The sequence below is a fragment of the Streptomyces sp. NPDC042259 genome, assembly GCF_055582085.1.
Window position 1 is genome coordinate 506,761 of the sequence record NZ_JBVJDW010000001.1, and the last position, 111,671, is coordinate 618,431.

The window sequence follows — 111,671 nt, forward strand, 5'->3', positions numbered from 1 at the left end:
GCACGGCGCACCGGGCGTCGACGACGAGTTCCTCGGCGAAGGTGCCGGTGCCGGCGAAGCCGAAGACGTCGGACGGGGAGCCGTCGGCGCGCCGGAAGTTGGGGGTGCCGGCGGCCGAGAATCCGGCCAGGCACAGCTGGGTCTGGCCGCGTCGGCAGGACGGGCACGTGCCGCAGGAGGGCAGCCAGCAGACCAGGACGCGGTCGCCGGGCCGGAGGCCGGTGACGGTGTCGCCGGCCTCCAGGATCTCACCGGCGCCCTCGTGGCCGGGTACGAAGGGGGCGGGCTGCGGCAGCACGCCACTCATCGCGGACAGATCGGAGTGGCACAGTCCGGCGGCCCGGACGCGGAGTCTGACCTTTCCCGGGCCGAAGCCCACGGCCTCGATGTCGTCGAGGACGTCGAGCTTGTCCCGGCCGATCTCCTGCTGGACGGCTGCGCGCATGAGGCGGGTCCCTTCGCGGGTCGAGGAATCGCGGGTACGGGCCGGGGGTCAGGTGTGTTCGACCACGGTGTCGGTGAGGACCGGCGCGTCCGCCCGTTCGACGGCCGTCACCGTCAGCTGGATCCGGCCGGGCGCCGGGCTCTCGCGCCACATCCGCACGCGCAGGGTCTCGCCGGGGTAGACGACGCCGGCGAACCGGGTGGCGTAGGAGCGGACGCGGGTCACGTCGCCGTCGAGCACGGTGTCGACGACGGCCTTGAGGACGATGCCGTAGCTGCACAGGCCGTGCAGGATCGGCCGGTCGAAGCCGGCGCGGGCGGCGAAGCCGGGGTCGGCGTGCAGCGGGTTCCAGTCCCCGGACAGGCGGTAGAGCAGGGCCTGGTCGGGGCGGGTGAGGCGCAGGATCGTCAGGTCCGGTTCGCGGGCGGGTGCCTCGACGCGGTCGGAGGGGCCGCGCTCGCCGCCGAAGCCGCCCTCGCCACGGACGAAGATCCGGCAGTCACTGGTCCACAGCGGCCCCTCGGCGTCGGCGGCGTCGGCGCGCAGCACGATGACGGCGGCCTTGCCCTTGTCGTACACGGCGGCGACGCGGGAGGCGAGCGTGGCGGAGCCGCGCGCGGGCAGCGGCCGGTGCAGCTCGATGGACTGCCCGCCGTGCAGAACGCGGGTGAGGTCGACGTCGACTCCGGGGGCGGCGAGTCCGCCGGCCAGGGCCATGCCACCGCCCGCGACGGTCGCGAAGCTGGGGAGCACCCGGAGCCGGCTCTCCAGGGTGTAGCGCAGCTCCTTGGGGTCGGTGGGCCGGGCCGCGCCGGCCCCGAGGCCGAGGTGGTAGAGGAGGACGTCCTTGTGGTCCCAGGAGAGCTCGACGCTACGGGGGCGCGCCCCGACCGCCTGGCTTACGTCGATGGGCATCGGGGCGACGGCTCCTTCGCGATGTGGTCGAGAGCGGCGTGGTCGAGAGCGGCGTGGTCGAAGACCCCGACCCGGCCGTCCGCACCACAGGCCGCGCCGGGGTCGCTGCCGGGCCGGCCCGGCACGCGTTCGGCACTGGAACGCGTTCCAGCCGATCCGATGACATCCTTGTATAGCCCATCACCGTGGGCGCCGGAAGGCCGCGAGCCCCACAACTGACGGGTCGTCATATCCCATGACAAAAGTCACCGCGGGCCTTCAACATATTCATCTTCGCAGCTCACGACGGGTTCCATAGGGTCGGAGCATGAGTGGAGCGATGCAGCGGATCGAACGGATGAGGCCGCCGGACCGGCGGACCTTCCTGCCCTGGCTGCTCATCCTCACCGGGGACGTGGTCGACCTGTGCCGGGGGAAGCTGCCGCTGCCCTGGCTCGGCGCGCTGGGGCTGGCGGCCTTCGTCACGCTGTACGTCACCACCGTCACCCTCGGCCTCGACGAACGCCGGCGCGGCACGCCCGCCCCGCCGGTCTGCCTCGGCGCCCTGGCCGCCGTGACCTACGCCCTCACCATCGGCTACGGGGGCGACTGGCTGCTGTGCTTCCCCCTGCTGTCCCTGGCCGCCGGGATCGTGCTGCGCGGCAGCGGCCCCCGGCTCGGTGCGGCGCTGGGCACGTTCGGCACCACGGTCGGGGTGCTGATGGCCGTGCACAACGACACCGAGGACGTGCTGGCCATCGCCTGGGGCACCGCGTTGTCGGGCCTGGTCGCGGCCGCCCTGCTGAACCTCTTCGACACGGTGGAACGGCTCCGCGCCACCCGCGAGGAACTGGCCCACGCCGCCGTCGAGCGCGAACGGCTGCGCTTCTCCCGCGACCTGCACGATCTGCTCGGCCACACCATGTCCGTGATCGTGGTCAAGGCCGAGGCCGTCCGCCGGCTGGCCCCGCTCGACCTGGACGCGGCCGTCGGCCAGGCCGCCGACATCGAGGCGGTGGGCCGCCAGGCCCTCACCGAGATCCGTGAGGCCGTCACCGGCTACCGCGAGGGCAGCCTCACCACCGAACTGGAACGCGCCCGTTCCCTCCTCGACGCCTCCGGCATCGCCACCGACATCCGTCAGTCGGGCCCGCCCCTGCCGCCCCAGACCGCGGCGTTGCTCGGCTGGGTGGTGCGCGAGGGCGTCACCAACGTCGTCCGGCACAGCGCCGCGGCCCGCTGTGTGATCGAGGTGCGCGGCGAGCCGGACCGGGTTCATCTGGAGATCACCGACGACGGTCGCGGCGTAGGCTCGGAATCCGCTGAGGCGGGCGGTGCCAAGGGCGGTACGGGCCTCAAGGGGCTGACCGAGCGGCTGGCCGCCGCGGGCGGCTCGCTTGCCGCCGGGCCCGACGGCAAGCGGGGCTTCCGCCTGGTGGCGGAACTCCCGGTGGACGACGAAGAGGAGGACCGGGCCGTATGAGCCGCGTCATCAACGTACTGCTCGCCGAGGACCAGGGCATGATGCGGGGCGCGCTCGCACTGCTGCTCGGCCTGGAGGACGACATCGAGATCGTCGCGCAGGTCGGCGACGGCGACGAGATCCTGCCCCAGGCCCTGGCGTCCCGGCCCGACATCGCCCTCCTCGACATCGAACTGCCGGGCCGCAGCGGCCTCGACGCGGCGGCCGAGCTGCGGGAACGGCTGCCCGACTGCCGGGTGCTGATCCTCACCACCTTCGGCCGGCCCGGTTATCTGCGCCGGGCCATGGAGGCGGGGGCGTCGGGCTTCCTGGTCAAGGACGGCCCGGTGGAGGACCTCGCCGCGGCGATCCGCCGGGTACTGGCGGGAGAGCGCGTCATCGACCCGGCCCTCGCCGCGGCGGCCCTGAGCGCCGGCCCCAACCCGCTCACCCAGCGCGAACGCGACGTGCTGGCCGCGGCGGTGGACGGGGCGACGGTGGCGGACATCGCGGCACGGGTGCACTTGTCGCCCGCGACGGTGCGGAACTATCTGTCGGCGGCCATAGGGAAGACCGCGACGCGCAACCGCATGGAGGCGGTACGGGCGGCTCGGCAGAACGGTTGGCTGTAACCGGCGCCGACCGCCTGAGCCGGTGGCCCACCGGCGGGAGGGCCCGGGGTCGCAGGGGCAGGGGCCGGGGCGCTGACGTGTATTTGCGGGCCCAAGGGTGGGGGTAAGCAATGGCGTTCCGGGTGCCGGGCCCGTAAATATACGGCCCCGGCCCCTGCCCCGGAGGCCCCGGGCCCGGCACGGCACAGCACGCGCCACGGACATAACATGAGCGGCCCAGACCCGCGTTCGACCAGGAGGACCGCCATGCCCCCCAAGCCCGGGATACTCGCCGCTTTCGAGGCGGCGAAGGGCTTCATGCCGGTCGACGAAGGCCTCGCCCTCTACGCCGCGGCCGAGGAGGCGGCGGCGTACGGGCCGCTGCTCGAGGTCGGTACCTACTGCGGGCGCTCCACGCTGCTGCTGGCCGCCGCCGCGCGGGAGGCCGGGACGACGGCCGTGACCGTCGACCACCACCGGGGCAGCGAGGAGCAGCAGCCCGGCTGGGAGTACCACGACCCGTCCGTCGTGGACGACGACCCCGGCGTGGGCCGCATGGACACCCTGCCGACCTTCCGCCGCACGCTCTACAAGGCGGGCCTGGAACCGTACGTGATCGCGATCGTCGGCCGGTCGCCGCAGGTCGCGGCAATCTGGGGAACACCGGTCGGGCTCGTCTTCATCGACGGCGGGCACACCGACGAGCACGCGAACGCCGACTACGAGGGCTGGGCCCCGCACGTCGCCCCGGGCGGGCTGCTCGTCATCCACGACGTCTTCCCCGACCCGGCGGACGGCGGGCAGGCACCGTACCGGGTGTACCTCCGGGCTCTGGAGTCGGGGGAGTTCACCGAGGTCTCGGTGACGGGGTCGCTGCGCGTGCTGCGGCGGGTTGGGCGGGCCGCCTGCGGCGGCGAGCGCCCTACGGGCGCGTCCTCAATCGCCGGACGGGCTTGAAGTGGCTGGGCTCGGCCGACACCAGCCCCATCAAGCCCCTGGGGGTACCTCCCAGCGGTAGCTGGGGGAGATTGAGGACACCGCCGCGCAGCGCAGTGGTGGTGCCCCTACTTCCCCGGAGGGGACTCGCGGCGGCGGCCACGGCGCTAGCATCGCCGGGTGTCCAACGGCAGGAATTCCCATGTGCCCGGCCGCCTGGGCGGCATCCGCACCCCCCTTCTCGTGGCGCTGGCCGCGTTGCTGGCCCTCTCGCTGGCGGGCTGGCTGCTGTGGGACGCCGCCGCCGGCGGTCCGGCCGACGACGCCAAGTCCCCGGTGGCGGCCTCGTCCGCGACGCGTCCCGCACCGGCCGGCCGGTCCCGGCAGCCGTCGTCCGGGAGCCCCTCGGCGCTGGTGACTCCCCCGTCGAAGCCGGCGGCGGCGTCGCGTCCCGCCGACGAGGCGACGGCGGTGGCACCGGCCGGCCGGCCGCGCGCCGACGGCCCGCTCAAGGGCAAGGTCGTCGTCGTCGACCCCGGGCACAACACCCGTAACGTCGACCACACCGCCGAGATCAACCGTCCCGTCGACATGGGTACCGGGCGCAAGGAGTGCGACACCACCGGCACCTCCACGGACGACGGTTACAGCGAGGCCACGTTCACGCTCGACGTCGCGCACCGGATCCGGACGGTGCTCCAGGAGCGGGGCGCCACCGTCGTCTTCACCCACGACGGCGACCGGCCCTACGGTCCGTGCGTGGACGAGCGCGCCGCGATCGGCAACAAGGCGCACGCCGACGCCGTGGTGTCCGTGCACGCGGACGGTTCGGCGGTCGGCAATCGCGGCTTCCATGTGATCCTGCCCGCGACCGTGCGCGGCGGGCGGGCGGACACCGCGCCGATCGTCGGGCCGTCGAAGGAGCTGGGCGCGCGCATCGCCGGGAACTTCGTGCGGACGACCGGGAGTGCCCCCTCCAACTACATCGGGGGCGGCACCGGCCTGGACACCCGGTCCGATCTGGGCGGCCTCAATCTCTCCACCCGGCCGAAGGTGTTCATCGAGTGCGGCAACATGCGTGACCCGAAGGACGCCGCTCTGCTCACCGACACCGCGTGGCGCGAGAAGGCGGCGCGAGGGATCGCGGACGGCATCGCGGACTTCCTGCACGGGTAGATACCAGCAGGCCACGGCCGTGTCACGAGGGTGATACGAAGGAGACGCCCCGACCGTCCAGGCGATAGGTTCACCCGTACGATGGGGCGGCCACCCCCGCGCCCCCGCAGCTCGCGTATCGGCGACCGCGACGAATTCTGACAGCTCTGACAAAGGATTTTAGGTGAACATCCGCTCCCTCACTCGAGGCGACGGCGTGGTGATCGGAGCAGCGGTGTTGCTGTTCATCGCCTCGTTCCTCGATTTCTACTCCGTCGATTGCAGTGGCCAGTTCTGCGACAAGTCGGGCCTGCCCAACCTGTGGGACTCCAAGCTCTTCCCGGTGCTGCCCACCGTCGTCCTCGCCGGGATCGTCGGCGCGGTGCTCATCATCGCGGGCCGCTTCCAGCCCCAGGGCCGTAACCTGCTCGGGCTCACGCTCGACCAGTGGGGCACCGCCCTCACGGTGTTCGCCGCGTGGTCCTCGCTGTGGACGATGTTCGGCGGCGCGATGGAGGACAACGACAAGGTCGGGGCCGGTGTCGGCCGCATCCTGGCGCTCATCGCCCTGCTCGTGATGGCCGCGGGTGCGCTGCTCACGCAGCGGATCCCGGCGCTCAAGGCCCCGCTCATGGGTGCTCCGGCCCCGCAGGCCCCGTCCCCCTACGGTGCGGGTCCGGGCTACGGCTACCCGGGTCCGGGTGGCATGCAGCAGGGTCAGGCCCCGTACGGCGCCCAGCAGCAGCCCTACGGCGCGCAGACCGGTCAGACCGGTCAGCCGCAGGCCCCGCAGCAGGACCAGTCGGCTCCGGCGCAGGCGCAGCCGGCCGCCGCCCAGCCCGCCGCCGCGTCCGCCGGTGACTTCGCCCCGTTCTGGTTCGCGGTGCCGGTAGCCCGCCCGCTGTACGGGGAGGACGGCTCGCCGACGCAGATCGCCGAGCTGGCGCCCGGCACGTGGTACCTCGCGGTGGACCAGCGCGGTCAGGCGCTCGTCGCGCAGACGCAGGACGGCCGGCGCGGCGTGCTGCAGGACACCACGGGCATCCAGCGCGGCTGAGGCACCGCCGGAAGAAGCTCCGCAGCGAAGGCCCGCCGGGTGTACCCGGCGGGCCTTCGCCGTTCCCCGCCCGCCCCCTTGCCGGGGGGTGCCGGTGGCTCGTACAGTCACCGGACCCTGCCTGACGGCATGTCAGCTTCCGGTGGAGGGGGTGGCACGCTCATGCGGCTCGGCCTGGCGCTCGGCTACTGGGGCCGTGGCCCCGACCCCCGGCATGCGGACCTCGCGCGGGAGGCCGAGCGGCTGGGCTACCACTCGGTGTGGACGTCGGAGTCCTGGGGCTCCGACGCCTTCACCGCGCTCACCTGGATCGCCGCCCGTACCGAACGGATCCTGCTGGGTACGGCCGTGGCGCAGATGGCGGCCCGCGCGCCCACCGCCACGGCGATGCACGCCCTGACGCTCGACCATCTCTCCGGCGGCCGGATGCTGCTCGGACTGGGCCTGTCGGGCCCGCAGGTGGTGGAGGGGTGGTACGGGCGCCCGTTCCCGGCGAGTCCGCTGACCGCTACGCGGGAGTACGTGGACATCGTCCGGCAGGTGCTGCACCGGGAGGCCCCCGTCACGCTCGACGGCCGCTTCCATCCGCTCCCCTACACCGGCCCCGGGGCCACCGGTCTGGGCAAGCCGCTGAAATCCGTCACCCATCCGCTGCGCCCCGGGCTGCCGGTCCTGCTCGGCGCCGAGGGCCCGAGGAACATCGCCCAGACCGCGCGCATCGCCGACGGCTGGCTTCCGCTGTACTGGTCGCCCGAGCGCGCGGACGTCTACGCGGCCTCCCTCGGCGCGCCGCCCGCGGGCTTCATGGTCGCGCCGCTGGTACAAGCACGGGTCTGCGCGGATGTCGCCGAGGGGCTGCGGCCCGTGAAGGCGATGCTCGGCTTCTACATCGGTGGGATGGGGCACGCGACCCGTAACTTCCACGCCGATCTGATGGCCCGGCTGGGCTTCGAGGACGCGGCCCGGCGCGTACGGGAGCTGTTCCTCGCGGGCCGCCGCGCGGAGGCGGTGGAGGCGGTGCCGGACTCGTTCGCCGACGAGATCTCCCTGGTCGGTCCGAGGGAACGGATCGCGGAGCGGCTGGCCGCGTGGCGTTCGGGACCGGTCACGGACCTTCTGGTGACCGTGCCGGATCGCGGGACGCTGCGGGTACTGGCCGAACTCGTCGGGTAGGTGCCCGTATCCTCGCCGGTCACGACGTGCCCCGGGCCCCGACCAGGGGAGGCTTGGCCTTCCCGTAGAGCCACGTCGCGAAGAGCTTCCCCAGGTCCTTGCCCGACTTCTTCTCGCACAGCTCGATGAACTGACGGCTCTCCGCGTTGCCGTGCCGGTGGTCCTTCGTCCAGGTGCGGACGATGTCGAAGAAGGTCCGGTCGCCGACGGCTTCGCGCACCTTGTGCAGCACCATCGCGCCGCGCCCGTAGACGGGGTCCCCGGAGACGTCGTCGGCGGGCGGGCTGCCGGGCGGGAAGTCCCAGATGTTCTCGCTGAGTTCGTCGGTGCCGTCGTAGTAGTCCTGGAAGATCTTCGCCACGGTCCGGCCGCCGGTCTTCTCCTCCCACATCCACTCGGCGTAGGTCGCGAAGCTCTCGTTGAGCCACATGTCCCGCCAGGTGCGGGGGGTGACGGAGTTGCCGAACCACTGGTGCGCCAGTTCGTGCACCACCAGGAGGTCGTCGGGCGCCTTCGGGAAGTACGGCTTGGTCTGGGTCTCCAGGGCGTAGCCGATGTCGGGGTTGTGATCGATGACGGCACCGGTGCCGGCGAACGGGTAGGGGCCGAAGAGCCCGCTGCCCCACTCGAGGACCTTGGGGATGAGCCTCTCGACGCCCTTGCTCTTCTCCGCCTCGTCCGGGTCGACGGCGACGTACACCGGCAGGCCGTCCTTGGTCTTCGTCTCGGAGACGGTGAAGTCCCCGACCACGACGGAGGCGAGATAGCCGGCCATGGGCTCGGCGGTGTGCCAGGCGAAGGTGGTCCGCCCGTCGGCGGCGGCCGACTCACGCTTCAGCTCCCCGTTGGCCACGGCGGTGAAGCCCTCGGGGACGGTGACGTCGATGTCGTAGGTGGCCTTGTCCGAGGGATGGTGGTTGCCGGGGAACCACGTCATCGATCCCGTGGGCTCGCCCAGGGCCGCCGATCCGTCGTCGGTCTCGATCCACCCCTCCTTGCCGTGGTCCGGGCCGACGACGCGCTGGGGCGCACCGTCGTAGACGATCTTCGTCTCGAACTCGTCTCCCTTGCCGATCGTCGAGCGGGGCGTCACGGTGAGTTCGTCGCCCTCGCGGGAGAACCGCGCGGTCCGCCCGTCGACCAGCGCGGCCCGGACCTTCAAGCCCTTGAGGTCGAGGTTGAAGGCGGTCAGGTTCTGCTGGGCCCGCGAGGTGAGGACGGCGATGCCGTGCAGCCGGTTCCCCTCGGGCTCGTAGTCGAGGGTCAGCCCGTAGTGCCGGACGTCGTAACCGCCGTTGCCCAGACGGGGGAAGAGCGGATCGCCGACGCCCGCCACCCCGGGCTGTCCGGCGGCGGCCCCGGCGCCGTCGCCGGTACAGGCCGCGACGAGCAACAGGACGACGGCCGGCAGGACGCCGCGCAGCGGACGCCGTGGCGCGAGCGCCCGCCACCCGCGCCGGCCGCGGGCGACGGCCCGGCCGTCGGATATGTGCTCGTCGCGTCTCATCAGAAGGTGACCCGTTCCAGCCAGAAGTCGAGCAGCTCACGGTCCCCGAGCACCTCGACGCCGGCGGTGTCCGCCGGGAGGCGGCGGTAGAAGACGCGCAGGACGTCGGTGAGCGGACCGCGCAGGACGACGGCCGCCTTCTCGTGCGCGCGCCGCCAGGTGGCACGCTCCCCGGTGAGATCGATGAACCACTCGGCCGCCAGCTCGGCGGGGGTGTCGGTGGCGTGCAGATGAATCGTGCGGCCGGGGCCGAGCAGCTCCTTGAGCTCCGGCTTGCGCTCCAGGGTCTGCGGGTAGCCGCCGATCTCCAGCCATTCGTCGATGCCGTCCGCCGCGAGATCGGCGTCGAGGGTGAAGTCGAGGCCGGCGGTCACATACGCGTCGGCCCGGTGGACCACCGTCTCGTGGGCCATCCGGCGGGCCCAGAAGCCCGGCGTCTGCCGCGGCGCCCAGGACCACACCTCCTCGGTGGGGTCCGCGGCCCGCAGGGTCCGCGCGAGCGCCTCCGCGCCCTCGGCCAGCCAGGCGTCGAGCCCGGCCGCGTCGGCGGGGTCCGGGCCCGCCGCGCCGGGGACCGCCTCGGGCGCCACCGGCTCGGCCGCCCGGGTCCGCACGGTCGTCTCGGCCCAGCGCTGCGCGCCGCCGACGTGCAGGACGAGATCGCGGAGCGACCAGTCGGGGCAGGTGGGCACGGTGGTGGAGAGGTCGGTGCCGTGCAGTGCCGAACGCAGCAGTCCGGTCTGGGTTTCGACCTCGGAGCAGTAACGGTCGTGACTGAGAAGGCTCATGGCGTCACTTTAGATCGGGCCACCGACAACGCCGTGGGCCGGGACGGCCGTTCGGGCAGGGGCGGTTTTCCTCCGGGGGTGCGGAAGGTGCTCCTGCCAGCGTGGGGCGGGCGGGGGCGCGGTGCGACTTCTCGGGGTCCGTTCGGGTGGCTCCGTCCTCGTACTCCCCCGGCGGCCACCGGAAGGTGCTCCCCGGCCGGCCGGGATCGTCCGTCCGGCCGCCGGGGATCAGGTACAGCAGTCCGGCTCCAGGCCGTACGGGAGGCGTTCGCCGCCGAAGACGATCGTGGTCGCCTCGTCGCCGCCGAGCGCGGCGACGGCCAGCAGCAGCGAACCGGCGGTCCAGGAGGTGCGTTCCTCCGGCCAGACGGCGTCGTCCTCGTAGACGTAGCCGGTCCAGTACATGCCGTCCTCGGCGCGCAGGTGCTGGATCCACTGGAGGATCTCCACCGCGCGGTCGGACTCGCCCATCGCCCAGAGGGCTAGGGCGAGTTCGCAGCTCTCGCCACCGGTCACCCACGGCCGGTCGGCGACACAGCGCACGCCCAGGCCCGGTACGACGAAGCGGTTCCAGCCCGCTTCCAGGCGCTCCTTCGCGGCGGCACCGGTGACCGCGCCGCCGAGGACCGGGTAGTACCAGTCCATCGAGAAGCGGTCCTTGTCCAGGAACCGTTCGGGGTGGTGGCGGACCGCGTGGCCGAGGAGGCCCGCGGCCAGTTCCCAGTCGGGCTGCGGCTCCTCGCGGTGTTCGGCGATGGCGAGGGCGCAGCGCAGCGCGTGGTGGATGGAGGAGGATCCGGTCAGCAGCGCGTCGTCGACGGGGGTGCCGTCGTCCTCCCGCTTCCAGCCGATCTGGCCGCCGGGCTGCTGCAGGCCCAGGACGAATTCGACGGCGGCGAAGACGGTCGGCCACATGCGGTCGAGGAAGGCGTCGTCGCCGGTGGCGAGGTAGTGGTGCCAGACGCCGACGGCTATGTAGGCGACGAAGTTCGTCTCCCGTCCCCGGTCGGTGGGCTCCTCGGGGTCGCCGTCGGCGTACGCGGCGTACCACGAGCCGTCGGGGTTCTGGTGGTCGGCCAGCCAGCGGTAGGCGGCCTCGGCCCGCTCCCGTTCGCCCGCCACGTCGAGCGCCATCGCGGCCTCGACGTGGTCCCAGGGGTCCAGGTGGTGGCCGCGGAACCAGGGTATGGCGCCGTCGGGGCACTGCGTGGCGGCGATGCCCGCGACGGTCTGCGCGACCTGCTCGGCGGTGAGCACCCCGGCGAGGACGAGGCGCTCGGTACGGCCCGGTGTCGTCACGCTCGTCCCTCACGGACGGCGTCGCCGGCGGCCGGGGTGGCCCGGTCGGCCGAGGCGGACGCGCCGGCCGGGGCGTGCGGCTTGGTGGCGTAGGCGACGAAGCTCTTGCCGATGAGGGGGTTGAGGGCCTGTTCGGCGAGGCGGGTGGCCCGTGGCTTCTTCATGATGTCCCAGACCAGCAGCTTGTGGTACGCGCGGACCGGCAGCGCCTTGTCGTTGTCGACCCCGAAGGCGCACTTGAGCCACCAGTACGGGCTGTGCAGCCCGTGGGCGTGGTGGGTGCCGTAGGGCTTGAGGCCCGCCTCGCGCATCCGGTCCAGGAGTTCGTCGCCGCGGTAGATGCGGATGTGGCCGCCCTCGACCTCGTGGTAGGCGTCGGAGAGGGCCCAGCAGATCTTCTCCGGGCCGTAGCGAGGCACGGTGACGGCGATCCGGCCGCCGGGCTTGAGGACGCGCACCATCTCGGCGAGCACGCCCTTGTCGTCCGGGATGTGCTCCATGACCTCGGAGATGATGACGACGTCGAAGCTGTCGTCGGGGAAGGGCAGGGCCAGCGCGTCGCCCTCCATGGCGGTGGCGGTGGCGCCTGCCGGGGCCTCACCGGCCTCCTTCATGGCGGCGAACCACTTGGCGACCTCGCGGATCTCCTCGGCGTTGCGGTCGAGGGCCACGACCCGCGCCCCGCGCCGGTAGCACTCGAAGGCGTGCCGTCCTGCGCCGCACCCCAGATCGAGGACACGGTCGCCGGCGGCGAGCGGGAAGCGGGAGAAATCGACGGTCAGCACGGGCTCTGCCTTCTGGTTCGGGGAATGCGTCCTGCGGGGTCGTGAGGGGTGCGAAGCCGGTGGCGGGCGGCCGCCGCCGACAGATCAGGCGGGCTTGCGTCCGGCGGTGGCGCGGGCCGGGGTGCCGCGTCCCTGGGCGGCGATGGCGGCGCGGTAGCGCTCGGCGGTGCCGATGGCGGCCTGCTCCCAGGTGAAGCGGGCCAGCACCCGCTCGCGGCCGGCGACGCCCAGCCTGCGGCGCAGCCCGGCGTCGCCGAGCAGCCGGCCCAGGGCGGCGGCGAGCGCCCCCGCGTCACCGGGTGGCACGGCGAGGCACGTCTCGCCGTCGGGGCCGGCGACCTCGGGGATGGCGCCGCCGGTGGTGGCCACCAGCGGGGTGCCGGTGGCCATGGCCTCGGCGGCGGGCAGCGAGAAGCCCTCGTAGAGGGAGGGGACGCAGGCGATCTGCGCCGAGCGGACCAGGTCGACGAGCTGGGCGTCGGTGATGCCCTTGACGAACTCCACGGCGCCCTCCAGCCCGTACCGCTCGATGGCGGCGGCGACCGGGCCGCCCTCGGCCCGCTTGCCGACGACGACGAGGTGCGCGTCGGGGTTCTCCGTCCGGACCTTGGCGAGCGCCTCGACGAGGTGGACGAGCCCCTTGAGGGGGACGTCGGCACTGGAGGTGGTGACGATCCGGCCGGGGATCTCGGCGACGGCCGGGTCCGGGGAGAACAGCCGGGTGTCGGCGCCGATGTGGACGACGTGGATCCGCTCGTCGCGCACCCCGAGGTGATCGGCTATTTCCTGGCGGGAGGAGCCGGAGACGGTCAGCACGGACGGCAGCCGCCGGGCGACGCGCTTCTGCATCCGGGTGAAGCCGTACCAGCGGCGCACGGAGGCACGGCGCTGCCAGCTTTCGGCGGCGTCGAGGTCGAGCCGCCGGTCGACGGTGATGGGGTGGTGGATGGTGGTGACCAGGGGGGCACCGAGGTCACCGAGGAGTCCGTAACCGAGGGTCTGGTTGTCGTGGACGACGTCGAACTCGCCGCGCCGGGACAGCAGATGCCGGCGGGCCCGCAGGCTGAACGTGAGCGGCTCGGGGAAGCCGCCGGTCCACATGGTGCCGACCTCCAGCGCGTCGATCCAGTCGCGGAACTCGTCGCGTCCGGGCGTGCGGAAGGGGTCGGGCTGACGGTAGAGATCGAGGCTGGGCAGCTCGGTGAGGCCGACCGCGCCGGGCCCGGTGTCCTCGTCGAGGACGGGGTAGGGCTGGGCGCCGATGACCTCGACGGTGTGGCCGAGCCGGGCGAGTTCCCGGGAGAGGTGGCGGACGTACACGCCCTGGCCGCCGCAGAACGGGTTCCCCTTGTACGTGAGCATCGCGATGCGCAGCGGCCGGCCGACGTCCTGGTCCAGGAGGTGGGGTGTCGTTGCCTCAGCGGCCTCAGCGGTCACTCCCGGCCTCCTTCTCACTGCGATTCCGCCGGAGCGTAACCGGTCGCGCTAATCTAGAACAAGTTTCAGACTGAGTCGTCCAGAAGTCTTGAATCTACCGGCCGCACGGCGACGCGCCGGAGCCGGATCGGGTGATTCGCGCCACGACCCGGCCCCTGCCATGCTGTGCCGTCCGGGCCGCACAGACACCGCTGGATGGATCGCCACGGAATGGGACATATGACGACGGAATCCAAGTCGGCGACCGCGTCGGTCGGGATCGCCCCGTCCGGTCTGCCCCTGACCGAGCGTCAGGAAGCCCGGCGGCGCCGGATCCTGCACGCCACCGCCCAGCTGGCCGGCCGGGGCGGCTTCGACGCGGTGCAGATGCGGGAGGTCGCCGAGTCCTCCGGCGTCGCGCTCGGCACGCTCTACCGCTACTTCCCCTCGAAGATCCATCTGCTGGTCGCCACGATGCAGGACCAGCTCCAGCATCTGCACGAGACGCTGCGCAAGCGCCCGCCCACCGAGGAGGAGCCCGCCGCCCGCGTCGCGCAGACGCTGATGCGGGCGTTCCGGGCGATGCAGCGCGAGCCGCATCTGGCCGACGCGATGGTGCGCGCCCTCACCTTCGCCGACCGGTCGGTCAGCGCCGAGGTCGACGCCGCCTCCCGGCTGACCACGACGATCATCCTGGACGCGATGGGGCTGCCGCTCCCACCCACCCCCGCGCAGCTCTCGGCCGTCCGGGTCATCGAGCACACCTGGCACTCGGCGCTGATCACCTGGCTGTCCGGCCGGGCCTCCATCGCGCAAGTGCGGATAGACATCGAGACGGTCTGCCGGCTGATCGACCCGCCGACGGCGGACGCCGGCCCGGGGGCGGACCCGGCGGCCACGGGCCGCACCAGGCCGGGCCGTGGCAAACGGCGCTGACCGCCGCGCGTGACCACCTTTCCGCTCCGGCGTCCATAGGCAGGGGGAGGCGCATTCGCTCACACTTGGGGCGCACGCGGAAAGTTTCGTGCGCCCTTGCGCCCCCCGCACGTTCGGTTTCGGCACCCGTGACAGTGGCACACGCCGGTAAGTATTTATCGATGTGCCCGACGTAGCGCCCGCTACCCGGGGAGCGCGAACGGGGAGAGGCGGGAACGTGATCCGGGTCCTTCTGGTACACGACACCTATCTGCTGCGTACGGCGCTGGCCGCACTGATCGGACGGGAGACCGACCTCGAGGTCTCCGCGACGTCCTGGCCGGGAGCCGTCGCCACCTCGCGGACGCTGCGCCCGCAGGTGTGCGTGGTGGACATGGACAGCCCCGACGCGGTCGGCCCGCGCGGCATCCGGGAGCTGTCCCGCCGATGTTACGAAGGGGACGACGGTTTCTCGCTGCTGGCTCTGGCGAGCGCGGGACGGCCGGGCCCGCTGCGCCGGGCCTATGAGGAGAGGGCCCTGGGGTTCTTGAGCAAAAACGCTTCTCCCGATCGGCTGATCGAGGGCATCCGGCATGTCGCCAAGGGCGAGCGCTATATCGACGAGTCGCTCGGCTTCGGCTTCCTGGAGGCGTCGGAGATGCCTCTGACACGACGGGAACTCAGCGTGTTATCCCTGGCCGCCGAGGGCGACTCCATCGGCGAGATCGCCCGCAGCCTGTGCCTTTCGAACGGGACCGTGCGCAATTACATGGCCGCCATCACCCGCAAGATCGGCGCGCGTAACCGGGTGGACGCGATACGGATCTCTCAGGGCGCGGGCTGGGTGTAGCGCGTCGCTGTCCTCAATCGCCGGACGGGCTGTCGTGCTCTGTCCTCAAATCGCCGGACGGGCTTGCTGTGCGGTGTCCTCCAGCGCCGGACGGGCTGCTGTGTCTGTGTCCTCAAGCGCCGGACGGGCTGGTTTGACTGGGCCTGTCTCCATCAGCCCGTCCGGGCCGGTTGCGGCTGGGCTCAGCCAAATCGAGCCCGTCCGGCGATTGAGGACGCGCCCGCAGGGCGCCCGCCGCCGCAGGCGGCAAAGACGGCCCGCAGGCGAACACCCCGCCGGCCAGGCGAGAGGCGGCACGGACCGGCCGTCAGCCGAGGAACCGCCGGCCAGGCGAGAGGCTGAGCGCCAAGTCACCCCCCCTGCCAGCGCCCCACCAAATCCCGGTAGAGCGCCGAGCGGTCGAGCAGTTCGTCGTGGCGCCCGCACACCGCGTGGGCGCCGTCCATCACCAGCACCCGGTCGGCCCTGCGCGCGGAGCTGATCCGGTGCGCCACGACGATCAGCGTGCCGGGCCGCTCGGCGAAGGCGCGTTCCGCGCGGGCCTCCGCCGCCGGGTCCAGATGGCAGGTCGCCTCGTCCAGCAGCACCAGGGGCGCGGCGGACAGATGGGCCCGGCCCAGCGCGATGAGCTGCCGTTCCCCCTGCGACAGCACCGCCGGGTCGACTTCGGCGTCCAGCCCGCCCAGCCGCTCCACCAGCTCTTCGAGGCCCACGGCCGCGACCGAGGCCGCCACGGCTGCCGGGGGTGCCCCGCCGGGGCGGAGGTAGAGCAGGTTCTCCCGGACGGTGGCGGTGAAGACGTAGGCCTGCTGCGGGATCAGCACCCGCCGCGCCATCCCGTGGCCGGGGCGGCCGGGGGACGCGGGCCCTGCCACGGGCTCCCCCGCCACCCGTATCTCGCCCCGGTCCGGGGTGAGCAGCCCGGCGACGAGGCCCGTCAGGGTGGACTTGCCGATGCCGCTGGGGCCGACCACGACCAGGTGCTCGCCGGGTTCCACCACGAGATCGAGGTCCCGGACGACGGGGTGGGCGCGGGGCCCGTAGGCGAAGGTGACCGACCGCAGCTCGACGCGCGGCGGGTGCGCGGGCGCCGCCGGCGCCGGCGCGTCGCCGGGCGCGGGCAGCTCGCCGTCGGTCTCCGAGGTGAGGCGGTCGAGCACCACCAGCAGCCGGGTGCCCGCCGCTCCGAGCGCGTTCATCAGGGTGTGCAGGGCGGGCAGCAGTGCCTGGACGAGGTAGGTCAGGGCGCCGAGCAGCTCACCGGCCGTGAGGCCCCGGTCGAGCAGCCAGGGCGCGGCGACGAGCAGCAGCACCACGGGCAGTTGCCCGGCAACGCCGAGCGCCAGGGCGCGGACCGCCGCCCATCCGGCGAGCGAACGGGCCGCTCGGACCTCGGCGGTGATCAGGGCGTCGGCCCGCCCGGCGGCCTGTCGTTCCGCGCCGCACGCCACCACGTCGCGCAATCCCTCGGCGAGCGCGCCGAACTCGGTGGACATGCGTTCGTCGGCGGCGAGGAAGTCCTGCTGCCGGGCGGCCATCGGGGCCAGGGTGGCCATGAACAGCGCCAGTCCCAGCAGCAGCGGCGGCACGACGACCAGCAGCAGGAGCGGCGCGAGGGAGGCGAGGCCCAGCAGCGCACCGGCGGCGGTGAAGACGAACGAGCGGGCCACCAGGACCAGCCCGGCGAAGCTGTCGCGGGCCAGCTCGGTCTGGTGGGTCAGCCGGGAGACCACGGCGCTGTCCGCCGGGCCCCGGCCGGTCACGGCCTCGCCCAGGGAACGGGTCACCACCCGGCGGACCAGCCCGTCCCGGAGCGGCTCCACGAGATCGGCCAGCCCCCGGAAGACCCCGCCGGTGGCGAGCCCCCCGACGACGATGGTCACGGCGGCGAGCGCCAGCCAGCCGAGCCCGAGCCCGGGCCGGTCCGCGAGAAACCCGTCGTCGAGCGCGCGGGCCACGCTGTAGCCACCGAGGAAGGTCTGCGCGGACTCCAGCAGGGACCACCCGCCGAGCGCCAGCAGAACGCGCTTGCGGGCCGCCAGAAAGCGTTTTGCCTTCGGCAGGACACGTCGGGCGGGGCCGGCCCGGTGACGGGTGCCCGTCACCGGGCCGGCCCTCGTCCGCTCGCGGAGGGGATGACGGACGGAGTCCGGTCACGCCCCTGCGCAGCGGCCCCCCGCCCCGGGCCGGGGGCACCAGCCCTGACCCGGACACGCCCCGGCAAAGTCGTCGCCCACCCCGGGCTGCGGGCGCCAGCCTTGACCCAGACACGCCCCGGCACAGCGGTCACCCGCCCCGGGCTGCGGGCACCGGCCTTGCCTCGGGCACGCCCCGGCGAGGTCGTCGCCCGCCTCGCGGCCGGGGCGCCGGCCGGCGTCCGTGCCTGCCCCGGCGAAGTGAGGCGCCAGCTCGCCGTCGGCGGCGCGGCGGCGGTCCGCCCGGGGGCGCTCACCGGATCGCCCCCGTTCCGCACGGCGGGCCCGGTTTGGGGTCCTCGGTCGGGTCGGCCGCGAATACCGCGCGGTATTCGGCCTGTTCCCACAGCTTCTCGTGCGGGGCGACGGCTCGGATCCGGCCGTTCTCCAGCCAGGCGACGCGGTCCGCGCGGGCCGCGGAGGAGACGCGGTGCGCGATCAGCAGCCGGGTGCCCGCCCGGACCTCGCCGGTCAGGGCCCGGCCCACCTGGACCTCCGTGACGCTGTCCAGGCTCGATGTGGCGTCGTCGAGCACCAGCAGCCGTCCCGCGTGGGCGAACGCCCTCGCCAGGCCGAGGCGTTGCAGTTCGCCGCCCGAGAGCGGCGCGTCCGCCAGGGCGGTGGCGTATCCGCGGGGCAGCAGCCGGATGAAGCGGTCCGCGCTGGCCGCCCGCGCGGCGGCCTCGATCGCGGGGGCGTCGGGGGTGTACGCCCCGAACGCGACGGCCTGGCCGACCGTGTCGCCGAACAGCGCGGGCCGTTCGAAGGCGTACCCGATCTCCCGCCGCAGCTGTGCGGGGTCGGCCTCGGTCAGGGGCACGCCGTCGAGCAGTACCTGGCCTCGGTGGGGGTCGGTCAGCCGGCCGGCGACGGCGGCCAGCACGGACTTGCCCGCGCCGGAGCGGCCGACGACGGCCGTCGTCGTACCGCCGGGGACCACGAGGTCCACTTCGCACAGCACCTGGCTGCCGCCGCGGGTGACGCTCACTCCCCGCAGTTCGAGCCGGCCGGGGCCGTCCGGGGGCAGGGGCCGGGTGCCGTGGGGCATGGCGGGCAGGGCCAGGAGTTCGGCGGTGCGCCGGGCCGCCGCGCGGCCGCGCACCAGGGAGTTGAGCCGGCCGACGACCGAGCCGACACCGGCGGCGAGCGCCGCGTACCGGGTGGCGGCCAGCAGTTCGCCGACGCTCAGGTCACCGGCGGCGAGGCGTACCCCGCCGACCGCGAGGACGGCCGTCTGCAGCAGCGGCATCAGGATGCCGCCCTGCACGACGGCCCGCCCGTAGACCTGCCACATGCGCCGTCCCTGGGCGCCCAGTTCGGGCAGCGGCGCGAGGATGCGGTCGCGTTCGCGTCGGACGGTGCCGGCGGCGGCGACGGTGCGGGCCCCGCCGAGGGCCTCGACGAGCCGGGCGGCGAGTTCGCCCTGGACGCGCTGGTAGCGCGCGACGCTGTCGGAGGAGCTGCGGGCGAAGGCCCGCAGGAAGAGGAAGAGGGCCGGTGCCCCGGCGAGGAAGACGGCGGCCAGCCAGAGGTCGAGGAAGGCCAGGGCGATCAGTCCGCCGAGCGGGGTGAGGAGCGCGGCGAGGCCGGTCGCGGCGGTCGCCGGGGCGGTGCCCGCCTCTGCGGCGTTGCCGGTCAGCCGGGTGACGAGGTCGCCGGGGGTGAAGCGGGCGGCGTGGTGCGGGCCGGCGGTGAGCAGTCGGCCGACGCCGCGGCGGCGCAGCCAGGAGCCGCCGCGCGCGTTCGTGGTGCCGGTGACGAAGGCCGTCAGGGCTTCGAGGAGGACCTCGGCGCTGATCAGGGCCGCGCACAGGGCCGTCCAGAGGTACGGGGAGCCGCCGTCGCCGAGGATCAGGTCGAGGGTGTGGCCGAGCGCGGCGGGCAGGGCGAGGGCACAGCCCGCGGTCGCGGTGGTGAGCAGGCCGATCGCGGTGGTGCGGGCGGCGCTGTGCCGGGCGGCGGCCAGCAGCAGCCGGTCGGCGTCGCGCCCGGTGGTGCCGGGCGCCCGGGCGTCGTCCGCCGCCCGGCGTGCCGCGGCCGGTGCGGCGGGGTCGGTGGCTCCCGGCGTGCGGGGCGTCGTGGCCATACGCGGTGGTCCTCGTCCGTGGGCGTGGCCGGAGGCGCGAACCGGCCCCGGGCGGCGGAGCGCCCGGGACCGGTTCGACCGTGTGCGCGGTGGGTACCTCACCACGCTCGTGACGTGGCGGTCAGGGACCGCCGTGCGCCTTCGGTCAGTTGCAGGTGACGACCGAGAGGCTGCTGTCGCCGCAGAGCAGCAGGCTGGCGCGGCTGCCGCCACCGCCGCCGTGGCCCAGCTCACCGGTCACCTCGGTCTTGGGGGTCTCCATCGTCTGCAGGTCGAGAAGGGTCATGTCAGTTCCTCTCATTCGTGGGGACGGGGTGTTTTCCGGTACGACCCCGAAGGGCCGGCTTGGAGGGCCGCCGTGGCGGCGGGAGGAAGGGCAGGTGCACCGGTGTGGGGTGCAGGGCGCTGCCCAGGGCGAGCAGGCAGCCGGCGGTGCCGGTGGACAGGTCCATCGACAGGCGCATCATCTGCTCGCCGGGGAAGGCCAGATGGCCCTGGAAGGGGACGGCACCCCAGGACAGGGAGCCGATCTGGCGGCGGAGGTCGGCCGGGGCGGTGCCGGGCCCGTCGGCCGTGGTGCGGCTCAGGTGGAGCACCATGCCGGCGGTGCCCCGGAAGAGGCCGGGCTGGGCATAGAAGGTGGCCTGGGCGGCTCGTACGATCCGGCCCCTGGCCTGCTCGAACTCGGCGTCGGGCCGGTGGGCGAGGTAGTCGTCGAGCACCATGCCGATGCCGACGCTGCCGGCGCCGAGGTAGGGCATGGTGCGCCAGCCCTCGTCGACCTGGAGGACGTCGCCGACCCCGAGGACGCAGCGGGCGAGGTCACGGCGGAGGGCGTCGGCGGCACGGTCGAGGAGGACGGCGTCGCCGGTGCGCTCGTACAGGCGCAGCAGGAGCAGGGCGGTGCCGGTGGCGCCGTGCAGGAGGCCGGCGCGGGGTTTGCCGCCGGTCTCGGCGACCGGCCTGGCCATGACGAGTTCCGCGCAGCGCAGGGCCGCGTCGTGCAGGGCGCTCTCGCCCGTGGCCGTGCCCAGGGAGTCCAGGGCGAGGCCGATGCCGGCGAGGCCGCTGTGCAGGTCGGGGGCGATCTGGTCCCAGTTCTCGGCGGTGACCGTCTCGGCGAGTTCCAGGGCGCGGGCGCGGTGGCCGAGCCGGTCGAGGACCCAGGCGACGCCGGCGAGCCCGTCGTAGAAGCCGAGGGGGGTGCCGGGCCGGGGGCTCTTGGTGTGGCGCAGCAGCCATTCCTCGGCGTCCCCGCAGCGCTCGCGGCTGCCGGTGGCGTCCAGGGCGTACAGCACGCCGGCCGCGCCGTGGGCGAAGCAGATGCCGCCGCCGGGGGCGAACTGGGCGATGTCGCCGGGGAAGTAGCGGTCCTCGCGGTCGGGGGTGGCCGAGGCGAGGATGGCCTCCGTCATGGAGTCGCGGCTGCGGGGCCAGTCGGCGAGGTCGACGGGCAGATAGCCGGCGGTGGTGGCGGGGGCCGGAACGGGCGTGGCGGCCCGGGTGGCACGCGGCCCGTGGACGATTTCCGCGACGGCCTCGTCGAAGTACCCGGGCGGCACGGGGAACTGTTCCCGCGCCGTCTGCGCCAGGTGTGCCGCCTTGTGTGGGTCGACGGCGAACAGGCTGGTCAGCGGCAGGAAGAGGGCGATGCGCAGACAGGCCAGGGCGTAGCGGTCGACGTCGAAGCCCTTGCGGTCGGCGGGGGCGACGAAGCCGGGGTTGGCGATGGTCTGGCGGCGGCCCTCGTCGATGTGCGCGGCAGCCTCGAAGTCGAGGAGGACGACCGACTCCTCGTCCTCGGCGACCATGATGTTGAACAGGTGCAGGTCGTTGAAGACGATGCCGCGCGCGTGGACGGCGTCGACGGCCTCCTCGACCAGCCGGTACAGCCGCATCGCCCAGTCGGTGTAGGCGGCGAGCCGTTCCGCGCCGGGGTCGGGGTCGACGAGGGGGTGACGGCGGGCGAAGAAGGTGTTCAGCGGCCGGCCCTCGATGAATTCGAGCACCAGGAAGTGGTGGTCGCCGAGGGTGAAGTAGTCGTGCACCTCGGGGGTGTACGGCAGCCCCGACAGTTGTCGCAGGGCGTCCCGTTCGCGCTGCAGGCGGGTCACCGCGTCGGCGCCGTCGGCGGCCAGTCCGGCGTGCGGGCGGCCTTCCTTGAGGACGACCTGCCGGTCCGTGCGCAGGTCGGTGCCGACATAGACGCCACCGCCGTTGGAGAAGTGCAGCGCGCGGTCGATGCGGTACGGGAGATCGCCGACCGTCGTGGCCGAGCGGGCGGCGAGGTGCGGGGCGAGGAAGTCGGGGAGGGTGATCCAGTCCGGGACGTGGAAGGCCGGGTCCCGGCGGTCGGGCACGAGCACCCCGTCGGCGTTCTCGACGGCCGGGCGCAGCTCGCCCTTGTCGTCGTAGCAGTGCCGCTCGGTGAAGCTGCCGTACCGCACGTACACCGGCCCGTCGCCCCACCGCAGGTCGGTGAGGATGTAGGGGCCCGCCTCGCCGCTCAGCAGGGCGTCGAGTTCCTCGGCGATGACCCGGCACTGCTCGTCGTCGGCGGGGTAGACGGTGATGAACTTGCCGCTGCCGCCGCGGTCGGCGTACTTGGCGTTGCGGGTGTGCAGGAGGTACGGGCTCGGTACGCATTTGAAGGCGATGCGCCGCGGTACGCAGTAGTCCCAGACGGTGGCGAGGATCCGCTCGGCGTTGTCCAGGCACGCGGAGACGTGGATCTTCCAGCCCTGGTTGGGCAGTTTGGCGTCGAGCGGCCGGAAGGCCGTCCAGTCGCCGTTGCTGTGGCGCTGCCAGCCCTCGGGCGTGGCACGCCGGGCGGTCGCGTAGGGGGCGGTGGGGCCGTCGCCGTCGACGGGCAGGCGGTGCGGGGCGTCGTAGAACCGGCGGTCCGCGTCGCAGTAGACGGCGTAGCCCTTGTTCATCGCACTCCCTCGTCCGGTGACGTCGTGAGGGTTCCACGGCGTCACCGGCGGAGGACAGTCGTATATGTCATGAACCCGCTGTGAGGAACGCACGAGTAACAAGGCAACGCGTGTTCCGGTTGTTGACTCGCCCGTTCCGCCGCTCGTCCAGGCGTTCGGGTTACGCGTCCTCGGGCGGGAAGACGGCGGCGCCGTCACCGGCTGTCTTCAGGGTGATGGCCTCGACGGGGCAGTTCTCCGCGGCGGCGAGCAAGGGCCCGGCCGCGTCGCTCTCCGGCGCGGCCGGGTGGGACTGCCGGGCGGCGTCGAGCCGGAACGCCCACGGGGCGAGGCCCGCGCACAGGCCCGAGCCGACGCAGACGCTCCGGTCGACCTCCACGTGCCAGCGCTCGGTCATCGGGACGCCTCCTGGCCGGCGGGCAGGTGGATCGTCTTGTGTTCCAGGTAGGCGGTGAAGCCCTCGGGACCGAACTCCCGCCCCAGGCCGGAGTTCTTGTAGCCGCCGAAGGGGCCGAGCATGTCGAGGCTGAAGGTGTTCACGCTGTACGTGCCGGTGCGCACACGCCGCGCGACGTCGATGCCGCGCTCGACGTCGCGGGTCCAGACGCTGCCGGAGAGGCCGTAGTCGGAGTCGTCGGCGATGCGGACGGCTTCCTCCTCGTCCTCGTAGGGCAGCAGGCAGACGACCGGGCCGAAGATCTCCTCCCGGGCGATCCGCATCGCGTTGTCGACGTCACCGAAGAGGGTGGGCTCGACGTACCACCCGCGCTCCTGTCCGGCGGGCCGGCCGCCTCCGGCGAGGACCTTGGCGCCCTCCCGCTGTCCCAGCGCGATGTAGTCCAGCGACCGGCGCCGCTGGCGCTCGGCGACGAGCGGTCCGACCTGCGTGGCGGGGTCCAGGGGATCACCGACGACAAGGGCGGACGCGGCGGCGGCGAAACGCTCGGCCAGCTCGTCGTAGTGGGCGCGGGGCGCCAGGACGCGGGTCTGGGCGACGCAGGTCTGGCCGTTGTTCATCCAGGCGGCCGGCACGATGCCGGCGACGGCCGCGTCGAGGTCGGCGTCGGGGAGGATGACGGCGGCGGACTTGCCGCCGAGTTCCAGCGTGACGCGGGTGAGATTGCGGGCGGCGGTCGCCATGACGCGCCTGCCCGCCTCCACGGACCCGGTGAAGGACACCTTGTCGACACCGGGGTGCCCGACGAGGTACTCGCCGGTCTCACGGCCGGCGGGCAGGATCGACAGCACGCCTTCGGGCAGGCCCGCCCCGGCGACGATCTCCGCGAGCAGATACGCGTCCAGCGGGGTCTCCGGGGACGGCTTGAGGACGACCGAACAGCCGGCCAGCAGCGCGGGCGCGAGCTTGGCGGCCGCCACGAACTGCGGCGCGTTCCACGGCACGACGGCCGCCACGACCCCGACCGGCTCCCGCCGCACCAGCAGCGGCCCGAGGACGCCGGCCCGCCGCTCCTCGTAGGGGAAGTCACGGGCGACGGTGATCGCGCAGTCCCAGACCATCATGGCGCCGAGCGCCTGCCCGAGGACGCTCCAGGAATAGGGGGAGCCGTTCTGCGCGGAGACGACCCGGGCGATCTCCTCGTGCCGGGCGGCGATCGCGTCCTTGATCCGCGTGACGACCTCGATCCGCTCACCGAGCGGCCGCCGCGCCCAGACCCCGGCCTCGAACGCCGCCCGGGCCGCCGCGACGGCCCGGTCCACGTCCTGCCGCCCGGCGTGCGGCACCCGCCCGATGACGCGCTCGGTGTGCGGCGAGACGACGTCGATGGTGTCCGTGCCGGCCGGATCGGCCATGACCCCGCCGATGAAGAGCTGCCCGTGCTCGACGATCGCGCTCATCCGCCCCACCTCTGCCTTCGGCTTCGGGACCGGTTCTATTATCTGACGCTGCATCAGAACTGATAGCAGGTTGGCTGGGCGGGGGCAATGCCTCTCGCCTGGCCGGCGGTTCTTCGGCTACCGGCCGGTTGTGCCGCCTGCGGCGGCAGGCGCCTCTCGCCTGACCGGCGGTTCCCGGCTACCGGCCGTCTTGGCCGCCTCTCGCCTGGCCGGCGTCTCCTTCGCCTGCGGGCCGCCTTCGCCGCCTGCGGCGGCAGGCGCCTCTCGCCTGACCGGCGGTTCCTGGCTACCGGCCGTCTTGGCCGCCTGCGGCGGCAAGCGCCCTGCGGGCGCGTCCTCAATCGCCGGACGGGCTGAATTCAGCCCGTCCGGCGATTGAGGACACCCCACAACAGCCCGTCCGGGCTGATGGGCGGCCTCGGCCAAAACCAGCCCGTCCGGCGATTGAGGACACCGCCGCGCAGCGGTGGTGCGCACGCCACAGCCCGGCACGGGCAGAGGCATGGGCAAAGGCAAAGCGCCAGCTAAAGTGTGCGGGACGATTTCATCCCGCCTCGGAACGGGGAAAGCCGTGCGAATCCGGCACTGACCCGCACCCGTGAGCGGCGACACCCATCGAGAGGCACCGACTTCCCATGGCCCCCTCCTTCGCCGTCCACGCGCGCCGCGGCGCCGCGGCTCTGGCCGCCGCCGTCGTCCTCAGCGCGGCCGTGGCCCCTGCCGCGTCCGCCGACGGCTCCCCGTCCCCGGCCACCGCCCCGGGGCTGTACGGCAAGAAGGACCCGCAGTTCGACGGTGTCTTCCGGCAGTCCCTGGCCCTCCTCGCGCAGAAGGCGACGGGCGTCGTCCCGCCGAAGCAGGCCACCGACTGGCTCGCGGGGCAGCAGTGCGCGGACGGCGGTTTCGCCGCGTACCGGGCGGACACGGCCAAGGCGTGCGACCCGAAGGCGGGCGAGTTCACCGACCAGACCGCCCTCGCCGTGCAGGGCCTCGCGGCCACCGGCGGGCACGGTGACGCGGTGAAGAAGGGCCTGGGCTGGCTCAAGGCCCACCAGAACGGGGACGGCGGCTGGGGCATGACCCCCGGCTCCCCCAGCGACCCGAACTCCACCTCCACCGCGATCGGCGCCTACGCGGCCGCCGGCCAGGACCCCGCCAAGGTGACGGCCAAGGACGGCAAGAGCCCCTACGACGCGCTGATCGGCTTCCAGCTCGGCTGTGACCAGAAGGAGGACGAGCGCGGCGTCTTCGCCTACCCGGACCAGAAGGGCAAGCTCACCCCCAACGACCTGGCCACGACCGCCGCCGCGCTGGCCGCACTCGGCAAGGGCTACCTCGTGGCGCCCGCCAAGGGCGGCGACATGCCCGTCAAGCCGCTCGAGTGCGCCGACGACGAGTCGGCCAAGCCCAAGGACGCGCCGTCCGCCGGTGCCGCCGCGGCCGCCTACCTGGCCGCGAAGATCAAGGCGAACGGCGGCTTCCTCAGGACCTCCGTGCCCGACACCGCCCAGGGACCCGACGCCGGTCTCACCACCGACGCCGCCCTCGCCCTTGCGGCGGGCGGTCACCTCCGTGCTGCGGACAAGCCCCTGCAGTGGCTGCACGCCGAGACCAACGAGACCGCCGACTGGGCCAAGGGCGACCCCGGTCGTCTCTCCAAGCTCGTGCTCGCCGTGCACGCCGCCGGCGCCAACCCGCGCGACTTCGCCGGCGTCGACCTGGTACAGCAGTTGACCGCGACCGGTCCCAAGGCGGAGGCTTCTCCGTCATCGACGGAGACCAAGGACGAGAAGAAGAAGGACGACGACACCATCGGCATCTGGTGGATCGTCGGCATCTTCTTCGTCGCGAGCGTCGGCGTCGGCTTCCTGATCAGCGGCCGCAACAAGAAGCAGCGGCCGTGACCGTGGCGCGTTCCGCCGCGCGAGCCGTCGGCGCGCTGCTGATCGCCGCCTTTCTCGCCGCCCTGGGGGCCGTGCCCGCGCAGGCGGCGGGGTACCGGTACTGGTCGTTCTGGGAGCACGGCGAGCGCGGCTGGGTCTACGCCACCCAGGGGCCGTCGGTGCTGCGGCCGGACGACGGGGACACCATCGGCTTCCGGTTCGCGGTCAGCGAGGACTCCGCGCACGCCGCGAAACCGCGCGACAAGGGTGACTTCGCGGCGATCTGCGCCGCCACGCCCGCGAAGGACGGCAGCAAGCGCGTCGCCGTCGTCCTCGACTTCGGCACGCCCGAGCACGCGCCCGGCGGCGAGCGCCCGCCCGCGCGGCGCACCGCGTGCGCCCAGGTCGGAGCGGACGCCCGTGCCGGTGACGCGCTGGCGGCCGTCGCCAAGCCGCTGCGTTACAACTCCGCGGCACTGCTGTGCGCCATCGCCGGGTACCCGAAGTCGGGCTGCGGCGAGCAGGTGGGCGCCCAGGAGTCCGGGCGGCGGCCGTCCGCCGGCGCCTCCGGCGCGGAGGACTCCGGCGGGTCCGACGGCGACGACGGGCCCTCCGCCGGTCTGCTCGTGGGTATCGCCGCGGTGGTCGTCCTCGGTGCCGCCGCCGTGTGGCAGGCGCGCCGCCGCGCATGAGGGGGACGACGACGCCGGACGCCGGCGGCCACCACCGCCTCGGGCGCGGCGGGGCCGCCGACGAGCGGTCGGCCTCCGCTCCCGTGACCGCGCGGGCGGCCGCGCTGCACGCGGGCGCCTGGTGGATATGGGCGCTCGGGCTCGCCACCGCCGCCTCGCGCACCACGAACCCGCTGCTGCTCGGCCTGCTGGTCGCCGTCGCCGGATACGTGGTGGCCGCACGCCGCACCGACGCGCCGTGGGCTCGCTCGTACGGGGCGTTCCTCAAGCTCGGGATCGCCGTCATCCTCATCCGGCTCGTCTTCGCGATCGTGCTCGGCTCGCCGATCCCGGGTACGCACGTCCTCGTGACCCTTCCCGAGGTGCCGCTTCCCCACTGGGCGAAGGGGGTGCGCATCGGCGGCCGGGTGACCGCCGAGGGGCTGGTCTTCGCGCTGTACGACGGCTTGAAGCTGGCCACGCTGCTGGTCTGCGTCGGCGCGGCCAACGCGCTCGCCAACCCGGCCCGGCTGCTGAAGTCCCTGCCGGCCGCGCTGTACGAGGCGGGGGTGGCCGTCGTCGTCGCGATGACGTTCGCGCCCAACCTCGTCGCGGACGTCCAGCGGCTGCGCGCCGCTCGCCGGCTGCGCGGCCGCCCGGACCGGGGGCTCAAGGCCCTGCTCCAGGTGGGGCTGCCGGTGCTGGAGGGCGCGTTGGAGCGTTCGGTGGCGTTGGCGGCGGCGATGGACGCGCGCGGTTACGGCCGCAGCGCGCAGGTCCCGCGTGCCGTCCGGCACACCACGACGGCGCTGACGCTGGGCGGACTGCTGGGCGTCTGCGCCGGAACGTACGGACTGCTCGCCGACCAGGGCGCGGGCTACGGCCTGACGGTGCTGGTGACCGGCCTCGCCGCCGCGCTGGCGGGCCTGTGGCTGGGCGGCCGCCGCTCGGTCCGCACCCGCTACCGGCCCGACCGGTGGGGCACGCGCGCGTGGCTGGTGTCCGGCTCGGGTGCGGCGGTCGCGGCCCTGACGATCTGGGCGGGTTCCTACGCCCCGCAGGCCCTGCACCCCCCGGCCGTGCCGCTGACCTCGCCGCAGCTGCCGCTGTGGCCGGCGGCGTCGATCCTGCTGGGCCTGCTGCCGGCGTTCGTGGCACCGACACCGGCCGGCCGGCCGAACCAACCACCCCACTCCGAGGAGAACCGGTGATCCGCTTCGAGCAGGTGTCGGTCACCTACGACGACGCCGCGGCCCCCGCCTTGCACGGGGTCGACCTCACCGTCCCCGAAGGGGAGCTGTGCCTGCTCGTCGGGCCGTCCGGCGTCGGCAAGTCGACGCTGCTCGGCACGGTCAGCGGGCTCGTGCCGCACTTCACGGGCGGCACCCTGCACGGCCGGGTCACCGTCGCGGGCCGGGACACCCGCACGCACCGGCCGCGCGAGCTGGCCGACGTCGTCGGCACCGTCGGCCAGGACCCGCTGGCCCACTTCGTCACCGACACCGTCGAGGACGAGCTCGCGTACGGCATGGAGTCCCTGGGCCTGGCGCCCGACGTGATGCGCCGCCGCGTCGAGGAGACCCTCGACCTGCTGGGGCTCGCCACCCTGCGCGACCGCCCCATCGCCACCCTCTCGGGCGGACAGCGGCAGCGCGTCGCGATCGGCTCGGTGCTGACCACCCACCCCAAGGTGCTGGTCCTCGACGAGCCGACCTCCGCACTGGACCCGGGGGCGGCCGAGGAGGTCCTCGCCGTGCTGCAGCGCCTCGTGCACGACCTGGGCACGACGGTCCTGCTGGCCGAACACCGGCTGGAGCGGGTGGTGCAGTACGCGGACCAGGTGATCCTGCTGCCCGCGCCGGGTGCGCCCCCCGTCGTCGGGGATCCCGCCGAGATCATGGCCCGCTCGCCCGTCCACCCGCCCGTGGTCGCCCTGGGGCGGCTCGCGGGCTGGTCGCCGCTGCCCCTGTCCGTCCGTGACGCGCGCCGCAAGGCCGGGCCGCTGCGGGAGCGGCTGGCGCCGCTGCGCGCACCCGTCGCCCCGGCCGTCCCGGTCACCGGTGGCGCCGATCCCGCCTCCGTGACCGGGCTCGCCGTCCGGCACGGCCGGGTGGTCGCCCTGCGCGATGTCGGCCTGTCCGTACGGGCCGGGGAGACCGTCGCGCTGATGGGCCGCAACGGCGCGGGCAAGTCGACGCTGCTGCGCACGCTGGTCGGCATGCACCAGCCCGCCTCGGGCTCGGTGCGGGTCGGTGGCGTGAACCCGCAGAGCACGGCCCCCGGCGAGCTGCTGCGCCACGTCGGCCTCGTGCCCCAGGAGCCGCGTGACCTGCTCTACGCGGACACCGTCGCGGCGGAGTGCGCGGCCGCCGACGGCGACGCGGCGGCGACGCCGGGCACCTGCCGGGCCCTGGTCTCCGAGCTGCTGCCGGACGTGTCCGACACCACCCACCCCCGCGATCTCTCCGAGGGCCAGCGGCTGGCGCTCGCGCTCGCCGTGGTGCTGACGGCACGCCCACCGCTGATCCTGCTGGACGAGCCGACCCGCGGCCTCGACTACGCGGCCAAGGCCCGGCTGGTGGAGATCCTGCGCGCCCTGGCCGCCGAGGGCCACGCGATCGTCCTGGCCACGCACGACGTGGAACTGGCGGCGGAGCTGGCCCACCGGGTGGTCGTCATCGCCGACGGAGAGATCGTCGCGGACGGCCCCACCGCCGAGGTCGTGGTCTCCTCCCCCGCCTTCGCCCCCCAGGTGGCGAAGATCCTCGCCCCGTCGCCATGGCTCACAGTGCCGCAGGTCCGTGACGCTTTGCGGGAGACACCGTGACCGAGAACGAAGACGACCCCGCAAACTCGGCCCGTCCCGAAGTTCCAGCCCGTCCCGAAAACCCAGCCCGTCCGGCGATTGAGGACCGGGGTCCGGGGCGGAGCCCCGGCATGGACCGCCCGGCGGGGCGAGACCCCGGCATGGACCGCCCGGCGCGAGCCGCCCGGCGGAGCCCCGGCGGTGACCGCCAGGCACGAGCCGTCCGCCTGGGCCCAAGGTCCATCGCCGTCTTGACCCTCGTCTCAGCGACAGGCGTAGCCGCCTTCGGCTGGCCGCTGCTCGCGACCTCCGCGTCCGGGCTCGCGCACTCCAAGGACGCCCCTTGGCTCTTCGCCGCGCTGCTGCCGCTGCTGCTCGCCGTGGTCGCGGCGACCATCGCCGACACCGGCCTGGACGCGAAGGCCATCGCGATGCTGGGCGTGCTGGCCGCGGCGGGCGCGGCCCTGCGGCCGCTGGGGGCCGGGACGGCCGGCATCGAGCCGATGTTCTTCCTCATGGTGCTGTCCGGCCGGGTGCTCGGCCCCGGCTTCGGGTTCGTCCTCGGTTCGGTGTCGATGTTCGCCTCCGCCCTGCTGACGGGCGGTGTCGGGCCGTGGATGCCGTTCCAGATGCTGGCCATGGGGTGGGTGGCGATGGGGGCGGGCCTGCTGCCGGGGCCGGACCGGCTGCGGGGACGCGGGGAGCTGCTGATGCTCGCCGGGTACGGGGCGGTGGCCTCCCTCGCCTACGGCACGATCATGAACCTCCAGGGCTGGCCCTACATCGGCTCCCTCGCCACGGGCGTCTCCTTCGTCCCCGGTGACCCGCTCCCCGAGAACCTCGCCCGGTTCGTCGCGTACTGCCTGGCGACGTCCCTGGGCTGGGACGTGCCGCGCGCGATCGTGACGGTGACGGCCACCCTCGCCCTGGGCCCCACGGTGCTGAAGGCGCTGCGCCGCGCCACCCGCCGCGCGGCCTTCGACGCCCCGGTGCGCTTCCAGGACGCCGAAACCGGCGGCGGGACGTAACACCCAAGGCGTAATACCCAATAGCCAGCCGCAGGTATTACGGATTTGTGAACGACCCCACGTGAGCCCGTTCACATACGGTCGGCTTTCGTACGCGCGGCGCCCGCTGCAGGCGGGCCCCGGCGGGCCGCGCGCCGCCCCCTTCCTGCGAGGACGCCTAGTAGTGGGGGGTCGTTGCCAGGCCCCGCCGCGTCGGTCATGGTCGGTGGAGTCGCCGGAGCGCAAGTCGGCCCGGCGACGCCCCATGTCCCCCACGGAAGGTTCCTACGTGACGTTCTCGAACATCAGCCGCGCCGCCTCCCGCAAGCTGGCCACCGTCGCCGGTACCGCCCTCGCCCTGGGTACCGCCGGAGTCGTGTTCGCCTCCGTCCCGGCCCAGGCCGCGACCGCGGCGCCGAAGGCCGCCGCGCAGGAGACCGCCAAGCAGATGATCAAGGACTCCGCGCAGTTCCAGTGCTTCAGCAAGATCGTGGAGCACGAGAGCGGCTGGAACCACAAGGCGACCAACGCCGGCAGCGGTGCCTACGGCCTGGTCCAGGCGCTGCCCGGCTCGAAGATGGCCTCGGCCGGCTCCGACTGGCAGACCAACCCCGCCACCCAGATCAAGTGGGGTCTGGACTACATGAAGGACCGCTACGGCAGCCCCTGTGGCGCGTGGGCCTTCTGGCAGACCCACAACTGGTACTGAGCGGCACCACGCCACTGAAGCGCCTGAATCTCCACCGAAGCGGCCGGCACCCCAGGGTGCCGGCCGCTTCGGCGTGCCCGGGCACGACCTACAGCCGCTGAATGATCGTGCCGGTGGCCTGCGCCCCGCCCGCGCACATCGTGATGAGCGCGAACTCCTTGTCCGCGCGTTCCAGCTCGTGCAGCGCGGTGACGATCAGCCGGGCGCCCGTCGCGCCCACCGGGTGGCCGAGCGCTATCGCGCCGCCGTTGACGTTGACCTTCTCCAGGTCCTGGTCGAAGACCCGCGCCCACGACAGCACCACGGACGCGAAGGCCTCGTTGATCTCCACCAGGTCGATGTCCCGCAGCGACATGCCCGCCTTGCCGAGCACCGCGCGCGTCGCGTCGACGGGGCCGTCGAGATGGAAGTGCGGGTCCGCGCCCACCAGGGCCTGGGCGACGATCCGGGCGCGGGGGCGCAGCTTCAGGGCGCGGGCCATGCGTTTGGAGGCCCACATCAGGGCCGCCGCCCCGTCGGATATCTGCGAGGAGTTCCCGGCGGTGTGCACCGCCGTCGGCATGACGGGCTTGAGCCCGGCGAGCGCCTCCATGCTGGTGTCGCGCAAGCCCTCGTCGCGGTCGACGAGCCGCCACATGCCCTGCCCGGCGTACTGCTCCTCCTCGGTGGTGGGCACCTGGACCGCGAAGACCTCCCGCTTGAAGCGTTCCTCGGCCCAGGCCCGGGCCGCCCGCTCCTGGGAGAGCAGCCCGAGCGCGTCGACCCGCTCGCGGGTCAGACCGCGCTTGCGGGCGATCCGCTCGGCGGCCTCGAACTGGTTGGGCAGATCGACGTTCCACTCGTCGGGGAAGGGTTTGCCCGGGCCGTGCTTGGAGCCGCTGCCCAGCGGGACCCGGCTCATGGCCTCGACACCGCAGCCGATGCCGATGTCGATGACCCCGCCGGCGACCATGTTGGCCACCAGGTGGTTGGCCTGCTGGGAGGATCCGCACTGGACGTCCACGGTGCTGGCGGCGGTCTCGTAGGGCAGGCCCATCGCGAGCCAGGCGGTGCGTGCCGGATTCATCGACTGCTCACCGGCGTGGGTGACGGTGCCGCCGACGATCTGCTCGACGCAGTCGGGCTGGATGCCGGTACGGGCGAGGATCTCCCGGTAGGTCTCTCCCAGCAGATAGGCGGGGTGGAGATTGGCGAGCGCCCCCTGGCGCTTGCCGATGGGGGTGCGCACGGCTTCGACGATGACGGGTTCCGCGGCCATGACTCGTCCTCTCGTGGGCGCCGCGGGACGTCCCGGCGCCCACGGAGCTGTGTCTTCCCGGGGCCCTGCCTGACCACCACCGACCCCTGGCCGAACTGGTACGCGTTCTAGTTCCCGCTCGCAGTCTTATGACTGCCACCTCGGTACGCAAGGGTCGCGCAACCACCGCGTGCGCAACAGATGGCGTCGTCGGCCTTGCCTCCTTCGGGGCCCGTCGTTACCTTCGGGCATTTCTGATGGGCCGTCAGCAATGACGGCAGTGATGCCGTCAGGAACGGAGTGCCCGATGCCTTGTCCCGCGCTGCCCGAGGGCTTCGACTTCACCGACCCCGATCTCTACCAGCACCGCGTGCCGCTCCCGGAGTTCGCGGCCCTGCGCCGGGCGGCGCCCGTGTGGTGGAACGCCCAGCGGCGCGGCGTCGCGGGCTTCGACGACGAGGGGTACTGGGCCGTCACCCGGCACGCGGACGTCCGGGAGGTCTCCACGCGGCCGGAGGACTTCTCCGCCCGGCTGAACACCTCGGTGATCCGCTTCAGCGAGCACATCGGGCGCGAGGAGATCGACGCCCAGCGGCTGATGATGCTCAACATGGACCCGCCCGAGCACACCCGGGTCCGCCAGATCGTCCAGCGCGGCTTCACCCCCCGCTCGGTCCGGGCCCTGGAGGCCGCCCTGCGGGAACGGGCGGGCGTCATCGCGGCCCGGGCGCGGGAGCACGGCAGCGGCGACTTCGTCACCGACATCGCCTGCGAACTGCCGCTGCAGGCCATCGCCGAACTCATCGGCATCCCCCAGGACGACCGGGCGCGGATCTTCGACTGGTCCAACAAGATGGTCGCCTACGACGATCCCGAGCTGGCCATCACCGAGGAGATCGGCGCCGAGGCCGCGACGGAACTCATCGCGTACGCCATGAACCTCGCCGCCGACCGCGCCAAGTGCCCGGCCCGGGACATCGTGAGCCGGCTGGTGGCGGCCGAGGGCGAGGGCAACCTCGGCTCCGACGAGTTCGGCTTCTTCGTCCTGCTGCTGGCCGTCGCCGGAAACGAGACCACACGCAACGCCATCAGCCACGGCATGCACGCCTTCCTCACCCACCCCGAGCAGTGGGACCTCTACCGGCGGGAGCGCCCGGCGACGGCGGCGGAGGAGATCGTGCGGTGGGCGACCCCGGTCGTCTCCTTCCAGCGCACGGCCACCCACGACACCGAGCTGGCGGGCACCGAGATACGGGCGGGTCAGCGCGTCGGCCTCTTCTACGCCTCCGCCAACCACGACCCCGAGGTCTTCGAGGCCCCCGAGAACTTCGACATCACCCGCGACCCCAACCCCCACCTCGGCTTCGGCGGCGGCGGACCGCACTTCTGCCTGGGCAAGTCGCTGGCCGTCATGGAGATCGACCTCGTCTTCCAGGCGATCGCCGACACCCTGCCCGACATCCAACTCGCGGGCGAGCCACGGCGGTTGAGGTCGGCATGGCTGAACGGAATCAAGGAACTGCGCGTGCGGTACGCCTAGCCGGCGGATCACGGGGGCGCACCACCGCTGCGCGGTGGTGTCACCGCAGGCGGCACAGCGGTCGGCAGCCGAGACACGACGTGCACGCCCCGGCCGCGAATCCCCAACTGGCCCTGGATAGGCCAGAATCGGTCCGTACCAGAACCTTGTCAGTCGCCATGCGCGGACTTACTCTCGGGTACACCTTCGAGGGTGGCATGTTCGATACGTCGCGTGTGCGCCGCACCGCACTGACCGTCGCGCCGCACAACCCCCGCACCGTATGCCCGTCGCATGCCGCCGTGCTCAGCTTCAGCGCACCGCAAGAGCCGCTTTCCCCGTGCGCGCCACCGGGCTCCAGTACCCCAGCAGCGCTTTGCGCTGTGCCACGCTCTCCGAGGGGACATTCAGCATGAAAGACGCTCAAGGAAGACAGGTGACGGGCCGCGTACGGTGGCGGAAGTTCGCCGTTCTGGCAGTCCCGGGATTCGCCGCCACGGCCGCGCTGGCGGTGGCCCTCGCCGACGGGGCGCTGGCCGCCTCGTTCGCCGTATCGGGCCAGCAGTTCAAGGTCTCCGCCGACAGTCTGACGGGTGAGGGGTTCGCGCAGTACGGCAGCGTGGACACCAACGCCCGCGGCGACCTGCTGCCCGTCGCCGTGACCGCCATCAAGAAGGCCGAGCTCAAGAAGCTCTGCCAGTCGGTGGTGACCCATCTGCCGATCATCGGTGACATCTCACTGAACCTCACGGCGGGCGGCGGTAAGGACCCGGTCGAGGCCAGCGATCTGTTCGTGGACGCGACACAGCTCTCCGGCAACGCGACCTTCAAGAACATCGAGATCGGCCGGGACGCCTCCACGGTGGACAAGGGCCCGGACAATGCCCAGGGCCTGCAGGACCTCTTCGCCCAGCAGGCCGACAACGTCAAGATCACCGACCTTCACCAGGTCGCCTGGGCGACCAACGCGGGCACGTTCAAGCTCGCCGGTCTGAACATGAAGATCTCCAAGGGCAAGCGGGAATGCTTCTGACGTGGCCACCGCCTCCCGGCGTGCCACCGAACCCGGCACGACCCGACGCAGCCCGAGGGCCGCGTGGCGGCAGTGGCGCAAGGGACGCCCCTTCTGGGGCGGCCTGGCCACGATCGTCGCGGGCGCGGAGATCAGCGCCATCCCGCTCGCACCACTGAAGATCATGCTTCATCAGGGCATCGCGGGCATTCCCTCGGTCCTGATGGGCCTGGTCATGGTCGTGATGGGACTGACGGCGTGGTTCGCGCCGCAGTACCGCACGCTCGCCGGAGTGCTCACGGTCATGGTCGCCACGGCGACGCTGGTCATGTCCAACCTCGGCGGGTTCCTGTTCGGCACGATCATCGGCGTCATCGGCGGCGGCATGATCTTCGCGTGGCAACCGCTCCCGGTGCCGCTCCCGATGCCGGGTCCGGGGCAGGAGGCCGATTCCGGCACCGAGGCCGAGCCCGGGGCCCGGCCCGAAGCCGGCACCGGCTCCGAGACCGAGTTCGGAACCGGGAACGGGACGGAGTCCAGGGCCGGGGCCGGTGACGGGTCCAGCGCCATTACCGGCACAAACACCAGCACCGGCGCCGCCACAGGCACCGGCACCGGCACCGGCACCGGCTCGGAGCCGGCGTCGGGGCACAAGCCCCCGCCCGGCCCCGCACCCGCCCCAACCCCCGATCCGACGCCCGGTTTCGTCACCCCATCCGCGCCCGGGACCGAGCCGCCTCCACCTCCCGGGTCACGCCCCACCCACTAGCCACCCGCTGGCCGGGCCGTCCGCGCGGCCGCCGCGGGCCGACGGACCCGAGGACCCGGGACGCGCAGGTGGGTCGCGGGACGTAAAGCGAAGCAGTCCCGCGACCCACCGGAGCGGCACGGGCCCGCCCCACGACGGACGGACAGCGGCCCGACCCCCAACCGCGCCGCACGCAGTGCAACCCGCCCCCCGACGTGCAACCGCACCAACACAACGCACCCCGCACGGAGTGCAACACGCACAGCCCACCTCCCACACAAGGAGCCCCAGATGACGAAGTCAAAGCGCACCGCGCTCGCCACCGCCGCCGGTCTGGCCGTCACCGCCGCCCTCACCCTGACCGGCACCGGCGTCGCGGACGCCCGGCCCGCCGCGGCCGACTCGACGACCGTGACCCCGGCGGGCCACTCCTTCACCGCCAAGGTCAACGGCAAGGCCACCTTCAAGGCCGGTTCGGTGACCCTCACGTGTTCGGTGTCCGTGTCCCAGCCGACGGCCGGCGGCACGGGCACCAACAACCAGATCCCCCAGGCGCCGGGCAACTCCAACCCCGCGGGCCCGGTGGCCAGTGACATCAACCCGCCGACGTACTCCTCGTGCACGACCAACCTGCCGGGCGTGACCGCCACGGTCACCACCAGCGGCATCTGGGGCGTCTCGATGCAGAACGGCTCACCGGCGAGCGCCACGCTGACCCTTCCCGCCGCGGGCTTCGTGCTCCAGACCAGCGGGCTGGCCTCCTGCACGGTGACGTCGGCGCCGACCGGCCCGAGTTCCGTCACCGGGACCTGGACCAACGGCAGCCCCTCGAAGATCAGCTTCGTCAACGCCGCGGTCCCGGTGAAGGTCACCGGCGGCTTCGGCTGCCCCACCAGCGCCGTGACGTCGTCGTTCAACGCGGTGTACGACGTCACGGACGTCACGGACCCGGCCTCCCAGATCACGGTGAGCGGCTGACCCGGACACCGTGAACGGAGAGCGGGGTGCGGGTACGGACCCGTGTCCGTACCCGCACCCCGCGTCGGGCCCCTCCGAAGGGAGTGGCCCGCTCAGCCGGCGACTTCGGCCGTCTCCTTCCGCTCGGCGTCCTCACCCCGCGGGCGCGCGGGCGGGGGCGCCTCCTCCATGCGGCTCGGGCCGCACAGCGCGTACTGGATGGCGAACCCGGCGGTGACGACCAGCGCGCCGCCGACCGCGTCCAGTACGTAGTGGTTGGCGGTGCCGATGATCACGGAGAACGTCAGCAGCGGGTAGAGCAGGCCGAGCACCTTCATCCACAGCTTCGGCGCGATGACGGCGATGACGACGCCGCACCACAGCGACCAGCCGATGTGCAGCGAGGGCATCGCCGCGTACTGGTTGGACAGCTCGGTCAGCGCGCCGAAGTCGGGGTTCTCCAGGTCCTGCGGCCCGTTGGCGGTGTCGACGTAGCCGAGGCCCGGCATGAGCCGCGGCGGGGCCAGCGGGTAGGCCCAGAAGCCTATGAGCGCCATGAGCGTGGCCAGCGACAGCGCGGTGCGCGCCCAGCGGTAGGTGCCGGGGCGGCGCAGATACAGATAGACGAGCAGGGAGACCGGCACCAGGAAATGGAAGGTGCCGTAGTAGTAGTTCATGCTGTCGGTGAGCCAGCCGATGCCCGACACGAACCGGTTGAAGCCGTGCTCGACGTCGATGTGCAGGAATTGCTCGGCGCCGAGGATCTGCCGGCCGTGGGACTCCGCGAGGGCCCGTTCGTCGGGCACCTCGGAGCGGATGAAGGAGTAGAGCCAGTAACCGGCGCGTATCAGCATCAGTTCCAGCAGCACGTTCGGGCGGGACAGCGGGCGCTTCCAGAAGCGCAGCAGCGGCACCCAGGAGAAGCGGCCCGGCCGCGGCTCGCCGACCGGGGTGGGCAGCGGCTTCTCCCACAGCGGCGAGGTGCGCGTCAGGAACGGCACCGCGCAGGCCGCGATGAGGGCGGCGAGCAGGGGGGCGTTGTCGGCGATGGGCCCCTGGACGCGGTTGTGCGGCATCAGGGCGGTGCTCGTGAGCGTCATGACGAGCACGATGAGCACGGGCCACACCAGCCGGTCGGCGCGCCGCTTGCCGACCCGGCCGACGACGGCGAGCAGGATCCACAGCTGCTGGTGCTGCCAGGCGGTGGGCGAGACGGCGACGGCGGCGCAGCCGGTGATGGCGATCGCGAGCAGCGTCTGCCCGTCCTCGGCGTAACGCACGGCGCGGCGCAGGCCGAGCACCACGACGGCGGCGGCGAGCAGCGCGTACAGCGTCAGCTCGACGGGGCCGCGCAGGCCGATCCGGAGCAGCAGGCCGTGCAGGGACTGGTTGGCGAGCCCGTCGGGCGCCTGGCCGAGACCGGCCCCGGCGATGTGGTGCACCCAGTACGTCCACGAGTCGTCCGGCATGGCCGCCCAGGCCAGCGCGGAGCAGGCCACGAAGGTGACGCCGGTGGTGAGGGCCGCGCGGCGGCGTCCGGTCAGCCACAGCAGCGGCGCGAAGAGCAGGACGACGGGCTGCAGTGCCGCCGCGAGGCCGACGAGGACGCCGGTGGTGCGCCCGGTGCCCCGCGCCGCCTTGGGCAGGCAGCACCCCAGGAGCACGAGCAGGACGGGGAGGATGCTGGTCTGGCCGAGGGTGAAGGTGTTGCGTACGGGCAGCGACAGCACGGTCAGGCTGATCGCGACCGGGGTGGCGAGCAGGGCGGTGCGCCGGGAGACGGGGCCGGGCAGGGCGCGGGCGGCGACGAGGGCGAGGGCGACGACGAGCAGCAGGGTGCCGAAGGTGAAGGCGATGCCGAGGCTCTGCTCGGCGGCCCGGGTCAGGGGTTTGAGCACCAGGCCGGCGAAGGGGGTTCCGGTGAAGCCGTCCTTGTCGTACAGCGAGCCGCGTACGTGCAGGACACCGTTGTCACCGATCCATCGTTCGAGGTCGGTGAGGCGGCGCTCGGGTGGCAGCCGCAGTACCGCCGCCGCCTGACGGACGGCCAGCAGCCCGGCGAGCAGCCAGAGGGCTCCCAGGGCCACGCCGATTCGCGAGACCGCTCTCGGCGGGCTTCCCAGCTCGCCCCGCTCCGCATTCGCCACGCCCCGCCGCTCCTCCAGTTCGCCCAGCTCGGTCAGCCTCGTAGGGCTGTTTGAGACCTTACTGAGTCCTGAGGGACAGACGCAGGTCACCCCCGGGTCACCTGACAACCTCCCACAGCTGTCCGGATTTCGCCGCCCGCGACGGGATCGTCCGGACACGTCACAAACGGGGATGAGTCCACACTTGTTAGGGTGCGCACCATGAGCACCGGTGCAGACAAGCCGCCACCCCTGCGGCGCGACGCGCAACGCAATCGGGAGCTGCTGATCGCGGCGGCCCGCGAGCTGTTCGCCGAACAGGGCCTGGAGGCCCCCCTCGACGACATCGCCCGCCGGGCGGGAGTGGGCAACGCCACCCTCTACCGGCGCTTCCCCGCCCGCGAGGACCTCATCGAGGCGGTCTTCCACGACACCCTCAGCGCGGGGCTGCGGCTGGGCGAGGAGGCCCGGCGGGCCGAGGACGCCTGGGCGGCCCTCGTCGGCTACATGGAGGCGGTCTTCGAAGGCCTGGCCGCCGACCGGGGCGCCATCGACCTGATGACCACCGCCATCCCGGCCGGCCCGACGCTGGCCGCCTTGCGCGAGCACAACCACGAGACGGTCGGCCTGCTCGTCCGCCGCGCCCAGGAGCAGGGCACGATGCGCCCCGACATCGTCGCCGAGGACCTCCTCTTCGCCCTCGCCGCCGTCGGCCGCTGCGTCCCCTCCTCCGCCGCCGTCGCCCCCGACTCCTGGCGCCGCCAGCTCGCCCTCCTCTTCGACGGCCTGCGCCCCGAGGCCGCCCGCCCACTCCCCGCACCCCCGCTGACGTTCCAACAGCTCGGCACGGTCCTGTCCGACCTCGGCTCGGGCCGCCCGAGGCCCCAGACGGGCTGACCCGACGGCCCGTGCCGACGCCGGCAACGGTTCGCACCTGCGGGCGCCTTCTCCGCGGATGCGGGAGCGGGCGCCGGTGAACGCCGTGCTGACCGTGGTTCCCCCGCTGCTCGCCAGGGAGTGGGCGACGCCATCAGCTCGCGGCACATACGAACGGAGCACACGGCTCCACGAGCGCCCTCACGCTACTCCGGCGGCCGGCTGTGCCGCTCCAGCGTCGCCTTGCTGGTGGACCGGTCCACCAGCCGCAGTTCCCATGGGCCGGTGTTCACATCGAAGTCTTTACCGAAGCCGACCCACTTCCCGGCCATGCGCCGACCGGTCGGCTCGACCAGGAGCTGAATGGCACCGTGGTAACGGGCCCCGTTGTAGTAGCCGTCTGCGGCCGTCTGCTCGACCCATGTACCCGTGACCACGTTGCGGTCAACGGTCAGGTCCAACGTGAGGGGGCTGTCCGGATTGCCACTCGCACCGGGCAGGCTCTGAGCGGTCAGCCGGTTTCCGTGCTGGACGATCACTACGTAGTGCTTGCCTTCGTACGAATCACCCCGGCTCGAAGAGAAGAACTCGTAGCGGCTGAGCCACACCCCCGAGAACGTCTCCTCAGCCGTCTGCGCGGCGGGCTGGACGCCCACTGCGGCAGAAGTGACATCACCCGCACCGGTCTCCATGTCATGCCCTCCCTTCCCATCTGTGTGCACCCGTGCCATCGGCACCGGCAGAGTGAACCCCAGGGCCTCGACCGGACGGCCGGTGACCCGTTCCAATGCCCTGGCGTACACGCCCCGAGGCGTCTTGCTCGTGCCGGACTCCCAACGCTGCACCAGACGCTTGGAAGCCTCGTTCGGCTCTCCCAGTTCCGCACCCGCCCGGCGGAGCGCCTTGGCAAAGTCGTCTTGGCTTAGGCGCAGGCCGATACGCACGGCCCGCAGCACACCATTCGGCACCGCAGCGGTCGTCGTCATGACGTCGAAGTTAGACCGAAGTGACTCTTAATGACACCCAATTGACGCCCTCGGGGCGTCAATAACACCCCTCTGAGTGACGCCCACGAGACGCCTGATGCGTCGTCGCGGTGATCCGCGTCGAGAGGCGAACATCTAGCTCACCAACGACAGACAGCGAGGGGTTCGCAATGACCGTGATGGGTGCAGAGGAGAAGGCGGGGACCGGACGTGTCTCCATGACCGTGCGTGTCTCCCGCGACTCGGGCCGCACCTGGGGCGCCCAGGTCGCCCACCCCAGTGCCCGGAGCGAAAAGCCAACCAGCCCGGCGGCGTCTGCCGCTTGGCCCCCGTGCGAGTGCCCCAGGCACCGCGTGTAAGGCCCCCACGTTCGCGCACCATCCGACCAGGAAGGCACAGACGTGACTATCACCCGCCGGCACCCGACCGAGACTCTCGGCCTCATCAGCGGCGACCTTCGGGCCCTCCTCATCAAGGACGTGCGCAAGGACTGGCCCGACCTCACCGACGAGATGGGTGAGCGCGGTGTGAACCAGATGGTGGCCTTCCTGGCCGCCGGCACGGTCTCCGACATCCCGCTGACGCCCTCGCTCCGCGTAGACCTGTTCTGGCACCGGTTCCTCCAGCGGACGGTTCCCTACATCGCGTTCTCCAGGTCCCTCGGCGTGGACTTCATCCACCACGTTCCCGACGACGGGGCCGGCCCCGGCCCCGAGGAGGGAAGGACGGCGATGGCGGCGACGACGGCCGCGATCAAAGCGGCCGGGTTCGAAGTCGACCCCGAGTTCTGGCCCGGAATGGAAGTGGCGGACTGCTCGCAGTGCCACGCTGGATGCACCGACAGCCCCGTGAACAAATAGCCCCGGGGGCCGGCCGCCCGGCCAGGACGCCGGGCGGCCGGCCCGTGGACGAGAACGGAACCGAAGTGTCCGACACCCGTAGCGCCGCCTGGGACGAGTACGCGCAGACCAAGCACCAACGGCGCACGACGAACGCCCGTGGCGAGTCCACGTGGTTCAACTGGACTCAGTACGCCGACCACGGCCCGGGGGCCGAAGTACTCGCCTTGAAGCCGGGTGAGATCGCGCTTGACCTCGGCTGCGGTGCCGGTGGGAACGCGGCCCACCTCGCCCGCCTCGGCGTGCGGGCTGTGGGCGTCGACCTCTCTCCAAGGCAACTCGCGAAGGCGCGGGACAGGTGGTCGGACGTCGAGGGGTTGGAGCTGCACCAGGGTGACGCGCTCGCTTACCTAGGAGATACCTGTACGGTCTTCGACGCGATCTACAGCGTCTTCGGTGCGGGCTGGTTTTCGGACCCCGGCCTGCTGCTGCCGATCATCCACGCGAACCTCAAGCCCGGCGGTGTGTTCGCCATGTCCCAGCGCCCCCCGGTCGAAGGGTGCTACGGCTGCCAGGCGTCGTACATCCCGCGCGGGCCCGACGAGGACCCTGCTGTCGTCAAGCGGTGGGACTACGAGGCGGATGTGTGGGCTCTGATCCTCCAGGAGCACGGATACGCGGACGTGTCCGCCTCCGTGATCGCCCCGCCCCCGGGCACCCGGCGCACGGGCACGTTGTTCATCCGGGGCTTCCGGGGCACCTGAGGGCAGGCATTCCGGGCGGTCAGCGACGAAACGTCCTCACGACGCTTTGACCGGCTGATGTAGGAGACTGCACCCACACGGTCCGGAGCGGGGGCCCGCCAGGGGCTCTCCCGATGAGAGGTGTCATGTGAGCGTCGTAAAGATCAACGTGCTGACCGTCCCCGCAGAGCAGCGGGAGACGCTCGAGAAGCGGTTCGCCGCGCGGGCCGGTTCCGTCGAGAACTCCGACGGCTTCGAGTGGTTCGAGCTGCTGCGGCCCGTCGAGGGGACGGACACCTACCTCGTCTACACGCGCTGGCGCAGCGAGGAGGACTTCCAGGCGTGGATGAACGGCTCGATGAAGGCCTCGCACGGTGGTGGCGAGGGTGGCGGGGACGGCGCCCCCAAGCAGAAGCCCGCCGCGTCCGGCTCCACGCTGTGGTCCTTCGAGGTCGTTCAGCAGGCGGCGCCGAAGAACGGCTGACCGCCGCGCACTCCGGCGGGGGCAGGACCGCCCGCTCCCGCCGGCGAATTCCCGGGCGTCACACGCGTCCCACGTGCGAGGATCCCGGCATGACCGATGCCGCGACCACCCGCCTGCCCTGGACCGTCGGCCCGGAGCCGGTCGGCTCCGCCGAGTCTGCCGTCCTGCTGCGTGAGTACCTCATCGATGTGGCCGACCGCTGGTACGAGTTGAACCACGACCGGTCCGCCACGCCCGAGGAGATCGACCGTCACCTCGCCGAGGACCCGAGCGACGACCTCACCCCGCCGCACGGCGTACTACTGGTCGGCCGGCACGGCGGCGAACAGGCGGGGTGCTTGGGGCTGCGGCGGCTGGACGCCCGTACGGCCGAGTTGCGGCGCATGTACATACGTCCCACGAAGCGCGGTCTCGGCGGCGCGGCCGTACTGCTCGGCGCCGCCGAGGAGGCGGCGCGCGCGTGGGGCGTGGAGCGTATCGTCCTGGACACCCGGATGGACCTGGTGGAGGCCCGGGCCCTGTACGCCCGGCACGGCTATCTGCCCATCCCGCGCTACAACGAGAGCCCGTACGCGGAGGTTTGGCTTGCCAAGGAACTGGCCTGACGCCTGACGCCTGACGCCTGTCCGGCGGATCAGCCACGGATGCCTCGGCCCCCGGACGGGCTGCTGAGCTCTGTCCTCAATCGCCGGACGGGCTTGATGTGGCTGAGCCCCAGCAGCCTGTCCGGCGATTGAGGACGCGCCCGCAGGGCGCCCGCCGCCGCAGGCGGCCAAGACGGCCCGCAGCCGACACGACAGCCCGCAACCGGCACGACAGCCCCCCGCCGAAAAACCCGCCGGCACAGGCCTACGCCGCTCCCCCGCCATACAGCGCCGCCCCCATAGGCGAGTCGTCCCCGACGACATGCGCGCGGACCGAGGCGAGGTAGTCGTCACGGCCGACGCGCCCGTCGCCGTCGGCGTCCAGCGCGTCGAAGGCCGCTTTGATGTTGTCGACCGGATTCCCCAGCGCCGTCCGCAGCGTCGTGAACTCCGGCAGGTCCAAGGCACCGTCCCCGTCCGCGTCGACGAGGTCGAACAGGGCGCCGAGCACGGGCTCGCAGACGGTGTCGAACGCCTCGGCGCCCGCCCATGCCGCGTACTCCTCGAAGGTCACCCCGCCGTCGCCGTCGGCGTCCATCGCCGCCCAGGCGCGCTCGCCGGCCGCGAGCGCGGTGACGACCAGGGGGTCGTCCGCCTCGCGGCCCGCGGCCAGCGTCACCCGCCGGGCCCGCGCGGCGTACTCGTCCTTCGAGACGACCCCGTCCCCGTCCGTGTCCAGCATGGCGAAGACGAGTCGCTTGGCGGCGATTTCGTTCATTGAGGCACCTTCGATCGGGTGGGGCCGACGGTGGGAGTCACGTTCCCGCTCGTGCTTCCCTACCCATTACGCCGGGTGACGAGTCCACGACGACGGCTCACGCTCGGTCACGCGGTGCACGTGACACGAACCCCGCGCACGGGGTGGTACGTGCGCGGCCGGCCCGCTGCGAGCGCGGGGGGCGGCGGAGGCGACCGGGGGGTAGGCAAGGGCCGGTAGCAGATCCGGACTCCCTGGAGGACGCATGGTCGGTGGGCGTGGTGCGGCGGTGGCGTTGAGTGCCCTGGCCCTGGTGGGCTCGTCGTTGGTGTGGGCTCCGGCGGGTCGGGCCGGCACGGGCGGGCACCAAGGCGACGCGGGCCGACACACGGAGACCGTCCTGTGCACGGGCACCGGCGAGAGTACCTACGATCCACCCCTGACCCTCACGCCACGCCCGGCACGCGTCTCGGTGGCCTCCCACTACACGTGCACCGTCGCGCCGGGCCGGGTCGTGCGGGCCACCAGCTCGCTCGAAGGGGTGTCGCCGTCGACGTCCTGCCTCACGCTGAGTGGCGCGCGCCTCTCGGAAACCGTCCACTACGCCGACGGGAAACAGTCCTCGATCACCTACGAGGACGGCACCACGGTCCGTCTCCTCGGCGTCCAGTTCGTCAGGCTGACGGGCCGGGTCACCGAAGGGCGCGGCAAGGGGCAGTCGGCGTGGCGGACGGTGCCCGCGCTGCCCCAGGGGCTGCCCACCGAGTGTCTGGGTGCCGGTCTGCGGGGAAGCGACGGACAGGTGCAGCTGGAGGTCCGCCCGTGACCCGGACCTCCGTGGGGATCCCCACCGAACCCATCGGCAGCCTGCCCCGGCCCGCCGAGCTGCTCGCGGCCATGGCCTCCCATGCCGACGGCCGGATCGGTGACGACGAACTCGCGGCCGCCCGGGACGCCGCCGTCCGCGACACCATCCGCCGCCTGGAGCAGACCGGCTCCCCGGTCGTCACCGACGGCGAGCAGTCCAAGCCCAGCTTCGCCACCTACCCCCTCGCCGGGCTGGAGCACTTGGCACCCGACGGCGCCGTCATCCCGTTCGCCGACGGGCACCAGCGGCAGCTGCCCCGTCTGACGGCCGGACCGCTGCGCTACGCCGTGCGCGCCGACAGCTATCTGCGGGCCGCGCTCCGGCACGCGAGCGTCCCCGTCAAACAGGCCGTCATCGCCCCCTCGGCGCTCAGCCTGCTCTACCCCCCGGACGGCATCGACGGCTACCCCCGCGAAGCGTTCCTCGACGATCTCACCGCCGAGGCCGAGGCCGACATCCGCGGCTGTCTGGAGGCCGGCGCGCACAGCGTCCAGCTCGACTTCACCGAGGCCCGCCTCGCGTTGAAGCTGGATCCGGGCGGTGGTCTGCTGGAGCAGTTCATCGCGCTCAACAACCGGGTCCTGGAGCGTTTCTCCGCCGCCGAGCGGGCCAGGATCGGCGTGCACACCTGCCCCGGCGGCGACCAGGACTCCACGCACAGCCTCGACGTGGACTACACCGCCCTGCTGCCCGGGCTGCTGCGGCTGAACGTGGGCGCTTTTTACGTCCAGTTGGCCAGTGAGCCGGATCCGGAGAAGGCCCTCGGCGTCCTCGCCGACCAGCTGCCCGGCCACGCCCGGGTGTTCATCGGCGTCACCGACCCGATCGACCCGCGCGTCGAGACTCCCGAGCAGGTCCGTGACCGGGTCCTGGCCGCCGCCCGCCATCTGCCCGTCGATCGCCTGGGCACGTGCGACGACTGCGGTTTCGCACCGTTCGCCGACGACACCTCCACCTCCCGCGACATCGCGTTCGCCAAGATCCGTGCCCGGGTCGAGGGCACCGCCCTGGCCTCCCGGGAGCTGCTCGGCTGACCGCGCCGGCAGCACGGCACACCGGCGCCGCCGTTCCCTACGACTTGCGCCGGTGGTCGCCCGTCTGGCCGTTGTGGGGCTGTTCGGCGTCGGAGCCGCAGAGTTCGCCGTTCAGTTCCCGCACGAGTTCCATGAGGTCGGTGGGACGGTTCGGCGACCACCAGTCGCCGAGCAGTTCCGCGAGGGATTCCTCGCGGGCCCGGAAGAGTTCGGCCGCGACGTCGCGGCCGCGTTCGGTGAGGACGAGCGGCAGCCCTTCGCGGACGGCCAGGCCGCGCACCTCCAGCTCCCGTGCGGCCTCGGTGATGACCCGTAGCGGCACGGGCACCCGCTCGGCGAGCATCGCGGGCTCGGCGGATCCGAAGCGATTGATGCGCAGCAGCATCCAGCTGGAGGCGGGGTGCAGTTCCAGCCCGGCCCGTTCGGTGATCTTCTCGTAGACCTTGCGGCGGCCTTCGCGGCTGCCCAGGACGGACAGCGCGCGGGCGCACTCGTCCCGCGAGGAGCGCTCGACGGGGTTGCTGGAGAGCACTTCGCTGGTGTCGGGGGCGGTGACGCTGCCGCGCAGCGGTTCCTCCTTGAGCAGCCAGGCGAGGACGAAGGCGACGGCCATGGCGGGCACCGCGTAGAGGAACACGTCGGTGATCGAGACGGAGTAGGCGTCGAGCACCCCCGACCGTTCGCCCGGCGGCAGTGCGGAGACGGCGCGCGGGTCGCCCTGGAGCCGTTCCGGGCTGACGCCGGCGGGCAGCTTCGTACCGGCGAGGGCGTCGACGATGCGCGGCCCGAGCTTGTTGGCGAAGATCGTGCCGAAGATGGAGACGCCGAAGGACGCGCCGATGGAACGGAAGAACGTGGCGCCGGAGGTGGCGACGCCGAGGTCCTGGTAGCCGACGGAGTTCTGCACGATGAGCACGAGCACCTGCATGACCAGGCCGAGCCCGAAGCCGAAGACGAAGAAGTAGGCGCTCATCTCGCCGACACCGCTGGCGGGGTCGAGCTGGTGCAGCAGGAGCAGCCCGAGGGCGGTCAGCCCGGTGCCGGCGATGGGGAAGGCTTTGTAGCGGCCGGTGCGGCTGACGATCTGGCCGGACGCGGTGGAGGAGATCAGCATGCCGGCCACCATCGGCAGCATGTGCACCCCGGACATGGTCGGGGAGACGCCCTGGACGACCTGGAGGAACGTCGGCAGGTAGGTCATGGAGCCGAACATCGCGAAGCCGATGACGAAACCGATGACCGAGCAGAGCGCGAAGGTGCGGATCGTGAAGAGCCGCAGCGGCAGGACGGGTTCGGCCGCGCGCCGTTCCACGAGCACGAAGGGTACGAGGAGCCCGACGCCCAGCACCCCGAGGCCGATGATCTGCCAGGACCCCCACGGGTAGCTCACCCCGCCGAGCGAGGTCATCAGCACCAGGCAGGTGGCCACGGCGGCGATGAGGAACGTGCCGAGGTAGTCGATGCGGTGCGGGGTGCGGCGGACGGGGATGTGCAGGACGGCGGCGATGACGAGCAGCGCGACGATGCCGATGGGCAGGTTGATGTAGAACACCCAGCGCCAGCTGAGGTGGTCCACGAACAAGCCGCCGAGCAGCGGCCCGAGCACGCTCGTACCGCCGAAGACGGCGCCGAACAGCCCCTGGTAGCGGCCGCGGTCGCGGGGCGGCACGATATCGCCGACGATCGCCATCGACAGCACGATCAGCCCGCCGCCGCCGAGCCCCTGCAGCGCCCGGAAACCGATGAGCTGCGGCATGTTCTGCGCGGCGCCGCACAGCGCGGAGCCGACGAGGAAGATGACGATGGCGATCTGGAAGAGCCTCTTGCGCCCGTACTGGTCCCCGAGCTTGCCCCACAGCGGGGTCGCGGCGGTGGAGGCGAGCAGATAGGCGGTGACGACCCAGGAGAGGTGTTCGAGACCGCCGAGGTCGCTGACGATGGTGGGCAGCGCGGTGGAGACGATCGTCTGGTCGAGCGCCGCCAGCAGCAGCCCCAGCAGCAGCGCGCCGATCGCGACCAGGACGGTGCGCGTGGACTGCCCCTCGCCGGGGACGTACGGCCCCTCCCCCGCCGGTGCGGCCTCCGGGGGGTGCTCGGCTCGGCCCGGGGTGTCCTCCGCCATGGGCGCTCCTCGGATGCGACGCGGTTCCGGCGGGCGGCGCCGGCTCGGTTCGGGTCCCGCGGGCGCTCGGCGCCACGCGTTCCTCCATCGTGATCCGGATCCGCGCGTCCGGCCCGCCGGGATAGGCCATTGGCAGCCCCGGGACCGCCGCGACCAGGGGCATTGGCGTTCCCGGTGCCCTTTTTGTATCGTGAAGAAACAAAGTGGCTCCGTCCGTATACCCTGACCGGCGGGCGGGGCCACTTGTCTTCTCCCGCGCCCTGGAGTCCGCCGATGCCGGCCAACACCCCCGCCCCGACCACGCTGACCGCCCGCGCCCTGCTTTTGGACATGGACGGCACGATCGTCAACTCCGACGCCGTCGTGGAGCGCTGCTGGCGCCGGTGGGCGGGTGAGCACGGCCTGGACGCGGACGCGGTGATGAAGGTCGTCCACGGCCGCCAGGGCTACGCGACGATGGCCGTCCTCCTCCCGGACCGCCCCATGGAGCAGAACCACGCGGACAACCGCCGCATGCTCGCGGCGGAGACCGCCGACCTCGACGGCGTCGTCCCCGTGCCCGGCGCCCCGGCCTTCATGGCCGCCCTCGCCGGTCTCCCGCACGCCCTCGTGACCTCGGCCGACCGCGGCCTGGCCGAGGCCCGCATGGGCGCGGCGGCCCTGCCGATGCCCGAGGTCCGCGTCACGGCGGAGAGCGTCGGCGCGAGCAAGCCGGACCCGGAGGGCTTCCTCAAGGGCGCCGCCGCCCTGGGCTTCGCCCCGGCCGACTGCGTGGTCTTCGAGGATTCCGAGGCGGGCATCACGGCGGGCAAGGCGGCCGGCATGCGCGTCGTGGGCGTCGGCCCGCGCGCCGCCGCGTACGCGCCGGACGCCCACGTCACGGACCTGCGGCAGGTCCGGGTCACGGCGGGGCCGGACGGCGGGATCGTGCTGACCGTCGGGTAAGAAGCTGCCACGGGTCTCGATCAGCGTTCGTCTTGATGACCGTTTGATGAGCGTTCCGCGAACTTGATCGAGTCTGGGGGTTTAAGGCGCCCTTCTGCTCGTAGCCTGGCCCCATGTCACTCGACCCGACCACCGGCCAGCTGTCACCCGAGGAGATAAACGACACCATCCGCGCCTTCCTGGCCACGCGCCGGGGCCTGCTGACCAGGTCGGAGCGGAGGATGTACGAACGTCTCCTCGCGGCGTGGCACGCGGCGGCACGCCGCGACCGGTGCGGCGCGGGGGTGTGACGGCGGCGGCTCGCTTGACCTCGACCAAGGTTGAGGGCACATGCTCCTCCGCATGACCGACGAGACGCCGTACACCGACATCCGGGCCCTGCTCCAGCGCGCCGAGATCACGGACCTGTTCGACCGCTACCTACGGTCCCTCGACGACCGGAAGTTCGACGCGTCGTGGGCCGCGTCGTTCTTCACCGAGGACGCCACCACCACGACCCCCGCCGGGTCGGTGCGGGGGCGGAACGCCGTCCTCGAGAACGTGCGCACCGCGATGCGGCTCTTCGACCGCACCGTGCACTTCGGTTCCAACTACGTCATCGAGGTGGATGGTGACCGCGCGAGCCTGCGCGGCAACCAGCTCAGCACCCATGTGCTCGCCGGTGACGGCGGCCTGTTCCTCTCCGGCGGCCGCACGGACAACGACCTGGTGTGGACCGTGGACGGCTGGCGGCTGCGACGCGCCGACCTGCACATCGTCTGGACGCAGGGCAACCCGCCGGTGCTGCCGCCGGAGCTGAGGCGGGGCTGAGGCCGCGCCGGCGCGTCACCCGTCCGGGGCGAGCGAAGGTGCGAAGGCGCCGGACCTCGCGTGTAGTGGGCAGGGACCCCTGCCCCGTACGGAATGAGCCGTCATGTCCGTGAGCACCCGGAACAGCGACATCGTCCAGCACGACGCCGACGCCCCGCCCCGGCCGGTCAGGATCCTGCCGATGGGCGACTCGATCACCGAGGGCTGGGGAACGGCGACCTGGGTCGGCTACCGGGAGGATCTGTTCAAGGCACTGCACCGGCTCGGCCACGACATCGACTTCGTCGGCTCCCGCAAGGACCTGGTCCAGCCGGACGGGGACCCCGACCACTTCGGCACGTCCGGCATCCGCATCGAGGCGATCAACGCGCAGGTGCCACAACAGCTTCCGCCCGCCGCCCCCGACTGGGTCCTGCTGCACATCGGCACCAACAACATGTACGACGCCTTCTCGGCGGCCCAGGCGCCGGGGCAGCTGCGGGAGTTGGTCGACAACATCCTGCGCGTCTGCCCGGACACGCGGATCCTGCTGGCCGCCATCATCCCCTCGAAGAATCCCGTCTACCAGGCGAACATCGACGCCTACAACCGGGAAGTGCGAGCCGTGGCGGAGGAGCGGGCCGGGCGGGTGCACTTCGTCGACATGGCACACGTCCTGCGCGCCGCGGACGACCTGGGCGACGACGTGCACCCCAACCTCACCGGTTACGGCAAGATGAGCGCTGCCTGGAGGAACGCCCTCCACCCCCTGCTGCCCGCTCCCCAAGGCGGCCCCGTCCTCACCGACAACCCCCACTTCCAGACGCAGTTCCTCGTCTCCGGCGGCAACCAGTTCAACCAGGGGAACCTTCCCACCTACTTCCCGAGCTGGCGCAATGAGGGCATCAACGCCTACGGCGCGGACCTCGCCGGAACGGGCAACGGGTCGAACGCCGTCGGCATGCTCAAGGCCGGTGCCTACCGGGGCATCTCCACCACGCTGGTGACGCGGCCCGGGACCGGGGTACGCGTCACTTTCCGCGCGAAGGCGAACGAGCTGGGTGCGGCGTACGGATGCGTGACGCCGGGCGCCGCCGGGCGCCGGTTCACGACCGGCATCGACGGCTTGCCGCCGGTCACCGTCACGGTCCCCGACGGCGGTGACTGGCAGACCTTCCACTTCGACTGCGTTCCCACCACGAACCTGAGCGTCCTGCGGTTCACCCCCGACGGCCAGGACGGCTGCGGCCCCCTGCTCACCGACGTCGTCGCCCGCGAAGTGTCCGCCTGAACCGGCCCATTGGGCGCGCGGCACCGCCCCTTCGGGGGCACCGGCCGCCTCACGACGTCCCGTCGACGCGCTCCAGGAAGGTCACCTCGGTCCGGGAGACGAACTCCTCGCGCGCTGCGAGGAAGTGCTTGACGTGCGGCTGCTGTTCGTGTGCGTCGAACGCGGCACGGTTCGCGTACAGCTCGTAGAAGATCCGCACGTCCGGCTCGTTCGGGACGCGGTGGTTCACGTACACGACGGTGCCCGGCTCATGCCGCCGGATCCCTTCCAACGTCCGGAAGACCAGCCCGTCGAAGGCTTCCGCCGCGTCGGCGTCGCGCAGCGTGAAGCGCACGACGAGCCCGAAGCCGGGGGTCATGGGCATCCTCCTGGGTCGGGCCAAGAATCCCAGATCCCGGCGGGCAGCGCGGGGCGTTCCCCGATTCCGGATGAGACGGTCACCGACTCGTCTTCACCCCACCGGCATCAATCGATGGCCGTCATGGATCCGCACATGCGGAGCGTCGGGACTCAGTGCGTCCAGGATCCGCACGGCGTACGCCTCGCTCATCGCCGCACGCACCTGATCCGGGGACAGCCAGGAGACAGCCACGGACTCATCGGAGGTCCGCTCCGTGCCGCCCAAGGGGGCGCAGCGGAAGACCAGGGCCACGATCCCGCGCGTCATGTTCTTGTAGACACCCGTCAACCGCTCCACCTCGACCTCGATACCGGTCTCCTCCAGCACCTCCCGGCGGGCTCCCTCCTCGGGCGCCTCATCGATCTCCAGCACCCCGCCCGGCAGCTCCCACCGCCCGTTGTCACTGCGCCTGATCGCGAGGACCCGCCCGTCCTCGCGCACGACGGCGCCCGCCACCGAGACCGAGTGGAGTGGCGTGGGCCTGCGAGACTGGGCAGCCGTACTCATACGGATGAGCATAGGAGGGCGGGGGTTCATGGGCAGCGAGGCCTCACGAGACTCGGGCAAACCACGCTATCTGCAGATCGCGGATGACCTGGCCGCGCAGATCCGCGCGGGCTCCTTGGAGCCCGGCACCCAGGTGCCCAGTGAGTCCGACGTCATGGGGCGCTACGGAGTGTCGCAGGGGACCGTGCGTAAGGCGATCGCCGAACTGCGCACGGCGGGACTGGTGGAGACCCACCATGGGCGCGGCTCCTACGTGAAGAGCCTTCCGCCTGTCCGCAGGATGTCCTCGGACCGGTTCCGCCGGTCTCACCGGAAGGCGGGCAAGGCCGCGTACCTGGCGGAAGCGGAGCAGGCGGGCCACACCCCGGAAGTACACGTGTTGTACGTGGGGCCGACGGAAGCACCGGCCGAGATCGCCGAACGCCTGGACGTGCCCGTCGGAGAGCGGGTACTCGCACGGCGTCGACGCTACTTCGTCGACGGCACACCCACCGAGGAAGCCACGTCCTACCTCCCCTGGTCCGTGGCGAAGAACATCGCGGAACTGTTCGATGAGAACCCGGGCGGAGGCGGCATCTACGCTCGCCTCGAAGAACATGGTCACTCCCTCGCTGAATACGTCGAAACCGTTCGCGCTCGCCTGGCCACCAAGCAGGAAGCATCGGCCCTTCGGCTCAGCCCTGGAGCCCCGGTGATCCATCTCGTCCGGGAGGCATTGACCAGCGACGGCAAGGCGGTTGAGGTCTGCGACACCGTGATGGCCGCAGACCGATTCGTCCTCGAGTACAGGATTCCCGCGCTCGACTGAACTGGGGGCAGGCGGGGACGGGTTGACTCACGCATAGGAGTTGCGCCACCCTCAGCACATGCACTCATGTACATGAGTGCATGTGCTGCTCTCCTCCGCAGTGCCTGGATCAGGAGGCTCGATGCACAACGAAGCCGATCCCGCCCCCGGCGGGGCTCAACTCCCAGCCCGGCAGAGTTCTCCCCCGGTGCCCTGCAACCAGTGCGCCGTGATCAAGTCGGACCACTACGCGGCCGCCCGCCAGGGGAATACCTACATGGCAGAAGTGACGACCGTGGCGATGGGGCGACACCTCCGGGCGGAGCATTCGTGACTGCCGTTCCGACCGCCGTCGAAGCCACCGCACTGCTGGCGATCCTGGGCTACTTCACCCACCTCCTACTCAGACGACCGTCCCGGCTGGCAGACCCAACCGTCGCCCGGTCGTACGAAACCGAGAGGCCCGGCCCACCGGCCAAGCCAACCCGGGTACCGACGAGCGACGGAGCGCACGAGTCCAGGCCGCCATGCCCCAGGTGCCCGCATCCCGAGGAAGCCTGGGTAACGGCAGACGGGGTGATGACCTGCTCCGACTGCGGGACGCGCCGTATCGTCGATTTCCGGGCGCTCGGGCCCGCGCTCGAACCGCCGGAGAGAGCAGCGCCCTACGGGCCTACCGTCACAAGCATCGGTCTTCTGAGCGGCAGTCCCGGCGGTCGGCAGGCCGCCTCCAGCAACAGGCACCGGTCCCGCGAGGCCCTGCTCAGGAAGGTGCGGGAAGCCAACAGGCGGAGCGGTGAGGCGCTGTGAAGCGCCGCCACCGCGTGGCGGGGAGGCCCCGGTTCCGGGCGGTGGTGGGGGCCTTCCCCGGGGGCCGGGCGGGGCTCAGCCCGCGACGGCCTCGTACAGGCTGAACCCCGCCAGCGCCAGCATCAGCACCGCCGCGATCCGTGTGATCAAAGCCAGCGGCACCCGCTTCATGAGGGTGCGGCCGCCCACGATGCCCAGGCCCGCCACCGACCACAGGGCCAGGACCGCGCCCACGCCCACCGAGACGGGGTCGTCGTAGCGGGCGGCGAGGTTCGCGGTCATGATCTGGGTCAGGTCGCCGAACTCCGCGACCAGGATCAGCATGAAGCCCGCGCCGGAGACCTTCCAGAAGGACTGGTCGGCGGGCTTCTTGATCTCTTCCTCGTCGTCGTCCTTCTTCAGCAGCAGCATCGCCGCGCCCGCGAGGAAGAGCAGGCCGACGACCGCCTGGACGAGGCGGTGCGGCAGGAGGGTCAGGACGCTGCCCGCGGCGATGGCCAGGGCCACGTGGACGGCGAAGGCCGCGGCGACGCCGACGAAGACGTAGCCGGCGCGGTAGCGGGTGCCGAGCATCAGGCCGGCGAGGGCGGTCTTGTCCGGCAGTTCGGCCAGGAAGACGACCCCGAAGACCAGGGCGGCGACGGTGAAGCTGAACACAGGGTTTCCTCTGTCGGTGGGGGCTGCGCGCACCGAGTGACGGGGCCTGCGTGGAGGTCAGGGGTCGCTTCGGCACGGCAGCGTCGTGGACACTGCGGCCGAAGGTCTCGCTGGCGGGTGAAGAACATCCGCCTCCGGGCGCCGGCTGAGCGAACTCAGCAGTATGTCGACGGTCCGGCGAAGAGCTACTCCCCTTCTGCTCCCTTCAGGGTACAGGCACCCCGGCGCGGCCTCCTGGCCGAGCCCGCACGCAAGCCCGCACGCGAGCCCGGGTGCGGGCCCCCGCGAGGCCCCCCACGCGCATCACCGCGCGCGGCGCCGAGCGCGTCCCCGCCCGCGTCCCGGTGCAGGAGCCCCCTGGCGATCAGCTCCAGGGTGACCGCCACCGCCACCGCCTGCACCGCCATCAGCGCGACCAGCACGAACATCTGCACCGCCCCCGCCAGCAGCGGTGAGGCGCCGCCCAGCAGCATGCCCACGAAGGCGCCCGGCAGGGTGACGAGGCCCACGGTCCGGGTCTGGTCCATGCCCGGCAGCAGGGCGTCCGAGGCGGCCGGGCGGGCGATCTCCAGCCGGGCCTCGCGGTCGAGGAAGCCGAGGGCCATGGCCGCCTCCACCTCGCCGTGCCGGGTGCGCAGCTCGTCCAGCGCGCGCCGTCCGGCGAGGACCGTCGCGGTCAGACCGCCGCCGATGAGGATGCCGGTGACCGGGATCAGCGCGATGCCCCGGTACGGCACGAGGCCGGTCAGCAGCAGCACGGTGACCACCGGCAGTACCGCGGCCCCGATCGGCACGGCCGCCCACCACCACGTGCCGTTGTCCGTGACGCGGCGCCCGGCCGTCCGTACCGCGACGGCGAACATCAGCAGCAGGAAGCACAGCAGCAGCGGGGCCGCCCGGACCACCCAGCCGATCAGCGCGGAGACCACCGCCAGCTGCGCGGCCGCGCGCAGCCCCGCGACGGCGATCTGGCGGGCGTAGCCACGGCCCCGGTCGCCGGTGAGACGGGCGAGCGCGGCGACGGTGACCGCGGCGGCGAGCAGGGCGGCGAGCACCACCCCGAGGGCGGTGTCGACGGGCAGCAGGACTTCGGCGGCGACTGCGACGGCGGGCACGCGGCCACCCTACGGGCGGCGGACATCCCCGCCGGGGCGCACTGGCGGCGGGCGTGTCAACCACAGCTTCCCGGAAGGCGGGTGGCGGCGTGTCAGCCCACCACCGTCACACCGGACGCGCGGCCCGCCGAGTGGTGGATCACGCTCCTTCCCTCTTGCTTTGACATGGCCGCGTCGCCACGCTGTTACCCGGCGACCACCCCCCGGCAATGTCTCGCCGCGATCCTGGCCGCGCTCCGACGGCCGACAACCCCCCACTCCAAAGGGAGTTCCCATGTCCGGTATACGCGTCACCTCTGCTCCGCGCGGCGTCTACGCGCGTCGTGCGGCCGTCGGCGGCGGCCTCGCCGCCCTGGTCGGTGCGATCGTCCTGAGCGGCCCGGCCGCCCACGCCGCGCCGCCCGCCCCGGTGGACGCCGCGACCGCCCGTACGTACCTGGGCGAGCTGACGGTCAAGAGCGAGGGCTCGATGGACGGCTACAGCCGCAGCAAGTTCCCGCACTGGAGCAGCCAGGGCGGTACCTGCAACACCCGCGAGGTCGTCCTCAAGCGCGACGGCGAGGACGTGCAGCAGGACGACAAGTGCGCCGCCGTCCAGGGGCGCTGGTTCTCGCCGTACGACGGCGCCACCTGGGAGGACGCCCAGGACATCGACATCGACCACCTCGTGCCGCTGGCGCAGGCGTGGCGTTCGGGCGCCAACACCTGGACCACCGCGCAGCGGCAGGCGTTCGCCAACGACCTGACCCACTCGCAGCTGATCGCCGTCACCGACCGGGTGAACCAGGCGAAGGGCGACAAGGACCCGGCGCAGTGGATGCCGCCGCTGGCGTCCTACGCCTGTACGTACACGCAGATGTGGGTCACGGTGAAGCACCACTACAAGCTGACCGTCGACCCCGCCGAGAAGAACAAGCTGACGGCCGTCCTCAACGGCTGCTGAACCTCGGGCACTTCACCCGGAACGGGAAACTCCGCGCTCCCCTTCCTCGTTTCGTACCGTACGGGATGACGGAGGGGAGACCGGCATGACGGCAGTGCTGCGGCTGGGTCCGCTGCTGCGGTACGTCGACTGGGAGAGCGGTACGAGCGCCACGGTGTGGGTCGAGAGCGACAGGCCCTGCGAGGCGGAGGTCCGCTGTGCCGACGGCGCGGGCGGCGCGGCGCGCACCTGGCAGGTGGCCGGTCACCATTACGCCCTGGTGCCGGTCACGGGTCTCACCCCGGGGAGCGAGACGGCGTACGGGGTGTTCCTCGACGGTGAGCCGGTGTGGCCGCTCGCCGGGTCGCGCTTCCCCCGGAGCACGATCCGTACGCCCGCGATCGGTGCCGACGGCGCCGCCGACGACACCGTGCGGGTCACCTTCGGGTCCTGCCGGTGGGCGGCGCCGCCGCCGGAGGAGGAGGGGATCGGGGCGCGGGCCCGGCTGAAACGCCTCGGCCCGCTCGGGCCGGACGCGCTCGACACCCTGGCGAGCGACATGGCGCGCGAGGCGGCCGACGGCGACGCCGGCCACCGGCCCGACGTCCTCGTGCTGCTCGGTGACCAGGTGTACGCGGACAAGACCTCCGAGGCCACCCGCCGCTGGATCGCCGAGCGCCGCCCGCTCACCGAGCCGCCGGGGCACCAGGTCGCGGACTACGAGGAGTACACCCGGCTCTACGACGAGTCCTGGCGCGACCCGGAGGTCCGCTGGCTGCTCTCCACCGTCCCCAGCCTGATGATCTTCGACGATCACGACGTCATCGACGACTGGAACATCAGCGAGACGTGGCGGACCCGGATGCGCGCGACACCGTGGTGGCGGGAGCGGGCGGTCAGCGGTCTGATGTCGTACTGGGTGTACCAGCACCTGGGCAATCTCTCCCCCGCCGACCTCGCCCGCGACGAGCTGCACAAGGCGGTCACCTCGGGTCCGGACGGGACGGAGGCACTGCGGGAGTTCGCCGCCCGCGCCGACGACGACCCGGCCGGGACGCGCTGGAGCTACCGCCGTGACTTCGGCCGCGTGCGGCTGGTGATGGTCGACACCCGTACCTCCCGCGTCCTCGGGGAGGACGCCCGGGCGATGCTCGCCCCGGCCGAGGCGGACTGGCTGCGCGGCGAGGTGCTGGCCGGTGCCGGCTCCTGCGACCACCTCCTCATCGGTACGTCACTGCCCTGGCTGCTGCCACCGGCGGTGCACGACGCGGAGGTGTGGAACGCCGCCCTGTGCGCCGGAGGGCGCGGGCCGAGGTGGGCGCGCGTGGCCGAAACCATGCGCCAGCGGGCGGATCTGGAGCACTGGGCGGCGTTCCCCGCGTCGTTCACCGAGCTGGCCGGTCTGATCACGGCGGCGGGCAGCGGGCCGGGCGCACCGGCGACGATCAGTGTGCTGGCCGGTGACGTCCACCACGCGTACGTCGCCGAGCCCACCCTGCCGGACACCGTGCGGAGCCGCGTCCTCCAGCTCACCTGTTCCCCGGTGCACAACAGCATCCACAGCGCCGTGCGGCTCGGTTTCCGTTTCGGCTGGAGCCGGCCGGGGCGTTGGCTGGGGCGGGCGCTGAGGCGGCACGGGCGGGTGGGGCGTCCGGCGTTCACCTGGGACCGGGTCGGCGGCGGCCCCTGGTTCGGCAACCAGCTGATGACGCTGACCCTGCGCGGCCGCGCGGCCCGACTCCGGCTCGACCAGGCGCGCACGGAGGCGGACGACTCCGGCAAGCGGCTGTACGCGGTGCTGGACATGGAGGTGGATACGAAGGCGCGTACGGACGGGCGCGAGAGCGGGCGTGAGGCCGCGCATACCAGGACTCGCGTGCGAACGAAATAAGAAACTTGAACTTGCAAGTATCGTTAGGGGTACCTAACCTGGAGCCCTCGTCGTTTCCCGTCCCCGTCACGAGGAGCCCCACCCATGCCCCCCACGTCTTCGGCCTCGGCGCTCACCGCCCGGCTCGACGCCGCCCGCCCCTACGTCCTGGCCGCCTTCCGCGTGGTGGTCGGCCTGCTCTTCGCCTGCCACGGCGCCGCGTCCCTCTTCGGCGTCCTCGGTGGCGCGGTCGGCGGCGGCACCATCTCCGCCGGCACCTGGCCCGGCTGGTACGCCGCGGTCATCCAGCTCGTCGGGGGCGGTCTGGTGCTGCTCGGCCTCGGCACCCGCAGCGCGGCCTTCATAGCCTCCGGCTCCATGGCCTACGCCTACTTCGACATGCACCAGAGCGGCGGCCTGTGGCCGATCCAGAACGGCGGCGAGGCCTCGGCGATGTTCTGCTGGGCCTTCTTCCTGCTCGTCTTCACCGGTCCCGGCGCCTTCGCGCTGGACCGTCTCTTCTCCCGCTCCCGTGGTGCGGACGCCCCGGCGTCCGGCGCGCGGCGCACCCCCAGCGCGGTCTGACGGCCCGAGCGGCCGCGACGCCGCCCGCGCGGCCGTCGGCAGGACGTCGACAAGACGTCATCAGGACGTCAAACAGGAGGGGTCCGGCACCGCCGGGCCCCTCCTGGCGCATGACCGGGCCCCCTTTTGTCCCTCCCGGGTGCGTGATGCGTACAACATCACAGCCCCCGATTCCACGCCCCAGGCGCCCCAGGCGTACGCTGTACGGTTGTGAAGGCCGCCCCTGCCGCTCCCCTGCGACGTCGCGGCGGGGGACCGTACCGGGAGATCAGGACGTGCTGGAGCAGCTGGGGGCGTTGGCCACCACGCCATGGATTTATGTGATTGTCGGCTTGTCCGTTCTCCTCGACGTTTTCCTGCCGGTGCTGCCGAGCGGGGTCCTGGTGATCACCGCCGCCACCGCCGCCGCGGGCACCGCCGCCGACGCGGCCGCCGACGCCGCCCGGGGCCACGCGGGATTCACCCACATGTTCGCCCTGGTGATGTGTGCCGCGACCGCGTCCGTGCTCGGTGACCTGTTCGCCTACCGTCTCGCCTGGCGGGGCGGCGACCGTTTCGACCGCGCCATGTCCCGCTCCCGCCGGCTGACCGCGGCCCAGGCCAAGCTGGGCACGGCGCTGCTGCGCGGCGGCGGCCCGCTCGTCGTCCTGGCCCGGTTCGCGCCCGCAGGACGCTCCGTGGTGAGCCTCGGCGCCGGGGTGATGCACCGCAGGGTCGCCGAGTTCCTGCCCTGGTCCGCGCTGGCGGGGCTGACCTGGGCGGCGTACAGCGTGAGCCTCGGCTACTTCGGCGGCCAGTGGCTGGGCGCGTCCTGGCTGGGCACGGCCGTCTCGGTCTTCGCGCTCTTCGCCGCCGGCTCGGGTGCGGCGTTCCTCATGAGCCGCCCGGAGCCCGCCGAGGCACCGGCCGCGCCGTAGCCGTGGGCCTCGGCTCCGCCTCTTTCGTCGCCTCCTACACGCCGGCCGTACGAAGTGGGTCCGGACGCGGTAGGGCGGGGATACCGAAGCCGAGCGACCGGGCCCCCGCAAGAGCGCCGGTGGGCGGTACAGGAGATTCCGTACGCCGGTGGGACAGGGGGCGCGCGGCAGCCCACAGCGGCCCACGAGGGCGGTACGGGGTCAGGCCGCCCGGCTCGCCCCGCGGGCGGCTTCCTCGCGCGGGGGCCCACACGGACGCGGAGGCGGGAGTTACCCGCCGGGCGGGATGTCCCGCTCGGCGGCTCCCACCTCCGGATAGGTGAACCGCGGCACCACAGGTGCGGTCAGAGCTTGGTCAGCTTGGTGAAGGGCCCCGGAATCCGCTCCTGGCGTGAGGCGAAGTCGACGAGCACGGCGATGCCGTCCTCGACGCCGATGACCCGTCCGAGACCGTACCGGTCGTGTGTGACGCGGTCCCCTACGGCGAAATGCTCGACCGGAAGCGTCACGGGCGGGGTGTTGAAGGGGCTGGTGGGCAAGTAACGTCGGGTCGCTCTTGGCTTCGTCATCAGCCTCAGTATGCGCCCTCGACGGGCCGGGGGTGGCTGGCACGGGACGGCGGCCCGGTTCCGGGAAGGAGCCGGGCCGCCGTCGTCGTGCGTCACGGGATCGTCCGCAAGATCACCCAGAGGCGGTTGGCGATCTTGCCCAGAGGCCGTGGGCGGTCCCCGCCGGATCGGCGGGAGACCACTTGGGAGCCCCTTTCGGGGCCGGGCGGACGCCCCCGCGGGCGTCCCGCGGGCCGCGCGCGCGACCCGGTGGAACGGTGCGCGGTCAGTGCGCCTTGGTGAAGGCGTCCTTGTCGAACGCGGTCAGGCCGTTGGCCCACAGCGAGTTGACCCGGCTGCGCTCGGCGCTGTTGGGGTTGGGGTTCCGGCAGGACGGGCCGGGGCCGCCACCGGACATCAGCTCACTGCACGGACCGGAGTAGTGGTCCGGCAGACCGAGGACGTGCCCGGTCTCGTGGGCGGTGACGCGGGTGGAGTCGTACTGCTGGTTCTGCCGGTAGTCGAGGAGGATGTAGCCGCGCCCGTGACCGTCGGTGCTCGCGTAGGAGCCACGGGAGTCGTTGCCCTCGTAGTACTTGAAGTCCGCGTTGCTGCCCGCACGCAGCTGGACGTTGCTCACGGAGCTGTTCCAGATCCGCGCGCTGGCGGCTATCTGGGCGGCGAAGCTGGGGGCTCTGCTGGCGTCGTAGACGACGGTGACGCCGCGCAGGCCCGGCTTCGCGGCCTGCTTCGCCTTCGCGGACTTCATCACGGCCTCGAAGAAGGCCTTGTTGTTGGCCTCCTCGGCCGCCGAGCCGACGTACGAGGACTGCGTGTACTGCCGGTCGGTGTGGGCCGTCGCCGCCGAGGCGGGCACGGCCGTCATGCTCGCGGCCAGTCCGAGGCCGAGTGCTGCCGAGAGCACCATGGTGGAGCGGTTCATGTGGGGGACTCCATTCGTTCCGAGAACCGTCGGCCGCACGGGGTGGACAGGCGGCCGGGGTTCACCGGGTGAACTCTGTGGTCCCGGAGAGTCTCTGACGAGATATCAATGGTGCGGATGATGCCAAGTGGCCATAGCACCGAGTAATCACCTACCCTGCCCGCCGCTGTGTCTGGTGTGACGCACGAGGCGCGGTTATGCTCCCCCCGTGGAGCTTGAGGTCAGGCACCTCCGTGCGCTTTTGGCCATAGCCGACGCGGGAAGTGTGCGTAAAGCGGCGTTACAGCTGGGCATGACCCAGCCCTCCCTCACCACTCAGCTCCGCCGGATCGAAGGGGCCATCGGCGGCCTCCTCTTCACCCGCGGCCAGACGGGGAGCCGGCCGACACCGCTGGGTCACTCCGTGCTGTCCCGGGCGCGGCCCATCGTGGCCGAGATGACCGCGCTGGTGACGGCCGCGCGGGACGCGGCGGCGGGCGCGGGCGGGCTGCGCCTGCGGATCGGCAGCATCGGCAGCCGTGCCGTGACGGGCTGGCTGAGCCGCGTCCACGCACGCCTGCCCGACACGGACACCACGATCCATATAGAGGTGTCGGCGGACACCCTGCTGCAACTGCTCGCGACGAACCAGCTCGACATCGCCCTGATCCACGAATTCGACGGCTTCCCGCTGACCATGCCGGCCGGGGTGGAGCGACGCGTGCTCGTCGCGCGCGAGCCGAGGTTCGTCGCCCTGGCCGCGGGGCACCCGGCGGCGGACCGGCCGGCCGTGCGACTGGCGGACCTCGCCGACGAGCCGTGGATCGTGGACCCCACGGCCGACGACGAATGTGCCGCGCTGCGCGGCGCGTTCACCGCGGCGGGGCTCGACCCCCGTCTCGTGCACGTCCGCGACAGCACCACCGCCGCCGAACTCGTCGCCTCCGGCGAGGCCGTACGCCCCTGCCAGCCCACCGCCGACCCGGCGCCCGGCACGGTGCTGCGCCCTCTGCACGGCGACCCCCTGGCCGCCCGGCTGTTCCTCGCGTCGAGACCCTGCTCGCTGCCCCCGGCCGAACTCGACGCCCTGTTCTGCGACCTCCAGGACGCCTACGAGCAGCTGATCCGGGCCAACCCCGCCTACCGCGCCTGGCTCCACCGCCACACCAGCCCGCTGCTCCGGGTACCGGACCGGCCGGATCCGTCAGGCATCTCCGGCCGGCCCCCGCGCACGGAACCGCCCGCGGCCTGAATCCGCACCCCCTGCCGCCCGGCCGCCCGTGCCGGACGCTTGCGTACCCGGCCTTGGGGGGTGAAAGACTGCCGGAATGAGGGGACCGGAACAGGGACGGCGCACGGCCCGACCACACAGCCAGGACGAACGCGACGCCATCACGGTGGAGATCGGTTATGCCGTGGCCAGCGGCTGCGCGGTGGCCGCGCTGCTGTTCTTCGCGGTGGCGAGCCCCGCCCTGTTCCTCGACCTGGGCGGCGAGGTGGAGTCGGCGGTGTACACCTGCGCGGCCTTCCTCGCGGCCGCCGGTTTCATACTGCGGGCCGTGACCCTGCTGGTCAGGCTGCGCCGGGCGCAGCGCGGCCCCGCCGACCCGCGCTGAGGGCGCGGCCGGGAGCCATGCGGATTCGCCCACCCCCCGACGGCCACGTCCGGCTCGTCCGCTGCGTCTGCAACCCGGCTACGGCGCATAAGGATCCGACCGGTCGGCCGTTCCGGCCCGGGCGGGGCTGAAGCAGGTTCGATGGCGTAGGTCTGCGCGAGGTTGTGGGTATGGCTGGGCACCTTGGTCGCGGGCCCATTGCGCGCCGTCCAGCGGCCGTTGACGGGAACACCGAGCGCCGGCGGCGGAGCCTCCTCGCGCGGTGGGCGCTGCGCGAGGGTCATCGCCCTGCGCATCAGCAAGGCGAACCGGCAGAGGGCTCAGCCTTCCGGATACGGGCGGGGCGACGGTGGGATCCGATCAGGCAAGAGGCCCCCGGTCCGAGTGGACCGAGGGCCTGATACAGGCTCTCACCTGCTATTTCATCTGTGGGCACAGACGGATTTGAACCGCCGACATCTGCTTTGTAAGAGCAGCGCTCTACCACTGAGCTATGCGCCCCGAACGAGGTGACAGCCTACATGGCCCGGCCCGTATCCCCGCAAACCCGCTTCGGGGTGGGGTTAACCCCACCCCGAAGCGGCCGGGGGGCTACATGCCGTCCACCGGCCGGTGGTCCATAGAGTCGGGGGCACCCGCAGTCCCGATGCCGAACCCACGGAGTCCCACGTGCTTCCCCGCTCCCGTACCCGCGCCGCCCTCCGTCTGTCCTTCGCCGTCACAGCGGTGCTGACCGCCGGGGTCACGCTGACCGGGTGCGGCGGGGCGCGGGCCGAGGACGCCGAGCCGGAGCGGCGGACGTTCTCGCTCCAGGGGCGGGAGCTGACCGTGGACGCGGACAATTCCGAGCTCGAGCTGGTGACCGTCGACGCGAAGACCAAGGACCTCAAGGTCACCCGGTGGTTCGAAGGGTGGACCGTGGGTGGGGAGTCGAAGGCGACCTGGGAGATGAAGGGCGGCACGCTCAAGCTGCGGGAGCACTGCGACGGGCTGATGAACGACTGCGCGTCGAAGCACCGTATCGAGGTGCCGCGCGGGGTGAAGGTCACCGTGCTGGACCACAACGGCGAAGTGCGGGCGCGCGGCTTCGACACCGACCTCGAGATCCACACCGACAACGGGAAGATCGACATCGCGGACTCCAAGGGGAACCTCGACCTGTCGTCCTCCAACGGCGAGGTCGTCGCCGACCGCGTCGCGCCCTCGCGGGTGAAGGCGACCTCCTCCAACGGCCGGATCCGTCTCGCACTGACCCGTGTCCCGGACCGGGTGGAGGTCTCCAGCGACAACGGCTCGACGAAGGTCGAGCTGCCCCGCGCCACGTACGACGTCAGCGCGGAGAGCCAGAACGGCAAGGTCGACGTGGACGTCCATCGGGACAGCGCCAGCCACCGCAAGGTGACCGTGCGCACCCAGAACGGCGAAGTCACGGTGCGAACCGCGAACTAACCGCCCTGTGTGTTCGTCCTTAACGGGTGGGAGAATGGCATCCGGGCCTGGGGCGATCCATCGGGAGAGGGCAAGTGACGGCGACCTTCGCGCAGTCCGTACGACCGGCACGCCGCCGTTTCAACGCGGTGGCGGCCGTGGCCCGGGAGACCGTCGCCCTCGCCCTGCTGCCGCTCCCCCTGCTGGTCGCCATGGCGCCCGCCGCCTTCGCCGGCGGGGGCACGCGCCGCTGGGGCTGGGGCCGTGGCGAGGAGCAGCGGGCGGACGCGCAGGCGGCGAAGGACGCGGCCGCCGCCGCGTTCTACGAGCTGGACACCGCGCAGCGCGAGCTGCGGATCTCCATCGAGACGATCACCGCGGTCGACTCCTCCCCCGCCGCCCGCAAGGCGGCGGGCGACTTCGCCGACCTCGGGCAGCGCATCGACCAGGTCTCCCACGCCTACATCACCGCCGTCGACGCGCACGACCTCGACCGCGAGGGTCTCGACGGCGCGGCCGCCGCCCGCGCGCGGGCGGATCTGACCAGGGCCAAGGACGAGCTGGAGCGGGTCAAGGCCGAGCTGGAGCGGTTCGGCCGAAGCCTCGGGCCGCTGCTGGGTACGGCGGAGACCCAGCTGGCCCGGCTCGCGCCGGCCGTCGAGCGGGCCCGTCAGGGGCTGCTCGCCGCCAGCAACGCGCTGGACGCCGTCCGTGCCTCCGGCATCAAGGCCGACGACCTGGCCGCGCGGCTCGCCGCGCTCTCCCCCGAACTGACCCGGCTCAACCAGGGCGCCGGGCAGCACGGTGTGCGGGAGACCATCCAGCGCGCGGACCGGGTACTCCGGGAGGCCGAGGCCATCCGCGGCGAGGCCGAGCACCTGCCGCGGAAGGCCGCGGACATCGACAAGCGGCTCGTGTCGCTGCGGACCCGCGCCCAGGCGATCACCACGCGTGCCGCCGGTGTCGCCCCGGTCCTCAGCGAGCTGCGCCGCCGCTACAGCGCCGCCTGCTGGCAGGACCTCCAGCAGGTGCCGGAGGAGGCCGAGCGCGCCGTCCGGCAGGCGGAGGAGAAGCTGGTCGAGGCACGGACGGCGCGGGACGAGCAGCGCTGGCCGGACGCCACGGCGGGGCTCGCGACGGTCCGGGCCCTGCTGAACACCACCGAGGAGGCCGTCTCGGCGGCGGGTGACCGGCTGCGGCGGCTGGACGAGGTGTCGTTCGACCACCAGAAGGAGGTCGAACGGACCCGCTTCGCGATCCGCGACGCACAGCGGCTCGCGATGGCCGGGCGCAGCACCCCCGACCCGCGTCACGCCCGCCCCTTGGACGACGCGGTGGCCCGGCTGGAGCGGGCGGTCGCGGGCCTGGAAGGCCGCCACCCCGACTGGTGGCACTTCCTGACCGAGACCGAGGCGGTCCGGCAGTCCGTCGCCCGGGTGGTGCGGGAGATCCGCGAGGAGCGCGGCCGCTGAGCCGCCGGGGCACCTCGGCCATCGGCCGCCGCCCCGCGCCCGCCGCTGGTTATGCTGCCCGCATGCCTCGCTACGAATACCGCTGCAAAGCCTGTGGTGACACCTTCGAACTCAACCGGCCCATGGCCGAGTCCGGCGCCCCCGCGACCTGCCCCGAGGGGCACGCGGACACCGTGAAGCTGCTGTCCACCGTCGCCGTGACCGGCGGCTCCACGGCCGCCGCGCCGCAGTCGGGCGGCGGAGGCGGCGGTTGCTGCGGGGGCGGTTGCTGCGGCTGAGGCCGGCGCCCGAAGAGCGCGTCCGCAAACGCCGGACGGGCTAAATCCGGCGGGCCAGGGTCAGTCCATCGGCGACGGTGAGCATGACGAGGTCCATCCGCCCGTCGGCCGCCACGTGCTCGTTGAACGCGTGGACCGCCGCGGCCATGCTCCCGGCGGCCGGGGCGACGACCTCGCCGGCGAAGAGGACGTTGTCGACCACGACGAGTCCGCCGGGGCGCAGCCGCGGCACGATCTCCTCCCAGTAGTCGATGTACCCGTCCTTGTTCGCGTCGATGAACGCGAGGTCGATGTGCGGCTCGGCCGGCATGGCGCGCAGGGAGTCGAGGGCCGGTGCGATCCGCAGGTCGATCCGGTCGGCCACCCCGGCCTTGGCCCAGGCCTCGCGCGCGTACGCCGTCCACTCCTCCGAGATGTCGAGGGTGATCAGCGTGCCGTCGGCGGGCAGCGCCTGGGCCATGGACAGCGCCGACAGCCCGGTGAAGGTGCCGACCTCCACCACGTGCCGGGCGCGGGTGAGCCGGACGAGGAACGCCAGCAGCGGGCCCTGCTCCTCGGCGATCTGCTTGACGGCGTCGCCCGGCAGCGCGCTGTGGGTGATGTCGACCAGGGCGCGCTGCGCCGGGTCGAGCGGGGGGTTGTGGGCGAGGACGTACGCGTACAGCTCGGGGGTGAGGGGTGGCCTTTTGATCTCCATCGGACGATCTCCTCGGCTTGCCGGTAGAAGAAAGTACGGGTCCGTCCGACCAACAGGCCCGTCGGACAAGCCCCGCCGCGAGCCTAACCGCACCCCGCTCCCCCTACGAAGGGTTTACCGGCCCACCTCGGAGCCGAACGCCCGGAGGATTTCCTCGCCCGCCAGCACGCCCGCCGTGTCCAGGGCGGTGACGTGCGGGGCGGTCCAGCCGGCCTCGGCCAGCTCGCCGTGGCCGGGCCGCCAGCCGCGGTCGGCGGCCAGCAGCAGATCGGCGTCGAGCAGGGAGTCACCGGCGGCGAGCACCCGGGTGGCGCCCGTGCGGCGCACGACCTCCGCCACCGCGGCGCTCTTGGTCAGCGGCTTGGGCACGGCGTAGACCTTGCGGCCTTGGAGCGAGACGGCCCAGCCGCGCTCGTCGGCCCACACGGCCAGTTCCTTCACCCACGCGGAGGGCAGCAGCGCACGGTCGACGACGAGGTAGGCGAAGAGGTCCTCGGCGGTGCGCTCCTTGAGCAGCCAGGCCGGGTCGGCCGTCCGCACCAGATGCGCGCGGACCTCCGCCAGCGTCGCGCATTCGTCGGCGAGCCGCCGCTCCACCCCCGCCCGCCAGTCACGGTCGGACTCGCCCCGTACGAGCAGTTCCCCGCCGTTGGCGCAGATCGCGTACTCGGGCACGGGGCCGGGCAGCCGGATGCGGCCGTACTGCTCCCGGGTGCGGGTGGTGGTGGGCATGAACGTGGCCGTGCGGGCGAGTTCCTCCAGCAGGGCGGCCGCGGTCTCCGTGAGGTACGACAGCGGCTTGTGCTGGTAGGTCTCGACGCACAGCAGGCGCGGTGCCCGCGCGTCCGGCATGCGCAGGGCGAGGGCCGCGGCGGAGTAGATCAGGGTCCGGTCGAGGTCGCTGGCGACGAGGAGGGTCACTTGGCCGCCACCGCCTTGCCGTCCGCGCCGGTCGCGCCCCGGGTGTAGCGGGGGTGGATCAGGCCGACGCAGCTGTAGGGCAGGCCGTCGGTCTCCTCCACCGGCACCCCGCGCTGCGCGGCCAGCAGCCGCACGTGGTCGAGGTCGGCGCCGGCCCCCCGCTGGGCGAGGATCTTCCAGGGCACACGGCGCAGCAGGACGCGCGTGGTCTCGCCGACCCCGGGCTTGACGAGGTTGACGTCGTGGATGCCGTACGCCTCGCTGATCCGCTCGACGGCCGCCCAGCCCTCCCAGGTGGGGGTGCGATCGGTGGCGGCGAGTTCCTTGACGTCGGCGGTGACGTCCTCGCCGACCTCCTCGAAGCGAGCGGAGACGGTGTCGAGGAAGGCTCCCGACACATCGGCACCGGCCAGCTCCCGGTAGAACTTGGCGCCGTGGAAGTCGTGCGGGCCGACGAGGTCGGCGCGCAGCACGGTCCGGGATATCAGCCCGGAGACGGTCGAGTTGAGGCACGCGGAGGGGATGAGGAAGTCATCGCGGGTGCCGTAGGTCTCGACGCAGTGACCGGGGTCGGCGAGCACCGCGATACGGGGGTCGAAGCCGTCGAACTCCGCGACGGCATCGGCGAGTTCGCGGGTGATCGCGCCCTTTCCGGTCCAGCCGTCGACGAAGACGACGTCGGCGGGGTCGTGGTGGGCGGCGAGCCACCGCAGGGCCGTGGTGTCGATGCCGCGCCCACGGACGATGGAGACGGCGTAGTGCGGCAGGTCGAGGCCGTGCGCGTGCCGCGCCCAGCGGCGCATCAGCACCCCCACGGGCGTACCGGCGCGGGCCAGCGAGACCAGCACCGGGCGGGGTGACCGCTCGGCGAGCACGGTCTCGGTGACGACGCCCACCGCCCGCGCCATCCGGGACGCGGAGGCGTCGAGCGCGGAGCGGAAGAGCGCCTGGTAGTCCGCGCTCGGCTGGTACTCGACGGGCAGGGACTCCGCGTAGTGCGCGCCACCGCTCTGGATGGCCTCCTCGCGCTCCTCGGTGGGTGCTTCGAGCGATACGCCGGACAGGTCCTGGAGGAGCCAGCCGACCTCGTCGGGGGCGTACGAGGAGAAAGCGGGACCGCGGAGGGGCTCGGGCATGGACGGCACCTGTCGGTGGTGGGGAACGTAGGAGGGAAGAACAACGAGCAGGATGCTCGGAACGTGTTCGGCCAGCGCACCCAAAAACCCATCAGGACAGGACAGTTCAGGAGTATCACCCACCGAGTCCACGACAACCACAACAGCGTCGAAGCCGGCACCGGCGACGTTGTAGGCGTACCGCTCGCCGGGGCCGTCGGCGGGGTTGTCGTGGGCGGGGAAGCGGATGCGGGTGCGGATGGCGTAGCCGGGGTCGTCCACGGGGAGGACGGGCGAGCGGGTGGTGGTGGAGTAACGGACGGAGATGCCGGACGACGCGCCCTGGAGGGAGTCGGCGAGCCGCAGCGGGGCATACATCAACTCTTCATTGCCGAGGACGAGCACCCGCGAGGCGTCCGAAGGCAGGGCCCGGGCAAGGCGACCGGCCATCGAGGGCAGCGCCGCCTCCAACATCTCCCGGTGCGCAGGGGTAAACCCATGCCTTCCACCGTCCGGGAGCCCGTCGGGCCAGCCGAGATCGACGCGCACGGGGGCGGCCGGAGAACGACGGGAGGCGGCGGGGTCGGAGGGGTGGGGGTCCGGGGCGCTGACGTGTATTTGCGGGCCCGATGTCGGGGCACCTTCGCGCTCGGGGGTACCGGGCCCGTAAATATACGGCCCCGGACCCCCACCCCGGAGGCCCCGGCGCCGCTCCTCGCTCGCGGCAGTCGCCAAGGCGGCCTCGTACTCCGCGACCAGCTCCTGCCCCCGCGACAGCACCCCCTCCGGCAACCGCACCGTCCCGGAAGCGAGCGCGACGAGATCCACCCGCGCCCCCAGCCCGGCCGCGAACGACGCCAGCCCCGCCCGGTCCTCGTCCGACCGCATGTCGACCAGGGCCACGACCACGTACCGCTCACGGGGGAAACGGGCATGCAGGGAGGCGATGGTGTTCAGGACCGTGCGGCCGGTGGAGAACTCGTCGTCCACCAGGACCAGCGGGCCGTCGCCCGACAGCAGCTCCGGGTCCTCGGGCAGCAGCAGGTGCGAGGTGGCGTGGCTGTGCTCCTCCTCGAAGCCGCCGACGGGCAGGGCGCCCGGCACGGGACGCCGGGTGGAGTGCAGGTACGGGGCGAGCCCGATGCCGTCCGCCACCGCGTGCCCCAGACCGGTGGCGGTCTCGGCGTAACCGAGTACGACCGCCCGCGCGGCAGCCGCGTCGCCCAGCAGCTCGCGCACCCGCCGGCCGAGTTCGAGCCCGGGCCCGTACACGGCCCGGGGAGGCGTGGGGACGTGCTTGCCCAGCACGTTGGAGACGAGCAGATGGGCCCGCTTGGGGTTGCGCCGCAGCGCGAGCCCCAGCAGTTCCGGCAGGGCCGCGTCACCCTCCAGCCCGATCCCGAGCCGGTCCGCGACCCACTGCCCCGACCACACCGCGCCGTCGTTCCCCATGCCGTCGTTCCCCATGCCGTCCTTACGCTCGCGCTTCGTACTCATACGGTCCTCATACGGGCGGTCCTCATACGGGCCCCACACCCGCTGCCAGCAACTCCACGAAGCTCACTTCCTCCCGCGCCACGCCGAAGACCTCGGCGCGCAGCAGGGTCCGCTCGGCCCAGGCCCGGTGCGGCTTCACCTCGTTCATTTTGTTCGTATAGGCGGAGCGCAGCACTCCGCCACCGTCGCGGTCCGGGCGCAGGATGTCCCGGGCGTCGCTGTACTCCTCGTGGCTGACGACCGAGAGGGCGTGCACGGGCGCGACGTGCGAGGGGTGGATGCAGGTCTTGCCCTGGAGGCCGTTGGCCCGGTCGAGCTGGATCTCGCGGAGCAGGCCGTCCATGTCGTGCTGGATGAGGGCGGTGCGCAGCGCCTCGGCCGGGCCGGCGAAGGGGCTGCGGCGCAGCTGTGGCTTGAACATCCGCTGGGGCACCCGGAAGTACTCCCAGACCGGGCCGGTGACGGTGAAGCCGCTGCCGTCCGCGCGGCCGAGGACGTTGACCACGTCGGCTATGACGGAGGCGACGAGCTGCACGTCGTAAGCGGTCATGTCGGGCGCTCTGCGCAGCCCGTACGCGGAGCAGAAGTCCGTCACGCCGAGACGCAGGGCCAGCACCCGGTCCCGGTACTTCTCGACGGTGCGGGCGACCCCCGCCAGCGTCTCGGTGCGCGTCTCCAGGTGGAGCAGCTCGGGCGACTCGAGGACGGGCATGGCGAACAGCCGTCGGCCGCACCCGGCTTCGGCCTCCGTCAGCGCTTCGAGGAAGGGCACGCCGCGCTCTTCGGTGAACTTCGGGAGGACGAATCCGGACAGCAGCCGCCCGGCCGGGCCGAGCCGTCGCACGAGGTCGGTGATCTGCGCGGGCTCCCGGACCCGGATGAACAGCAACGGCACACGGCCGTCGGCCGCACCGGCCTCCGCCAGCTCGGCGAACTGCCGGACGAGGTTCTCCTCCGCGTCCGCCACCTCGCCGTCACCGATGGAGTCCTCCAGGCACAGGACCATGGACACGACACCGCGGTCCGCCTGCTTGAGGACGTCCCGGGCGAGCGCGGGCCGGTTGGCGGGGCTGTAGAGCGTGGCGCCGAGGGCGACGGCGAGCGTCCGGGCCGGGGAGTCCGCGCCGAATTCCGCGGGTTCCCGGTGGAACAACGCATTCCGCACCGCAGGCGCAAGATGTCCGAAGTGCCTCATCGCTCTCCCCGTGGCTGCGGCTCCACCGGCCGTCCAGCCGGGAGCATGGCCGATTATGGTACGTCCGGCATTGGGTCAAGAGTTCCCCAAGTCCATGACGATCTCATGACTCACGTGGGTCCTTCCGATGTCCAGTGTCACCGATGACCACCGGGTAACCGCCCCCTACGTTGTCCGCGGCCCACGTGGGAGGGCAGGATTGCGGGCATGACGCACGCGATGCTGAAGGGGTCGAACATCCCGCTGGAGGCCCGGACCGTACGGGCCGTACTGCGCTGGACTCCCGGCCCGGGCGTCCCGGACGTGGACGCCTCGGCGCTGCTTCTGGGCGACGAGGGGCGTGTGCGTTCGGACGAGGACTTCGTCTTCTACAACCAGCCACGGCACCCATCCGGTCTGGTCCGCCATCTGCCGAAAAAGCGGCTGGTCGAGGGCTTGACGGACTCGATCGAGGCCGATCTGGCGATGCTGGACGGCTCGGTGCACCGAGTCGTCCTGGCCGCGTCGGCGGACGGCGGCACCTTCGGACAGGTCCGGGACCTGCGGGTGCTGCTGTACGACATGGCGGACGGCACCCGGTCGTCACCGCCGGCGCAGCCATCCGGGGACCCCGTGGCGGTCTTCGAGGTCCAGCCGGAGACGGGCGACGAGACCGCGATGCTCTGCGGCGAGCTGTACCGCCGCGGCGAGGGGTGGAAGTTCCGGGCACTGGGGCAGGGGTACGCCTCCGGCCTGGTCGGCCTGGCCACCGAGTACGGAATCTCCGTGGAGGAGTCCGAGGGCGCCGAGAGCGCCACCGGCGCGGCCGCGCCCGACGCGACACCGGCCGCCCCGCGGACCACGAACGCCCCGGAGGCCGCACAGAGCCCCGGTACGGACGGTACCGGCGGCACGGCCGGTGCGGACGGCACGACCCAGGCGGTCGTCCCGGCGGTCGTCCCGGCGCCCGCCTCCGAGCCCGTGACGGCACCCGTGGCCGCGCCGGTGGCGGCTCCGGCGGCACCCGCCACGCCCCCCACGGCCGCGCCCGCGTCCACGTCGGCGCCCGGTTACGGCTATCCGCCGCCGCCCGTCGCGCCGCCGCCCGTGCCACCGGCGGTGCCCCCCGCCCAGCCCTCGTACGGCTACCCCCAGCACCCGCCGGCCCCGGGCGGCCCCGCCACGGGTGCCCCCGCCGCGACGGGGGCACCCGCGTACGGCTACCCCCAGCACGTGACCCCGCCCCCGGCACAACCCCCGGCACAGCCGCCGGCCTACGGATACCCGCAGCCGCAGCACCAGCCGCAGCAGCCGTCCTACGGGTATCCGCAGGCGCGGCCCGTGCCGGACCCGGCCTTCCGGCTGCCGCCGCAGGGGCCGCAGTTCCAGCAGAGCCGATGAGGGACGGCCGGACCCGGCCGTGACGCCGTGAGGGGGTTTCGGCCCGGTGCGGCCGGTGCGGCCGGTGCGGCCGGAACCCTCACACCTTCGACTTGTACCCCCTGCCCCACTGCAGGCCCCAGCCGTACAGCCGGTCCAGCTCCGCCTGGAAGCCGTAGACGTACTTCATCTCGCGCCGCAGGATGATCTCGCCCTTCACGTTCTCCAGCATCACCACGGCGCAGGAGCGGGCCTCGGGGGCGCGCTCGGTGAGCGCGATGTCGATCTGGGGCCCGTTGCCGGGGAAGAGCGTCACCAGGGCGTGCGTACGGTCGAACGCCGGGGTGCCGTCATAGATGTAGACGAAGATCAGCAGTCGCTTGATCTTGTCCCGGTGGTCCATGTTGACGTAGATCGTCTCGCCGGAACCCGAGCCGAACCGGTCGTCCCCGCTGAGCTGGACGTACGGCGCGCTGTTGAGGCTGCCCAGTATGTTGCCGAGCGGTTGCACCACGCCTTTGGCGCCATCCTGGAGTTCATACATACAGGCGAGGTCGAGGTCCACGTTGACCATCGCGGGCCCCTGCGCCTGCACCATCTCCGGTCGGAACTTGCGGAACGGATGGCGCAGCCCGGTGCCGAAGGCGGGCCGGTCGCCGAAGTCCGAGGTCCGCATCCGCCAGGAGAGATTGACCCGCAGATTGCCCGAGAGGGCGCCCTGCTTGGTCAGGGAGAAGGTGGGGTTGCGCTTGGTCAGCTCCACCGAGCCGTTGGTGCCGCTGGTGTCGAACTGACGTGCGCTCGCCCGCCCCCAATTGCCGAAAAACCTGTCCCGGAACTCCATTCCTCGACCCCCACCCTGTTTCGCCCCGAATCACACCCCGAAACCGCCGCGGGGCGGTCATGAGGACTCGCCTCATGACCGCCCCGCTTAGAGCGTTCCTCGTTTATGCCCCGGTCACACGCCGGACGGGACCTCGGCCCTGTCGCCGGAGCCCGGGCCGCCCTCCTTCGCGAGGGCGCGGTTGCGCCGCACGGAGGACCAGAACGACCAGCCGATGAGCGCCACACCGATGAGTCCGGTGACGACCTCGGGAATCTCGTACCGGATGGTGGCCATCAGGAGGACGGCCAGCGCTCCGATCGCGTAGTGCGCGCCGTGCTCCAGGTAGACGTAGTCGTCCAGGGTGCCCTGACGGACCAGGTAGACGGTGAGGGACCGCACGTACATGGCACCGATGCCGAGGCCGAGCGCCATCAGGACGATGTCGTTGGTGATGGCGAAGGCGCCGATGACACCGTCGAAGGAGAAGGACGCGTCGAGCACCTCGAGGTAGAGGAACATGAAGAACGCGGCCTTGCCGGCGAGCACGACGGCCGGGGCCTTCTTGCCGCTCTTCTTGGCCTCTTCCTCGGCCTCGTGCTCGCGCTCCTCCTCTTCCTCGAGCTTGTCCTCGAAGTAGCCGGAGAGGCCGCCCACGATCAGATAGGTGATCAGACCGGCGATGCCGGCCAGCAGCACCGTGGCCGCCTTGTCGACGTGCGTGCCGCCGTGCTGGTGCGCCTGCGTGGCGAAGGTCATCGCCGAGACCAGCAGAACGATCAGCGAGATGCAGACCGACAGCATGTCGATCTTGCCGAGCTTCGCCAGCGGGCGCTCCAGCCAGCCCAGCCACTTGATGTCGCGGTCCTCGAAGACGAAGTCGAGGAAGATCATCAGCAGGAACATCCCGCCGAAGGCCGCGATCGCCGGGTGGGCGTCGGTCACCAGCTCCTGGTAGTGGTCCTTCTGGTTCAGGGCGAGGTCGACGGCCTCGATGGGGCCGATCTTGGCGCTGATCGCCACGATGACCACGGGGAAGACGAGCCGCATGCCGAAGACGGCGATCAGAACGCCGACGGTGAGGAAGATCTTCTGCCAGAAGTCGCTCATCTTCTGCAGCACACCGGCGTTGACCACGGCGTTGTCGAAGGACAGCGAGATCTCGAGGACGGACAGGATCGCGACGATCCCGAACGCTTCCCACCCGCCGTAGAACACCGCTGCGGCCAGTCCCAGGGCGGTGACGCCGAAGGACCAGCCGAAGGTTTTCAGAACCACTGGCTACCCAATCGTGTTAGTACGGGGTCCCCCGCGCTGTGGCGCGGCTTTACGAAACGTTGACCCCGAAGTCTAGAGCGATGCCGCGCAGCCCTGACGCGTACCCCTGACCGACCGCCCGGAACTTCCACTCCCCGCCGTAGCGGTAGACCTCGCCGAAGATCATCGCCGTCTCACTGGAGGCGTCCTCGCTCAGGTCGTAGCGGGCCAGCTCGGCGCCGTCGGCCTGGTTGACCACGCGGATGAAGGCGTTGCTGACCTGGCCGAAGCTCTGGCCCCGGGCATCGGCGTCGTGGATGGAGACCGGGAAGACGATCTTGTCGCAGCTCATCGGCACCTGGGCGAGGTCGATCAGGATCGACTCGTCGTCGCCGTCGCCGTCACCCGTGAGGTTGTCACCCGTGTGTTCGACGGAGCCCTCGGGGCTCTTGAGGTTGTTGTAGAAGACGAAGTACTCGTCGCCGAGCACCCGGCCGTTCGCGCAGAGCAGCGCGCTGGCGTCGAGGTCGAAGGGGGCTCCGGTGGTGGAGCGAGCGTCCCAGCCGAGGCCGATGGTCACGTTGGTGAGATTCGGTGCGGCCTTGGAGAGGGAGACATTGCCCCCCTTGGCGAGCGTTACGCCCATGATCTTGATTCCTCCCCGAGATGAAACGAGATGGGTGTCCATGCGCGTCCGGCGCCGCACTCCCGGCCCATGGCGAAGGCCTGGGGCGGGTGTGCGGCGCCGGACGCGATCGGTCGGGTGCGACCGCCAGGTCAGACGTTGACGCCGAAGTCCTGGGCGATGCCGCGCAGACCGGAGGCGTAGCCCTGGCCGATGGCCCGGAACTTCCACTCCGCGCCGTTGCGGTACAGCTCGCCGAAGACCATGGCGGTCTCCGTCGAGGCGTCCTCGCTCAGGTCGTAGCGCGCCAGCTCGTTGTTGTCGGCGGCGTTCACCACGCGGATGTACGCGTTGCGCACCTGGCCGAAGCTCTGCGTGCGGGCCTCGGCCTCGTAGATGGAGACCGGGAACACGATCTTGTGCACATCGGCCGGGACGCCGGCCAGGTTGACCTTGATGACCTCGTCGTCGCCCTCGCCCTCACCGGTGAGGTTGTCACCGGTGTGCTCGACGGAACCGTCGGGGCTCTTGAGGTTGTTGAAGAAGACGAAGTTCTGGTCGTTGGTGACCTTCCCCTGGTCGTTCGCCAGCAGGGCGCTGGCGTCCAGGTCGAAGTCCGTACCGGTGGTGGTACGGGCGTCCCAGCCGAGACCGACGATGACCGCGGTCAGGTTCGGGGCCGCCTTGGTCAGCGAGACGTTGCCGCCCTTGCTGAGACTGACTCCCACGAGTCCTCCATTGGTTGAGGGGGCCGGAACCACTCGGCGAGACCTGCGCCCCCGTTGTGCGATGGCATCCGATCAACGTTTTGATCCTAGTGACCGGTTCCCACCGATTACAGGGTCTTGCACTCAAGGGCACGCGGAGAGCGCTCGGATTGCCCTCGAAGTGACTCAAACTACAGCGAAACGGACGGTAGGCGCATGTCAGGCGCCCGCCGTCCATACCGCCGGACGCGTCGCCGGCCGGATCAGAGGGCGGCGAGCGCCTTGGTGTACTCGTTCAGGTCGCGCGCGTCCGGCAGGCCGTTGACGATCGTCCAGCGGACGACGCCCTCCTTGTCGATGATGAAGGTGCCGCGGACCGAGCAGCCCTTCTCCTCGTCGAAGACGCCGTAGGCGCGGCCGGCCTCACCGTGCGGCCAGAAGTCGGACAGCAGCGGGTACTCCAGGCCCTCCTGCTCGGCGAAGACGCGCAGCGAGAAGGGGGAGTCGCTGGAGACGGCGAGCAGCTGCACGTCGTCGTTGGCGAACTGCGGCAGCTCGTCGCGCAGGGCGCACAGCTCGCCGGTGCACACGCCGGTGAACGCGAAGGGGTAGAAGAGCAGAACGACGTTCTTGTGACCACGGAAGTCGGAGAGCCGGACGGTCTCGCCGTGCTGGTTCTTCAGCTCGAAGTCCGGGGCCTTGGTGCCGACCTCAATCGCCATGGGTTCGCATCCCTCGTCTCGACAAAATGCCGGCCCTGGGTCGGTCGATCACGGCCTACCCGCCGGCGGGTTGCGGCCAGTGTGTCACTGCGCCCCCCACGCGATACAGCGCGCCCCCCGGCAGCGGTGCTGCCGGGGGGCGCGAGGGTCGTGCTCGGCGGATCACCGGCATCGGCCGGGCCCAGCCGAAACCGGCCCGTCCGGCGATCGAGGACGCGCCCGCGGGGCGCTCGCCGCCGCGGGCGGCGACGGACCGCGGCCGAGCCTTCGCCGGAGCCGGACAGGCCTACCGCTTGGGGGCGACCAGTCGGGCGCCGGACCAGTCCTTGGCCACGCTGATGCTCTTGGTCTGGCTCAGACCCGCGGTCTGCGCCGCCTCGCTGACGTCGCTCGGCTCGATGTAGCCGTCCCGCCCGGTCTTGGGCACCATCAGCCAGATGACGCCACCGTCCTCGAGCAGGCCGATGGCGTCCACGAGCGCGTCCGTCAGGTCGCCGTCGTCGTCGCGGAACCACAGGACGACGGCGTCGGCCACGTCGTCATAGTCCTCGTCGACGAGATCCTGGCCGGTGATTTCCTCAATGGCCTCGCGGAGCTCCTGATCGACATCGTCGTCGTAGCCGATCTCCTGGACCACCTGCCCGGGCTGGAAACCCAGCCTGGCGGCAGGGTTGGTCCGCTCCTCCGCGTGGTCCGCGGTCGCGCTCACGGATTGCCTCCTGTCTTGTTTCGAGAAAATGTCTTGTTGTTCCTCGCTTACGCGAGGCATTGGCGGTAGTCCACACGTGACGGGCGGTTCGCGCAAGTACCCGGCCCTCCACCCCGCCCAAACGTTGACGTCTCGCCGCAACTCCAACCATGGAAGAGCACAGGCGAGTGATTCATGACACAGCGTTCTGTCGGTTTTGTGAAGTTGCACCGCACGATTACGGCAATCGGGTCCGAACGGCCGTACGCGAACGACCCCCATAGGGGGCGTATGGTTGCGATTTGGCTGCCGCGCGTCGGCCGGCCTTCGGCGCCTCATCTCACGAGCGGTGGTTACCGATCGGTAGAGATGACGTTTGCGCCGCCGCGGTCCACGATGGGACGGCGCGACATAAGCAAAGACCGTATGTGACCGCGTGCGCAGCAGCGTTTGCGTGCAGGGCACAACGACCCGAACAGCGAAGGAACAGCGTGGCTCCCGGATCCGATCGCAACCCGATCATCATTGGCGGCCTTCCCAGCCAGGTCCCGGACTTCGATCCCGAAGAGACCCAGGAATGGCTCGACTCGCTCGACGCAGCCGTCGATGAGCGAGGCCGGGAACGTGCCCGCTACCTCATGCTTCGCCTGATCGAGCGCGCGCGTGAGAAGCGTGTGGCCGTGCCCGAGATGCGCAGCACGGACTACGTCAACACCATCGCCACCAAGGACGAGCCGTTCTTCCCCGGTAACGAGGAGATCGAGCGCAAGATCCTCAACGCGACCCGGTGGAACGCGGCCGTGATGGTCTCGCGCGCCCAGCGCCCGGGCATCGGCGTCGGCGGTCACATCGCCACGTTCGCCTCCTCCGCGTCGCTGTACGACGTCGGCTTCAACCACTTCTTCCGTGGCAAGGACGAGGGCGACGGCGGCGACCAGATCTTCTTCCAGGGCCACGCCTCCCCCGGCGTCTACGCCCGCGCCTTCCTGCTGGACCGACTGTCCGAGCAGCAGCTCGACGCGTTCCGCCAGGAGAAGTCCAAGGCCCCCTACGGTCTGTCCAGCTACCCGCACCCGCGGCTCATGCCGGACTTCTGGGAGTTCCCGACCGTCTCGATGGGCCTCGGCCCCCTCGGCGCGATCTACCAGGCGCGCATGAACCGTTACATGGAGGCGCGCGGCATCGCCGACACCTCCAAGTCCCACGTGTGGGCGTATCTGGGCGACGGCGAGATGGACGAGCCGGAGTCGCTCGGCCAGCTCTCGATCGCCGCCCGTGAGGGTCTGGACAACCTGACCTTCGTCGTCAACTGCAACCTGCAGCGCCTCGACGGCCCGGTCCGCGGCAACGGCAAGATCATGCAGGAGCTGGAGTCGCAGTTCCGCGGCGCCGGCTGGAACGTCATCAAGCTGGTCTGGGACCGCTCCTGGGACCCGCTGCTCGCGCAGGACCGCGACGGCATCCTGGTGAACAAGCTCAACAGCACCCCGGACGGCCAGTTCCAGACGTACGCCACCGAGACCGGTGCGTACATCCGTGAGCACTTCTTCGGCGACGACCAGCGTCTGCGGAAGATGGTCGAGGGCATGAGCGACGACCAGATCCTGCACCTGGGCCGTGGCGGTCACGACCACAAGAAGATCTACGCGGCGTACGCGGCGGCCAAGGCGCACAAGGGCCAGCCGACCGTGATCCTCGCGCAGACGGTCAAGGGCTGGACCCTCGGTCCGAACTTCGAGGGCCGCAACGCGACCCACCAGATGAAGAAGCTGACGGTCGACGACCTCAAGCGCTTCCGGGACCGTCTCCACATCCCGATCGCCGACAAGGAGCTGGAGTCCGGCCTGCCGCCGTACTACCACCCGGGTCGCGACTCGGAGGAGATCCAGTACATGCACGACCGCCGCAATGCGCTGGGCGGCTATGTGCCGACCCGCGTCGTGCGCGCGAAGCCGCTGCCCCTGCCGGACGACAAGGCCTACGCGACCGCGAAGAAGGGTTCGGGACAGCAGTCGATCGCCACCACCATGGCCTTCGTCCGCATCCTGAAGGACCTCATGCGGGACAAGGAGATCGGCAAGCGCTTCGTGCTGATCGCCCCCGACGAGTACCGCACCTTCGGCATGGACGCGTTCTTCCCGTCGGCGAAGATCTACAACCCGCTGGGTCAGCAGTACGAGGCCGTCGACCGTGAGCTGCTCCTGGCCTACAAGGAGTCGCCGACCGGTCAGATGCTGCACGACGGCATCTCCGAGGCGGGCTGCACGGCCTCCCTGATCGCGGCGGGCTCGGCCTACGCGACGCACGGCGAGCCGCTCATCCCGGTCTACGTCTTCTACTCCATGTTCGGTTTCCAGCGCACCGGTGACCAGTTCTGGCAGATGGCGGACCAGCTCTCGCGCGGCTTCGTGCTGGGCGCGACCGCCGGTCGTACGACGCTGACCGGTGAGGGTCTGCAGCACGCGGACGGCCACTCGCAGCTGCTGGCGTCCACCAACCCGGCCGTCGTCTCGTACGACCCGGCGTTCGGCTTCGAGATGGCGCACATCGTCAAGGACGGTCTGCGCCGGATGTACGGCGAGAACGCCGAGGACGTCTTCTACTACCTGACCGTCTACAACGAGCCGATCCAGCACCCGGCCGAGCCGGCGGACGTGGACGTCGAGGGCATCCTCAAGGGCCTCTACCGCTTCAAGACGGGCGAGCAGGGTGCCATCCCGGCGCAGATCCTCGCCTCCGGTGTCGCGGTGCCGTGGGCGATCGAGGCCCAGCGCATCCTGGCCGAGGAGTGGAACGTCAAGGCGGACGTCTGGTCGGCGACCTCCTGGAACGAGCTGCGCAAGGACGCCATCGAGGTGGAGGAGCACAACCTCCTGCACCCGGAGGAGGAACTGCGCGTCCCGTACGTGACGAGCAAGCTCCAGGGCGCCGAGGGCCCGACGGTGGCCGTGTCCGACTGGATGCGGGCCGTTCCGGACCAGATCTCGCGCTGGGTGCCGGGCACCTACACCTCGCTGGGCGCGGACGGCTTCGGCTTCGCGGACACGCGTGGCGCGGCCCGTCGCTTCTTCCACATCGACGCGCAGTCGATCGTCCTCAGCGTGCTCACCGAGCTGGCCAAGGAGGGCAAGGTCGACCGCTCCGCGCTGAAGCAGGCGATCGACCGCTACCAGCTCCTCGACGTCACGGCGGCCGACCCGGGCGCCGCGGGCGGCGACGCGTAGTCGCTCGCGCGACGGCGGGAGCCGAGAGTCACGGCCCGTGCCCCCGACCAGCGATGCTGGTCGGGGGCACGGGCCGTTGTGGCACCCGCTCCCTCGGGGGTCAGCTCTCCCAGACCTTGTAGGCCCGCACCTGGTAGGGCGACTCCGGCACCCAGCTCCCGGAGGGATACGTGTCGAACTCGCCCGTCTCCCCGCAGATGGCGCTCTGGTACGTGGTGACGGGGCGCCCCGTGCGGTTGGCGAGGGACGCCGCGCTCGCGCCGGGGGGTAAGGTCACGCAGCTCTCGATGTCGATGTCCGCGAGTTCGCTCGTGGTCCGGCCGCCGCGGAAGCGGGGCTTCTGCCACAGGCACAGCTGCCCGGCGGCGCAGTCGCCGGTCGCGACGCGGGCCGTGCGGGACGGCGACGGCTGGGGCGCGGCCTGTGCGCCGGCGGTGGCCAGGGTCCCCGCCAGGGCGGCGAGGCTCACGGCGAGGGCCGCGGTACGGATCGTCCGCATATGGAACTCCCCTGATTCGGATGATTCGGAATGGGCGTACGCCGATCCTGCTCATCGGTGATCACCGCTGCCAAGGGCGCGCGGCGCGCGGGGCCCTGATAGGGGAAGACGTGCGGGCCGGGGAAAGACGTGATGCCGGTCACCGGTGCGGGCCTCGGAGGGGGTCGGGAACACCGGCTCACGAGCGGACATCTCGACCGGATCGGACCCCTGTTGGCGGAAAATTGGCGTACCTGAGCGGGGTGGGTACGACTGTGCCCAATTACCCCTCGCCAAACGTGAGATAGCTCACCGGTTTCCCGGATGGCCACAGGTTTCTCCTAGGGTGTCTCGCGGTGACTTCTTTCCCGGAGCTCGGCTCTCCCTCCTCCCTGCCCTGGACGAACTCGACCACGGCGATGCGCGCGCTGCTCGCCCTGGCCGTGGTGTTCGTCATGCTCGCCACGACCGGCTGGACGGCGGTCAGAGGACACCAGGGGAACTCCGACCCGAGAGCGGCCTCGCTGAGCGCCTGGCTGCACGACTCCATAGGCGGCCGTCCGCTGCCCGCCCCCCAGGCGGGGCCCGCCGCCGTGGCCCGCTTCCTGGGCGCCCTCACCGGCGGCCAGCGGGACCGGCTCGCCAAGCACTATCCCCTGGTCGTCGGCAACCTCGACGGTGCCCCGGCCGGGCTGCGCTACCGCGCCAACCGGATCGCCCTCGCGCAGGCCCGCACCGTGGAGGAGCGCCGCACGCACGCGAGCGGGCTCACCCCTTCCGGCCGCCACGAGGCCGGGCGCCGCATGCACCGCTTCGCCTCGCTGATGGCCGACGACCGGCAGATCCTCGCCTTCGACCCCAGCGGCTCCGGCCGGGTCGCGGAGGTCTTCGGCGACCTCGACCGGGCCGAGCGGGTCTCGGTCGTGGTGCCCGGCGTCGACACCAACGTGCTGACGTTCGAGAAGACCCAGCGCGCGCACACCGCGTCCGTGGGCATGGGCCGCTCGCTCTACGCGGCCGAGCGGAAGGCGGCGCCGGACACCAGGACCGCCGTCATCGCCTGGGCCGACTACACCTCGCCCAACGGCGTCGGCATGGACGCGGCGACGGGCAAGCTCGCCGCCGAGGGGGCGCTGCGGCTGCGGGCGCTGGTGCGGGCACTGCCCGGCACCTCGCCGGTCGCGCTGTTCTGCCACAGCTACGGCTCGGTCGTCTGCGGCGTCGCCGCCCGTGAGCTGCCCGCCCGGGTCACGGACGTCGCGGTGGCCGGCAGCCCCGGCATGCGGGCCGAGCGGGTCTCCGAGCTGCGCACCAGCGCCCGGATCTGGGCGATGCGCGATGCGGACGACTGGATTCAGGACGTTCCGCACCTGGCCGTCGGGGGCCTCGGCCACGGCGCCGACCCGGTCTCCGCGGCCTTCGGGGCCCGGCTGCTGTCGGCCCGCGACGCGAAGGGGCACGCCGGTTACTTCGAGCCCGGCACCGTCAGCCTCGCCAACTTCGCGGCGGTCGGGGTCGGTGCCGTCACCTCCGTCACCTGCGCGAAGGACGACGCCGACTGCTCCGTCGGCTGAACCGGAACCGGCCGGTTCCGGCCGGGCCCGGGCCGTGCGCGCCACCGGTTTGACGCGCGTAGCGCCGGGAGGGGGGACGGGCGGGCGGCCGCCGCATACGATGAAGCGCATGGGTGATGTGCTGGCCGGTTTCCATGCCGCCTGGGAGTTCGACACCGACTCCGTGCTCATCCGCTTCGAACGGGGGATCCGCACGCCGAAGCTGCTCCAGGCGCTCGGTGCGCGACGTGTCCCCTACGAGGCGCTCGCGGCCGTCGAGGCGGCCTCGGGGAAGCGCGGCACGGTGGTCCTGCGCGCTGTGCCCAGACCGGGCGCGGATCCGCTGATCGACGTGGCGGACGGGCAGCTCAAGGAGGGCTGCGATCCGTACCGGCTGGTGCTCCCCGCCGAGCGCGAGCTGCTCGCGGAGTACTTCGCCGACGAGATACGGGCCAGGCTCGGCCCGCGTGCCGCCGAGCCCGCCGAGCGGCATCTGGTCGCCGCCCCCGCACCCCCGCTGTCCTTCAAGGCCTATGACGGCAAGGCGTCCTTCGACGGCCGGGCCGTGTCCTTCCGCTGGTTCTGGACCGGTGCCTCCTCCGCCAAGTGGAAGGCCGGCGACCAGCGGTTCCCCGTCGAGGAGTTGGCGGGCGTGGAGTGGCGTTCCCCGGAGGTCCTCGGCGGGCATCTGCGGCTCGTGCCGCACGGCACCGAGGACAGCCGGCCGGGTGACACCGACCAGGATCCGGCGGCCGTCGTCTTCGGCATGGGCTACGGCCTCGTCCACGAATCGCTGCCCTTCGCGGCGGCGGTCCACGAGGCCGTGCGGGCCCGGTCCGGCCGGGGCGCCGGCGTGCCCGCCCCGCGCCGCTCCCTCGCCGGCCGCCCGGACCCGGGCGGCATCGCCGACCGCATCCGCCACCTAGGCGCCCTGCACGAGGCGGGGCTGCTGACCGACGACGAGTTCAGCGCGAAGAAAGCGGAGTTGCTGGCCGAGCTGTGACCGCGCCCGGCCCGTCGCCGCCCCGGGCCCTTCCGGCGGATCATGTGGACGGGCGCCGCGGCCCGTGGCGCCCTGCGGGCGGCGAAGACGGTCGGCAGCCGAGGATCCGCCGGACACGGCCTAGGCTGAACGGGCCATGTCCTCATCACCCGTGTCCTCCCCGCCCGCCCCCCTGTTCGGCCGTTCCCGGCGCCGATGGGTGCGGCGGCTGCCGTACGGCGTCGCCATCGTGTTCGTCGCGATCCTGCTGCCGGTCACCGGCATGGTGCTCTCGAACGACTACGGGCTGCCCACCGATCTCGCCTTCGCGCTCGCCGTGACGCAGACCCTGCCCCTGCTGATGGCGGTCCGCCGGCCGCTGCCGGCCTGGGTGATCGCCTTCGTCGCCGACGTGGCGGCCGCGATGGCGTTGCTGGGCGTACCGGCGCAGGAGGGCCGGCCCTGGCCGTGGCCGCCGATGGCGATCATCGGCATGCTGCTGCTGATGTTCGCCGTCGGTCTGCGCGAGCGGCGCCGTACGCTCGTGACGGTCTGGCTGCTGCTCCTCGCCGCGAGCGTCGTCTTCCGGGGCGTCTCCCCCGAACGCGACGGCGGCACCTGGGTGTCGCTGGTCGTCCTCGGTGGCGTGCTGCTCGTGGTGGGCGGTGCGCTGCGCGAACGGGGCGACGCCCGGCGGGCGCTGGCCGAACAGGAGACCATCAGCGAGGCCGAACGGGCCCGCCGTACCCTCCTGGAGGAACGCACCCGTATCGCCCGCGAGCTGCACGACGTCGTCGCGCACCACATGTCGGTGATCACCGTGCAGGCGGACAGCGCCCCCTACCGTCTCACCGGTCTGCCGCCGGAGGCCGGTGCGGAGTTCGCCTCGATCGCCGCGACGGCCCGCGAGTCGCTGACCGAGATGCGCCGGCTGCTGGGCGTGCTGCGCAGCGAGGACGCCTCCGGCGGGGACGGTGGTGGTGTGGAGCGGGCGCCGCAGCCGGGTGTGGCACGGATCCCGCAGCTGGTCGAGGCGACCGTACGGGCCGGGCTGCCGGTGGAGTTGTCGATGCCGGACCCGCTGCCCGCCGGGCTGCCGCAGGCCGTGGACCTGTCCGCCTACCGCATCACCCAGGAGGCCCTGGCCAATGTCGTCCGGCACGCCCCGGGGGCCGCGACGCGGGTGTCGGTGCGCGTCGACCCGGACCGTACGGGCCTGATGGTCCTGGTCGTCAACGCCACCGCCCCGGACGCGGACGCGCCACCCGTGGAGACGGGCGGCACGGGCCACGGCCTGGTCGGCATGCGCGAACGCGTCCGCCTGGTCGGGGGCAGCCTCGACACCGGCCCGCTGCCGGACGGCGGCTTCCGGGTCGCCGCCCGGCTCCCGTTCACCACGAGAACAGAAGAGGGACTCCGCACCGCATGACCATCAAGGTGATCATCGTCGACGACCAGGCCATGGTGCGGGCGGGCTTCGCCGCCCTGCTCGCCGCCCAGCCCGACATCGACGTCGTCGGCGACGCGCCGGACGGGCGGCAGGGCGTGGAGGTGAGCCGCCGCACGCACCCGGACGTGGTGCTCATGGACGTCCGCATGCCGGAGATGGACGGCCTGGAGGCCGCACGACGGCTCCTCGACCCGCCGACGGGGGTGACGCATCGTCCGAAGGTGCTGATGCTCACCACGTTCGACGTCGACGACTACGTCTACGAGGCGCTGCGCGCGGGCGCGTCCGGCTTCCTCCTCAAGGACGCCCCGCCCGCCGATCTGATCTCGGCCGTCCGCGTCGTCGCCGCCGGCGAGGCCCTGCTGGCCCCCTCCGTCACCCGCCGCCTCATCGCGGACTTCGCCAAGCAGCGCCCCGCGCCACGCAGGAACCCGGCCCTGCGGCTGAACGGCCTGACGCCCCGTGAGACGGAGGTCCTCGGCCTCATCGCCCGCGGCCTGTCCAACCAGGAGATCGCGAACACGCTGGTCCTGGCCGAACAGACCGTGAAGACCCACGTCGGCCGCGTCCTGTCCAAACTCGGCCTGCGCGACCGGGCCCAAGCGGTCATCCACGCCTACGAGTCGGGGCTGGTCGCCCCGGGCGACCGGTAGTCTCCGACGGCGGTCGTTGGACGGGGCTGCTGTGCCTTGTCCTCAAACGCCGGACGGGCTGCGGTGGCTGAACCCGGCTGACATAGCCCCGCCACATCAAGCCCGTCCGGCGTTTGAGGACGCGCCCGCAGGGCGCTCGCCGCCGCAGGCGGCACCACCGGCCGTTAGCCGAAGAACCGCCGGAGTCCGTCGGCACCACCGCTACGCGGCGGTAGTCCTCAATCGCCGGACGGGCTGGGTTTGGGCTAAGCCCGCCCCACCGCCGTGAACCTCATGTCCGGGTAGCGATTGCCGGTGACGCGGCCAGCGATGGGCTCCAGCAGGGCCAGCTCCGCCGCGTCCAGCGTGATGCGGGTCGCCGCGAGGTTCTCCTCGACGCGGGTGCGCTTGTGCGTGCCCGGGATCGGGATCACGGCCAGGCCGTGGACGTCCGCGCGCTGCTGTACCCAGGCCAGGGCCACCTGCGCCAGGGAGATTCCGCGCGCCTCGGCGATCTTCCGTACGGGTTCCAGCAGCGCCGCGTTCGCCGTGGCGTTGTCGCCCGTGAAACGGGGCTGCGTGCGCCGCCAGTCGTTGTCGGCCAGCTCCTTGTCGGCGCTCACGAACGAGCCGGTCAGGAAGCCGCGGCCGAGCGGCGAGTACGGGACGAAGGCGATGCCCAGCTCCTTGGCCGCGTCGACGACGCCGCCCGCGCCCCCTTCGGTCCCTTCCACATCGCGGCTGAACAGCGACCACTCCGACTGCACGGCCGCGATCGGGTGCACGGCGTGCGCCGCGCGGAGTTCGCCCGGGGAGACCTCGCTGAGGCCGAGGTGGCGGACCTTGCCCTCCGCCACCAGCTCGGCCATCGCGCCGACGCTCTCCTCCATGGGCACGTTCACATCACGGCGGTGCATGTAGTAGAGGTCGATGTGGTCGACGCCCAGCCGGCTGAGGCTGCCTTCGACGGACGCGCGGATGTAGGCGCGGTCGTTGCGGATCGCCTGGAACGACGGGTCGTCCTCGCGGCGTTCGATGGCGAACTTCGTGGCCAGCGTGACGCGGTCCCGGTTGGCCCGGACGAACGGCGCTATGAACTGCTCGTTGCGCCCGTACCCGTAGACGTCGGCGGTGTCGAACAGCGTGACGCCCAGCTCCAGGGCGCGCTCCAGCGTCGCCCGTGCCTCGTTCTCGTCGGTCGGCCCGTAAACGGCCGACATGCCCATGCAACCGAGCCCCTGCACACCGACCAGCGGGCCGCCGGTGCCGAGCGCTACGGTGTCGATCTTTTCCTTGCTCATGTGCGTGAGGCTCCTTCGGACGCCCGGCGACGGGCGTCGGCATAGATATCGATCTTGTAGTCGAGGACGTCGAGCGTGCTCCGCAGCTCGTTGATGCGCCGCCGCACGTCCTCGCGGTGCGCGCTCAGCAGCCGTTCGCGCTCGGCCAGGGTCTCCTCGCCCTGGCGCACCAGTTCCGCGTAGCGGACCATGTCGGCCACCGGCATTCCGGTCAGCCGCAGCTTGCCCACCAGGTCCAGCCAGTCCAGGTCCCGGGGGCCGTAGCGGCGCTGCCCGGTGTGCGAGCGGTCCACCAGCGGCATCAGCCCGATCCGCTCGTACCAGCGCAGGGTGTGCGCGGACAGCCCGGTGTAGTCGGCCACTTCGCTGATCGTGAAGCGGTCCCGCCCCTCCGGGCGCCGGTGCCGCTGGCGCTCCAGCTCGCCGCACGCCCGCACCGGTGCCGGCGCTTCGTCGGTCACGGTCATCGCAGTCCCCATCAGTACCCCTCCGCATGGCTGCACGGCCTGTGCCCTTGCGACGGGATCAACGCTAGAGAGTTGGAGTGCACTCCAGGCAAGCGGAGACTTGAGGCAATCTTGGTCCGCTTCCAAGTTCGGGCCCGGCCCGTCCGGCCACCCGAGGCCGAAGATCGGCCGGGCAGGCCCTAGGCTCGACGTCATGGAAAGCCTGCGCAAGATCGAGAACTGGCCGGTGGAGCATGCCGCGACCGCCGTGGTCCGTGCCGACGGCAGCTGGGCGGGGTCGTTCGGGCCGACCGACCGCCCCTTCGCGCTGGCGTCCGTGACCAAGCCGCTGGCCGCGTACGCGGTGCTGGTGGCGGTCGAGGAAGGCGCGGTCGAGCTGGACGAACCGGCCGGCCCCGCCGGTTCCACGGTCCGTCATCTGCTGGCGCACACCTCCGGGCTGGCCTTCGACGAACAGCGGACGATGGCCGCGCCGGGGACCCGCCGGCTGTACTCCAACGCCGGTTTCGAGGCGCTCGGCGACCACCTGGCCAAGGCCACGGACATCCCCTTCGCCGAGTATCTGCGCCAGGCGGTGCTGGAGCCGCTCGGGATGTCGGCCACGGACCTGCCCGGTTCCCCGGCCAAGGACGGCGTCTCGACGGTGGCCGACATCGCGCGCTTCGCCGCCGAACTCCAGGCGCCGCGGCTGCTGTCCCGGCAGACCGTGGACGAGGCCACGTCGGTGGTCTTCCCCGGACTGCCCGGGGTGCTGCCGGGCTTCGGGCACCAGCGGCCGAACGACTGGGGCCTGGGCTTCGAGATCCGCGACGGCAAGTCCCCGCACTGGACGGGCACTTCGTCCTCGCCCCGGACCTACGGTCACTTCGGCCAGTCGGGCACGTTCCTGTGGGTGGACCCGGACGCGGGGGCCGCGTGCGTGGCGCTCGCGGACCGCCCCTTCGGCGACTGGGCGATCGAGGCCTGGCCGCCGCTCACCGACGCGGTCCTCGCCGAGCTGCGCGGGGCCTGACGCCCGCCGGGGTCACCCGAAGCGCGGCTCGGCGCGCATCTCCCACACCAGCAGCTCGGCGGACTCCACCGCCTCGGCGAGCGGCCCCGAAGCGTCCGGGAGGCGCACCGCGTCACCCGCCCGCAGTTCCCCGCCCGGCACGTCCGGCACGTCCGCCAGCCGGACGGCACCGCGCACCACGTGCGCGTACAGCCACGGGGCGGCCGGCAGGGTCACGGTGGCGCCCCGGTCGAGCCGCCACACGCGCAGGCTCGCGTCCGCCCGGGTCAGGGCGTACGGCGTGCCGTCGGCGAGGGCGCGCACCACCTCGTACGAGGGATCCCCGCCGTACTCGGAGGGGGTGAGCCACATCTGCAGGAACCGCAGCGGAGCGGGCCCCGCGTTGCGCTCCACGTGCCGTACGCCCGCGCCCGCGCTGAGCCGCTGGACGTCGCCGGGGCCGACGACCGAGACGTGTCCGGCGGAGTCCTCGTGGGTGAGTTCGCCCTCGATCACCCAGGTCACGATCTCGGTGTCCCGGTGCGGGTGCTCCGCGAAGCCGGCGCCCGGTGCCAGGTGCTCCTCGTTGCAGGCGGAGAGCGGCCCGAAGCGCACGTTGTCCGGGTCGTAGAAGCCGGCGAAGGAGAAGGCGTGCCAGGTTTCGATACCGGCCGGTAGGTCCCCGCCGTGGAAGCGTTCTCCCGCCCGTTGGATGATCGGTCGCCGTCGCGTCATCGGGCTACGGTAGCCCGGCCGCCCCGCCCCGCACCCGAATAAGGCAGGCTTGTCCCGTGCCTGAACCCGCCGCTAACATCCCGCATCCGCACAGCGCCACCCTTCGCCGCCTGGAGAAGTCCTCCGGCACCCTGGCCGCCGCCGCCATCGCCCGTATGGATGCCCAGCTGCCGTGGTACCGGGCCATGCCCCCGGAGAACCGCTCCTGGATCGGCCTGGTCGCCCAGGCCGGTATCGCGGCCTTCACCGAGTGGTTCCGGCACCCGGAGACCCCGCAGGCGATCAGCACCGACGTCTTCGGGACGGCCCCCCGGGAGCTGACCCGGGCGATCACGCTGCGCCAGACCGTGGAGATGGTCCGCACGACCATCGAGGTCATGGAGTCGGCCATCGACGAGGTGGCGGCGCCGGGCGACGAGTCGGTGCTGCGCGAGGCGCTGCTGGTCTACGCCCGCGAGATCGCCTTCGCCACGGCCCAGGTGTACGCGCAGGCCGCCGAGGCACGCGGCGCGTGGGACGCCCGGCTGGAGTCGCTGGTGGTCAACGCCGTGCTGTCGGGCGAGGCCGACGAGGGGGTGCTGTCCCGCGCCGCCGCGTTGGGCTGGAATTCGCCCGCGCACGTCTGCGTGGTGCTGGGCACCGCCCCCAACGGGGACAGCGAGCTGACGGTCGAGGCCATCCGCCGGGCCTCCCGGCACGCGAAGCTGCAGGTGCTGACCGGGGTGCTCGGGGACCGGCTGGTGGTGATCGCCGGTGGCTCGGACAATCCGCTGCAGACGGCGAAGTCCTTGATCGGCCCGTTCGCGGCGGGGCCGGTGGTGGCCGGCCCGGTGGTCTCCGACCTGCTGGCCGCGACGCGGTCCGCGCAGGCCGCGGCCGCCGGACTCAAGGCGTGCGCGGCGTGGCCGGATGCGCCCCGTCCGGTGCTGGCCGACGACCTCCTGCCGGAGCGGGCCATGGCCGGTGACGTGACCGCCCGTGAGCAACTGGTGGAGGAGATCTACAGACCGTTGGAGGAAGCGGGCTCCGCGCTGCTGGAGACGCTGAGCGTGTACCTGGAACAAGCCAGTAGCCTTGAGGGTGCGGCGCGGATGCTGTTCGTCCACCCAAACACCGTGCGATACCGCCTCCGACGTGTGACGGACGTCACCGGATGGTCACCCTCCGATGTACGCTCCGCCTTTACCCTGCGGGTCGCGTTGATCCTGGGGCGTCTGGCCGACGCGGAGTCGCAGTCTTAGTCTTTTGTCAGACGTCAACAATTCCCCTGACGGTTCTTCGTCCCTGTCCCCACGGGTGGGCGATGCCGTCCACGAGAGAGAGTGTGAGGGTGCTCGTACTCGTCGCTCCCGGCCAGGGCGCTCAGACGCCCGGCTTCCTGACCCCCTGGCTCGACCTCCCCGGTGTTGAAGACCGCCTCCGGGAGTGGTCGGCTGCCATCGACCTGGACCTGGTCCACTACGGCACGGACGCCGACGCGGACGAGATCCGTGACACCGCGGTGGCCCAGCCGCTGCTGGTCGCCTCGGCCCTGGTCTCCGCGGGTCAGCTGTTCCCCACGCCCGGGGACTTCGCGCGCCTGGTCGGTGCCGCCGCCGGGCACAGCGTCGGCGAGCTGGCCGCCGCGGCGCTCACCGGTGTGCTCTCGGAGCAGGCCGCTATGACCCTGGTACGACGCCGCGGCCTGGCCATGGCCGAGGCGGCGACGGCCGCCGAGACCGGCATGTCCGCCCTGCTGGGCGGTGAGCCCGAGGTGGTCCTGCCGCATCTGGAGAAGCTCGGCCTGATCCCCGCGAACGTCAACGGCGCGGGCCAGATCGTGGCCGCCGGCACCCTGGCGCAGCTGGCGGCGCTGGCGGAGGACAAGCCCGAGGGCACCCGGCGGGTCGTCCCGCTGAAGGTGGCCGGCGCGTTCCACACGCCGCACATGGCCCCGGCCGTCACCGCACTGGAATCGGCGGTCGCGGAGCTGACCGTCACCGATCCGCACACGGTCTACGTCTCCAACAGGGACGGCGGGACGGTGGCCACCGGCCAGGAGGTCGTCTCCCGGCTCGTGGGCCAGGTGGCCAACCCGGTCCGCTGGGACCTGTGCATGGACACCTTCAAGGAGCTGGGCGTCACGGCGCTGATCGAGGTCGCCCCCGGTGGCACCCTCGTGGGCCTCGCCAAGCGCGCCCTGCCCGGTGTGAAGACTCTCGCTCTCAAGACCCCGGACGACCTCGACGCCGCCCGTGCGCTGATCGCCGAGCACACCGCCGCCGCCGAGACCCCGGCCGAATAAGGAGCCCGAGAGTATGACCGCGAAGATCAAGCCCGCGAAGGGCACTCCGTACGCGCGCATCCTCGGCGTCGGCGGCTACCGCCCCGTCCGGGTGGTGCCGAACGAGGAGATCCTCAAGCACATCGACTCCTCCGACGAGTGGATCCGCTCGCGCTCCGGTATCGCCACGCGGCACTGGGCGGGCCCGGAGGAGACCGTGGCCGCGATGTCCGTGGAGGCCGCGGGCAAGGCCATCGCCAATGCCGGGATCGACCCCGAGCAGATCGGCGGCGTGATCGTCTCGACGGTGTCGCACTTCAAGCAGACCCCGGCGATCGCGACCGAGATCGCGCACAAGATCGGCGCGGGCAAGCCCGCCGCGTTCGACATTTCCGCGGGCTGTGCCGGCTTCGGCTACGGCCTGACCCTCGCCAAGGGCATGGTCACCGACGGCAGCGCCGAATACGTGCTGGTCATCGGTGTCGAGCGGCTCTCGGACCTGACCGATCTGGAGGACCGTTCCACGGCCTTCCTGTTCGGTGACGGTGCGGGCGCCGTCGTCGTCGGCCCCTCGAAGGAGCCGGCCATCGGCCCCACCGTGTGGGGTTCGGAGGGTGACAAGGCCGACACCATCAAGCAGACCATCGCCTGGGACGCCTACCGCGAGGAGACCGAGGTACGCTTCCCCGCTCTCACCCAGGAGGGCCAGGCGGTGTTCCGCTGGGCCGTCTTCGAGATGGCGAAGGTCGCCCAGCAGGCGCTGGACGACGCCGGTGTCAGCCCGGAGGACCTGGACGTCTTCATCCCGCACCAGGCCAACATGCGGATCATCGACTCGATGGTCAAGACGCTGAAGCTGCCGGAGACCGTCACGGTCGCCCGTGACGTGGAGACCACGGGCAACACGTCCGCGGCCTCCATTCCGCTGGCCATGGAGCGGCTCCTGGCGACAGGGGCGGCGAAGAGCGGGGACACCGCGCTCGTCATCGGGTTCGGGGCGGGTCTCGTGTACGCCGCGACGGTCGTTACCCTCCCCTAGGCGAGATCCGCGCGGACCGGCTTCCACCGGCCGCCGCGGGCACTGGCCACTTACGCAGTTCTCACATCGCAGTTCCACCGCAATATCGAAGGAGCGCCACAATGGCCGCCACTCAGGAAGAGATCCTCAAGGGTCTCGCGGAGATCGTCAACGAGATCGCCGGTATCCCCGTCGAGGACGTCCAGCTGGACAAGTCCTTCACCGACGACCTGGACGTCGACTCGCTGTCCATGGTCGAGGTCGTCGTCGCCGCCGAGGAGCGCTTCGACGTGAAGATCCCCGACGAGGACGTCAAGCACCTCAAGACCGTCGGTGACGCTGCCGACTACATCCTGAAGCACCAGGACTGACCCAAGCGTTCGTCGCCACCCCGGCGGTGGCGGTTCCAGCACCTCTACACGTGGAGACAGAATTCCTGTGAACTCGACCAATCGCACCGTGGTCGTCACCGGTATCGGCGCAACCACACCGCTGGGTGGCGACAGCGCATCGACCTGGGAAGGGCTGCTCGCCGGGCGTTCCGGCGTCAAGCCCCTGGTGGGTGAGCGCTTCGCCGACCTGCCGGTCCGCATCGCCGCCCGGGTGGCCGTCGACCCCGAGGACGTCCTGCCCCGCCCGCTCACCCGCAAGCTGGACCGGTCGGCGCAGTTCGCGCTGATCGCCGCCCGCGAGGCCTGGGCCGACGCGGGCTTCACCGGCAAGGCCGGTGACGACGCCGCCATCGCCCCCGAGCGGCTCGGCACGGTCATCGCCTCCGGCATCGGCGGCGTGACGACCCTGCTCGACCAGTACGACGTGCTCAAGGAGAAGGGCGTCCGCCGCGTCTCCCCGCACACCGTGCCCATGCTGATGCCCAACAGCCCGTCCGCCAACGTCGGCCTGGAGGTGGGCGCCCAGGCGGGTGTGCACACCCCGGTCAGCGCCTGCGCGTCCGGTGCCGAGGCGATCGGCTACGCCGTCGAGATGATCCGCACCGGCCGTGCCGACGTGGTCGTCGCCGGTGGCACCGAGGCGGCCGTCCACCCGCTGCCCATCGTGGCGTTCGCCAACATGATGGCGATGTCGAAGAACAACGACGAGCCGGAGAAGGCTTCCCGCCCGTACGACAAGGGCCGGGACGGCTTCGTCCTCGGCGAGGGCGCGGGCGTCGTCATCCTGGAGTCGGCCGAGCACGCCGCGAAGCGCGGTGCCCGGGTGTACTGCGAGGTGCTGGGCCAGGGTCTGTCCGCCGACAGCCACCACATCGCCCAGCCCGAGCCGACGGGCCGCGGCATCGCCGCCGCCCTGCAGAACCTGCTGGACTCCACCGACCTCAAGCCGTCGGAGGTCGTCCACCTCAACGCGCACGCCACGTCCACCCCGCAGGGTGACGCGGCCGAGATCAAGGCGCTCCGCAAGATCCTCGGTGACGACCTCGACCACGTCGCGATCTCCGCGACCAAGTCGATGACCGGTCACCTGCTCGGTGGCGCCGGCGGCATCGAGACGGTCGCGACCGTTCTCGCCCTGTACCACCGGATGGCACCGCCCACCATCAACATCGAGGAGATGGACGAGGACATCGACGCGGACGTCGTCCGTGGCGAGCCCCGCCCGCTTCCCGAGGGCTCCATCGCGGCGATCAACAACTCCTTCGGTTTCGGCGGCCACAACGTGGTCCTCGCGCTCCGCTCGGTCTGATCACCGCTCGTCGAGGCATGTCGAAGGCCCGCCCGGTCCGCTGACCGGGCGGGCCTTCGCGTTCCCCCGATCAGGTGACCCGACGGTGCAAGGGGGCAGCTCAGGGGCACGGCGTCCGGCGTGGAGACCGTCGTTCGATCGGGTGGCTCAGACCACCTGGTGCAGCCACCGGACGGGAGCGCCCTCGCCCGCGTAGCGGAAAGGTTCCAGCTCGTCGTCCCAGGGCTTGCCGAGCAGCCGGTCGATCTCGGCGCGCAGATCGCTCTCGCCCCGCCCGGCCCGTGCCACGGCGGCGCGCAGCCGGTCCTCGGGGATCAGGATGTCGCCGTGGATGCCGGTGACGGCGTGGAAGATGCCCAGGCCGGGCGTGGCGCTGTACCGCTCGCCCTCGGCCGTGGCGCGGGGCTCGGCGGTCACCTCGAAGCGCAGCAGGTGCCAGCCGCGCAGCGCGGAGGCGAGCTTGGAGGCGGTGCCGGGCTCGCCCTGCCAGGAGAACTCGGCACGCCAGGTGCCGGGCGCGGCGGGTTGTCGGATCCAGTCGAGGGTGACGCGCACACCGAGCACGCCCGCGACGGCCCACTCGACGTGCGGGCACAGCGCGCGGGGCGCGGAGTGCACGTACAGAACTCCACGTGTCGTCACGGGGACCTCCAGTGCGGTTCGAGGTTCGCCTTCCCCAGCGGCCTCGCGCGCCTGTCGGTCCCGCCCGGGACAACTGAGGGCATCTTGCCCCAATGGCCACTCCCGTACCAGCCCACGAGGTTACCTACAGTAAACACCATCGGGAGCAATTCTCCTGAAAAGGGACAGGGTATGACGTGTTGCCAGCCAGGGCCTGTCCGGCGGATCACGAGGACGCGCCACCGCTGTGCGGCGGAGTCCTCAAGCGCCGGACGGGCTGATTGGCTGAGCTGAGCCAAACCAGCCTGTCCGGCGTTTGAGGACGCGCCCGCAGGGCGCACGCCGCCGCAGACGGCACAGCGGTCGGCAGCCACAGGCCCGCCGGTCAGGCGAGAGGCGGCACCGACGGCCCCCGGCAAGGTGACGTACCGTCGGTCGGGAACAGATATCACCCGGCTCGATGGGGGAAAGACGATGCGCAGCAGCACGGGGCGGCGGTCCCGGATGGCACGGACCGCCGTGGCGGCGTTCTCGGCCGCACTCCTCGTCGCGGGCTGCGGCGGGGGCACGGACGGCGGCTCGGCCAAGTCGGCCGCGAAGCCGAGCGCCACCCCCACCTCCGCCTGGAACGCCCGCCCCGAGTCGATGGCCTCGCTCGGTGACTCCATCACCCGGGGCTTCGACGCCTGCTCCGTGCTCGCGGACTGCCCCGAGGTGTCCTGGGCCACCGGCACCAAGGTGAACAGCCTGGCCCAGCGGCTGCTGCCGTACCCGCAGACCAGCAGCTGGAACTACGCGCGGACGGGGGCGCGGATGGCGGATCTGCCCGGCCAGATGCGGTCCGCGATAGCGCGGAAGCCGCAGCTCGTGACGGTGCTGGTCGGGGCCAATGACGCCTGCCGCAAGCAGGTGGACGACATGACGCCGGTGGAGCGGTTCCGGGAGGACTTCGAGTCCTCCCTCCACGAACTCCGCCGCTCCCTGCCCAAGTCGCAGGTCTATGTGGCCGGTGTGCCGGACCTCATGCGGCTGTGGTCACAAGGGCGGACGAACGGCTACGCGAAGACGGTCTGGAAGCTGGGGATCTGCCCGTCGATGCTCGGCGACTCCGAGGCGGTGGACGCGGTCGCCGTGGACCGCCGCGCCCAGGTCGCCAAGCGGGTCGCCGCGTACAACGACGTACTCAAGAGCGCCTGCGCGCGGGACGAACTGTGCCGCTACGACGACGCGGTGGGCGGCTACGCCTTCACGGGCCTGGAGCTGAGCCAGTGGGACTGGTTCCACCCGAACAAACGCGGGCAGCTGACGCTGGCCGATATGGCGTACCGGCGGATCACCGCACGGCGCTGAGTGGTTGGCCACCGGCTTGCCACATCCAGCCCGTCCGGCGATTGAGGACTACCGCCGCGCAGCGGTGGTGCCGACGGACTCCGGCGGTTCTTCGGCCACCGGCCGGTGGTGCCGCCTACGGCGGCGAGCGCCCTGCGGGCGCGTCCTCAAACGCCGGACGGGCTTGATATTCGCACTCGAACCGGTGGAGTCCACCACTCGTACGGGCGAGATCACGTGACGGCCGAAGCAATGAGCGCCACGCTCTGGCGTGCGCCCGGGAGCACACCCGGGCATCGCGTACGCATATGAGGAGTTATCCGTGAACGTTCGCCGCTCCGTGACCGCCGCCGTCGGCGCCGTGGCCCTTGTCCTCGGCCTGGCTTCGGCCGCCTCCGCCACTCCCGCGGCCCTGAACCCCTGCGGGTTCTACAAGACCGGGAGTGACGCGTTCTACAACCACTGCACCGGTGACGGCTCGCACGTCGTCATCGAGGTGGAGGTGTGGGGCCCCAACTACGAGCGGTGCGTGGTGCCCGGCACCACGTGGCTCGGATCGGCCTCGAAGATCGACGGTGCGCACTACGTCGGACGCACCTGCTGAGCACCGCTGAACATCGGCTGAGCACCAGGTGACGGGCGGGCCCGGGGCGGGGCGCCCCGGGCCCGCCCGTCACGGATCCGCACCGGCGGCGCGGCCTCAGGCCTCCGTCGGCTTGAGCACCACGAAGTCCGCGCCGTTGGGGTCGAGGCAGACGGCCAGGCGGCCGACGCCCTCCGCGTCCTCCGGGCCCATCTGCACGCTGCCGCCGTTATCGGTGACCTTGGCGAGCGTGGCGTCGCAGTCCGCCGTAGCGAACACGGGGTGCCAGTAGGCGCGGCCGCCGTTGAGGGAAAGGTCCTCGGCCGACAGTTGCAGGAGGCCGCCGTGCATCCGGTCCTCGGACTGTTCCGCCGGGGTGATGAGGGAGTACGCGCCGTCCCCGTCGCCCGGCAGGGGCACGTCCTGCGTGGTCCAGCCGAAGAGGCCGCCGTAGAAGGCCTTCGCCCCGGCCGCGTCGGTGGTGTACAGCTCGGTCCAGCACAGGGAGCCCGGCCGGTCGGCGACCTCCATGCCGGTGGGCTTCTCCCCCGCCTGCCAGACGGCGAACTGGCCGCCCTGGGGGTCGGTGAACTGGGCCATCCGACCCCAGCCGTCGGCGTCGAACGGAGGCACCCGCACGGTGCCGCCCGCCTGTTCCACGGCCTGGGCCGTGGCATCGGCGTCGTTCGTTCTGAAGTAGACCATCCAGGCCGAGCGGGCGCCCTGCTCGGTGAGCGGGCCGATGCCTCCGACGCCCTTGCCGCCCAGCCGGAAGCCGCCGTACTCGCCGGCTTCCGGGTCCGAACCCCAGGGCTGGAATTCCCACCCGAACACCGAGCCGTAGAAGCGGGCCGTGGCGGGGACGTCGGGAGCGCCGATATCGAGCCAGCAGGGGGAGCCGTGCACGAAGTCCGTGGTGATCATGGGGGTTCCCTTCGCGGATGTCTGCCCAGCCAGCCTGACACCCGCCACCGGCGCCCGCCTCCCGGCGGCGCCCCCGGGGGTCACTCGGTGCTGTCGCCGTGTGCCCGCAGGCCCACGCCCCGGATGCCGTCCCAGTCCGTCAGCTCCTCCACGATCGGGTGGGCGGACCCCTTGCCCTCCAGGCTCAGCACCAGGGCCGCCTCCTGGTGTCTGCCCTTCTCGCGGCCGTCACCCGCGCACGGCGGCGTCCCGGCCTCGATCTGGACGTCCGTGACCCGGAAGCCGCTCTTGGTGCACAGCTCCAGCACCCGCCCCAGCAGCCCGCTGCGCGTGCGGTAGGACAGTCTCAGCTCCACTTGTTCCGCCACCGGCGCCACCGCCATCCGCCTCGTCATCATCGGGAAACCACGGACGACCAGGAAGTGGACCACGGTCGCCGCCGCGCCGAGCAGCGGCAGACCGCCGCCGCACGCCATGCCGACCGCGCAGGTCAGCCAGATCGTGGCCGCCGTCGTCAGACCGCGCACCGCGTCGCGGCGGACGAAGATGAGACCGCCGCCGATGAAGCCGATGCCGGAGACGATCTGCGCGGCCACCCGCGAGGGGTCCTGGCGCACCCCCGCCAGTTCGGCCAGGCCGAAGCCGTGGGCCGACACCTCCATGAACAGGGCGCTGCCCACCCCGACGAGGGTGTGCGTGCGCAACCCGGCGCTCTTCTGCTGTAACTCGCGTTCGAGGCCGATGAGCGAGGCGAGCAGGAGCGCGATGCCCAACTCGGCAAACTGGCGGGCCCCTTGACCGCTGCCGGGCGAGAACAGCGGGGCTGCGTACTCGGTTATTCGCATCCCGTCATTGTGGCCTGAACTCGACTGTACGTAATGGGGATTGGGTGCTTCCCTTCCGCCCATGCACGCACAATGATTTCCTTCCGGCTCATGAGACCCATTGAGAAGGCCCGGATATCGTTCGGCGTCGCCCTGTTCGCCTGCGCCGCCCTGTTGCCCGCCCCCGCCGTCGCGGCCCCCGTGTCGCCGTCGGGGCCCTCGGGGCCGTCGGCCACGGCGCTCACCGTCGAGGAGGAGCGGCTCACCGGCCCCGTGCCGCGGGAGATCCTGCGGCGCTCGGGGTTCGACGGGGTGGCACCCGGCTTCGCCCGCGCCCTGGCGGCTACGGGCAGCGCCGGGCAGGCCGAGCGGCTCGCGACCACCGAGGGGCGGCGGCTGTGGCAGCGGGCCGTGGACCGGGCACAGGGCCGTGGTGCCCCCGGCGGGGACCTGAGCCGCGACGACGACCGACCGCTGTACTGGGCGCGCCTGGGGATGACCCGGGCACTGCGCGAATGGAAGCCGGCCTTCGCGACGACGGACGCGCGGCGGACGGCCCTGGTGGAGAAGCTGGTCGCGAGGGTCGAGCGCGGCTCGCGCGGACAGGACTCCATCGAGCTGCCCCGGGGCGACCGGGGGATCAGGCGCGTCGTGATCACCGGCTTCGATCCGTTCCAGCTGGACTCCGACATCCGGCGCTCCAACCCCTCCGGTGCCGCCGCGCTCGCCCTGGACGGCACGACCGTGCACACGGCGACCGGCCCGGCGCGGATCGAGGCGGCGCTCTTCCCGGTGCGCTGGGCGGACTTCGCGGCCGGTGACGTCGAGCGGACCCTGCTGCCGCACTTCGAGTCCGGGCAGCGGGAGGCGGACATGTTCACGACGATCAGCCAGGGGCGGGACGGCCGCTTCGACCTGGAGCACACCAACGGCGCCTGGCGCGGCGGCTACGGGGACAACGTGGGCGACTCCCGCACCGAGACCGTGCCCGTGCCGCCGGGCGTCCCGACCGTTCACCCGCAGCCGCAGTGGACGTCGACGACCCTGCCCTACGACGCGGTCCTGGCCGCGAAGACCGGCCCGTACCCGGTGTACGACAACAGGGCCGTCACGGAGATCCCGGCCGGCGGGACCGAGCCCGTGCACCGGCCCGAGGGGCCGACGCCGGGCTCGACGGCCCGCGCGGGCGGCGGAGGCGACTACCTCTCCAACGAGATCGCCTACCGGGCGACGCTGCTGCGCGACGCGCTGCGCCCGTACCTTCCGGGCGGCCATCTGCACACCCCGGTGCTGCGGTTCGGCGCGGGCAACACCGATCCCGCGACCGGGCGGATCACGGACCCCTCGTTCCTCCGGGACCGGCAGGCGATCACCGCGCAGATCCGCGCCGTGATCGGCGTGGCGGCGGGGGGCGCCCCTCGGTCATGATGAGCGCATGATCATCGCAGCGGCGCAGTTCACCTCCCGGCCGTGCGACGTCGACGCCAACGTCGCGCGCATGGCCGGGTTCGTCACCGAGGCGGGAGAGCGGGGTGCGGCGCTCGTCGTCTTTCCCGAGCTGGCCGTCACCGGCTACGAACTGCCGGAGATCGTCGCCGCCGGGGGCCGTCTCACACTCGCCCCCGACGACCCCCGGCTGGCCCCCCTCCGGCAGGCGTGCGCGGCGGCGGGCGTCGCCGCGGTGGTCAACTGCCCGGGACACTCGGCGGCGGGACCGACGATCACCTCGTACGTGTACGGGCCGGACGGCGCCCTGCGCACGCGCTACGACAAGCGGCACGTGACGGACACGGAGCGCGCGGCGGGCTTCGTCGCGGGGACGGCGGACGGCCGGTTCACGCTGGACGGTGTCACCTTCGGGCTGGCCATCTGCTTCGACACCCACTTCCCCGACGTCGCCGCCCGCGCGGCGGCCGACGGCTGCCGGGTCCTGCTGGCGAGTTCGCTGTACTCCAAGGGCGTCGGCGCCGAGGAGCGGGTGGCGGTCTTCCCCGCGCTGGCGAAGGACCACGGCCTGCACGTCCTGCTCGCCAACCACACGGGCCCCGCGGGCCCGTACGACGCCTGCGGTCTCAGCGCGGTGTGGTCCCCGGACGGCCGCATACCGGCCGAGGCCTCGGCCACCGTCGCGGAGCTGGTGACGGCGGACGTGCTCAGCTGACCACGCGGTCCGGCCGCCGACCGCCGTCGTCGCCGTCCTCCACGTCGCCCTCGTCCCGCGCGGCCGTCTCGCCCGTCAGGTCGCGGGCGAGCAGCGTCGCACCGGCGACCGCGCCGGGCATGACGAACACGGCGACGAGCGGCACCAGGAAGAGCAGGGTGAGGGGCACGCCGAAGCCGAGCGCGAGGAGCTTGCGGGAGCGCAGCATCCGCAGGCGCTCCCGCAGGGGGACGCCACGGCGCTGGAGGGCGACGGCGGTGAGTTCCTCGGTGAGGAAGAACCCGGAGACGCAGAAGCCGAGCGCGGGGACGACCGTCTGTCCGACGACGGGCAGGAAGCCGGCGGCGAAGAGGAGCACGCCCCAGACCGCCACCCGGAGGAGCACGGCGAGACTCTCGCGGGCGGAGATCCACAGCTCGCGCCAGAGCGGCAGCCCCGATTCGTGGACGGTGCCGTCCTCGGACCGGTCGACCTTCTCCGAGAGCGACTCGTAGAAGGGCTGGCCGACGAGCAGGGTGACGGCGGTGAAGGAGATCAGCGCGAGCAGCAGGCTGCCGCCGAAGAACAGGACGGTCAGGGCACCGCGGAAGAGACCGAGCCAGGGCGATCCCCAGCCGTCGGCGAAGGGCGTGGCCCAGTCGACGACGTCGTCCGCGTACATCACGAGCGCGACCATCGCGCCCGCGTACCCGATGAGAGTGATCAGCCCGGGCAGCAGCCCGAACCCCCACTGCTTCCGGTTCCGCCCCACCCAGCGCTGGCCCTTGGCCAGGTAGGTCATCCCCGTTACAAGATCTCGCATGGCGCCACCGTAGCCGCTGGCCGCGGGGTTACCACTGCCGCCTGCGGCGGCTGGACCGGCTTGATGCGGCTGGGCTCAGCCATTCCAGCCCGTCCGGCGCTTGAGGACTACCGCCGCGCAGCGGCGGTGCCGACAGCCTCCGGCGGTTTGCCGACTACCGGCCGGTGGTACCGCCTGCGGCGGCGAGGCGCCCTGCGGGCGCGTCCTCAAACGCCGGACGGGCTTGATTCGCGCACCCCCAAACGCCGGACCGGCTTGCTGCGGCTGAGCCCAGCCAACCCAGCCCGTCCGGCGATTGAGGACACAACACAGCAGCCCGTCCGGCGATTGAGGACGACCGCCGTGCAGCGGGAGCACACATTCCCCGCAAGCCCGGCAAGGGCAGAGGTCAGGAATCGAAGCTGACGATCATCTTGCCGGTGTTCTGGCCCCGGAGCATGCCGAGGAAGGCGTCCACCGCGTGGTCGATGCCCTTGACGACCGTCTCGTCGTACTTGAGCTCGCCGGAGCGCACCCACGCCGAGACCTCCTCGACGAACTGCGGGCGCAGCGCCTGGTGGTCGTTGACGAGCATGCCCTGGAGGCGCAGTCGCTTGCCGATGGCGAGGGCGAGGTTGCGCGGCCCGGGGGTCGGCTCGGTGGCGTTGTACTGGGCGATCGCACCGCACAGCGTGGCACGGCCGTGCACGTTGAGGGAGGAGATGGCCGCCTCGAGGTGGTCGCCGCCGACGTTGTCGAAGTAGACGTCGATGCCGTCGGGGGCGGCTTCCTTCAGCTGCTCGGCGACCGGGCCGTTCTTGTAGTTGAAGGCGTCGGTGAAGCCGTACTCCTCCTTGAGGATCCTGACCTTCTCGTCCGAGCCCGCGCTGCCGATGACGCGCGAGGCGCCCTTGAGCCGGGCGATCTGGCCGACGAGGCTGCCGACCGCGCCCGCCGCGCCGGAGACGAAGACGGCGTCGCCCTTCTTGAAGGAGGCGACCTCCAGCAGACCCGCGTAGGCGGTCATGCCGGGCATGCCGAGCACGCCGAGGTAGGCGGAGAGGGGGGCCAGGTCGGGGTCGACCTTGGCGGCGTGGCGGGCGTCGAGCACCGCGTACTCGCGCCAGCCGAGGCCGTGCAGCACGTGGTCGCCGACCGCGAGGCCGTCGGCGCGGGAGGCGATGACCTCACCGATCGCACCGCCGTCCATGGGCTGATCGAGCTGGAACGGGGGTACGTAGGACTTCACGTCGTTCATGCGGCCGCGCATATACGGGTCGACCGACATGTGGACGTTGCGGACCAGGATCTGGCCCTCGCCGGGCTCGGGGACCGGGACCTCGCGCAGGGCGAAGTCCTCGGGCTTCGGCCAGCCCTGCGGACGGGCGACGAGGTGCCATTCACGGCCGGTGGCGGGCGTTGCGGACATGAAACGTAGCCTCCTAATGGTTCACCAACTAAAACAACCATGCGCCTCGATATTTCATGTTGTCAAGCAACGCGGTAGCCTGAGCCGTATGGTCCCCCGAACGGATGCCCTGACCCTCGAAGTCGTCGAACTCATCGCGACCGTCGTGGCCCGCTACCACGAGGAGTACGAGGAGGCGGCGGCCAAGCACTCCCTCACCGGCGCCCAGGCGCGGGTGCTGGCGCTGCTCGTCGGCGAGCCGCAGCCCATGCGCCGCATCGCGCGGCAGCTGAAGTGCGAGCCGTCCAACGTCACCGGCATCGTCGACCGCCTGGAGGCCCGTGACCTGGTGGAACGCCGACCGGACCCCGCCGACCGCCGGGTCAAGCTCGCTGCGGCCACCGCGGCGGGCCGGGAGGTCAGCGGCCGGCTGCGCGAGTCGCTGCACTTCGCGCGCGAACCGCTGGCGGGGCTGTCGGCACAGGAGCGCGCGGTCCTGCGGGACCTGCTCAAGCGCATGCTGGGCGAGGACCCGGACGACCCGTACACGCCCGTGTGAGCCCCCGGCGCGAAGGTCAGCCGGTCAGGCGCAGATCGCGGGCCGTGACGACGGTGCCCAGCCGGGGCATGTCGAGCGTCACCGACGCCCGGTGCTCCGCCTCGGTCAGGGCACTCATCGCGTCCTCCACGAACACCAGCTCGTAGCCGTGGTCGGCGGCGGCACGGGCCGTCGACTCCACCCCGAGATTGGTGGCGATGCCGGTGAGGACGAGCGTGCGCACCCCGCGCTCCCGCAGCCGGGCGTGCAGCCCGGTGCCGTGGAACGCGCCGACGGTCTGCTTGACGACCTCGATGTCGCCCGGTTCCGCGACCCCGGCCAGCACCGCGCTGCCGGGCGGCTGCTCCACCGCCCCCGGCCGCTCCACCCGCACGATCGCGACCGGCGCCCCCGCCTCGCGGAACGCCCGCGCCAACTCCACGGCCCTCCGCGCCACTTCGTCACCGGAGCGCGGCGCGAGCGGCAGCGCCACGATGCGCTCCATGAGGTCGACGATCACCAAGGCGGTTCGCTGCGGGTCGATTTCGGTCATGTCCAGACCGTAGCGGCCGGGCCGGCGCCGTAGGCGTCCCCCGGACCGGCTCCGGGCTGACGGCGGGTAAAGCTTCGACGACATCGCGGGATGCGCGACGATGGCCCCCATGAGTTCAGCGCCCGGCCCCTCGGCCGACCCCGCCTTCGGCCCGCTCGCCTTCCAACTGGTGCTGCTGCGCCGGATGGCCGACCACCAGCCCGGCCTGGTCGAGGAGGCCCTGCGCGAACTGGGGGCCGGCCGGGCGGAGATGCGCGAGGCCAACCGCCGCTGGCAGGCCATGCTGCACGCGCCGCGCCGCCGCGCGGCGGGCGCCCGCTACCGTTCCGTGCTCGGACCGCCCGAGACGGCCGCCGAACGCCGCGTGGGCGACCTGACGTTCGACGCCCTGATGTGGCGGGTGCCGCTCTGGCCCGACCTGAGGTTCGAGGTGCTGAGCGCGCCCGGCGGCGCGGTCTGGAACGAATGGCTGGTCCGGGCCCCCGGCCTGCCCGGCCCGGCCCTGCGCACGGTCCGCGACCTGCGGCCCTGGATGTGCACCGTGGACGAGGTGGCCCGCGCCTTCCCGCCCGCGCGCCCGATGGAGGGCACGGCCCCCACCCGCTGGCGACTGGCGTTCACGGCACCGGACGCCGCCGGGGAGCGCGCGGAGTACGTCGCGGAGTTCACCTGGGGGCTGCTCCAGCGCGTGGCCGAGGCCCCCGGCCCGTCCGGCGTCTGAGGGCACCGGCACTCGTGGGACGGGCCGTTGCCGGCCGTCGTGCGGCGGTCGGCAACGGCCCGTCCCAGATGATCGGTGCTCAGGCCAGCTCGGCCGTCAGCGTGATCGTCGTCCCGGTGAGCGCCTGGCTGACCGGGCAGTTCTTCTTGGCGTCCTCGGCGGCCGCGACGAACCCCGCCTCGTCCAGGCCGGGCACCTCGCCCTCCACGGTGAGGTGGATGCCGGTGATGCCCTCACCCGGCTGGAAGGTGACCTCGGCGCTGGTCACCAGGCGGGTCGGCGGGGTGCCGGCGCCGGTCAGCGCGTGCGAGAGGGCCATGGAGAAGCAGCTCGAGTGAGCGCCCGCGATCAGCTCCTCGGGGCTCGTCTTGCCGTTCGCCTGCTCGGCACGGGACGGCCAGGAGACCGGGTAGTCACCGATGCCGGACGAGTCGAAGGTGACGGTGCCGCCGCCCTCGGTCAGTGAGCCTTCCCAGACCGTGTGCGCGGTGCGGTTCGTGGCCATACGGCTTCCTCCTGTAAGAGCGGTTCGAACGAGTCATATGAAGATCGGGCCCAACGCCCCGATCATCGTGCCGCGGTGGCCCCCGCCCCGGTTCCGACACGCCCGGGAGCCCCGGGCGTCGCGGGTCCCCCGTGCCCCCCGGGCGTCGCGGCGGAGGGGGTGTTCCAGGCCACGAGCGCCGGGCGGCCGTGCTCGGTGCCGATCCGGCTGACGGTCGCCGTGTCCAGCCGGAACAGCGCGCCGGCCGCGGGCGGCAGCCCCAGCCGACGGGCGGTCAGCACCCGCAGGAAGTGCCCGTGCGCGACCAGCACCACATCGCCGCCGTCCGCCGACCCCAGCCGGGGCGCGATCCGCGCGAGGACCCGGTCCGCGCGCGCACCCACCTCGACGAGCGTCTCGCCGGGGTGCTCGGCGGGACCGGGAACCACCCCGTCGTCCCACAGATACCAGTCGGGCCGGGTGCGGTGGATCTCCGCCGTCGTCACGCCCTCGTAACCGCCGTAATCCCATTCCCGCAGGTCGGGATCGGTCTGTACGTCCATGAGCCCGGCCAGTTCGGCGGTCCGTACCGCCCGCCCCAGCGGGCTCGCCAGCACCAGCGAAACCATGCGCTCCGCGAGCAGCGGCCGCAGCGCCGTCGCCTGTCCCTCACCGACCTCGGTCAGCGGCAGATCGGTCAGCCCGGTGTGCCGCCCGGTACGGCTCCACTCGGTCTCGCCGTGCCGGACCAGCAGCAGCTCACTCACCGTCGCGCCGCTCGCCGCCCTGCCGGGCCTCCGCGTCGGCCTGTGCCTGCGCGACCGAGGCCCGGACCTCGTCCATGTCGAGCGCGCGGGCCTGCTTGATCACGTCCTCCAGCGCGGCCTCCGGCAGCGCGCCGGGCTGGGCGAACACCGCGATGTTCTCCCGCACGATCATCAGGGTCGGGATCGACTGGATCTCGAAGGCGGCGGCCAGCTCCGGCTGCGCCTCGGTGTCGACCTTGGCGAACACCAGGTCCTCGTGGCGCCCGGCGGCCCCTTCGTACACCGGCGCGAATTTCCGGCAGGGTCCGCACCACTCCGCCCAGAAGTCGATGAGCACGAATCCGTTACCGGAGACGATCTCGTCGAAGTTGTCCTTGGTGAGTTCCACCGTGCTGCCGCTCATCGCGTGCCTGCCTCTTCCACTCGTCGTCCAGGGCCCCCGGCAGCGGCAACAGGGCAGTGGTGCGCCGTATTCCGGCCCGGCCCCTCCGGGCACCGTCCGGCGGACAGCGCACCGCCGAGAGGCCCGCCCCCGGCCCCGGACAGCGGCCGGGTATCGTCGGCCGGGGCCGTCCGGAGCGCCACGGCCGACGCGATCGTCACGAGGAGGACGCGGTGCCGGTGTCGCCCGTGCGGACACATCTCGCCGCGCCCGGCGGAGCCGAGCGCTGGCGCACGGTCGGCGCGACCCACCACGTCCTCGGCGTCATCCACAACGTCACCTCCGCGACCCGGCTGCTGGACCTCCTCTCCGTCTTCGAGGGCGACACCCGGATACAGGTGCATTTCACGTGCACGGGATCGTCGGCGTTCGACGGCGGAATGCGGGAATTCATCGCCGCACGGGAAATGCCGTGCGTTCCGTGGGACGAGGCGTGCGAGCTGAAATTCGACCTCGCGGTCAGCAGCAGCCGCGGCGGAGAATTGCAGAATATTTCCGCACCACTCATATGCGCGCCGCACGGCGCCGGATACAATAAAACGCTCAGCCGGGAGCCGGGAGCCGGGAGCCGGGAGCCGGGAGCCGGGAGCCGGGAGCCGGGAGCCGGGAGCCTTCGGCCTGACGGACGAATGGCTGGTCCATGACGGCCGGTTGATCCCCTCCGCCATCGTCCTGTCCCACGACGAACAACGCGAACGCCTGCGCGACGGCTGCCCCGCCGCGGTGCCCTTCGCCACGGTCGTCGGCGATCCCTGCGCCGACCAACTGCGGGCCTCCGTCCCGTTCCGGGACGCCTACCGGACGGCCCTCGGCGTGCGCCCCGGCCAGAAACTGCTGGTCCTGACGTCGACTTGGGGCCGGCGCTCCCTTCTCGGGAACGGCGGCGACACGGTGCGCCGGGCGCTCGCCGAGCTGCCACGGGACGAATACCGCGTGGTGGCGGCCGTGCATCCCAACGCCTGGCACGGGCACGGCGGTTGGCAGGTGCACACGTGGCTCGCGCCCTTCGTCCGCGCCGGGCTCGTCCTCCCCGTGCCGGAGACGGACACCTGGAAGGCCGCCCTGGCCGCCGCCGACGCGTTCATCGGCGATCACGGTTCGGTCACCCTTTACGGCGTCGCGCTGGGCCTGCCCGGCCTGCTGGGCGCCTTCGACGACGGCGTCGTGGCCCCCGGCTCCCCGATGGACCTCCTCGGCGGGCTGCTGCCGCGCGTCACGGTGGGACGTCCGCTGGCCGGGCAACTGGCCGACGCCACGGCCGCGCGGCCCGGTGACGAGCGGCTGGCCGAGGTGGCCGGCCTGGTGACGTCCCGTCCGATGCGGTCGATGGCCCTGCTGCGCGACCTCTTCTACGCCCATCTCGGTCTTCCCGAACCGGCCGAACCCGCCGTGGTCCGGCCCGTGGCGGTCCCCCGCCGCCCGCACGACCGGCGCCGGGACCCCGCCCCTCCCCCGGTGTTCGTGACCGCCCGCTTCGAGGAGGGCGCCGGGGGCGCCGCGACGGTCACGCTCCGCCGCTATCCCGCCGCCGTACAGGGCTCCGAGGCCGGACACCTCGCCGACCCGCACCTCCTGGCCGCCGAGGGGGAGCCGGACAGCCGGTGGCTGCACACGGCGGACGTCGTCCTGGCCCGCCCCGGCGCACCGGACCGGACGCCGCGGCAGCTCGCGGAGCCGCTGTTCGCCAGGTATCCGGGGTGCGGCGCGGTCGCCGTCGCGGAGCCGGTGGACGACGCGCTCCCCGGGCCGGCCGGGGGCTGCGGGCTGGTCCTGCGTGACGGCCCGGAGTTCACGGCGCGCTGGCGGGAGCCGCGGTGGTGGACCACGCCGCGGACCGCGGCGGCGGCCGCCCACGCCTGCCTGGCCCGCTTCGGCCCGGCCTGGGAGGGCGAGATCACGGTCCACGCGGGAGACCACCTGGCACCCGCCGTACTGACCGTTGCCGCCGCCCGCCGAGGATGACGCGACCGGGCGCCCGGCCGTCCGCGGCGCCGAGCGCCCTGCGGGCGCGTCCTCAAACGCCGGACGGGCTGACAGCAGCCGAGGGCAACCAAAAACAGCCCGCCCGGCATATGAAGACACCGCCACACAGCGGCGGCACCCCGCCCCGAACGAGCTGATAACAGCCGACGTCAGCCAAAACCAGCCCGCCCGGCGATTGAGGACACCCGCCGCGCAGCGGTAGTGCCCCCGCCCCGGACCGGCTGATAGCAGCCGACGTCAGCCAAAACCAGCCCGCCCGACGTTTGAAGACACCGCCACACAGCAGTGGCACCCCCGCCCCGGACGAACTGATAGCAGCCGAGGCCAACCAAAACCAGCCCGTCCGGCGATTGAAGACACCGCCACACAGCGGTAGCGCCCCCGCCCCGAACGAGTTGATAACAGCCGACGTCAGCCAAAACCAGCCCGTCCGGCGATTGAGGACACCGCCGCGCAGCGGAGGTGCCGCCGCAGCCCCCCTGCGCGCCTACGTGCCTACGCGCCTGCGCCATTCGCGCCATCGGCAGAGGCCCCGTCGACACCCCGCGCGGCCAAGCGCTGCCGCGCCGCGGCCGCCTTCACGCTGCCGATCCGCAGATATGTCTCCAGCGCCGTCCGCCATTCCCGGCAAGCCCCCTCGTGGTCGCCGCCCGCCGCCAGGACGTCGCCCCGCAGCAGGACCGCGTCCGCGCGCTCCTTCGGGGCGGCGCCGGGCGGGAACAGGGCCATCGCCTGGTCGAGCCCCGTCAGTGCCTCGTCGGGGCGGTCGGCCCGGAGGCGGGCTTCCGCGTAACGGGTCAGGGCGCGGGCCTCGTTGTAGCGGTCCGGGCGGGGGACGGCGGGGTCGCGGCGGTCGGTCAGGGCCGCGAACAGACCGCGCGCGTGCAGGAGCAGCCGTGCCGCCTCCTCGTGATCGTGGGCGGCGCTGTGGGCGCGGCCCCGGTGGTACTCCAGCAGGGCGCGCCCCCGTGGGTGCTCGATGTCGCCGAGCGCGGTGGTGGCCTCCCCGAAGAGGACGATCGCGTCGTGGGGGCGGCCTTCGCGGAGGGCGAGCTGCCCCAGGCCCTCCAGCGCGGAGGACGCGGTGCGCGCGTGCCCGATGCCGGCCGCGATGGCCCGCGCCCGCTCGTAGTGGTGCCGCGCGGCGTCGCCGTCACCGTCGCCCGCACGGTCGTACAGCGCGAAGGCGGTCTCGTAGTGCATACGGGCCAGGACGAGGTCGTCGCCCAGCCGTCCGGCCGCCGCGAGGGCCGTCTCGCACACGCCGATCCAGTGCGTGTGGTACTTCCGGCGGAAGAAGAAGCCCCGCAGCGCCTCGGCGAGTTCGCAGGTGGCCCTGTCACGGCCGGTGCGGGCGGCGAGCGCGACGACGGCGGCCGCGTTCTCCCCGTCCGGCTCCAGCGCGTCCAGGGCCGCCTCCTCGCCGGCGAAGAGCGCGGGCGTCCGGCCCGGGTGGGTGAAGCGGGAACCGAAGCGCCACCGGTCGGAGACGAGGGACTCGGCCGCCGCGGCCCGCTCCGTGTACCAGTCGACGATCGCGTCGGTCGCCGCGTCCGCCGCGCCCGGCGGCGCCGCGTCGCACAGCAGCCGACGGGCGTACGCGTGCACCAGGCCGTTCATGCGGTAGCGGCCGGCGGTGGAGGGCTCCAGCAGCCCTTCGTGGACGAGGGTCCGTAACGCCTTGGTCCCGTCGCGGCCGCCGCCGCCCAGCCGCTTCACCAGGTCGCCCGCGAACTCGCCGGTGGGATGCCCGCCGAGCATGCCCAGGACCGCCGTGGCCGTCTCGTCCAGGCCGGAGCAGGCGATGTCGAGGATCTTGGGGTAAGGGATCTCGTCGGCCACGGACAGCGCCTCCCATACGGTCTGCGGATCGGCGAGTTCGGCCGCCAGCTCGCGCAGTGCCTCCGCTCCCTCCGCCGCGCGTACGCGTGCGATCCGGACGGCCAGCGGCAGTCCGGCGCAGGCGCGGATCACCTCGCGGAGCGCCTGCCCGCCGTCGGGGCCGGCCTCGGCGACGGGGCCGAACAGCTCGGCGCAGGCGTCGTCGTCGAGGGCGTCCAGCGTCACGTAGTCGGGTCCGGGCTGCGAGACGCTCAGGCCGGTGAGCCGGTTGCGGCTGGTCACGACCACGACGCTGCCGGGCGCCCCGGGCAGCAGCGGGCGGACCTGGGCGGGCACGACGACGTTGTCGAGGAGCATGAGGCTCGGTTCGTCGGCCGTCAGGGAGCGGAAGTACGCCGACAGTTCGGCCAGGCCCGCGGGCCGCTCCTCGCGCGGCGTGCCGAGCTGCCCGACGAACGTCTCCAGCGCGCTGACCGGGTCGACCGGGGAGCGCGGGCCCTGAGGGCTCATGTCCGCGTAGAACTGCCCGCCGGGGAAGCCCTCGCGCACGTCGTACAGCCAGCGCAGCGCGACGGCCGTCTTACCGATGCCCGGGAGGCCGCTGATGACGACGATGCGCGGCGCTCCCCGGCCGTCGCCTCCGGTCAGCAGGCCGTCGAGGCGCGCGCGGGGAGCGGCGCGGTCGACGAACTCCTCCGGCTCGGGCAGCAGCATGCGGGGCGTGCGGAGGGGGGCCGCCCGCCCCCAGTGCACGGTCTGCGCCTGGATGACCGTTCCCGGGAAGGTGCCGCCGGTAATGCCGTTGCCGATGAAGTCCACGCACCCGCCCGTCGTCGTTCCGGCCACGATCCGCCCGTGCCGGGGCCCCCACGATGTCGCGCTCTCGCGGACTCAGTGTGCCAAGCCGACGGCGGCCCCGTAAGCACGGCCCCGGCCCGCCCGGCGACGGCGTAGTGGCCGGATGTCCACGCGGTCTGCAGTTCGATGGCTCCCTGGAGCAGCCCCCTAAAACGGTCCTCGCAGGTCGTGGACGGAATCAATTCAGCGCATCCGTCCGATCGAAAACAAATCGGAGGTCGGTTCCGGCCGTCATGGCGACCCGAATAAATAGACCG

107 protein-coding genes and 1 tRNA gene (1 of these 108 running past the window's edge) are annotated in these 111,671 nt (G+C 72.3%); 59 read left to right on the forward strand and 49 right to left on the reverse strand.

The window, feature by feature from the left end:
• On the reverse strand, positions 1 to 445 hold the start of the coding sequence (locus ACZ6MA_RS02295) for a Zn-dependent alcohol dehydrogenase (RefSeq protein ID WP_469430362.1). 641 nt of this gene lie to the left of the window's left edge; 445 of the gene's 1,086 nt are visible here — the first part of the coding sequence; its start codon is at positions 443 to 445; its stop codon lies off the left edge, out of view.
• Between the two features lie 48 nt (positions 446 to 493).
• Positions 494 to 1,360, reverse strand: coding sequence for a MaoC/PaaZ C-terminal domain-containing protein (locus ACZ6MA_RS02300; protein ID WP_469430364.1), 867 nt, complete (start codon positions 1,358 to 1,360; stop codon positions 494 to 496).
• A 307-nt stretch (positions 1,361 to 1,667) separates the two neighbouring features.
• Here ACZ6MA_RS02300 and ACZ6MA_RS02305 point away from each other — a divergent pair, with 307 nt between their 5' ends.
• The 6 genes from ACZ6MA_RS02305 to ACZ6MA_RS02330 all read left to right on the forward strand — a co-directional run bounded on the left by ACZ6MA_RS02305 (position 1,668) and on the right by ACZ6MA_RS02330 (position 7,733).
• A complete protein-coding gene (locus ACZ6MA_RS02305) occupies positions 1,668 to 2,822 on the forward strand; it encodes a sensor histidine kinase (RefSeq protein ID WP_469430365.1) in 1,155 nt (384 codons plus the stop codon).
• A complete protein-coding gene (locus ACZ6MA_RS02310) occupies positions 2,819 to 3,433 on the forward strand; it encodes a response regulator (RefSeq protein WP_469430367.1) in 615 nt (204 codons plus the stop codon). Before ACZ6MA_RS02305 ends, ACZ6MA_RS02310 begins: the two co-directional genes overlap by 4 nt.
• Positions 3,434 to 3,679: 246 nt before the next feature.
• Positions 3,680 to 4,369 carry a class I SAM-dependent methyltransferase gene (locus ACZ6MA_RS02315; protein ID WP_469430369.1) on the forward strand — a complete coding sequence of 230 codons (690 nt, stop codon included), beginning with the start codon at positions 3,680 to 3,682 and terminating at the stop codon, positions 4,367 to 4,369.
• Between the two features lie 159 nt (positions 4,370 to 4,528).
• Entirely contained in the window at positions 4,529 to 5,524 is a 996-nt protein-coding gene (locus ACZ6MA_RS02320) for an N-acetylmuramoyl-L-alanine amidase (protein WP_469430370.1), read from the forward strand.
• A 163-nt stretch (positions 5,525 to 5,687) separates the two neighbouring features.
• A complete protein-coding gene (locus ACZ6MA_RS02325; RefSeq protein WP_469430371.1) occupies positions 5,688 to 6,560 on the forward strand; it encodes a hypothetical protein in 873 nt (290 codons plus the stop codon).
• Between the two features lie 162 nt (positions 6,561 to 6,722).
• Positions 6,723 to 7,733 (forward strand): LLM class F420-dependent oxidoreductase, encoded by a 1,011-nt coding sequence (locus ACZ6MA_RS02330; protein ID WP_469430372.1) that lies wholly within the window; start codon positions 6,723 to 6,725, stop codon positions 7,731 to 7,733.
• A gap of 19 nt (positions 7,734 to 7,752) precedes the next feature.
• Here ACZ6MA_RS02330 and ACZ6MA_RS02335 read toward each other — a convergent pair whose 3' ends face one another.
• From ACZ6MA_RS02335 to ACZ6MA_RS02355, 5 genes are all read right to left on the reverse strand, one after another.
• A complete protein-coding gene (locus ACZ6MA_RS02335; RefSeq protein ID WP_469430375.1) occupies positions 7,753 to 9,240 on the reverse strand; it encodes a M1 family metallopeptidase in 1,488 nt (495 codons plus the stop codon).
• On the reverse strand, positions 9,240 to 10,028 hold the full coding sequence (locus ACZ6MA_RS02340; RefSeq protein ID WP_469430376.1) for a maleylpyruvate isomerase family mycothiol-dependent enzyme: 789 nt from the start codon (positions 10,026 to 10,028) through the stop codon (positions 9,240 to 9,242). Before ACZ6MA_RS02340 ends, ACZ6MA_RS02335 begins: the two co-directional genes overlap by 1 nt.
• Before the next feature lie 228 nt (positions 10,029 to 10,256).
• Positions 10,257 to 11,327 carry a prenyltransferase/squalene oxidase repeat-containing protein gene (locus tag ACZ6MA_RS02345; RefSeq protein WP_469430377.1) on the reverse strand — a complete coding sequence of 357 codons (1,071 nt, stop codon included), beginning with the start codon at positions 11,325 to 11,327 and terminating at the stop codon, positions 10,257 to 10,259.
• Complete coding sequence (locus ACZ6MA_RS02350; protein WP_469430379.1) at positions 11,324 to 12,112, reverse strand: class I SAM-dependent methyltransferase; 789 nt, start codon at positions 12,110 to 12,112, stop codon at positions 11,324 to 11,326. The genes ACZ6MA_RS02345 and ACZ6MA_RS02350 overlap by 4 nt, the downstream gene beginning before the upstream one ends.
• An 84-nt stretch (positions 12,113 to 12,196) precedes the next feature.
• Complete coding sequence (locus tag ACZ6MA_RS02355; RefSeq protein ID WP_469430380.1) at positions 12,197 to 13,549, reverse strand: glycosyltransferase family 4 protein; 1,353 nt, start codon at positions 13,547 to 13,549, stop codon at positions 12,197 to 12,199.
• A 219-nt stretch (positions 13,550 to 13,768) separates the two neighbouring features.
• Between ACZ6MA_RS02355 and ACZ6MA_RS02360 the strand changes: the two genes are divergently transcribed.
• Both ACZ6MA_RS02360 and ACZ6MA_RS02365 read left to right on the forward strand, forming a co-directional pair.
• Complete coding sequence (locus ACZ6MA_RS02360) at positions 13,769 to 14,464, forward strand: TetR family transcriptional regulator (RefSeq protein ID WP_469430381.1); 696 nt, start codon at positions 13,769 to 13,771, stop codon at positions 14,462 to 14,464.
• Between the two features lie 217 nt (positions 14,465 to 14,681).
• A complete protein-coding gene (locus tag ACZ6MA_RS02365) occupies positions 14,682 to 15,293 on the forward strand; it encodes a LuxR C-terminal-related transcriptional regulator (protein WP_469430383.1) in 612 nt (203 codons plus the stop codon).
• A gap of 350 nt (positions 15,294 to 15,643) precedes the next feature.
• Here ACZ6MA_RS02365 and ACZ6MA_RS02370 read toward each other — a convergent pair whose 3' ends face one another.
• The 6 genes from ACZ6MA_RS02370 to ACZ6MA_RS02395 form a co-directional block, all read right to left on the reverse strand.
• Positions 15,644 to 17,398 (reverse strand): ATP-binding cassette domain-containing protein, encoded by a 1,755-nt coding sequence (locus tag ACZ6MA_RS02370; protein WP_469430384.1) that lies wholly within the window; start codon positions 17,396 to 17,398, stop codon positions 15,644 to 15,646.
• Positions 17,399 to 17,741: 343 nt separating this feature from the next.
• Complete coding sequence (locus ACZ6MA_RS02375; RefSeq protein ID WP_469430385.1) at positions 17,742 to 19,574, reverse strand: ABC transporter ATP-binding protein; 1,833 nt, start codon at positions 19,572 to 19,574, stop codon at positions 17,742 to 17,744.
• A gap of 145 nt (positions 19,575 to 19,719) precedes the next feature.
• Positions 19,720 to 19,860, reverse strand: coding sequence for a SapB/AmfS family lanthipeptide (locus ACZ6MA_RS02380; protein WP_184730207.1), 141 nt, complete (start codon positions 19,858 to 19,860; stop codon positions 19,720 to 19,722).
• Position 19,861: 1 nt separating this feature from the next.
• A complete protein-coding gene (lanKC, locus tag ACZ6MA_RS02385) occupies positions 19,862 to 22,510 on the reverse strand; it encodes a class III lanthionine synthetase LanKC (RefSeq protein ID WP_469430386.1) in 2,649 nt (882 codons plus the stop codon).
• A gap of 160 nt (positions 22,511 to 22,670) precedes the next feature.
• The gene (locus tag ACZ6MA_RS02390; RefSeq protein WP_469430387.1) at positions 22,671 to 22,907 is read right to left on the reverse strand and encodes a ferredoxin; all 237 of its coding nucleotides are present in this window, start codon (positions 22,905 to 22,907) and stop codon (positions 22,671 to 22,673) included.
• Positions 22,904 to 24,367, reverse strand: coding sequence for an aldehyde dehydrogenase (locus ACZ6MA_RS02395; protein ID WP_469430388.1), 1,464 nt, complete (start codon positions 24,365 to 24,367; stop codon positions 22,904 to 22,906). Before ACZ6MA_RS02395 ends, ACZ6MA_RS02390 begins: the two co-directional genes overlap by 4 nt.
• 635 nt (positions 24,368 to 25,002) lie before the next feature.
• Between ACZ6MA_RS02395 and ACZ6MA_RS02400 the strand changes: the two genes are divergently transcribed.
• The 6 genes from ACZ6MA_RS02400 (at position 25,003) to ACZ6MA_RS02425 (ending at position 31,443) form a co-directional block, all read left to right on the forward strand.
• A complete protein-coding gene (locus tag ACZ6MA_RS02400) occupies positions 25,003 to 26,271 on the forward strand; it encodes a prenyltransferase/squalene oxidase repeat-containing protein (RefSeq protein WP_469430390.1) in 1,269 nt (422 codons plus the stop codon).
• Complete coding sequence (locus tag ACZ6MA_RS02405) at positions 26,268 to 26,942, forward strand: SCO2322 family protein (protein WP_469430391.1); 675 nt, start codon at positions 26,268 to 26,270, stop codon at positions 26,940 to 26,942. The genes ACZ6MA_RS02400 and ACZ6MA_RS02405 overlap by 4 nt, the downstream gene beginning before the upstream one ends.
• Entirely contained in the window at positions 26,939 to 28,132 is a 1,194-nt protein-coding gene (locus tag ACZ6MA_RS02410; protein ID WP_469430392.1) for a CbiQ family ECF transporter T component, read from the forward strand. Before ACZ6MA_RS02405 ends, ACZ6MA_RS02410 begins: the two co-directional genes overlap by 4 nt.
• Positions 28,129 to 29,748, forward strand: a complete 1,620-nt coding sequence (locus ACZ6MA_RS02415; protein ID WP_469430394.1) for an ABC transporter ATP-binding protein — start codon at positions 28,129 to 28,131, stop codon at positions 29,746 to 29,748. The genes ACZ6MA_RS02410 and ACZ6MA_RS02415 overlap by 4 nt, the downstream gene beginning before the upstream one ends.
• Positions 29,749 to 29,888: 140 nt before the next feature.
• Positions 29,889 to 30,755, forward strand: coding sequence for an ECF transporter S component (locus ACZ6MA_RS02420; protein ID WP_469431170.1), 867 nt, complete (start codon positions 29,889 to 29,891; stop codon positions 30,753 to 30,755).
• Positions 30,756 to 30,999: 244 nt separating this feature from the next.
• Positions 31,000 to 31,443: an aggregation-promoting factor C-terminal-like domain-containing protein gene (locus ACZ6MA_RS02425; protein WP_469430395.1), complete on the forward strand. Its 444-nt coding sequence runs from the start codon at positions 31,000 to 31,002 to the stop codon at positions 31,441 to 31,443.
• An 88-nt stretch (positions 31,444 to 31,531) separates the two neighbouring features.
• Here ACZ6MA_RS02425 and ACZ6MA_RS02430 read toward each other — a convergent pair whose 3' ends face one another.
• Positions 31,532 to 32,701, reverse strand: a complete 1,170-nt coding sequence (locus tag ACZ6MA_RS02430) for a steroid 3-ketoacyl-CoA thiolase (protein ID WP_469430397.1) — start codon at positions 32,699 to 32,701, stop codon at positions 31,532 to 31,534.
• 286 nt (positions 32,702 to 32,987) lie between these two features.
• On the opposite strand from ACZ6MA_RS02430, the gene ACZ6MA_RS02435 reads away from it, so the two are divergent.
• The 4 genes from ACZ6MA_RS02435 (at position 32,988) to ACZ6MA_RS02450 (ending at position 36,937) form a co-directional block, all read left to right on the forward strand.
• On the forward strand, positions 32,988 to 34,220 hold the full coding sequence (locus tag ACZ6MA_RS02435; RefSeq protein ID WP_469430399.1) for a cytochrome P450: 1,233 nt from the start codon (positions 32,988 to 32,990) through the stop codon (positions 34,218 to 34,220).
• Positions 34,221 to 34,611: 391 nt separating this feature from the next.
• The gene (locus tag ACZ6MA_RS02440) at positions 34,612 to 35,232 is read left to right on the forward strand and encodes a DUF6230 family protein (protein ID WP_469430401.1); all 621 of its coding nucleotides are present in this window, start codon (positions 34,612 to 34,614) and stop codon (positions 35,230 to 35,232) included.
• Between the two features lies 1 nt (position 35,233).
• Positions 35,234 to 35,980 carry a DUF6114 domain-containing protein gene (locus ACZ6MA_RS02445; protein WP_469430402.1) on the forward strand — a complete coding sequence of 249 codons (747 nt, stop codon included), beginning with the start codon at positions 35,234 to 35,236 and terminating at the stop codon, positions 35,978 to 35,980.
• A 270-nt stretch (positions 35,981 to 36,250) separates the two neighbouring features.
• Positions 36,251 to 36,937 (forward strand): hypothetical protein, encoded by a 687-nt coding sequence (locus ACZ6MA_RS02450; protein ID WP_469430404.1) that lies wholly within the window; start codon positions 36,251 to 36,253, stop codon positions 36,935 to 36,937.
• Positions 36,938 to 37,029: 92 nt separating this feature from the next.
• On the opposite strand, the gene ACZ6MA_RS02455 is transcribed toward ACZ6MA_RS02450, so the two are convergent.
• Positions 37,030 to 39,063 (reverse strand): bifunctional glycosyltransferase 87/phosphatase PAP2 family protein, encoded by a 2,034-nt coding sequence (locus tag ACZ6MA_RS02455; protein ID WP_469430406.1) that lies wholly within the window; start codon positions 39,061 to 39,063, stop codon positions 37,030 to 37,032.
• 201 nt (positions 39,064 to 39,264) lie between these two features.
• On the opposite strand from ACZ6MA_RS02455, the gene ACZ6MA_RS02460 reads away from it, so the two are divergent.
• Complete coding sequence (locus ACZ6MA_RS02460) at positions 39,265 to 39,939, forward strand: TetR/AcrR family transcriptional regulator (protein WP_469430408.1); 675 nt, start codon at positions 39,265 to 39,267, stop codon at positions 39,937 to 39,939.
• A 185-nt stretch (positions 39,940 to 40,124) separates the two neighbouring features.
• Here ACZ6MA_RS02460 and ACZ6MA_RS02465 read toward each other — a convergent pair whose 3' ends face one another.
• Positions 40,125 to 40,904 carry a helix-turn-helix domain-containing protein gene (locus tag ACZ6MA_RS02465; protein ID WP_469430410.1) on the reverse strand — a complete coding sequence of 260 codons (780 nt, stop codon included), beginning with the start codon at positions 40,902 to 40,904 and terminating at the stop codon, positions 40,125 to 40,127.
• 401 nt (positions 40,905 to 41,305) lie between these two features.
• Between ACZ6MA_RS02465 and ACZ6MA_RS02470 the strand changes: the two genes are divergently transcribed.
• The 4 genes from ACZ6MA_RS02470 to ACZ6MA_RS02485 all read left to right on the forward strand — a co-directional run bounded on the left by ACZ6MA_RS02470 (position 41,306) and on the right by ACZ6MA_RS02485 (position 43,575).
• Entirely contained in the window at positions 41,306 to 41,764 is a 459-nt protein-coding gene (locus ACZ6MA_RS02470) for a glycine-rich domain-containing protein (RefSeq protein ID WP_469430411.1), read from the forward strand.
• 65 nt (positions 41,765 to 41,829) lie between these two features.
• The gene (locus tag ACZ6MA_RS02475; RefSeq protein ID WP_469430412.1) at positions 41,830 to 42,507 is read left to right on the forward strand and encodes a class I SAM-dependent methyltransferase; all 678 of its coding nucleotides are present in this window, start codon (positions 41,830 to 41,832) and stop codon (positions 42,505 to 42,507) included.
• A gap of 127 nt (positions 42,508 to 42,634) precedes the next feature.
• Positions 42,635 to 42,970: an antibiotic biosynthesis monooxygenase family protein gene (locus tag ACZ6MA_RS02480; protein ID WP_469430414.1), complete on the forward strand. Its 336-nt coding sequence runs from the start codon at positions 42,635 to 42,637 to the stop codon at positions 42,968 to 42,970.
• Positions 42,971 to 43,059: 89 nt separating this feature from the next.
• On the forward strand, positions 43,060 to 43,575 hold the full coding sequence (locus tag ACZ6MA_RS02485; RefSeq protein WP_469430415.1) for a GNAT family N-acetyltransferase: 516 nt from the start codon (positions 43,060 to 43,062) through the stop codon (positions 43,573 to 43,575).
• A gap of 244 nt (positions 43,576 to 43,819) precedes the next feature.
• On the opposite strand, the gene ACZ6MA_RS02490 is transcribed toward ACZ6MA_RS02485, so the two are convergent.
• Positions 43,820 to 44,332: an EF-hand domain-containing protein gene (locus ACZ6MA_RS02490; RefSeq protein WP_469430417.1), complete on the reverse strand. Its 513-nt coding sequence runs from the start codon at positions 44,330 to 44,332 to the stop codon at positions 43,820 to 43,822.
• A gap of 244 nt (positions 44,333 to 44,576) precedes the next feature.
• Here ACZ6MA_RS02490 and ACZ6MA_RS02495 point away from each other — a divergent pair, with 244 nt between their 5' ends.
• Both ACZ6MA_RS02495 and ACZ6MA_RS02500 read left to right on the forward strand, forming a co-directional pair.
• A complete protein-coding gene (locus ACZ6MA_RS02495; RefSeq protein WP_469430419.1) occupies positions 44,577 to 45,137 on the forward strand; it encodes a hypothetical protein in 561 nt (186 codons plus the stop codon).
• Positions 45,138 to 45,148: 11 nt separating this feature from the next.
• The gene (locus ACZ6MA_RS02500; RefSeq protein WP_469431171.1) at positions 45,149 to 46,213 is read left to right on the forward strand and encodes a cobalamin-independent methionine synthase II family protein; all 1,065 of its coding nucleotides are present in this window, start codon (positions 45,149 to 45,151) and stop codon (positions 46,211 to 46,213) included.
• 37 nt (positions 46,214 to 46,250) lie between these two features.
• On the opposite strand, the gene ACZ6MA_RS02505 is transcribed toward ACZ6MA_RS02500, so the two are convergent.
• Positions 46,251 to 48,335, reverse strand: coding sequence for an MDR family MFS transporter (locus ACZ6MA_RS02505; protein ID WP_469430421.1), 2,085 nt, complete (start codon positions 48,333 to 48,335; stop codon positions 46,251 to 46,253).
• Between the two features lie 273 nt (positions 48,336 to 48,608).
• Between ACZ6MA_RS02505 and ACZ6MA_RS02510 the strand changes: the two genes are divergently transcribed.
• From ACZ6MA_RS02510 to ACZ6MA_RS02525, 4 genes are all read left to right on the forward strand, one after another.
• Positions 48,609 to 49,280 (forward strand): HAD-IA family hydrolase, encoded by a 672-nt coding sequence (locus ACZ6MA_RS02510; protein ID WP_469430423.1) that lies wholly within the window; start codon positions 48,609 to 48,611, stop codon positions 49,278 to 49,280.
• A gap of 113 nt (positions 49,281 to 49,393) precedes the next feature.
• Positions 49,394 to 49,570 (forward strand): hypothetical protein, encoded by a 177-nt coding sequence (locus ACZ6MA_RS02515; RefSeq protein WP_469430424.1) that lies wholly within the window; start codon positions 49,394 to 49,396, stop codon positions 49,568 to 49,570.
• Positions 49,571 to 49,622: 52 nt separating this feature from the next.
• Positions 49,623 to 50,090 (forward strand): nuclear transport factor 2 family protein, encoded by a 468-nt coding sequence (locus tag ACZ6MA_RS02520; RefSeq protein WP_469430426.1) that lies wholly within the window; start codon positions 49,623 to 49,625, stop codon positions 50,088 to 50,090.
• A gap of 103 nt (positions 50,091 to 50,193) precedes the next feature.
• On the forward strand, positions 50,194 to 51,360 hold the full coding sequence (locus ACZ6MA_RS02525) for an SGNH/GDSL hydrolase family protein (protein WP_469430427.1): 1,167 nt from the start codon (positions 50,194 to 50,196) through the stop codon (positions 51,358 to 51,360).
• Between the two features lie 49 nt (positions 51,361 to 51,409).
• Here ACZ6MA_RS02525 and ACZ6MA_RS02530 read toward each other — a convergent pair whose 3' ends face one another.
• Positions 51,410 to 51,718, reverse strand: a complete 309-nt coding sequence (locus tag ACZ6MA_RS02530; protein ID WP_469430428.1) for a putative quinol monooxygenase — start codon at positions 51,716 to 51,718, stop codon at positions 51,410 to 51,412.
• Between the two features lie 93 nt (positions 51,719 to 51,811).
• Complete coding sequence (locus ACZ6MA_RS02535) at positions 51,812 to 52,279, reverse strand: NUDIX hydrolase (protein ID WP_469430430.1); 468 nt, start codon at positions 52,277 to 52,279, stop codon at positions 51,812 to 51,814.
• Between the two features lie 16 nt (positions 52,280 to 52,295).
• Between ACZ6MA_RS02535 and ACZ6MA_RS02540 the strand changes: the two genes are divergently transcribed.
• Together ACZ6MA_RS02540 and ACZ6MA_RS02545 are read left to right on the forward strand one after the other, a co-directional pair.
• Positions 52,296 to 53,075: a GntR family transcriptional regulator gene (locus ACZ6MA_RS02540; protein ID WP_469430431.1), complete on the forward strand. Its 780-nt coding sequence runs from the start codon at positions 52,296 to 52,298 to the stop codon at positions 53,073 to 53,075.
• Between the two features lie 72 nt (positions 53,076 to 53,147).
• The gene (locus ACZ6MA_RS02545; RefSeq protein WP_469430432.1) at positions 53,148 to 53,864 is read left to right on the forward strand and encodes a DUF6255 family natural product biosynthesis protein; all 717 of its coding nucleotides are present in this window, start codon (positions 53,148 to 53,150) and stop codon (positions 53,862 to 53,864) included.
• Positions 53,865 to 53,939: 75 nt separating this feature from the next.
• Here ACZ6MA_RS02545 and ACZ6MA_RS02550 read toward each other — a convergent pair whose 3' ends face one another.
• Both ACZ6MA_RS02550 and ACZ6MA_RS02555 read right to left on the reverse strand, forming a co-directional pair.
• Complete coding sequence (locus ACZ6MA_RS02550; RefSeq protein ID WP_469430433.1) at positions 53,940 to 54,521, reverse strand: TMEM165/GDT1 family protein; 582 nt, start codon at positions 54,519 to 54,521, stop codon at positions 53,940 to 53,942.
• 185 nt (positions 54,522 to 54,706) lie between these two features.
• Entirely contained in the window at positions 54,707 to 55,636 is a 930-nt protein-coding gene (locus ACZ6MA_RS02555; RefSeq protein WP_469430434.1) for an ABC transporter permease, read from the reverse strand.
• Between the two features lie 274 nt (positions 55,637 to 55,910).
• Between ACZ6MA_RS02555 and ACZ6MA_RS02560 the strand changes: the two genes are divergently transcribed.
• From ACZ6MA_RS02560 to ACZ6MA_RS02575, 4 genes are all read left to right on the forward strand, one after another.
• Positions 55,911 to 56,579: an HNH endonuclease family protein gene (locus ACZ6MA_RS02560; RefSeq protein WP_469430436.1), complete on the forward strand. Its 669-nt coding sequence runs from the start codon at positions 55,911 to 55,913 to the stop codon at positions 56,577 to 56,579.
• A gap of 85 nt (positions 56,580 to 56,664) precedes the next feature.
• Positions 56,665 to 58,449 (forward strand): alkaline phosphatase D family protein, encoded by a 1,785-nt coding sequence (locus tag ACZ6MA_RS02565; protein ID WP_469430437.1) that lies wholly within the window; start codon positions 56,665 to 56,667, stop codon positions 58,447 to 58,449.
• Between the two features lie 84 nt (positions 58,450 to 58,533).
• Positions 58,534 to 59,013: a DoxX family protein gene (locus tag ACZ6MA_RS02570; protein WP_469430439.1), complete on the forward strand. Its 480-nt coding sequence runs from the start codon at positions 58,534 to 58,536 to the stop codon at positions 59,011 to 59,013.
• Positions 59,014 to 59,288: 275 nt separating this feature from the next.
• Positions 59,289 to 59,930, forward strand: a complete 642-nt coding sequence (locus ACZ6MA_RS02575) for a DedA family protein (RefSeq protein WP_469430440.1) — start codon at positions 59,289 to 59,291, stop codon at positions 59,928 to 59,930.
• A gap of 344 nt (positions 59,931 to 60,274) precedes the next feature.
• On the opposite strand, the gene ACZ6MA_RS02580 is transcribed toward ACZ6MA_RS02575, so the two are convergent.
• On the reverse strand, positions 60,275 to 60,499 hold the full coding sequence (locus ACZ6MA_RS02580) for a hypothetical protein (RefSeq protein WP_130877559.1): 225 nt from the start codon (positions 60,497 to 60,499) through the stop codon (positions 60,275 to 60,277).
• A 265-nt stretch (positions 60,500 to 60,764) separates the two neighbouring features.
• Positions 60,765 to 61,421, reverse strand: a complete 657-nt coding sequence (snpA, locus tag ACZ6MA_RS02585; protein ID WP_469430441.1) for a snapalysin — start codon at positions 61,419 to 61,421, stop codon at positions 60,765 to 60,767.
• 208 nt (positions 61,422 to 61,629) lie between these two features.
• On the opposite strand from snpA, the gene ACZ6MA_RS02590 reads away from it, so the two are divergent.
• Both ACZ6MA_RS02590 and ACZ6MA_RS02595 read left to right on the forward strand, forming a co-directional pair.
• Positions 61,630 to 62,652, forward strand: coding sequence for a LysR family transcriptional regulator (locus ACZ6MA_RS02590; RefSeq protein ID WP_469430442.1), 1,023 nt, complete (start codon positions 61,630 to 61,632; stop codon positions 62,650 to 62,652).
• Positions 62,653 to 62,728: 76 nt separating this feature from the next.
• On the forward strand, positions 62,729 to 63,016 hold the full coding sequence (locus tag ACZ6MA_RS02595) for a DUF6332 family protein (protein ID WP_469430444.1): 288 nt from the start codon (positions 62,729 to 62,731) through the stop codon (positions 63,014 to 63,016).
• Positions 63,017 to 63,445: 429 nt separating this feature from the next.
• On the opposite strand, the gene ACZ6MA_RS02600 is transcribed toward ACZ6MA_RS02595, so the two are convergent.
• A tRNA-Val gene (locus tag ACZ6MA_RS02600) sits at positions 63,446 to 63,517 on the reverse strand.
• A 168-nt stretch (positions 63,518 to 63,685) separates the two neighbouring features.
• On the opposite strand from ACZ6MA_RS02600, the gene ACZ6MA_RS02605 reads away from it, so the two are divergent.
• The 3 genes from ACZ6MA_RS02605 (at position 63,686) to ACZ6MA_RS02615 (ending at position 66,194) form a co-directional block, all read left to right on the forward strand.
• Complete coding sequence (locus ACZ6MA_RS02605) at positions 63,686 to 64,465, forward strand: DUF4097 family beta strand repeat-containing protein (protein ID WP_469430446.1); 780 nt, start codon at positions 63,686 to 63,688, stop codon at positions 64,463 to 64,465.
• Positions 64,466 to 64,656: 191 nt separating this feature from the next.
• Complete coding sequence (locus ACZ6MA_RS02610; RefSeq protein ID WP_469431172.1) at positions 64,657 to 65,916, forward strand: hypothetical protein; 1,260 nt, start codon at positions 64,657 to 64,659, stop codon at positions 65,914 to 65,916.
• 62 nt (positions 65,917 to 65,978) lie between these two features.
• Entirely contained in the window at positions 65,979 to 66,194 is a 216-nt protein-coding gene (locus tag ACZ6MA_RS02615; RefSeq protein WP_469430448.1) for an FmdB family zinc ribbon protein, read from the forward strand.
• A 40-nt stretch (positions 66,195 to 66,234) separates the two neighbouring features.
• Here the strand turns inward: ACZ6MA_RS02615 and ACZ6MA_RS02620 are convergent, their stop codons facing one another.
• The 4 genes from ACZ6MA_RS02620 to ACZ6MA_RS02635 form a co-directional block, all read right to left on the reverse strand.
• The gene (locus ACZ6MA_RS02620; RefSeq protein ID WP_469430450.1) at positions 66,235 to 66,891 is read right to left on the reverse strand and encodes an O-methyltransferase; all 657 of its coding nucleotides are present in this window, start codon (positions 66,889 to 66,891) and stop codon (positions 66,235 to 66,237) included.
• 114 nt (positions 66,892 to 67,005) lie between these two features.
• Complete coding sequence (locus tag ACZ6MA_RS02625; protein ID WP_469430451.1) at positions 67,006 to 67,812, reverse strand: HAD family hydrolase; 807 nt, start codon at positions 67,810 to 67,812, stop codon at positions 67,006 to 67,008.
• The gene (locus tag ACZ6MA_RS02630) at positions 67,809 to 70,424 is read right to left on the reverse strand and encodes a phosphoribosyltransferase (protein WP_469430453.1); all 2,616 of its coding nucleotides are present in this window, start codon (positions 70,422 to 70,424) and stop codon (positions 67,809 to 67,811) included. Before ACZ6MA_RS02630 ends, ACZ6MA_RS02625 begins: the two co-directional genes overlap by 4 nt.
• Before the next feature lie 22 nt (positions 70,425 to 70,446).
• Positions 70,447 to 71,619, reverse strand: coding sequence for an HpcH/HpaI aldolase/citrate lyase family protein (locus tag ACZ6MA_RS02635; RefSeq protein ID WP_469430454.1), 1,173 nt, complete (start codon positions 71,617 to 71,619; stop codon positions 70,447 to 70,449).
• 207 nt (positions 71,620 to 71,826) lie between these two features.
• Here ACZ6MA_RS02635 and ACZ6MA_RS02640 point away from each other — a divergent pair, with 207 nt between their 5' ends.
• Positions 71,827 to 72,999 (forward strand): TerD family protein, encoded by a 1,173-nt coding sequence (locus tag ACZ6MA_RS02640; RefSeq protein WP_469430456.1) that lies wholly within the window; start codon positions 71,827 to 71,829, stop codon positions 72,997 to 72,999.
• Positions 73,000 to 73,078: 79 nt separating this feature from the next.
• Here ACZ6MA_RS02640 and ACZ6MA_RS02645 read toward each other — a convergent pair whose 3' ends face one another.
• From ACZ6MA_RS02645 to ACZ6MA_RS02670, 6 genes are all read right to left on the reverse strand, one after another.
• A complete protein-coding gene (locus ACZ6MA_RS02645; protein ID WP_469430458.1) occupies positions 73,079 to 73,822 on the reverse strand; it encodes a TerD family protein in 744 nt (247 codons plus the stop codon).
• 114 nt (positions 73,823 to 73,936) lie between these two features.
• The gene (locus tag ACZ6MA_RS02650; RefSeq protein ID WP_469430459.1) at positions 73,937 to 75,079 is read right to left on the reverse strand and encodes a DUF475 domain-containing protein; all 1,143 of its coding nucleotides are present in this window, start codon (positions 75,077 to 75,079) and stop codon (positions 73,937 to 73,939) included.
• Between the two features lie 49 nt (positions 75,080 to 75,128).
• Positions 75,129 to 75,704, reverse strand: coding sequence for a TerD family protein (locus ACZ6MA_RS02655; RefSeq protein ID WP_469430461.1), 576 nt, complete (start codon positions 75,702 to 75,704; stop codon positions 75,129 to 75,131).
• A 131-nt stretch (positions 75,705 to 75,835) separates the two neighbouring features.
• Entirely contained in the window at positions 75,836 to 76,411 is a 576-nt protein-coding gene (locus tag ACZ6MA_RS02660) for a TerD family protein (protein WP_469430463.1), read from the reverse strand.
• Between the two features lie 242 nt (positions 76,412 to 76,653).
• Positions 76,654 to 77,112 (reverse strand): peroxiredoxin, encoded by a 459-nt coding sequence (locus tag ACZ6MA_RS02665; RefSeq protein ID WP_130877593.1) that lies wholly within the window; start codon positions 77,110 to 77,112, stop codon positions 76,654 to 76,656.
• A 286-nt stretch (positions 77,113 to 77,398) separates the two neighbouring features.
• Complete coding sequence (locus tag ACZ6MA_RS02670) at positions 77,399 to 77,821, reverse strand: DUF3052 domain-containing protein (protein WP_469430464.1); 423 nt, start codon at positions 77,819 to 77,821, stop codon at positions 77,399 to 77,401.
• 470 nt (positions 77,822 to 78,291) lie between these two features.
• Between ACZ6MA_RS02670 and aceE the strand changes: the two genes are divergently transcribed.
• Positions 78,292 to 81,024, forward strand: coding sequence for a pyruvate dehydrogenase (acetyl-transferring), homodimeric type (aceE, locus tag ACZ6MA_RS02675; protein WP_469430466.1), 2,733 nt, complete (start codon positions 78,292 to 78,294; stop codon positions 81,022 to 81,024).
• Between the two features lie 100 nt (positions 81,025 to 81,124).
• Here the strand turns inward: aceE and ACZ6MA_RS02680 are convergent, their stop codons facing one another.
• Positions 81,125 to 81,523, reverse strand: a complete 399-nt coding sequence (locus ACZ6MA_RS02680) for a peptidase inhibitor family I36 protein (RefSeq protein ID WP_469430467.1) — start codon at positions 81,521 to 81,523, stop codon at positions 81,125 to 81,127.
• A gap of 335 nt (positions 81,524 to 81,858) precedes the next feature.
• Here ACZ6MA_RS02680 and ACZ6MA_RS02685 point away from each other — a divergent pair, with 335 nt between their 5' ends.
• The 4 genes from ACZ6MA_RS02685 (at position 81,859) to ACZ6MA_RS02700 (ending at position 86,140) form a co-directional block, all read left to right on the forward strand.
• A complete protein-coding gene (locus ACZ6MA_RS02685; protein ID WP_469430469.1) occupies positions 81,859 to 83,076 on the forward strand; it encodes an alpha/beta hydrolase in 1,218 nt (405 codons plus the stop codon).
• A gap of 109 nt (positions 83,077 to 83,185) precedes the next feature.
• Positions 83,186 to 84,058 (forward strand): DUF4429 domain-containing protein, encoded by an 873-nt coding sequence (locus ACZ6MA_RS02690; RefSeq protein ID WP_469430471.1) that lies wholly within the window; start codon positions 83,186 to 83,188, stop codon positions 84,056 to 84,058.
• A 136-nt stretch (positions 84,059 to 84,194) separates the two neighbouring features.
• Positions 84,195 to 85,466 (forward strand): sensor histidine kinase, encoded by a 1,272-nt coding sequence (locus ACZ6MA_RS02695; RefSeq protein WP_469430474.1) that lies wholly within the window; start codon positions 84,195 to 84,197, stop codon positions 85,464 to 85,466.
• Positions 85,463 to 86,140, forward strand: a complete 678-nt coding sequence (locus ACZ6MA_RS02700) for a response regulator (RefSeq protein WP_469430475.1) — start codon at positions 85,463 to 85,465, stop codon at positions 86,138 to 86,140. The genes ACZ6MA_RS02695 and ACZ6MA_RS02700 overlap by 4 nt, the downstream gene beginning before the upstream one ends.
• A gap of 245 nt (positions 86,141 to 86,385) precedes the next feature.
• Here ACZ6MA_RS02700 and ACZ6MA_RS02705 read toward each other — a convergent pair whose 3' ends face one another.
• Both ACZ6MA_RS02705 and ACZ6MA_RS02710 read right to left on the reverse strand, forming a co-directional pair.
• The gene (locus ACZ6MA_RS02705) at positions 86,386 to 87,420 is read right to left on the reverse strand and encodes an aldo/keto reductase (protein ID WP_469430477.1); all 1,035 of its coding nucleotides are present in this window, start codon (positions 87,418 to 87,420) and stop codon (positions 86,386 to 86,388) included.
• The gene (locus tag ACZ6MA_RS02710; protein WP_469431173.1) at positions 87,417 to 87,887 is read right to left on the reverse strand and encodes a MerR family transcriptional regulator; all 471 of its coding nucleotides are present in this window, start codon (positions 87,885 to 87,887) and stop codon (positions 87,417 to 87,419) included. Before ACZ6MA_RS02710 ends, ACZ6MA_RS02705 begins: the two co-directional genes overlap by 4 nt.
• Positions 87,888 to 88,080: 193 nt before the next feature.
• Here ACZ6MA_RS02710 and ACZ6MA_RS02715 point away from each other — a divergent pair, with 193 nt between their 5' ends.
• Positions 88,081 to 88,899, forward strand: a complete 819-nt coding sequence (locus tag ACZ6MA_RS02715; protein WP_469430478.1) for a serine hydrolase domain-containing protein — start codon at positions 88,081 to 88,083, stop codon at positions 88,897 to 88,899.
• Between the two features lie 12 nt (positions 88,900 to 88,911).
• Here the strand turns inward: ACZ6MA_RS02715 and ACZ6MA_RS02720 are convergent, their stop codons facing one another.
• Positions 88,912 to 89,613 (reverse strand): pirin family protein, encoded by a 702-nt coding sequence (locus ACZ6MA_RS02720; RefSeq protein ID WP_469430480.1) that lies wholly within the window; start codon positions 89,611 to 89,613, stop codon positions 88,912 to 88,914.
• Positions 89,614 to 89,669: 56 nt separating this feature from the next.
• Between ACZ6MA_RS02720 and ACZ6MA_RS02725 the strand changes: the two genes are divergently transcribed.
• The 5 genes from ACZ6MA_RS02725 to fabF all read left to right on the forward strand — a co-directional run bounded on the left by ACZ6MA_RS02725 (position 89,670) and on the right by fabF (position 94,595).
• A complete protein-coding gene (locus ACZ6MA_RS02725) occupies positions 89,670 to 90,854 on the forward strand; it encodes a PucR family transcriptional regulator (RefSeq protein ID WP_469430481.1) in 1,185 nt (394 codons plus the stop codon).
• An 89-nt stretch (positions 90,855 to 90,943) separates the two neighbouring features.
• Positions 90,944 to 91,897, forward strand: coding sequence for an ACP S-malonyltransferase (locus ACZ6MA_RS02730; RefSeq protein WP_469430483.1), 954 nt, complete (start codon positions 90,944 to 90,946; stop codon positions 91,895 to 91,897).
• Positions 91,898 to 91,910: 13 nt separating this feature from the next.
• A complete protein-coding gene (locus tag ACZ6MA_RS02735; RefSeq protein ID WP_469430484.1) occupies positions 91,911 to 92,915 on the forward strand; it encodes a beta-ketoacyl-ACP synthase 3 in 1,005 nt (334 codons plus the stop codon).
• Between the two features lie 101 nt (positions 92,916 to 93,016).
• On the forward strand, positions 93,017 to 93,265 hold the full coding sequence (locus ACZ6MA_RS02740; protein WP_130877605.1) for an acyl carrier protein: 249 nt from the start codon (positions 93,017 to 93,019) through the stop codon (positions 93,263 to 93,265).
• Positions 93,266 to 93,332: 67 nt separating this feature from the next.
• Positions 93,333 to 94,595: a beta-ketoacyl-ACP synthase II gene (gene fabF / locus ACZ6MA_RS02745; RefSeq protein WP_469430486.1), complete on the forward strand. Its 1,263-nt coding sequence runs from the start codon at positions 93,333 to 93,335 to the stop codon at positions 94,593 to 94,595.
• A 147-nt stretch (positions 94,596 to 94,742) separates the two neighbouring features.
• Here the strand turns inward: fabF and ACZ6MA_RS02750 are convergent, their stop codons facing one another.
• On the reverse strand, positions 94,743 to 95,237 hold the full coding sequence (locus tag ACZ6MA_RS02750; protein WP_469430488.1) for a DUF3145 domain-containing protein: 495 nt from the start codon (positions 95,235 to 95,237) through the stop codon (positions 94,743 to 94,745).
• 453 nt (positions 95,238 to 95,690) lie between these two features.
• Between ACZ6MA_RS02750 and ACZ6MA_RS02755 the strand changes: the two genes are divergently transcribed.
• Both ACZ6MA_RS02755 and ACZ6MA_RS02760 read left to right on the forward strand, forming a co-directional pair.
• Complete coding sequence (locus ACZ6MA_RS02755) at positions 95,691 to 96,566, forward strand: SGNH/GDSL hydrolase family protein (protein WP_469430490.1); 876 nt, start codon at positions 95,691 to 95,693, stop codon at positions 96,564 to 96,566.
• Positions 96,567 to 96,867: 301 nt separating this feature from the next.
• Entirely contained in the window at positions 96,868 to 97,149 is a 282-nt protein-coding gene (locus ACZ6MA_RS02760; protein ID WP_469430491.1) for a DUF6355 family natural product biosynthesis protein, read from the forward strand.
• 96 nt (positions 97,150 to 97,245) lie between these two features.
• Here ACZ6MA_RS02760 and ACZ6MA_RS02765 read toward each other — a convergent pair whose 3' ends face one another.
• Together ACZ6MA_RS02765 and ACZ6MA_RS02770 are read right to left on the reverse strand one after the other, a co-directional pair.
• Positions 97,246 to 98,052: a VOC family protein gene (locus ACZ6MA_RS02765; RefSeq protein ID WP_469430493.1), complete on the reverse strand. Its 807-nt coding sequence runs from the start codon at positions 98,050 to 98,052 to the stop codon at positions 97,246 to 97,248.
• A gap of 80 nt (positions 98,053 to 98,132) precedes the next feature.
• Complete coding sequence (locus ACZ6MA_RS02770) at positions 98,133 to 98,897, reverse strand: MgtC/SapB family protein (RefSeq protein ID WP_469430494.1); 765 nt, start codon at positions 98,895 to 98,897, stop codon at positions 98,133 to 98,135.
• A gap of 90 nt (positions 98,898 to 98,987) precedes the next feature.
• Between ACZ6MA_RS02770 and ACZ6MA_RS02775 the strand changes: the two genes are divergently transcribed.
• Both ACZ6MA_RS02775 and ACZ6MA_RS02780 read left to right on the forward strand, forming a co-directional pair.
• On the forward strand, positions 98,988 to 100,304 hold the full coding sequence (locus ACZ6MA_RS02775) for a pyroglutamyl peptidase (protein WP_469430495.1): 1,317 nt from the start codon (positions 98,988 to 98,990) through the stop codon (positions 100,302 to 100,304).
• 7 nt (positions 100,305 to 100,311) lie between these two features.
• On the forward strand, positions 100,312 to 101,037 hold the full coding sequence (locus ACZ6MA_RS02780; RefSeq protein ID WP_469430497.1) for a carbon-nitrogen hydrolase family protein: 726 nt from the start codon (positions 100,312 to 100,314) through the stop codon (positions 101,035 to 101,037).
• Here the strand turns inward: ACZ6MA_RS02780 and ACZ6MA_RS02785 are convergent.
• Positions 101,030 to 101,839 carry an EI24 domain-containing protein gene (locus ACZ6MA_RS02785; protein ID WP_469430499.1) on the reverse strand — a complete coding sequence of 270 codons (810 nt, stop codon included), beginning with the start codon at positions 101,837 to 101,839 and terminating at the stop codon, positions 101,030 to 101,032. The genes ACZ6MA_RS02780 and ACZ6MA_RS02785 overlap by 8 nt on opposite strands.
• A 388-nt stretch (positions 101,840 to 102,227) precedes the next feature.
• On the reverse strand, positions 102,228 to 103,247 hold the full coding sequence (locus ACZ6MA_RS02790; protein ID WP_469430501.1) for an NADP-dependent oxidoreductase: 1,020 nt from the start codon (positions 103,245 to 103,247) through the stop codon (positions 102,228 to 102,230).
• 88 nt (positions 103,248 to 103,335) lie between these two features.
• Between ACZ6MA_RS02790 and ACZ6MA_RS02795 the strand changes: the two genes are divergently transcribed.
• Positions 103,336 to 103,785 (forward strand): MarR family winged helix-turn-helix transcriptional regulator, encoded by a 450-nt coding sequence (locus ACZ6MA_RS02795; RefSeq protein ID WP_469430503.1) that lies wholly within the window; start codon positions 103,336 to 103,338, stop codon positions 103,783 to 103,785.
• Positions 103,786 to 103,801: 16 nt separating this feature from the next.
• On the opposite strand, the gene ACZ6MA_RS02800 is transcribed toward ACZ6MA_RS02795, so the two are convergent.
• Positions 103,802 to 104,317 (reverse strand): isochorismatase family protein, encoded by a 516-nt coding sequence (locus ACZ6MA_RS02800; RefSeq protein ID WP_469430505.1) that lies wholly within the window; start codon positions 104,315 to 104,317, stop codon positions 103,802 to 103,804.
• A 109-nt stretch (positions 104,318 to 104,426) separates the two neighbouring features.
• Here ACZ6MA_RS02800 and ACZ6MA_RS02805 point away from each other — a divergent pair, with 109 nt between their 5' ends.
• Complete coding sequence (locus ACZ6MA_RS02805) at positions 104,427 to 105,038, forward strand: hypothetical protein (RefSeq protein WP_469430507.1); 612 nt, start codon at positions 104,427 to 104,429, stop codon at positions 105,036 to 105,038.
• Positions 105,039 to 105,117: 79 nt separating this feature from the next.
• Here ACZ6MA_RS02805 and ACZ6MA_RS02810 read toward each other — a convergent pair whose 3' ends face one another.
• The 3 genes from ACZ6MA_RS02810 to trxA form a co-directional block, all read right to left on the reverse strand.
• Positions 105,118 to 105,543, reverse strand: a complete 426-nt coding sequence (locus ACZ6MA_RS02810; protein WP_469430509.1) for an OsmC family protein — start codon at positions 105,541 to 105,543, stop codon at positions 105,118 to 105,120.
• Positions 105,544 to 105,605: 62 nt separating this feature from the next.
• Entirely contained in the window at positions 105,606 to 106,289 is a 684-nt protein-coding gene (locus ACZ6MA_RS02815; RefSeq protein ID WP_469430510.1) for a histidine phosphatase family protein, read from the reverse strand.
• A complete protein-coding gene (gene trxA / locus ACZ6MA_RS02820) occupies positions 106,282 to 106,692 on the reverse strand; it encodes a thioredoxin (protein ID WP_469430511.1) in 411 nt (136 codons plus the stop codon). Before trxA ends, ACZ6MA_RS02815 begins: the two co-directional genes overlap by 8 nt.
• Before the next feature lie 690 nt (positions 106,693 to 107,382).
• Between trxA and ACZ6MA_RS02825 the strand changes: the two genes are divergently transcribed.
• Complete coding sequence (locus ACZ6MA_RS02825) at positions 107,383 to 108,693, forward strand: hypothetical protein (RefSeq protein ID WP_469430512.1); 1,311 nt, start codon at positions 107,383 to 107,385, stop codon at positions 108,691 to 108,693.
• 516 nt (positions 108,694 to 109,209) lie between these two features.
• Here the strand turns inward: ACZ6MA_RS02825 and ACZ6MA_RS02830 are convergent.
• A complete protein-coding gene (locus tag ACZ6MA_RS02830) occupies positions 109,210 to 111,402 on the reverse strand; it encodes a hypothetical protein (RefSeq protein ID WP_469430514.1) in 2,193 nt (730 codons plus the stop codon).
• Positions 111,403 to 111,671: the final 269 nt, after the last annotated feature.

Coding starts and splice junctions, on each gene's coding strand:
- ACZ6MA_RS02300 (WP_469430364.1), bottom strand. CDS start 1,360: ATGCCCATCGACGTAAGCCAGGCGGTCGGGGCGCGCCCCCGTAGCGTC.
- ACZ6MA_RS02305 (WP_469430365.1), top strand. CDS start 1,668: ATGAGTGGAGCGATGCAGCGGATCGAACGGATGAGGCCGCCGGACCGG.
- ACZ6MA_RS02310 (WP_469430367.1), top strand. CDS start 2,819: ATGAGCCGCGTCATCAACGTACTGCTCGCCGAGGACCAGGGCATGATG.
- ACZ6MA_RS02315 (WP_469430369.1), top strand. CDS start 3,680: ATGCCCCCCAAGCCCGGGATACTCGCCGCTTTCGAGGCGGCGAAGGGC.
- ACZ6MA_RS02330 (WP_469430372.1), top strand. CDS start 6,723: ATGCGGCTCGGCCTGGCGCTCGGCTACTGGGGCCGTGGCCCCGACCCC.
- ACZ6MA_RS02335 (WP_469430375.1), bottom strand. CDS start 9,240: ATGAGACGCGACGAGCACATATCCGACGGCCGGGCCGTCGCCCGCGGC.
- ACZ6MA_RS02340 (WP_469430376.1), bottom strand. CDS start 10,028: ATGAGCCTTCTCAGTCACGACCGTTACTGCTCCGAGGTCGAAACCCAG.
- ACZ6MA_RS02360 (WP_469430381.1), top strand. CDS start 13,769: ATGACGACGGAATCCAAGTCGGCGACCGCGTCGGTCGGGATCGCCCCG.
- ACZ6MA_RS02375 (WP_469430385.1), bottom strand. CDS start 19,574: ATGGCCACGACGCCCCGCACGCCGGGAGCCACCGACCCCGCCGCACCG.
- ACZ6MA_RS02380 (WP_184730207.1), bottom strand. CDS start 19,860: ATGACCCTTCTCGACCTGCAGACGATGGAGACCCCCAAGACCGAGGTG.
- lanKC (WP_469430386.1), bottom strand. CDS start 22,510: ATGAACAAGGGCTACGCCGTCTACTGCGACGCGGACCGCCGGTTCTAC.
- ACZ6MA_RS02390 (WP_469430387.1), bottom strand. CDS start 22,907: ATGACCGAGCGCTGGCACGTGGAGGTCGACCGGAGCGTCTGCGTCGGC.
- ACZ6MA_RS02395 (WP_469430388.1), bottom strand. CDS start 24,367: ATGAGCGCGATCGTCGAGCACGGGCAGCTCTTCATCGGCGGGGTCATG.
- ACZ6MA_RS02400 (WP_469430390.1), top strand. CDS start 25,003: ATGGCCCCCTCCTTCGCCGTCCACGCGCGCCGCGGCGCCGCGGCTCTG.
- ACZ6MA_RS02410 (WP_469430392.1), top strand. CDS start 26,939: ATGAGGGGGACGACGACGCCGGACGCCGGCGGCCACCACCGCCTCGGG.
- ACZ6MA_RS02420 (WP_469431170.1), top strand. CDS start 29,889: ATGGACCGCCCGGCGCGAGCCGCCCGGCGGAGCCCCGGCGGTGACCGC.
- ACZ6MA_RS02425 (WP_469430395.1), top strand. CDS start 31,000: ATGTCCCCCACGGAAGGTTCCTACGTGACGTTCTCGAACATCAGCCGC.
- ACZ6MA_RS02430 (WP_469430397.1), bottom strand. CDS start 32,701: ATGGCCGCGGAACCCGTCATCGTCGAAGCCGTGCGCACCCCCATCGGC.
- ACZ6MA_RS02435 (WP_469430399.1), top strand. CDS start 32,988: ATGCCTTGTCCCGCGCTGCCCGAGGGCTTCGACTTCACCGACCCCGAT.
- ACZ6MA_RS02440 (WP_469430401.1), top strand. CDS start 34,612: ATGAAAGACGCTCAAGGAAGACAGGTGACGGGCCGCGTACGGTGGCGG.
- ACZ6MA_RS02450 (WP_469430404.1), top strand. CDS start 36,251: ATGACGAAGTCAAAGCGCACCGCGCTCGCCACCGCCGCCGGTCTGGCC.
- ACZ6MA_RS02460 (WP_469430408.1), top strand. CDS start 39,265: ATGAGCACCGGTGCAGACAAGCCGCCACCCCTGCGGCGCGACGCGCAA.
- ACZ6MA_RS02465 (WP_469430410.1), bottom strand. CDS start 40,904: ATGACGACGACCGCTGCGGTGCCGAATGGTGTGCTGCGGGCCGTGCGT.
- ACZ6MA_RS02485 (WP_469430415.1), top strand. CDS start 43,060: ATGACCGATGCCGCGACCACCCGCCTGCCCTGGACCGTCGGCCCGGAG.
- ACZ6MA_RS02490 (WP_469430417.1), bottom strand. CDS start 44,332: ATGAACGAAATCGCCGCCAAGCGACTCGTCTTCGCCATGCTGGACACG.
- ACZ6MA_RS02495 (WP_469430419.1), top strand. CDS start 44,577: ATGGTCGGTGGGCGTGGTGCGGCGGTGGCGTTGAGTGCCCTGGCCCTG.
- ACZ6MA_RS02505 (WP_469430421.1), bottom strand. CDS start 48,335: ATGGCGGAGGACACCCCGGGCCGAGCCGAGCACCCCCCGGAGGCCGCA.
- ACZ6MA_RS02510 (WP_469430423.1), top strand. CDS start 48,609: ATGCCGGCCAACACCCCCGCCCCGACCACGCTGACCGCCCGCGCCCTG.
- ACZ6MA_RS02515 (WP_469430424.1), top strand. CDS start 49,394: ATGTCACTCGACCCGACCACCGGCCAGCTGTCACCCGAGGAGATAAAC.
- ACZ6MA_RS02520 (WP_469430426.1), top strand. CDS start 49,623: ATGACCGACGAGACGCCGTACACCGACATCCGGGCCCTGCTCCAGCGC.
- ACZ6MA_RS02525 (WP_469430427.1), top strand. CDS start 50,194: ATGTCCGTGAGCACCCGGAACAGCGACATCGTCCAGCACGACGCCGAC.
- ACZ6MA_RS02530 (WP_469430428.1), bottom strand. CDS start 51,718: ATGACCCCCGGCTTCGGGCTCGTCGTGCGCTTCACGCTGCGCGACGCC.
- ACZ6MA_RS02535 (WP_469430430.1), bottom strand. CDS start 52,279: ATGCTCATCCGTATGAGTACGGCTGCCCAGTCTCGCAGGCCCACGCCA.
- ACZ6MA_RS02540 (WP_469430431.1), top strand. CDS start 52,296: ATGGGCAGCGAGGCCTCACGAGACTCGGGCAAACCACGCTATCTGCAG.
- ACZ6MA_RS02545 (WP_469430432.1), top strand. CDS start 53,148: ATGAGTGCATGTGCTGCTCTCCTCCGCAGTGCCTGGATCAGGAGGCTC.
- ACZ6MA_RS02560 (WP_469430436.1), top strand. CDS start 55,911: ATGTCCGGTATACGCGTCACCTCTGCTCCGCGCGGCGTCTACGCGCGT.
- ACZ6MA_RS02565 (WP_469430437.1), top strand. CDS start 56,665: ATGACGGCAGTGCTGCGGCTGGGTCCGCTGCTGCGGTACGTCGACTGG.
- ACZ6MA_RS02570 (WP_469430439.1), top strand. CDS start 58,534: ATGCCCCCCACGTCTTCGGCCTCGGCGCTCACCGCCCGGCTCGACGCC.
- ACZ6MA_RS02580 (WP_130877559.1), bottom strand. CDS start 60,499: ATGACGAAGCCAAGAGCGACCCGACGTTACTTGCCCACCAGCCCCTTC.
- snpA (WP_469430441.1), bottom strand. CDS start 61,421: ATGAACCGCTCCACCATGGTGCTCTCGGCAGCACTCGGCCTCGGACTG.
- ACZ6MA_RS02595 (WP_469430444.1), top strand. CDS start 62,729: ATGAGGGGACCGGAACAGGGACGGCGCACGGCCCGACCACACAGCCAG.
- ACZ6MA_RS02610 (WP_469431172.1), top strand. CDS start 64,657: ATGGCGCCCGCCGCCTTCGCCGGCGGGGGCACGCGCCGCTGGGGCTGG.
- ACZ6MA_RS02615 (WP_469430448.1), top strand. CDS start 65,979: ATGCCTCGCTACGAATACCGCTGCAAAGCCTGTGGTGACACCTTCGAA.
- ACZ6MA_RS02620 (WP_469430450.1), bottom strand. CDS start 66,891: ATGGAGATCAAAAGGCCACCCCTCACCCCCGAGCTGTACGCGTACGTC.
- ACZ6MA_RS02630 (WP_469430453.1), bottom strand. CDS start 70,424: ATGAGTACGAAGCGCGAGCGTAAGGACGGCATGGGGAACGACGGCATG.
- ACZ6MA_RS02635 (WP_469430454.1), bottom strand. CDS start 71,619: ATGAGGCACTTCGGACATCTTGCGCCTGCGGTGCGGAATGCGTTGTTC.
- ACZ6MA_RS02640 (WP_469430456.1), top strand. CDS start 71,827: ATGACGCACGCGATGCTGAAGGGGTCGAACATCCCGCTGGAGGCCCGG.
- ACZ6MA_RS02645 (WP_469430458.1), bottom strand. CDS start 73,822: ATGGAGTTCCGGGACAGGTTTTTCGGCAATTGGGGGCGGGCGAGCGCA.
- ACZ6MA_RS02655 (WP_469430461.1), bottom strand. CDS start 75,704: ATGGGCGTAACGCTCGCCAAGGGGGGCAATGTCTCCCTCTCCAAGGCC.
- ACZ6MA_RS02665 (WP_130877593.1), bottom strand. CDS start 77,112: ATGGCGATTGAGGTCGGCACCAAGGCCCCGGACTTCGAGCTGAAGAAC.
- ACZ6MA_RS02680 (WP_469430467.1), bottom strand. CDS start 81,523: ATGCGGACGATCCGTACCGCGGCCCTCGCCGTGAGCCTCGCCGCCCTG.
- ACZ6MA_RS02690 (WP_469430471.1), top strand. CDS start 83,186: ATGGGTGATGTGCTGGCCGGTTTCCATGCCGCCTGGGAGTTCGACACC.
- ACZ6MA_RS02695 (WP_469430474.1), top strand. CDS start 84,195: ATGTCCTCATCACCCGTGTCCTCCCCGCCCGCCCCCCTGTTCGGCCGT.
- ACZ6MA_RS02700 (WP_469430475.1), top strand. CDS start 85,463: ATGACCATCAAGGTGATCATCGTCGACGACCAGGCCATGGTGCGGGCG.
- ACZ6MA_RS02705 (WP_469430477.1), bottom strand. CDS start 87,420: ATGAGCAAGGAAAAGATCGACACCGTAGCGCTCGGCACCGGCGGCCCG.
- ACZ6MA_RS02710 (WP_469431173.1), bottom strand. CDS start 87,887: ATGACCGTGACCGACGAAGCGCCGGCACCGGTGCGGGCGTGCGGCGAG.
- ACZ6MA_RS02715 (WP_469430478.1), top strand. CDS start 88,081: ATGGAAAGCCTGCGCAAGATCGAGAACTGGCCGGTGGAGCATGCCGCG.
- ACZ6MA_RS02720 (WP_469430480.1), bottom strand. CDS start 89,613: ATGACGCGACGGCGACCGATCATCCAACGGGCGGGAGAACGCTTCCAC.
- ACZ6MA_RS02735 (WP_469430484.1), top strand. CDS start 91,911: ATGACCGCGAAGATCAAGCCCGCGAAGGGCACTCCGTACGCGCGCATC.
- ACZ6MA_RS02740 (WP_130877605.1), top strand. CDS start 93,017: ATGGCCGCCACTCAGGAAGAGATCCTCAAGGGTCTCGCGGAGATCGTC.
- ACZ6MA_RS02755 (WP_469430490.1), top strand. CDS start 95,691: ATGCGCAGCAGCACGGGGCGGCGGTCCCGGATGGCACGGACCGCCGTG.
- ACZ6MA_RS02765 (WP_469430493.1), bottom strand. CDS start 98,052: ATGATCACCACGGACTTCGTGCACGGCTCCCCCTGCTGGCTCGATATC.
- ACZ6MA_RS02770 (WP_469430494.1), bottom strand. CDS start 98,897: ATGCGAATAACCGAGTACGCAGCCCCGCTGTTCTCGCCCGGCAGCGGT.
- ACZ6MA_RS02775 (WP_469430495.1), top strand. CDS start 98,988: ATGAGACCCATTGAGAAGGCCCGGATATCGTTCGGCGTCGCCCTGTTC.
- ACZ6MA_RS02780 (WP_469430497.1), top strand. CDS start 100,312: ATGATCATCGCAGCGGCGCAGTTCACCTCCCGGCCGTGCGACGTCGAC.
- ACZ6MA_RS02785 (WP_469430499.1), bottom strand. CDS start 101,839: ATGCGAGATCTTGTAACGGGGATGACCTACCTGGCCAAGGGCCAGCGC.
- ACZ6MA_RS02790 (WP_469430501.1), bottom strand. CDS start 103,247: ATGTCCGCAACGCCCGCCACCGGCCGTGAATGGCACCTCGTCGCCCGT.
- ACZ6MA_RS02795 (WP_469430503.1), top strand. CDS start 103,336: ATGGTCCCCCGAACGGATGCCCTGACCCTCGAAGTCGTCGAACTCATC.
- ACZ6MA_RS02800 (WP_469430505.1), bottom strand. CDS start 104,317: ATGACCGAAATCGACCCGCAGCGAACCGCCTTGGTGATCGTCGACCTC.
- ACZ6MA_RS02805 (WP_469430507.1), top strand. CDS start 104,427: ATGAGTTCAGCGCCCGGCCCCTCGGCCGACCCCGCCTTCGGCCCGCTC.
- ACZ6MA_RS02810 (WP_469430509.1), bottom strand. CDS start 105,543: ATGGCCACGAACCGCACCGCGCACACGGTCTGGGAAGGCTCACTGACC.
- trxA (WP_469430511.1), bottom strand. CDS start 106,692: ATGAGCGGCAGCACGGTGGAACTCACCAAGGACAACTTCGACGAGATC.